At 51.5% G+C, this 113,803-nt stretch carries 111 protein-coding genes and 12 pseudogenes; 68 read left to right on the top strand and 55 right to left on the bottom strand.

All coding sequences use genetic code 11. The features are described 5' to 3' along the window. Positions 1-744 precede the first annotated feature (744 nt). Positions 745-1,455, top strand: a complete 711-nt coding sequence (locus tag MRY16398_RS29550) for a replication initiation protein (RefSeq protein WP_047368837.1) — start codon at positions 745-747, stop codon at positions 1,453-1,455. A gap of 66 nt (positions 1,456-1,521) precedes the next feature. On the opposite strand, the gene MRY16398_RS29545 is transcribed toward MRY16398_RS29550, so the two are convergent. The 7 genes from MRY16398_RS29545 to MRY16398_RS29515 all read right to left on the bottom strand — a co-directional run bounded on the left by MRY16398_RS29545 (position 1,522) and on the right by MRY16398_RS29515 (position 6,029). Next, complete coding sequence (locus tag MRY16398_RS29545) at positions 1,522-2,856, bottom strand: hypothetical protein (protein ID WP_071196152.1); 1,335 nt, start codon at positions 2,854-2,856, stop codon at positions 1,522-1,524. An 18-nt stretch (positions 2,857-2,874) separates the two neighbouring features. Next, positions 2,875-3,663, bottom strand: coding sequence for a site-specific integrase (locus MRY16398_RS29540; protein ID WP_047368840.1), 789 nt, complete (start codon positions 3,661-3,663; stop codon positions 2,875-2,877). 24 nt (positions 3,664-3,687) lie between these two features. After that, complete coding sequence (locus tag MRY16398_RS29535; RefSeq protein WP_047368841.1) at positions 3,688-4,197, bottom strand: hypothetical protein; 510 nt, start codon at positions 4,195-4,197, stop codon at positions 3,688-3,690. Positions 4,198-4,234: 37 nt separating this feature from the next. Next, entirely contained in the window at positions 4,235-4,603 is a 369-nt protein-coding gene (locus MRY16398_RS29530) for a hypothetical protein (protein ID WP_047368889.1), read from the bottom strand. 66 nt (positions 4,604-4,669) lie between these two features. After that, positions 4,670-5,161 (bottom strand): hypothetical protein, encoded by a 492-nt coding sequence (locus MRY16398_RS29525; protein ID WP_052958800.1) that lies wholly within the window; start codon positions 5,159-5,161, stop codon positions 4,670-4,672. A gap of 136 nt (positions 5,162-5,297) precedes the next feature. Continuing rightward, the gene (locus MRY16398_RS29520) at positions 5,298-5,603 is read right to left on the bottom strand and encodes a hypothetical protein (protein ID WP_047368842.1); all 306 of its coding nucleotides are present in this window, start codon (positions 5,601-5,603) and stop codon (positions 5,298-5,300) included. Between the two features lie 57 nt (positions 5,604-5,660). Then, positions 5,661-6,029, bottom strand: coding sequence for a hypothetical protein (locus MRY16398_RS29515; protein ID WP_125125746.1), 369 nt, complete (start codon positions 6,027-6,029; stop codon positions 5,661-5,663). An 868-nt stretch (positions 6,030-6,897) separates the two neighbouring features. Here MRY16398_RS29515 and MRY16398_RS29510 point away from each other — a divergent pair. Then, positions 6,898-7,806, top strand: a complete 909-nt coding sequence (locus tag MRY16398_RS29510) for an HNH endonuclease (protein WP_007374408.1) — start codon at positions 6,898-6,900, stop codon at positions 7,804-7,806. Between the two features lie 407 nt (positions 7,807-8,213). Here the strand turns inward: MRY16398_RS29510 and copM are convergent, their stop codons facing one another. From copM to silR, 4 genes are all read right to left on the bottom strand, one after another. Continuing rightward, positions 8,214-8,564, bottom strand: a complete 351-nt coding sequence (copM, locus tag MRY16398_RS29505) for a CopM family metallochaperone (RefSeq protein WP_032716639.1) — start codon at positions 8,562-8,564, stop codon at positions 8,214-8,216. A gap of 145 nt (positions 8,565-8,709) precedes the next feature. Next, positions 8,710-9,141 (bottom strand): silver-binding protein SilE, encoded by a 432-nt coding sequence (silE, locus tag MRY16398_RS29500; RefSeq protein WP_047368844.1) that lies wholly within the window; start codon positions 9,139-9,141, stop codon positions 8,710-8,712. A 250-nt stretch (positions 9,142-9,391) separates the two neighbouring features. Beyond that, positions 9,392-10,867, bottom strand: a complete 1,476-nt coding sequence (silS, locus tag MRY16398_RS29495) for a copper/silver sensor histidine kinase SilS (protein ID WP_007374412.1) — start codon at positions 10,865-10,867, stop codon at positions 9,392-9,394. Next, a complete protein-coding gene (silR, locus tag MRY16398_RS29490; protein WP_007374413.1) occupies positions 10,860-11,540 on the bottom strand; it encodes a copper/silver response regulator transcription factor SilR in 681 nt (226 codons plus the stop codon). The genes silS and silR overlap by 8 nt, the downstream gene beginning before the upstream one ends. A gap of 189 nt (positions 11,541-11,729) precedes the next feature. Between silR and silC the strand changes: the two genes are divergently transcribed. From silC to MRY16398_RS29455, 7 genes are all read left to right on the top strand, one after another. Continuing rightward, entirely contained in the window at positions 11,730-13,115 is a 1,386-nt protein-coding gene (gene silC / locus MRY16398_RS29485) for a Cu(+)/Ag(+) efflux RND transporter outer membrane channel SilC (protein WP_047368845.1), read from the top strand. A gap of 29 nt (positions 13,116-13,144) precedes the next feature. Further along, on the top strand, positions 13,145-13,498 hold the full coding sequence (gene cusF / locus MRY16398_RS29480) for a cation efflux system protein CusF (RefSeq protein ID WP_007374415.1): 354 nt from the start codon (positions 13,145-13,147) through the stop codon (positions 13,496-13,498). A gap of 113 nt (positions 13,499-13,611) precedes the next feature. Next, positions 13,612-14,904: a Cu(+)/Ag(+) efflux RND transporter periplasmic adaptor subunit SilB gene (gene silB, locus MRY16398_RS29475; RefSeq protein ID WP_047368846.1), complete on the top strand. Its 1,293-nt coding sequence runs from the start codon at positions 13,612-13,614 to the stop codon at positions 14,902-14,904. A 10-nt stretch (positions 14,905-14,914) separates the two neighbouring features. Continuing rightward, the gene (gene silA / locus MRY16398_RS29470; protein WP_125125745.1) at positions 14,915-18,061 is read left to right on the top strand and encodes a Cu(+)/Ag(+) efflux RND transporter permease subunit SilA; all 3,147 of its coding nucleotides are present in this window, start codon (positions 14,915-14,917) and stop codon (positions 18,059-18,061) included. 86 nt (positions 18,062-18,147) lie between these two features. Beyond that, positions 18,148-18,588 (top strand): DUF411 domain-containing protein, encoded by a 441-nt coding sequence (locus MRY16398_RS29465; protein WP_002436620.1) that lies wholly within the window; start codon positions 18,148-18,150, stop codon positions 18,586-18,588. 97 nt (positions 18,589-18,685) lie between these two features. Continuing rightward, on the top strand, positions 18,686-21,157 hold the full coding sequence (silP, locus tag MRY16398_RS29460) for an Ag(+)-translocating P-type ATPase SilP (protein ID WP_139153684.1): 2,472 nt from the start codon (positions 18,686-18,688) through the stop codon (positions 21,155-21,157). Positions 21,158-21,197: 40 nt separating this feature from the next. Then, the gene (locus MRY16398_RS29455; RefSeq protein ID WP_000843494.1) at positions 21,198-21,395 is read left to right on the top strand and encodes a DUF2933 domain-containing protein; all 198 of its coding nucleotides are present in this window, start codon (positions 21,198-21,200) and stop codon (positions 21,393-21,395) included. Between the two features lie 33 nt (positions 21,396-21,428). On the opposite strand, the gene MRY16398_RS29450 is transcribed toward MRY16398_RS29455, so the two are convergent. Both MRY16398_RS29450 and MRY16398_RS29445 read right to left on the bottom strand, forming a co-directional pair. Further along, the gene (locus MRY16398_RS29450; protein WP_000287502.1) at positions 21,429-22,166 is read right to left on the bottom strand and encodes a peptidoglycan DD-metalloendopeptidase family protein; all 738 of its coding nucleotides are present in this window, start codon (positions 22,164-22,166) and stop codon (positions 21,429-21,431) included. Between the two features lie 288 nt (positions 22,167-22,454). Continuing rightward, the gene (locus MRY16398_RS29445; RefSeq protein WP_001023257.1) at positions 22,455-22,904 is read right to left on the bottom strand and encodes a copper resistance protein; all 450 of its coding nucleotides are present in this window, start codon (positions 22,902-22,904) and stop codon (positions 22,455-22,457) included. A 234-nt stretch (positions 22,905-23,138) separates the two neighbouring features. Between MRY16398_RS29445 and pcoA the strand changes: the two genes are divergently transcribed. From pcoA to MRY16398_RS29410, 7 genes are all read left to right on the top strand, one after another. Then, positions 23,139-24,956 carry a multicopper oxidase PcoA gene (pcoA, locus tag MRY16398_RS29440; RefSeq protein WP_000925242.1) on the top strand — a complete coding sequence of 606 codons (1,818 nt, stop codon included), beginning with the start codon at positions 23,139-23,141 and terminating at the stop codon, positions 24,954-24,956. A gap of 5 nt (positions 24,957-24,961) precedes the next feature. Then, the gene (pcoB, locus tag MRY16398_RS29435) at positions 24,962-25,852 is read left to right on the top strand and encodes a copper resistance outer membrane transporter PcoB (protein ID WP_171861965.1); all 891 of its coding nucleotides are present in this window, start codon (positions 24,962-24,964) and stop codon (positions 25,850-25,852) included. Between the two features lie 39 nt (positions 25,853-25,891). Beyond that, positions 25,892-26,272, top strand: coding sequence for a copper resistance system metallochaperone PcoC (gene pcoC / locus MRY16398_RS29430; protein ID WP_000025662.1), 381 nt, complete (start codon positions 25,892-25,894; stop codon positions 26,270-26,272). Between the two features lie 55 nt (positions 26,273-26,327). Continuing rightward, positions 26,328-27,206 carry a copper resistance inner membrane protein PcoD gene (pcoD, locus tag MRY16398_RS29425; RefSeq protein ID WP_229692861.1) on the top strand — a complete coding sequence of 293 codons (879 nt, stop codon included), beginning with the start codon at positions 26,328-26,330 and terminating at the stop codon, positions 27,204-27,206. Between the two features lie 54 nt (positions 27,207-27,260). Further along, positions 27,261-27,941, top strand: coding sequence for a copper response regulator transcription factor PcoR (gene pcoR, locus MRY16398_RS29420; protein ID WP_001188930.1), 681 nt, complete (start codon positions 27,261-27,263; stop codon positions 27,939-27,941). Then, the gene (gene pcoS, locus MRY16398_RS29415) at positions 27,938-29,338 is read left to right on the top strand and encodes a copper resistance membrane spanning protein PcoS (RefSeq protein WP_007374420.1); all 1,401 of its coding nucleotides are present in this window, start codon (positions 27,938-27,940) and stop codon (positions 29,336-29,338) included. Before pcoR ends, pcoS begins: the two co-directional genes overlap by 4 nt. Before the next feature lie 217 nt (positions 29,339-29,555). Further along, on the top strand, positions 29,556-29,990 hold the full coding sequence (locus tag MRY16398_RS29410; protein ID WP_007374421.1) for a hypothetical protein: 435 nt from the start codon (positions 29,556-29,558) through the stop codon (positions 29,988-29,990). 229 nt (positions 29,991-30,219) lie between these two features. Here the strand turns inward: MRY16398_RS29410 and MRY16398_RS29405 are convergent, their stop codons facing one another. Together MRY16398_RS29405 and MRY16398_RS29400 are read right to left on the bottom strand one after the other, a co-directional pair. Beyond that, positions 30,220-30,516, bottom strand: a complete 297-nt coding sequence (locus MRY16398_RS29405; RefSeq protein WP_047368850.1) for a type II toxin-antitoxin system RelE/ParE family toxin — start codon at positions 30,514-30,516, stop codon at positions 30,220-30,222. Beyond that, positions 30,503-30,763, bottom strand: coding sequence for a type II toxin-antitoxin system ParD family antitoxin (locus tag MRY16398_RS29400; protein WP_007374405.1), 261 nt, complete (start codon positions 30,761-30,763; stop codon positions 30,503-30,505). Before MRY16398_RS29400 ends, MRY16398_RS29405 begins: the two co-directional genes overlap by 14 nt. A 344-nt stretch (positions 30,764-31,107) precedes the next feature. On the opposite strand from MRY16398_RS29400, the gene vapB reads away from it, so the two are divergent. After that, positions 31,108-31,338 carry a type II toxin-antitoxin system VapB family antitoxin gene (vapB, locus tag MRY16398_RS29395; RefSeq protein WP_047368851.1) on the top strand — a complete coding sequence of 77 codons (231 nt, stop codon included), beginning with the start codon at positions 31,108-31,110 and terminating at the stop codon, positions 31,336-31,338. Then, positions 31,335-31,751 carry a type II toxin-antitoxin system VapC family toxin gene (locus MRY16398_RS29390; RefSeq protein ID WP_047368852.1) on the top strand — a complete coding sequence of 139 codons (417 nt, stop codon included), beginning with the start codon at positions 31,335-31,337 and terminating at the stop codon, positions 31,749-31,751. The genes vapB and MRY16398_RS29390 overlap by 4 nt, the downstream gene beginning before the upstream one ends. Positions 31,752-31,937: 186 nt before the next feature. On the opposite strand, the gene MRY16398_RS29385 is transcribed toward MRY16398_RS29390, so the two are convergent. From MRY16398_RS29385 to tnpA, 5 genes are all read right to left on the bottom strand, one after another. Then, entirely contained in the window at positions 31,938-33,167 is a 1,230-nt protein-coding gene (locus MRY16398_RS29385; RefSeq protein ID WP_047368853.1) for an EAL and HDOD domain-containing protein, read from the bottom strand. 1,566 nt (positions 33,168-34,733) lie between these two features. Beyond that, positions 34,734-34,976, bottom strand: a complete 243-nt coding sequence (locus tag MRY16398_RS29380) for an HTH-like domain-containing protein (protein ID WP_047368854.1) — start codon at positions 34,974-34,976, stop codon at positions 34,734-34,736. 1,348 nt (positions 34,977-36,324) lie between these two features. Continuing rightward, entirely contained in the window at positions 36,325-37,917 is a 1,593-nt protein-coding gene (gene tnpC / locus MRY16398_RS29375) for an IS66 family transposase (protein ID WP_044596437.1), read from the bottom strand. Positions 37,918-37,947: 30 nt separating this feature from the next. After that, a complete protein-coding gene (gene tnpB / locus MRY16398_RS29370; protein WP_044596438.1) occupies positions 37,948-38,298 on the bottom strand; it encodes an IS66 family insertion sequence element accessory protein TnpB in 351 nt (116 codons plus the stop codon). Further along, entirely contained in the window at positions 38,295-38,702 is a 408-nt protein-coding gene (gene tnpA, locus MRY16398_RS29365; protein WP_016946740.1) for an IS66-like element accessory protein TnpA, read from the bottom strand. The genes tnpB and tnpA overlap by 4 nt, the downstream gene beginning before the upstream one ends. A gap of 130 nt (positions 38,703-38,832) precedes the next feature. On the opposite strand from tnpA, the gene MRY16398_RS29360 reads away from it, so the two are divergent. Beyond that, on the top strand, positions 38,833-39,759 hold the full coding sequence (locus MRY16398_RS29360; protein WP_172600721.1) for a GGDEF domain-containing protein: 927 nt from the start codon (positions 38,833-38,835) through the stop codon (positions 39,757-39,759). A 436-nt stretch (positions 39,760-40,195) separates the two neighbouring features. On the opposite strand, the gene MRY16398_RS29355 is transcribed toward MRY16398_RS29360, so the two are convergent. Further along, complete coding sequence (locus MRY16398_RS29355) at positions 40,196-41,200, bottom strand: IS110-like element IS5075 family transposase (RefSeq protein ID WP_000427614.1); 1,005 nt, start codon at positions 41,198-41,200, stop codon at positions 40,196-40,198. 90 nt (positions 41,201-41,290) lie between these two features. Beyond that, positions 41,291-41,731 (bottom strand): Cd(II)/Pb(II)-responsive transcriptional regulator, encoded by a 441-nt coding sequence (gene cadR, locus MRY16398_RS29350; RefSeq protein WP_032743892.1) that lies wholly within the window; start codon positions 41,729-41,731, stop codon positions 41,291-41,293. An 85-nt stretch (positions 41,732-41,816) separates the two neighbouring features. Between cadR and MRY16398_RS29345 the strand changes: the two genes are divergently transcribed. The 4 genes from MRY16398_RS29345 to MRY16398_RS29330 all read left to right on the top strand — a co-directional run bounded on the left by MRY16398_RS29345 (position 41,817) and on the right by MRY16398_RS29330 (position 46,771). Further along, entirely contained in the window at positions 41,817-44,222 is a 2,406-nt protein-coding gene (locus MRY16398_RS29345) for a heavy metal translocating P-type ATPase (RefSeq protein ID WP_004213585.1), read from the top strand. Further along, a complete protein-coding gene (gene lspA / locus MRY16398_RS29340) occupies positions 44,219-45,295 on the top strand; it encodes a signal peptidase II (RefSeq protein ID WP_000118563.1) in 1,077 nt (358 codons plus the stop codon). The genes MRY16398_RS29345 and lspA overlap by 4 nt, the downstream gene beginning before the upstream one ends. Positions 45,296-45,424: 129 nt before the next feature. Beyond that, positions 45,425-45,982 carry a recombinase family protein gene (locus tag MRY16398_RS29335; protein ID WP_001162010.1) on the top strand — a complete coding sequence of 186 codons (558 nt, stop codon included), beginning with the start codon at positions 45,425-45,427 and terminating at the stop codon, positions 45,980-45,982. A gap of 84 nt (positions 45,983-46,066) precedes the next feature. Continuing rightward, positions 46,067-46,771 (top strand): IS6-like element IS26 family transposase, encoded by a 705-nt coding sequence (locus tag MRY16398_RS29330; RefSeq protein WP_001067855.1) that lies wholly within the window; start codon positions 46,067-46,069, stop codon positions 46,769-46,771. 27 nt (positions 46,772-46,798) lie between these two features. Here the strand turns inward: MRY16398_RS29330 and MRY16398_RS29325 are convergent, their stop codons facing one another. Continuing rightward, a complete protein-coding gene (locus MRY16398_RS29325) occupies positions 46,799-49,390 on the bottom strand; it encodes a bifunctional diguanylate cyclase/phosphodiesterase (RefSeq protein WP_125125744.1) in 2,592 nt (863 codons plus the stop codon). Between the two features lie 222 nt (positions 49,391-49,612). Between MRY16398_RS29325 and MRY16398_RS29320 the strand changes: the two genes are divergently transcribed. Then, positions 49,613-50,310, top strand: a protein-coding gene (locus MRY16398_RS29320; RefSeq protein WP_232034448.1) for an IS1-like element IS1B family transposase whose coding sequence is annotated in 2 segments (ribosomal slippage) — positions 49,613-49,862 and positions 49,862-50,310 — 699 coding nt in all. Because the reading frame shifts where the segments join, the coding sequence is not laid out codon by codon here. Positions 50,311-50,350: 40 nt separating this feature from the next. On the opposite strand, the gene MRY16398_RS29315 is transcribed toward MRY16398_RS29320, so the two are convergent. The 5 genes and pseudogenes from MRY16398_RS29315 to MRY16398_RS29290 all read right to left on the bottom strand — a co-directional run bounded on the left by MRY16398_RS29315 (position 50,351) and on the right by MRY16398_RS29290 (position 55,105). Further along, a complete protein-coding gene (locus tag MRY16398_RS29315) occupies positions 50,351-51,580 on the bottom strand; it encodes an EAL and HDOD domain-containing protein (RefSeq protein WP_125125743.1) in 1,230 nt (409 codons plus the stop codon). Positions 51,581-51,664: 84 nt separating this feature from the next. Next, positions 51,665-51,940 (bottom strand): annotated as a pseudogene (locus tag MRY16398_RS29310) (IS1 family transposase); the annotation flags it as partial. A 678-nt stretch (positions 51,941-52,618) separates the two neighbouring features. Further along, entirely contained in the window at positions 52,619-53,053 is a 435-nt protein-coding gene (locus MRY16398_RS29300) for a regulatory protein RecX (RefSeq protein ID WP_047368858.1), read from the bottom strand. After that, positions 53,050-54,444: a DUF6880 family protein gene (locus tag MRY16398_RS29295; protein ID WP_047368859.1), complete on the bottom strand. Its 1,395-nt coding sequence runs from the start codon at positions 54,442-54,444 to the stop codon at positions 53,050-53,052. Before MRY16398_RS29295 ends, MRY16398_RS29300 begins: the two co-directional genes overlap by 4 nt. 76 nt (positions 54,445-54,520) lie before the next feature. After that, positions 54,521-55,105 carry a recombinase family protein gene (locus tag MRY16398_RS29290; protein WP_047368860.1) on the bottom strand — a complete coding sequence of 195 codons (585 nt, stop codon included), beginning with the start codon at positions 55,103-55,105 and terminating at the stop codon, positions 54,521-54,523. A gap of 158 nt (positions 55,106-55,263) precedes the next feature. On the opposite strand from MRY16398_RS29290, the pseudogene MRY16398_RS31105 reads away from it, so the two are divergent. Together MRY16398_RS31105 and MRY16398_RS29270 are read left to right on the top strand one after the other, a co-directional pair. Beyond that, positions 55,264-55,689 (top strand): annotated as a pseudogene (locus MRY16398_RS31105) (SprT-like domain-containing protein); the annotation flags it as partial. Positions 55,690-55,863: 174 nt separating this feature from the next. Further along, positions 55,864-56,208, top strand: a complete 345-nt coding sequence (locus MRY16398_RS29270) for a phospholipase D-like domain-containing protein (RefSeq protein ID WP_226852965.1) — start codon at positions 55,864-55,866, stop codon at positions 56,206-56,208. On the opposite strand, the gene MRY16398_RS30770 is transcribed toward MRY16398_RS29270, so the two are convergent. Then, on the bottom strand, positions 56,180-56,347 hold the full coding sequence (locus tag MRY16398_RS30770; RefSeq protein WP_158276538.1) for a hypothetical protein: 168 nt from the start codon (positions 56,345-56,347) through the stop codon (positions 56,180-56,182). The genes MRY16398_RS29270 and MRY16398_RS30770 overlap by 29 nt on opposite strands. A 447-nt stretch (positions 56,348-56,794) precedes the next feature. On the opposite strand from MRY16398_RS30770, the gene MRY16398_RS29265 reads away from it, so the two are divergent. Both MRY16398_RS29265 and MRY16398_RS29260 read left to right on the top strand, forming a co-directional pair. Further along, positions 56,795-57,034, top strand: coding sequence for a hypothetical protein (locus MRY16398_RS29265; RefSeq protein WP_017694266.1), 240 nt, complete (start codon positions 56,795-56,797; stop codon positions 57,032-57,034). A gap of 1 nt (position 57,035) precedes the next feature. Further along, positions 57,036-57,416 carry a HumD family translesion DNA polymerase gene (locus MRY16398_RS29260; protein ID WP_047368861.1) on the top strand — a complete coding sequence of 127 codons (381 nt, stop codon included), beginning with the start codon at positions 57,036-57,038 and terminating at the stop codon, positions 57,414-57,416. Between the two features lie 307 nt (positions 57,417-57,723). Here MRY16398_RS29260 and MRY16398_RS29255 read toward each other — a convergent pair whose 3' ends face one another. The 3 genes from MRY16398_RS29255 to MRY16398_RS29245 form a co-directional block, all read right to left on the bottom strand. Continuing rightward, positions 57,724-58,266, bottom strand: a complete 543-nt coding sequence (locus MRY16398_RS29255) for a stationary phase growth adaptation protein (protein ID WP_047368862.1) — start codon at positions 58,264-58,266, stop codon at positions 57,724-57,726. A 551-nt stretch (positions 58,267-58,817) separates the two neighbouring features. Next, on the bottom strand, positions 58,818-59,315 hold the full coding sequence (locus MRY16398_RS29250; protein WP_047368863.1) for a GNAT family N-acetyltransferase: 498 nt from the start codon (positions 59,313-59,315) through the stop codon (positions 58,818-58,820). 70 nt (positions 59,316-59,385) lie between these two features. Beyond that, positions 59,386-60,083, bottom strand: a protein-coding gene (locus tag MRY16398_RS29245; protein WP_223883544.1) for an IS1 family transposase whose coding sequence is annotated in 2 segments (ribosomal slippage) — positions 59,386-59,834 and positions 59,834-60,083 — 699 coding nt in all. Because the reading frame shifts where the segments join, the coding sequence is not laid out codon by codon here. A 49-nt stretch (positions 60,084-60,132) separates the two neighbouring features. Here MRY16398_RS29245 and MRY16398_RS29240 point away from each other — a divergent pair. Beyond that, positions 60,133-60,354 (top strand): annotated as a pseudogene (locus tag MRY16398_RS29240) (transposase); the annotation flags it as partial. 29 nt (positions 60,355-60,383) lie between these two features. On the opposite strand, the pseudogene MRY16398_RS29235 reads toward MRY16398_RS29240, so the two are convergent. Beyond that, positions 60,384-60,995: pseudogene (locus tag MRY16398_RS29235) on the bottom strand (IS3 family transposase); the annotation flags it as partial. Positions 60,996-61,108: 113 nt separating this feature from the next. Here MRY16398_RS29235 and MRY16398_RS29230 point away from each other — a divergent pair. Further along, a complete protein-coding gene (locus MRY16398_RS29230; protein ID WP_071845816.1) occupies positions 61,109-61,537 on the top strand; it encodes a GFA family protein in 429 nt (142 codons plus the stop codon). 819 nt (positions 61,538-62,356) lie between these two features. Here the strand turns inward: MRY16398_RS29230 and MRY16398_RS29220 are convergent. After that, the gene (locus tag MRY16398_RS29220) at positions 62,357-63,361 is read right to left on the bottom strand and encodes an IS110-like element IS5075 family transposase (protein WP_000427614.1); all 1,005 of its coding nucleotides are present in this window, start codon (positions 63,359-63,361) and stop codon (positions 62,357-62,359) included. A gap of 78 nt (positions 63,362-63,439) precedes the next feature. Beyond that, a pseudogene (locus MRY16398_RS29215) lies at positions 63,440-65,461 on the bottom strand (Tn3-like element ISPa38 family transposase); the annotation flags it as partial. Between the two features lie 64 nt (positions 65,462-65,525). Here MRY16398_RS29215 and MRY16398_RS29210 point away from each other — a divergent pair. From MRY16398_RS29210 to MRY16398_RS29190, 4 genes and pseudogenes are all read left to right on the top strand, one after another. Then, complete coding sequence (locus tag MRY16398_RS29210; protein ID WP_001067855.1) at positions 65,526-66,230, top strand: IS6-like element IS26 family transposase; 705 nt, start codon at positions 65,526-65,528, stop codon at positions 66,228-66,230. Between the two features lie 259 nt (positions 66,231-66,489). Further along, positions 66,490-66,984, top strand: coding sequence for a chemotaxis protein CheW (locus MRY16398_RS29200; RefSeq protein WP_032309859.1), 495 nt, complete (start codon positions 66,490-66,492; stop codon positions 66,982-66,984). Between the two features lie 130 nt (positions 66,985-67,114). Beyond that, complete coding sequence (locus MRY16398_RS29195) at positions 67,115-68,806, top strand: methyl-accepting chemotaxis protein (RefSeq protein ID WP_032309858.1); 1,692 nt, start codon at positions 67,115-67,117, stop codon at positions 68,804-68,806. Positions 68,807-68,918: 112 nt separating this feature from the next. Then, positions 68,919-69,038: pseudogene (locus MRY16398_RS29190) on the top strand (hypothetical protein); the annotation flags it as partial. Between the two features lie 335 nt (positions 69,039-69,373). On the opposite strand, the gene MRY16398_RS29185 reads toward MRY16398_RS29190, so the two are convergent. Both MRY16398_RS29185 and MRY16398_RS29180 read right to left on the bottom strand, forming a co-directional pair. Then, positions 69,374-70,078: an IS6-like element IS26 family transposase gene (locus MRY16398_RS29185; RefSeq protein WP_001067855.1), complete on the bottom strand. Its 705-nt coding sequence runs from the start codon at positions 70,076-70,078 to the stop codon at positions 69,374-69,376. A 60-nt stretch (positions 70,079-70,138) separates the two neighbouring features. Beyond that, positions 70,139-70,288 (bottom strand): annotated as a pseudogene (locus MRY16398_RS29180) (DUF4158 domain-containing protein); the annotation flags it as partial. Between the two features lie 158 nt (positions 70,289-70,446). Here MRY16398_RS29180 and MRY16398_RS29175 point away from each other — a divergent pair. The 19 genes from MRY16398_RS29175 (at position 70,447) to MRY16398_RS29090 (ending at position 80,991) form a co-directional block, all read left to right on the top strand. Then, a complete protein-coding gene (locus tag MRY16398_RS29175; protein WP_001247892.1) occupies positions 70,447-70,737 on the top strand; it encodes a nucleotidyltransferase family protein in 291 nt (96 codons plus the stop codon). Continuing rightward, positions 70,734-71,135, top strand: coding sequence for a HepT-like ribonuclease domain-containing protein (locus MRY16398_RS29170; protein WP_001293886.1), 402 nt, complete (start codon positions 70,734-70,736; stop codon positions 71,133-71,135). Before MRY16398_RS29175 ends, MRY16398_RS29170 begins: the two co-directional genes overlap by 4 nt. Continuing rightward, on the top strand, positions 71,125-71,481 hold the full coding sequence (locus MRY16398_RS29165; RefSeq protein WP_000215515.1) for a cupin domain-containing protein: 357 nt from the start codon (positions 71,125-71,127) through the stop codon (positions 71,479-71,481). The genes MRY16398_RS29170 and MRY16398_RS29165 overlap by 11 nt, the downstream gene beginning before the upstream one ends. Before the next feature lie 254 nt (positions 71,482-71,735). Continuing rightward, on the top strand, positions 71,736-72,062 hold the full coding sequence (locus tag MRY16398_RS29160) for a hypothetical protein (RefSeq protein WP_003100858.1): 327 nt from the start codon (positions 71,736-71,738) through the stop codon (positions 72,060-72,062). Further along, positions 72,059-72,559: a hypothetical protein gene (locus MRY16398_RS29155; protein ID WP_003100856.1), complete on the top strand. Its 501-nt coding sequence runs from the start codon at positions 72,059-72,061 to the stop codon at positions 72,557-72,559. The genes MRY16398_RS29160 and MRY16398_RS29155 overlap by 4 nt, the downstream gene beginning before the upstream one ends. Then, positions 72,556-72,927: a hypothetical protein gene (locus MRY16398_RS29150; protein ID WP_003100853.1), complete on the top strand. Its 372-nt coding sequence runs from the start codon at positions 72,556-72,558 to the stop codon at positions 72,925-72,927. The genes MRY16398_RS29155 and MRY16398_RS29150 overlap by 4 nt, the downstream gene beginning before the upstream one ends. After that, the gene (locus tag MRY16398_RS29145; protein WP_003100847.1) at positions 72,921-73,478 is read left to right on the top strand and encodes a recombinase family protein; all 558 of its coding nucleotides are present in this window, start codon (positions 72,921-72,923) and stop codon (positions 73,476-73,478) included. The genes MRY16398_RS29150 and MRY16398_RS29145 overlap by 7 nt, the downstream gene beginning before the upstream one ends. A 78-nt stretch (positions 73,479-73,556) precedes the next feature. Continuing rightward, entirely contained in the window at positions 73,557-74,561 is a 1,005-nt protein-coding gene (locus tag MRY16398_RS29140; protein ID WP_000427614.1) for an IS110-like element IS5075 family transposase, read from the top strand. Positions 74,562-74,825: 264 nt separating this feature from the next. Beyond that, on the top strand, positions 74,826-75,815 hold the full coding sequence (locus MRY16398_RS29135; RefSeq protein ID WP_125125742.1) for an IS110-like element IS4321 family transposase: 990 nt from the start codon (positions 74,826-74,828) through the stop codon (positions 75,813-75,815). A gap of 374 nt (positions 75,816-76,189) precedes the next feature. After that, positions 76,190-76,456: a YdgH/BhsA/McbA-like domain containing protein gene (locus tag MRY16398_RS29130; RefSeq protein ID WP_001567383.1), complete on the top strand. Its 267-nt coding sequence runs from the start codon at positions 76,190-76,192 to the stop codon at positions 76,454-76,456. 96 nt (positions 76,457-76,552) lie between these two features. Next, complete coding sequence (locus MRY16398_RS29125) at positions 76,553-77,110, top strand: TetR/AcrR family transcriptional regulator (protein ID WP_001567382.1); 558 nt, start codon at positions 76,553-76,555, stop codon at positions 77,108-77,110. Between the two features lie 212 nt (positions 77,111-77,322). Next, positions 77,323-77,583, top strand: a complete 261-nt coding sequence (locus tag MRY16398_RS29120) for a DUF1471 domain-containing protein (RefSeq protein ID WP_001567381.1) — start codon at positions 77,323-77,325, stop codon at positions 77,581-77,583. A gap of 30 nt (positions 77,584-77,613) precedes the next feature. Next, a complete protein-coding gene (locus MRY16398_RS29115; protein WP_001567380.1) occupies positions 77,614-78,120 on the top strand; it encodes a DUF417 family protein in 507 nt (168 codons plus the stop codon). A gap of 73 nt (positions 78,121-78,193) precedes the next feature. Then, positions 78,194-78,331 (top strand): hypothetical protein, encoded by a 138-nt coding sequence (locus MRY16398_RS30765; RefSeq protein WP_021243014.1) that lies wholly within the window; start codon positions 78,194-78,196, stop codon positions 78,329-78,331. A gap of 23 nt (positions 78,332-78,354) precedes the next feature. Continuing rightward, positions 78,355-78,816, top strand: coding sequence for a peptide-methionine (R)-S-oxide reductase MsrB (gene msrB / locus MRY16398_RS29110; RefSeq protein ID WP_021243015.1), 462 nt, complete (start codon positions 78,355-78,357; stop codon positions 78,814-78,816). Further along, positions 78,806-79,300, top strand: coding sequence for a peptide-methionine (S)-S-oxide reductase MsrA (gene msrA, locus MRY16398_RS29105; protein WP_021243016.1), 495 nt, complete (start codon positions 78,806-78,808; stop codon positions 79,298-79,300). Before msrB ends, msrA begins: the two co-directional genes overlap by 11 nt. A 548-nt stretch (positions 79,301-79,848) precedes the next feature. After that, positions 79,849-80,301: a hypothetical protein gene (locus tag MRY16398_RS29100; RefSeq protein WP_125125741.1), complete on the top strand. Its 453-nt coding sequence runs from the start codon at positions 79,849-79,851 to the stop codon at positions 80,299-80,301. A 137-nt stretch (positions 80,302-80,438) separates the two neighbouring features. After that, entirely contained in the window at positions 80,439-80,702 is a 264-nt protein-coding gene (locus MRY16398_RS29095) for a hypothetical protein (protein ID WP_000072676.1), read from the top strand. Further along, a complete protein-coding gene (locus MRY16398_RS29090) occupies positions 80,692-80,991 on the top strand; it encodes a type II toxin-antitoxin system RelE/ParE family toxin (RefSeq protein WP_021243018.1) in 300 nt (99 codons plus the stop codon). Before MRY16398_RS29095 ends, MRY16398_RS29090 begins: the two co-directional genes overlap by 11 nt. A gap of 61 nt (positions 80,992-81,052) precedes the next feature. Here the strand turns inward: MRY16398_RS29090 and MRY16398_RS29085 are convergent, their stop codons facing one another. After that, a complete protein-coding gene (locus MRY16398_RS29085) occupies positions 81,053-81,418 on the bottom strand; it encodes a hypothetical protein (protein ID WP_021243019.1) in 366 nt (121 codons plus the stop codon). 68 nt (positions 81,419-81,486) lie between these two features. On the opposite strand from MRY16398_RS29085, the gene MRY16398_RS29080 reads away from it, so the two are divergent. After that, the gene (locus MRY16398_RS29080) at positions 81,487-81,666 is read left to right on the top strand and encodes a Rop family plasmid primer RNA-binding protein (protein WP_021243020.1); all 180 of its coding nucleotides are present in this window, start codon (positions 81,487-81,489) and stop codon (positions 81,664-81,666) included. A 30-nt stretch (positions 81,667-81,696) separates the two neighbouring features. On the opposite strand, the gene MRY16398_RS29075 is transcribed toward MRY16398_RS29080, so the two are convergent. The 4 genes and pseudogenes from MRY16398_RS29075 to MRY16398_RS29060 all read right to left on the bottom strand — a co-directional run bounded on the left by MRY16398_RS29075 (position 81,697) and on the right by MRY16398_RS29060 (position 86,531). Next, positions 81,697-81,960, bottom strand: coding sequence for a hypothetical protein (locus MRY16398_RS29075; RefSeq protein ID WP_021243021.1), 264 nt, complete (start codon positions 81,958-81,960; stop codon positions 81,697-81,699). 28 nt (positions 81,961-81,988) lie between these two features. Beyond that, positions 81,989-82,186, bottom strand: a pseudogene (locus MRY16398_RS31355) (MobC family replication-relaxation protein); the annotation flags it as partial. Between the two features lie 277 nt (positions 82,187-82,463). Next, the gene (locus MRY16398_RS29065) at positions 82,464-83,468 is read right to left on the bottom strand and encodes an IS110-like element IS4321 family transposase (protein WP_032666413.1); all 1,005 of its coding nucleotides are present in this window, start codon (positions 83,466-83,468) and stop codon (positions 82,464-82,466) included. A gap of 78 nt (positions 83,469-83,546) precedes the next feature. Then, positions 83,547-86,531 carry a Tn3 family transposase gene (locus MRY16398_RS29060; RefSeq protein WP_032666414.1) on the bottom strand — a complete coding sequence of 995 codons (2,985 nt, stop codon included), beginning with the start codon at positions 86,529-86,531 and terminating at the stop codon, positions 83,547-83,549. A gap of 159 nt (positions 86,532-86,690) precedes the next feature. On the opposite strand from MRY16398_RS29060, the gene MRY16398_RS29055 reads away from it, so the two are divergent. From MRY16398_RS29055 to MRY16398_RS29040, 4 genes are all read left to right on the top strand, one after another. Continuing rightward, entirely contained in the window at positions 86,691-87,275 is a 585-nt protein-coding gene (locus tag MRY16398_RS29055) for a recombinase family protein (protein ID WP_012695450.1), read from the top strand. Between the two features lie 184 nt (positions 87,276-87,459). Continuing rightward, positions 87,460-88,017, top strand: a complete 558-nt coding sequence (locus MRY16398_RS29050) for an OsmC family protein (RefSeq protein ID WP_000108589.1) — start codon at positions 87,460-87,462, stop codon at positions 88,015-88,017. A 141-nt stretch (positions 88,018-88,158) separates the two neighbouring features. Then, on the top strand, positions 88,159-88,740 hold the full coding sequence (locus MRY16398_RS29045; RefSeq protein ID WP_020277920.1) for a TetR/AcrR family transcriptional regulator: 582 nt from the start codon (positions 88,159-88,161) through the stop codon (positions 88,738-88,740). A gap of 4 nt (positions 88,741-88,744) precedes the next feature. After that, positions 88,745-89,083 (top strand): carboxymuconolactone decarboxylase family protein, encoded by a 339-nt coding sequence (locus MRY16398_RS29040; protein WP_021242988.1) that lies wholly within the window; start codon positions 88,745-88,747, stop codon positions 89,081-89,083. 29 nt (positions 89,084-89,112) lie between these two features. Here MRY16398_RS29040 and MRY16398_RS29035 read toward each other — a convergent pair whose 3' ends face one another. Further along, on the bottom strand, positions 89,113-89,442 hold the full coding sequence (locus tag MRY16398_RS29035) for a thioredoxin family protein (protein ID WP_021242987.1): 330 nt from the start codon (positions 89,440-89,442) through the stop codon (positions 89,113-89,115). Between the two features lie 213 nt (positions 89,443-89,655). Here MRY16398_RS29035 and MRY16398_RS29030 point away from each other — a divergent pair, with 213 nt between their 5' ends. The 3 genes and pseudogenes from MRY16398_RS29030 to MRY16398_RS29020 form a co-directional block, all read left to right on the top strand. Further along, positions 89,656-90,762 carry an alkene reductase gene (locus MRY16398_RS29030; RefSeq protein WP_021242986.1) on the top strand — a complete coding sequence of 369 codons (1,107 nt, stop codon included), beginning with the start codon at positions 89,656-89,658 and terminating at the stop codon, positions 90,760-90,762. 65 nt (positions 90,763-90,827) lie between these two features. Next, positions 90,828-91,529, top strand: coding sequence for a DsbA family oxidoreductase (locus MRY16398_RS29025; protein ID WP_001194072.1), 702 nt, complete (start codon positions 90,828-90,830; stop codon positions 91,527-91,529). A gap of 65 nt (positions 91,530-91,594) precedes the next feature. Continuing rightward, positions 91,595-92,290 (top strand): annotated as a pseudogene (locus MRY16398_RS29020) (SDR family NAD(P)-dependent oxidoreductase); the annotation flags it as partial. A gap of 33 nt (positions 92,291-92,323) precedes the next feature. On the opposite strand, the gene MRY16398_RS29015 reads toward MRY16398_RS29020, so the two are convergent. Further along, on the bottom strand, positions 92,324-95,332 hold the full coding sequence (locus tag MRY16398_RS29015; protein ID WP_001556712.1) for a Tn3 family transposase: 3,009 nt from the start codon (positions 95,330-95,332) through the stop codon (positions 92,324-92,326). 163 nt (positions 95,333-95,495) lie between these two features. Between MRY16398_RS29015 and MRY16398_RS29010 the strand changes: the two genes are divergently transcribed. After that, positions 95,496-96,068, top strand: coding sequence for a recombinase family protein (locus MRY16398_RS29010; RefSeq protein WP_001556711.1), 573 nt, complete (start codon positions 95,496-95,498; stop codon positions 96,066-96,068). An 8-nt stretch (positions 96,069-96,076) separates the two neighbouring features. Continuing rightward, positions 96,077-96,481, top strand: a complete 405-nt coding sequence (locus MRY16398_RS29005; RefSeq protein ID WP_004118313.1) for an ArsA-related P-loop ATPase — start codon at positions 96,077-96,079, stop codon at positions 96,479-96,481. A gap of 30 nt (positions 96,482-96,511) precedes the next feature. Here MRY16398_RS29005 and arsC read toward each other — a convergent pair whose 3' ends face one another. The 10 genes and pseudogenes from arsC to silF all read right to left on the bottom strand — a co-directional run. Next, entirely contained in the window at positions 96,512-96,937 is a 426-nt protein-coding gene (arsC, locus tag MRY16398_RS29000; protein WP_000065758.1) for a glutaredoxin-dependent arsenate reductase, read from the bottom strand. A 12-nt stretch (positions 96,938-96,949) separates the two neighbouring features. Next, a complete protein-coding gene (gene arsB, locus MRY16398_RS28995) occupies positions 96,950-98,239 on the bottom strand; it encodes an arsenite efflux transporter membrane subunit ArsB (protein ID WP_000922630.1) in 1,290 nt (429 codons plus the stop codon). A 48-nt stretch (positions 98,240-98,287) separates the two neighbouring features. Beyond that, on the bottom strand, positions 98,288-100,039 hold the full coding sequence (gene arsA / locus MRY16398_RS28990) for an arsenite efflux transporter ATPase subunit ArsA (RefSeq protein WP_001556710.1): 1,752 nt from the start codon (positions 100,037-100,039) through the stop codon (positions 98,288-98,290). Positions 100,040-100,056: 17 nt separating this feature from the next. Next, positions 100,057-100,419, bottom strand: a complete 363-nt coding sequence (arsD, locus tag MRY16398_RS28985; protein WP_000783215.1) for an arsenite efflux transporter metallochaperone ArsD — start codon at positions 100,417-100,419, stop codon at positions 100,057-100,059. Between the two features lie 47 nt (positions 100,420-100,466). After that, entirely contained in the window at positions 100,467-100,820 is a 354-nt protein-coding gene (gene arsR / locus MRY16398_RS28980) for an As(III)-sensing metalloregulatory transcriptional repressor ArsR (RefSeq protein WP_001114073.1), read from the bottom strand. Between the two features lie 273 nt (positions 100,821-101,093). Then, positions 101,094-103,163 (bottom strand): annotated as a pseudogene (locus tag MRY16398_RS28975) (heavy metal translocating P-type ATPase); the annotation flags it as partial. Between the two features lie 126 nt (positions 103,164-103,289). Next, positions 103,290-103,730, bottom strand: a complete 441-nt coding sequence (locus tag MRY16398_RS28970; RefSeq protein ID WP_009654300.1) for a DUF411 domain-containing protein — start codon at positions 103,728-103,730, stop codon at positions 103,290-103,292. A gap of 86 nt (positions 103,731-103,816) precedes the next feature. Continuing rightward, complete coding sequence (gene silA, locus MRY16398_RS28965; protein ID WP_009654305.1) at positions 103,817-106,963, bottom strand: Cu(+)/Ag(+) efflux RND transporter permease subunit SilA; 3,147 nt, start codon at positions 106,961-106,963, stop codon at positions 103,817-103,819. Positions 106,964-106,973: 10 nt separating this feature from the next. Beyond that, on the bottom strand, positions 106,974-108,266 hold the full coding sequence (gene silB / locus MRY16398_RS28960) for a Cu(+)/Ag(+) efflux RND transporter periplasmic adaptor subunit SilB (RefSeq protein WP_071193398.1): 1,293 nt from the start codon (positions 108,264-108,266) through the stop codon (positions 106,974-106,976). 113 nt (positions 108,267-108,379) lie between these two features. Beyond that, a pseudogene (gene silF, locus MRY16398_RS28955) lies at positions 108,380-108,499 on the bottom strand (Cu(+)/Ag(+) efflux RND transporter periplasmic metallochaperone SilF); the annotation flags it as partial. Between the two features lie 61 nt (positions 108,500-108,560). Between silF and MRY16398_RS28950 the strand changes: the two are divergent. The 5 genes and pseudogenes from MRY16398_RS28950 to MRY16398_RS28930 all read left to right on the top strand — a co-directional run bounded on the left by MRY16398_RS28950 (position 108,561) and on the right by MRY16398_RS28930 (position 111,895). Then, on the top strand, positions 108,561-109,541 hold the full coding sequence (locus tag MRY16398_RS28950; protein ID WP_000019441.1) for an IS5-like element ISKpn26 family transposase: 981 nt from the start codon (positions 108,561-108,563) through the stop codon (positions 109,539-109,541). 84 nt (positions 109,542-109,625) lie between these two features. After that, the gene (locus MRY16398_RS28945; protein WP_336513219.1) at positions 109,626-110,009 is read left to right on the top strand and encodes a hypothetical protein; all 384 of its coding nucleotides are present in this window, start codon (positions 109,626-109,628) and stop codon (positions 110,007-110,009) included. Positions 110,010-110,233: 224 nt separating this feature from the next. After that, the gene (locus MRY16398_RS28940) at positions 110,234-110,506 is read left to right on the top strand and encodes a type II toxin-antitoxin system ParD family antitoxin (protein WP_155075505.1); all 273 of its coding nucleotides are present in this window, start codon (positions 110,234-110,236) and stop codon (positions 110,504-110,506) included. Next, positions 110,493-110,823 (top strand): annotated as a pseudogene (locus MRY16398_RS31100) (type II toxin-antitoxin system RelE/ParE family toxin). Before MRY16398_RS28940 ends, MRY16398_RS31100 begins: the two are co-directional and overlap by 14 nt. A gap of 331 nt (positions 110,824-111,154) precedes the next feature. Continuing rightward, positions 111,155-111,895, top strand: a complete 741-nt coding sequence (locus tag MRY16398_RS28930; RefSeq protein WP_001515717.1) for a tyrosine-type recombinase/integrase — start codon at positions 111,155-111,157, stop codon at positions 111,893-111,895. Between the two features lie 697 nt (positions 111,896-112,592). Here the strand turns inward: MRY16398_RS28930 and MRY16398_RS28925 are convergent. Next, on the bottom strand, positions 112,593-113,603 hold the full coding sequence (locus MRY16398_RS28925; RefSeq protein ID WP_000200070.1) for a RepB family plasmid replication initiator protein: 1,011 nt from the start codon (positions 113,601-113,603) through the stop codon (positions 112,593-112,595). Positions 113,604-113,803 lie beyond the last annotated feature (200 nt).

Raw genomic sequence — 113,803 nt, 5'->3', positions numbered from 1 at the left:
TCAACGGGGCATGTCTTTGGTTTAAGCATGTGGGAAATACCCCAACTTGGAATGCAATTTAATTACTATGGGAAAGAGGCCAAGTTCTTGTAAGGGTTATTTGTGGGAAACACCCCAAGTAAACAAGTTGTGGTACAAAGTTCCGTCTATCCAGTCAACGAACAGTATCCTGTACTTCCAAGCAGATAATCAGCTCCGTTGACTAATTATGGGAAACTGGCCAACTTATAAGTCAAACATTTATACCGCTCGCCGCAGACAAATGACCGAGCAGAGCGAGCGAATGGTCGAGGAAGCGGAATATCCACGGAGTATCAAAATGCTCTTACGCACAAGTAGAAGACTGACTGGATCATGTAAAATATGGGGAATACCCCAAGTTCTCTTTTAGTTTGTTCACATATCCACAGGCTTATTTTTAAAGGCATTTTTATTCTTTTTCATTTTTTTATAATTTTTCTACTTTTTAGCATTGCTGCAAGCCTTGGTATTACAGGCCTCAGGAGGGGGATCTATGGGAACGGGGGCAAGTAACTATGGGAAAAGCACCGAGTTTATATGGGATTTACACCAAGTTTATATGGGGAACACCCCAAGTTATCATGGGAGATACCCCAAGTTACTATGGGAAACACCCCAAGTTTTTCACTCCATGTCACTCTGTGGATAACTCGTTGTTAAAACTTGTCGAATCACAACTATCATGCCATGATATGGGTACTTCAAATCTTACCCATACAGAAAATGACAACTTCAACTGCTATAACTGCTCAAGCAAAAAAAGCAGTAAACATCAGTCAATCCAATGAATTGACTGAGGCTGCTTATCATCTTCCGTTACAGGCAAAACGAGTTTTATGGTTATGCCTTATGCAATGCTATTTCAACAAGGAGAACCCTGAAGAGGAGTCTCCAGTCTTCACTATTACTGTTGCCGATTATCAAAAGTATTTTAAAGTCGGTGTTGATACGGCATCTGGCGATGTTAAAAAGGGAGTGAATCTTCTCGCGGAAAGCAACGTAACTTTTTATCCAAAAGAAGGGGAATTTGAAGAGCTTAAACGTCCCTGGCTTGCGGAAGCGGGTCTAAAACGGGGTAGGGGAAAATGGCAAATCGAATTCAACTATAAAGTCATGCCATATCTTATGGGGCTAACCAGCCAATTTACAACCTATTCCCTGTATGATTGCGGCAAGCTTAAGAGCGTTAAGGTAATTCGTTTATACGAAAGCCTTTGCCAGTATCGTCAGTCTGGAATATGGATAACTACACCAGAATGGCTTTCTGAAAGGTTCATGTTACCAGCTTCGCAAAGGACAAATATGGCGGAGATGAAACGAACTTTTCTTAATCCGGCGCTTAAGAATATTAACGAAAGTACTCCCCTTAAGGCATCAATGTCTCAGGATGACAACGGGAAGCTGATTTTTACAATCTTGGATAAATCGGCCTGAACTTGGGGTATTTCCCATCAGGGCATCGAGAAAGAGAAGTAAAGTTGGGGTGTTTCCCATAAACACTCATCTGTCGTTAAGGTGATTCAACACCCCAAAAATATGCCGACTAAACGGTTTGGCACTGTGTGTCGGAGGGTCGGTCTGTAGTTTTCCCAGCGTCCTCATTCCCTTATGCTGTTCAGCTTTACGAAGACAGTACTCTTCATCCGTATATCCCATAGTCTCGATCACTACCTGATGGATGCTTCCAGTAAGGTCCCGGGCGGTGACAATAAAGTCAGGTAGTACAAACCCTTTTTCACCTTCAAGATCCACCTCGATATCAAAAAGAGGCTTTACCAGGCTTAACGCCGGCGCATCCGATTTTTTTGACAGCCATTCAGCCGCTTCGGAGAGGCTTTCAAGCGTGCCGCGTTCCAGGCCACTGTCAACTGGCACCGGGCATCCGCGCCTGAACAGGGCATGCGCATAACCTTCGCTGCAGATCACAGAGCCATCCATACCTCTGCGAAATGCCAGGATCACCCAATAGGGTGGCCGGGCACCATCCTGTGCTTCGCCGTTAATACTCAACCCTCGCTCAGGGCGGAAAACCAGCTCACCGTCCGGCCATATGAACGAGACTTCGTCCCGGGAGACCTTTGTGGATGTAAAAATCTGAAAGAACATCCGCGTTTTATTGGCGGGCCAGTGTGCATCCGGACGTTCAAGCGTCTTCATCAGTTGTTCCCTGCCGTTTTCGCTAATACCGGGAGAAAATCTTACGATCTCTGACAGCAGACGCCCCCGAATAAATTCATTTTGTTCCGTAACGTTCCTGAGCATGTTTACGGATTCCGAGACACTCCGGGACGGAATCGGAAACAGAGAGTCAATACGGTTAAGGCCTGCGTCCTCAATAAGAGTTAGCAGCAGCCGCGCTATACGCGGACGGCGGGTACGGCGGGTGCGATCGTCTTCCGGTTTGGTGGGACGTCCCGGAGCTTTAATGGTGGTACCGGCATCATCCGGAGGCAGGAAATCTCGGTAGCTTATTCGCCTGCTTCCTGCCGTTTTTCGTGTGCCGACCCGAGTTGCTCCTTCATCACCGCAGAAAGGGCGGTACATACGGCAAGACATATCATGTTCGTGACTGAATCCTGCCAAGAAGAGAGTGCCAGTATCCTTCATCAGGTTAGCGCTGTTCCGGGCTGGGTGTTCACCATGTACGCAGTCACATTCAAGCCAGGCCTCTTTTTGCCGCATTTCCTGAAGTACCGAACTGGCGAGTGTCAGTTCGCCAGTAGTTAGCGGCGCGCGAGCGCTGTAGTAAGCCTTGACGGCGTCTTCCTCATCGGGACGCAGCCAACGAATTGATCCGCCGGTTGGATTTTTCTTACGAACTAGCTGCATGGCCATGGATATGTCCTCAGAATGTTAGTTACGGGGTTTGTCCTGTGAGTGTTGTCGGAGCAGGGAAACGGCATCACTTTCGGGCATAGAGAACTGGACGCGATGGCGGGCGGCGACATCAAGCGCAAACACCTTCGTGTAGACTTCCGTTGAGCTGATTGACTTGTGGCCCATCAGGCTCTGCAGCACCTTGAGTGGAATACCGGCGTACAGCATGTGCATGGCGTAGGAGTGACGAAACGTGTGCAGGGTCACCGGTACCGAGAACGACACCCCGTCAGCCGCAGCGGCGTCAGTGGCTTCATTCAGCCACGTCCTCGCCGTCCGGTCGGTAATGTTCCAGAGGCGCGCCTTTTCGGTCCGGCCGGTGCGTTTGTTTTTGCGCTCGAGCGGAATTTTCAGGGTGGCCACCATCATCTCCAGCTGGCGGACATAGAGGTTATCTGACAGCGGGACCAGACGGTGGGGCGTGGCACCGGCGGGCGTACGGCCGGCACTGCGGGCCGCTTTTTCTTCACGTTGTTTGAGGGTGGCCAACTGCACAAACGGATACGGTGATACCAGCGAAAAATCCCCCCGCGTCAGGGCCAGCGCTTCGTTGATACGTGCGCCGGTGTTCCACAGGGTGGCCAGTAACATCCTGCGGTGCAGATCCGGGACATAGTGGAGCAGGGCATTGATTTCCGGCGCCAGCAGGTATTTTGGCAGTTCATCCTGTACCAGAGCCATCTGGCGCAGTGCCAGTGCCGCCGGATAATCGATGGCCACCGGCAGCTGCGCCGGTGCCGAACCGTAATTCACAAGCTGGGTCATGTTATGTTCCTGTCGGAAGCGGAATTATTCATCCAGGGACCAGGGGGACGGCAGAGCACACAGCGTGCTGAGTTCCTGAATGATACCGTCACACTCACCGACCAGTTTCTGGTATACGTCAGAGGCGGTTTCACGGTATTCGTGACCATCCGTATATTCTTCAAATACAGCATCCAGCCGCGCCTCGTGCTGAGTGCGCAGAAAAGCCAACCTGTGAATTCTCAGCTGCAGCACACCATCCAGGACAGTCCAGTCTCCCTTTACCCTGCTGAAATCCGGCGCCTTGGGCCGTGGCAGAATACCATCGTCCTTAACCGGGAAGCGTGAAAACTCATGACACTGCACCCGGAATCCTGCCAGGATTATCATCAGCTGGCTGCCGATGTATGCGCGCTCTGAAGCCAGCTTTTTATCTGCAGCCTTTTTTTCGCGTCTGGCGGCGAAATAATGTGAGAGAAACTGGCTGCCCAGCGCACCACCCATTCCAGCCAGTGCTGTAGCCACCGGCACCCACAACGGAACGACAGCGGTCATGGCGTCCGCTCCGGTTCAGGCCGTAATCTGCTGTTGATCACCATGACCTGCCGCCCGTGTTCTGATACAGCAGTGGCACCTCATCAGACATCATTACATGACGCGTGCTTTTTCCGTGAAAAATGCGGCGCATCATCGGTGTAAAATCTGCAGGCTCCCAGCCATAGGGCCACGTACAGTAAATCCCGTCCTTAAGCGTGTTATCCCGTCGCTCAGGGCCGGCAACGATGCGTCTGACCTCAAGGTTCAGCGCTTCACCGCGCAGGCCGTACTGCCCCAGGTAGCGGCGCAGCCGCGTTCGCGGCATCCGGGGGTCTGATTTTTCGCCGGCATTAACATCCGTAAACTGTGTGATGGTCATAATTCCCGCGCCAAACTTGCGCATGGTTCTTAAGGCGGCAGCCATATCGTTCATTCCTGTCTCCGGTGAGTAATCGACTCTGTACACCCTGTTACCTGGCGGCAGGGCGGGTCAGTAAATCCCGCCTTGACCGACAGCCTCAGCCACGGTGTGCCTGTTTTGTTGCACGAACGCGTAAGTGCGCTCACGTACCCCGGTATCACAGAACCCCCAGGAAAGTGCAGCACCAATAATGTCGGCCGGAAGCGCCATGAAGAACGCCCTGATCTGCTCCGGGGTGGGTTCTTGTGCGACGCCAGACGCAACCAGCAGATCATGAAGCAGCTCCCGGTCGTGATGCCCCTCTGGTGTGTTGTGCCAGAAGGCTTCACGGACCGCATTCAGGCGCTGATCTTCGGCCCTGTCTTCCGCTTCCTGGCGCATCGTCTCCTGCTCCTGCTGTTCCTCTGTGGGTGTTGTCTGCTTAAGCAATTCTTCGCAGGAGATACCAGGTCGCCGTGCGGCTGCCTGCAGCAGGACACTCTTCCCCGGGCCGGATGGGCCGGGCATCACCGTGTGCACAGGTATCGCCATCTCTGCGGCGGTAAATTTCGAACTGGTCATGGTTGCCTTCCTTCACTATTGTGACTGCGGATGCTGTCCGCTTTCTGTGACGATAAACGCGCCCGCCCTTGTTCCTTCGCCTGTTGAGAAATCCTGTCAGCACGGGTCAGCCAGAGCACGGAATGACGGTCAACCCTCAGCGTGGCCGGGGTGTTTTCGGCTTCTTTCTGTCCTCTGCCACACTGAGCTTTTCTTTATATTTGCGGATCCTTCCCCCCAGAGAAGAGAGGGAAGCCGGATGATTTAAGGTGTACCGAGGTTGTCCTGTACAGTGGATTTTCAGTAAGCCTTTACCCTCATCAATCCAGATAAAAAGGCAGCGCCCTATTTTTACCGGCTCCGGACTGGCATCAAGCACTTTTTGCGCATCCTCGAGAGTAAACTCGTGAGGAAATTTCCCGGCATCAGCCGCGCGCAGGACATCCTGTGCGGTATGTTTCATTATTTGCCCCTTAAAAAACGGATGGAATGTCGGATTCATTGTTGTCTGGAAATCCCGTCAGCCGCTATAGCAGTCACCCCTGCATTCGTCCTCTGGTGAAAACAAACCGTTATCATCAATATAAGGATGAACAAGCATTGTCATCCAGAACCATACATCCTTAAGGAACGCTTCAGAAACAGCGGTATCCTCATCTGGTTCATCAATAATCAATCCCGTATCATGTTCGTGATAGAAGATTGTGTACTCCCATTCATCCGGATGACCGACTTGCATGGCGAGCGTTCTTCCTCCTGTTGAACGAATCTCACTGCCTCGCCATTTGTCACAATGCGATAGTTCATCGAGATCTGTCTTAGTAGAAAACCAGAGTTCCTGATGAATCAGTTTCAATTCAAAAATGACATGCTGAAAAGTGTGGCTCACCTCGCCCCTCCAATACCCGATAGTAACCTGTCGCGATTATCACGTATTGATTAACCTGAAAGTTACAGCTGATAATTTTCCATATATAAATCATTTCCATGGTGATAATACGCAGGCATATAACCACACCATTAAATTACGGGATGGCCGTTTCCGCCTGATCCGACTTTTACGCTGTCTGAGACTTTCCGGAAGTGTACCACGGCCAGGAAATAACCACATCGCTGTTTTCGGCACCTGCGCGCCGGGTCACGGGGCAGGGCGAAAACACAACATCTGGTATGAGATGCATCTGACTGAAGCACTAGATGTTGTGTTTCTGCGCCGCCGCGCGCCGGGGCGTGTTCCGGAGATCCGGGTCTGGCTTTTTTCGGATCCCGGATGACAAAACGCATGATATTTCCTGTAAATGCAATTATTCATAACATTTATATTCATATATGTTAAAAGTGCGAAATTAGCATCAGTTGTTGGTTATTATTAAGATTTCAGCAACAAACCGTATCCCACCCGCTTCGTTAAAAAAACCGAAGGTCATCAGAAGCGCTCACTGATCGTTCCGGGCTGAGACGGTGGCAGCGTCACGGGTAATGTCTCTATTTTATTGGTCGTGAGGAAGGCCGGATAATGGCCAAACTAAGAAGCCATAGCATTGGGGGCAGCCTGCTGATCTGGTATGATCGAGCAGAGGCTCATCTCAATGAGCAATCCCCGCAACAAATTTTTTCGGGGTGCAACAGACCCTTTAGTGTCCAGGCCTGAAAAAAAAGAAAGCACGGTCTCTGAGAGACTACGGTCCTTACGCAACCATACCGGTTAGCAAGCTTTATATTTTCATTATGACTATCTGTATAACAGGGGAATGAATGTGATTAAAAAAATATGCGAAGTGATTGATGGAGAGTATGTCTGTGACATTGATATCAGTGTGGAAGAATGGAAAACTTTATTAACAAATGATAAAGTTTTTGACACAAAAAGTATTGCAGCGTTAAAAAAATGGTTTATTGAGCCAAATCATTCCTGCACATGCTTCGATATTGGTAAGAAGTACGACCTGCACAGCATGAGTGCTAATGGAGTCATAAACGGACTGGGTGGCAGAGTTCAAAAAGAACTTGGTAGATTCGAGGTTAAAGGTGTCGGAAATATCGCATCCGGTACAAAATTCATTACCGTAATGAAGAGTAAAGAAATCGGCGGAAAACCCAAAAGAAACTTATGGACAATTCGTGAGGAACTTGTTCAGGCAATTAACGAACTGGATTTTTTTGGTACAACAGAAATGGCCAGCAGTGAGTATTACTCTGACGATGAGTTGATCAATGCCATAGAGAAAAGTAATATCTTTGACAACGTTCAGACGTTTGAATATACAGGGGAAGCCAAACCAAAGAAAAATGCAATAGAAGTAAAAAATGGCCTCTCGTATCCCAGGAGTAAAGGCGTATCCCAAAATGCGCTGAATAAAGCAGGTTACAGATGTGAAGTCGATAGTGACCACCCAACATTCAGAAGGCGAAATTCATCCTTAAATTACACAGAACCTCATCACATTGTACCTATGTCCAGGCAAGATGCTTTTGACACATCTCTTGATGTTGAAGAAAATATCATATCTCTGTGTTGCAATTGCCATAAACAAATTCACCTTGGTCAGGGTTATGAAGATATGCTGAAAGAAATATACACTGCGCGAAAAAGGTTATTAAAAAAAGTTGGTATTGATATATCACTGGAAAACTTGATTCTTTATTACAAAATGGAAAGTAAGTGAGATTCAAACGAGAGTGATACCTTCGTTTTATTGGTCGGGATGAACAGCAGATGATGTTTCCGGCAAGTATCGGGTCCAGAAACTTTCTGTTAAAAAAGAGGTAAAAGTAGTCTTGAGCCCTGACTGCGAATTGCCATTGCGTATGACCAGAGAACAGGACGAACCCCTGCCAAACCCGGGCATGAGAAACGCTTTTAAAACATAGACTTAATTAAAATCAGCAATTCCCATCGAAATAATAAGCAAGCAGAATTGGCTCAGGTGAATTTCACTCGGTGCAGTGCATGCGTTGGGGGTTTTAAAAGGAAAAACCCGAAATGAATCGGGTTTTGATTAATTAACGATTAACAGGTTCCCGTGCCCGGGAACACTCTGACTGTACGCGCAATATATTATTTCCGCAATCATTATTTTTGATTACCAAGCCATTTATTCATCTGCTCAATTTCACCTTTTTGAGCTTTAATGATGTCCTGCGCGAGCTTTCTCATTTCCGGATCTTTTCCGTATTTTAGCTCGGTCTCAGCCATTGCTATTGCCCCTTCATGGTGTGCTACCATGCCTTTCGCAAAAGCCTTGTCGGGATCGGAATCTTTTACAGCGGCCATCATTTTGTCATGCATACCTTTCATGCCGGACATATATTCCTGTGACGATGCCGATGAGGATATATCTGACATTTTCATTTCTGAATGTTCTGCGGAAATCGCTGGCAGGGATAACATCAGTATAACAAAAAGCGAATTTGTGATTTTCATATAATAAACCCTTTCAGATGGTTACCGGATAAGTTTAGCTGAGTCAGACAAAAAAGCCCCCTGAAGGGGGCAAAAAATAACAACATATCCGTATAAGGGACAATCTACCAAGGAAAGGGTAACCGCACGGAAACTTCAGTTGTCATCAGCCCGCATTGATCATGCGGCGGTGTGCATCAGCCATAGCCTGATGGGGGCCGGACTGACCGTTATTCGTAAATTCATGGGCAACAGCTGCTCTTTCATGTTCATTCATCGCCGCAAACGAAGTCGCCGGACGGGAAGCGTTAACGGTACCAGTTCCCATCATCTTCTGATGACTTTCCACCATTTTCTGATGCGCATCTGCCGATCCGTTCGTCATGGTTTCATGGGCAATAATGGCCTGTTCATGTTGATTCATACCGGTCATACTGGGGGCGGCCCCCTGAATTCCTACAGGAGCAGCAGCAGACTGCATCTGGTGAGCAGGAGCCTGTGCATTGTTGACGCGCTCATGGATATTCACGGTTTCCGTGGCCCACACTGACGAAATTAAGCCAAGACCTAACACAGATGCTAAGACGATATTTTTCATGGTGACTCTCCAATAATTAATTAGTGATGTCCGGGAAATCATTATCTGAGTCTTCAGTTCCATAATTGAAACATCTACTGCAGTGATTATTTCTCCGGGAGATGGCTCTCTGTTCATTACATGGCATAGTGCTACACCATGTAATGATTCTGTAGTCCATCCTTCCTGATAAGTTGCACTAATTATATCGAATGGCTTCTGTTTGCTGCATGACAGGCTAATGACATCTTTGTCATTTAAATCTTTATTCTCAGTACTGGGTTTCCGGAATCATTTTCTCCAGTCTGGGCACGGATAGGATAAAACGAGTTGAACGTACGTCCGATTCCACCTGCACTCTTCCGTGATGTGCTTCCACGATGGACTTCACAATCGCAAGGCCGATGCCGCTGCCTTCTCCTTTTCGTTGTCTGGACGGATCTACCCGATAAAAACGGTCAAACAGCCTTGATAAATGCTCTTCAGGGATTGGTTTCCCCGGATTTTCAATCACAAGGTCAAAAAAGCTCTCCTGCTCTCTTATTGAGACGGTGATTGCCTGTCCCTCCGGGGTATAACGCAGGGCATTGGATAACAGATTATTGATCGCCCTTCTGAACATTTGTGGATCTCCCTCAACCAGGCAGGGCATCCCGTTAAATTTGAGCGTGATATTGCGTTCTTCGGCCCAGGCTTCGAAAAACTCGAAGACTTTCATGACTTCCGCTCTGAGGTCAAACATGACCCTGTCAGGTATCAGCTGATTATTATCTGCCTGTGCCAGGAACAGCATATCGCTGACCATTTTGGTCATCCGGTTATACTCTTCAAGACTGGAATAGAGGACATCCTCAAGTTCCCTCTGTGTTCGATCCTGACTCAGTGCGATTTCAGTCTGCGTCACCAGATTGGTGATGGGCGTTCTGATCTCATGCGCGATATCGGCAGAGAAATTGGCCTGGCGGGTAAAGACATCCTCAATCTTTCCAATCATATGATTGAACGAGATAACCAGTTGCTCCAGCTCAATGGGAACGCGTGTCGGTTCCAGTCGCGCATCAAGATTCTCGGAGGTGATGTTTTTAATGGCATTGCTGACATTACGAAGGGGCAGGTGCCCCTGACGGACAGCGATTCGAATGATCAGAACAATCAACAGGCTTATCACGACGGCAATCGCAATCAGGTTCTTTTTCAGCGCATCGAGGTAATGGAGATGGAAATTAATGGATAGGCCAGTCAGCATGACATAGTTCTGCTGTTTGCCCTGAAATATCGCCTGACCAGAGGAGGCGATAATCCTGTATGTTTCCATCTTCATTTCGGACCCGGTATCCATCGGTCCCGCAGGATCCTCCACCGTCCAGAGAAAGACATCCCGTGCGCGGCTGTGCTCGCTAAAATCTGCTGAATTCACTGCCGGGCGTAGTGCCGCCCCCTGAGCTGAGCTAAAGAGCACTTCCCCCCTGGGATTGAGGAGCAAAAGGGCAACGTTGCGGTAGCTGGCAATTGATTCCTTTATTTTGCTTATTTTTTTATCATCCGGATCCACCGGGGACTGCAGTATACGGTTCAGTGTGGTGCTGATTTGTTGAAGATCGCTGACGTCCTGCTCGGCAAAATGATTTTCAACAGAATGCAGCATAAACCAGGTGAAGGCGATAAAAGCCAGTATCGTGGACAGGCTGATAAAAAAGGTCAGCCGCAGAGCGAGTGAGAAAGGGCGTCTGGAAGGTTTGCTATGCATCCGGGACCTCCAGCATGTAGCCCACGCCCCGGACTGTCTGGATCAGCTTTGTCCCGTAATCGTTGTCTATTTTAGCGCGGAGTCGCTTTACTGCGACATCGATCGCATTAGTGTCGCTGTCAAAATTCATGTCCCAGACCTGAGAGGCAATCAGGGAGCGGGGAAGAACCTCTCCCTGATGGCGAATGAAGAATTCCAGCAGGCTGAACTCTTTACTGGTGAGCACAATGCGGTTTCCGGCGCGACTGACTTTTCTGGATACGAGATCAATCGAGAGGTCAGCCACCCTAAACTGGCTTTCCGTGATCATCGTGTTTCCCCGCCTCAGAAGGGTTCTCACCCGGGCGAGCAGTTCGGCAAACGCAAAGGGTTTAACCAGATAATCGTCCGCACCCAGTTCCAGTCCTTTGACCCTATGTTCGATCGTGCCGAGGGCTGTCAGCAGTAAGACCGGCATACCCTTTCCGGCAGTGCGCAGCATGCGGATGATATCCCAGCCGTTCACATCAGGTAGCATGATATCCAGAATGACTAAATCATACTCGGCTGTCATGGCGAGATGATATCCGGTAAGACCATTATCAGCGTGATCCACTACGAACCCTGCCTCTGTAAGCCCTTTGCTGAGATATTCACCTGTTTTAATTTCGTCTTCGACGATCAATATTTTCATCTTGCTCCCCGGCTGGCTGCTAATGTCATTCTATTGCGCCCACGATCGTTATCAACGGATTACAGCAAAAATGACAACATTGTCATTATCCTGTCACTCGGCAAACAGAGAGCGTTAGGTAAAGTACCCCTATCAATACTCTGGACTTCATTTGAACCATTTACCAGGTCTGCCTGGACGAGAAGCGTTATGTTCAAATTAAAATTACTCAGCATTAGCACGATATTCATCCTGGCAGGCTGCGTGTCGCTTGCGCCTGAATATCAGCGGCCCGCAGCACCGGTACCCCAGCAGTTTTCACTGTCCCATAACAGCCTGACGCCAGCGGTAAATGGCTATCAGGATACGGGCTGGCGTAACTTTTTTGTCGATCCCCAGGTTACCCGGTTGATCGGTGAAGCTCTGACTAATAACCGTGATTTGAGAATGGCTGCCCTGAAGGTTGAAGAGGCCCGGGCCCAGTTCAACGTCACGGATGCAGATCGTTATCCCCAACTGAATGCCTCATCCGGGATCACATACAGCGGTGGTCTGAAAGGTGACAAGCCGACCACACAGGAGTACGACGCGGGTCTGGAGCTCAACTATGAGCTCGATTTTTTTGGCAAACTTAAGAACATGAGTGAGGCTGATCGCCAGAACTACTTTGCCAGCGAAGAAGCCCGTCGTGCCGTACACATCCTGCTGGTCTCCAACGTTTCACAGAGCTATTTCAGCCAGCAACTGGCGTACGAACAACTCCGTATTGCGCGGAAAACGCTGAAAAATTATGAACAGTCTTATGCATTCGTTGAGCAACAACTGGTGACCGGGAGTACGAACGTTCTGGCGCTTGAACAGGCCAGGGGGCAAATCGAAAGTACCCGCGCCGAAATAGCCAAACGAGAAGGCGATCTGGCTCAGGCAAACAATGCCCTGCAACTGGTGCTGGGAACGTACCGCGCAGTTCCGTCAGAAAAAGGGATGAAAGGTGGTGAAATCGCGCCAGTAAAACTGCCCCCAAACCTGTCGTCACAAATTTTGCTGCAGCGCCCGGATATCATGGAAGCGGAATATCAGCTTAAAGCGGCTGATGCCAGTATTGGCGCAGCGCGAGCGGCCTTTTTCCCGTCCATTACCCTGACCAGTGGCCTTTCCGCAAGCAGTACGGAGTTGTCCAGCCTCTTTACGTCAGGAAGCGGAATGTGGAATTTTATCCCTAAAATTGAAATTCCTATTTTTAATGCCGGCCGGAACAAAGCCAATCTGAAACTGGCTGAAATTCGCCAGCAACAGTCGGTGGTTAATTACGAACAAAAAATTCAGTCGGCCTTTAAGGATGTTTCCAACACGCTTGCGCTGCGCGATAGTCTTAGCCAGCAACTCGAGGCACAGCAGCGTTATCTTGATTCACTCCAGATAACCCTCCAGCGAGCCCGGGGATTATATTCAAGTGGTGCAGTCAGCTACATAGAAGTGCTGGATGCAGAACGCTCCCTGTTCACTACGCAGCAAGCCATTCTCGACCTTACCTATTCCCGACAGGTTAACGAAATTAATCTGTTCACCGCACTGGGTGGCGGTTGGGTAGAGTAAATTATATTCAACATATCAGGAAATTAAAAATGCGTAACTCACTTAAAGCCGTTTTATTTGGTGCTATCTCTGTCATGTTTTCTGCCGGTCTGCATGCTGAAGTACATCAGCATGGTGATATGAACGCTGCCAGTGATGCTTCGGCACAGCAGGTTATCAAGGGCACCGGTGTCGTTAAAGACATTGATATGAATAGTAAAAAGATCACCATTTCGCACGAAGCAATCCCTGCTGTGGGCTGGCCTGCAATGACCATGCGCTTCACTTTTGTTAATGCAGACGACGCTATCAATGCCCTGAAAACCGGCAACCATGTCGATTTCTCGTTTATTCAGCAGGGCAATATCTCCTTACTCAAAAGCATTAACGTTACGCAATCCTGATTATCAGTCCGGAGCGAATACATCCAGTGCGCCTGAACATTCATTAAGGGATTACTGTGAATGAATGATCGGGCGCATATGCCAGGTGTTTTGATTTTTCAGCGAGAAATTGTATGGCTTCTTTAAAGATAAAATATGCTGCAATAATTATCAGCAGCCTCATAGCAGGAGGCCTGATATCGGTTACTGCCTGGCAGTATATCAACTCATCACAAAAAACAGTACAAACAGAACAAAAGGCACCGGAGCGAAAGGTTCTTTTCTGGTATGACCCGATGAAACCGGATACCAAATTTGATAAACCCGGAAAATCGCCTTTTATGGATATGGACCTGTTGCCAAAATATGCTGATGAAAGCGCCGAGAAAAGCAGTGGCGGGATCCGTATTGATCCAACGCAGGTTCAGAACCTGGGATTAAAAACACAAAAAGTCACGCGCGGGATGCTGAATTATACTCAGACCATTCCGGCTAATGTCAGTTACAACGAGTATCAGTTTGTCATTGTACAGGCGCGCTCTGACGGATTCGTCGAAAAAGTGTATCCCCTGACGATTGGCGATCATGTGAAGAAAGGCACTCCGCTTATCGATATCACCATTCCTGAATGGGTTGAGGCACAAAGTGAGTTCCTGCTGCTATCCGGTACAGGCGGTACGCCAACCCAGATAAAAGGGGTGCTGGAGCGACTTCGTCTGGCTGGCATGCCGGAAGAGGATGTTCAGAGGCTGCGTGCAACCCGCACAATCCAGACCCGTTTTTCCATTAAAGCACCTATTGATGGTGTCATTACTGCGTTTGACCTGCGCACCGGAATGAATATTTCGAAAGATAAAGTAGTGGCTCAGATTCAGGGGATGGATCCGGTCTGGATCAGCGCTGCAGTGCCAGAATCTATCGCCTATCTGCTTAAAGATACGTCGCAGTTTGAAATTTCGGTACCGGCTTATCCGGATAAAACATTCCATGTCGAAAAATGGAACATTCTTCCCAGCGTGGACCAGACAACCCGTACGCTTCAGGTCCGTCTCCAGGTTTCCAATAAGGATGAGTTTCTTAAACCGGGCATGAATGCCTACCTGAAACTGAATACCCGGAGCCAGGATATGCTGCTGATACCAAGCCAGGCCGTTATCGATACCGGTAAAGAACAGCGCGTGATTACTGTCGATAATGAAGGCAAGTTTGTGCCGAAACAGATCCAGGTGCTGCATGAATCACAGCAACAGTCCGGCATTGGCTCCGGCCTGAATGAAGGCGATACCGTGGTGGTCAGTGGCCTGTTCCTCATTGACTCCGAAGCCAATATTACGGGCGCGCTGGAACGTATGCGCCACCCTGAAAAAACAGAAAACAGTATGCCAGCAATGTCTGACCAGCCTGTAAATATGCATTCAGGGCACTGAGGAGACGACGATGATTGAATGGATTATCCGGCGCTCTGTCGCCAACCGTTTCCTGGTCATGATGGGTGCCCTGTTTCTCAGCATCTGGGGCACATGGACGATTATTAACACGCCGGTCGATGCCCTGCCTGACCTGTCAGATGTGCAGGTCATTATTAAAACCAGCTATCCCGGACAGGCCCCACAGATTGTAGAAAACCAGGTCACCTATCCGCTTACCACTACCATGTTGTCCGTACCTGGCGCAAAAACCGTGCGTGGTTTTTCACAGTTCGGTGATTCGTATGTGTATGTCATTTTTGAAGACGGCACCGATCTGTACTGGGCCCGTTCACGCGTGCTGGAATACCTGAATCAGGTTCAGGGCAAACTGCCTGCGGGTGTGAGCTCTGAAATCGGCCCGGACGCCACGGGGGTGGGCTGGATATTTGAATATGCCCTGGTCGATCGCAGCGGAAAACACGACCTTTCAGAACTGCGTTCTTTGCAGGACTGGTTCCTGAAATTTGAGCTGAAGACCATCCCGAACGTGGCTGAGGTAGCCTCGGTTGGGGGCGTGGTGAAACAGTACCAGATTCAGGTCAATCCGGTAAAACTGTCCCAGTATGGGATCAGCCTGCCCGAAGTGAAACAGGCCCTTGAATCGTCTAACCAGGAGGCCGGTGGTTCATCCGTTGAAATAGCCGAAGCGGAGTATATGGTCCGCGCCAGCGGTTATCTTCAGAGCATTGATGATTTTAATAACATCGTCCTGAAAACGGGCGAGAACGGCGTGCCGGTTTATTTGCGGGATGTTGCCCGCGTGCAGACCGGGCCTGAAATGCGGCGTGGTCTTGCCGAACTAAACGGCCAGGGGGAAGTCGCTGGTGGCGTGGTGATCCTGCGGTCGGGTAAAAACGCGCGCGACGTAATCACGGCAGTGAGGGATAAACTGGAGACACTGAAGGCTAGCCTGCCGGAAGGCGTTGAAATCGTGACCACCTACGATCGCAGCCAGTTAATCGACCGGGCGATTGATAACCTCAGCCATAAACTTCTGGAAGAGTTTATCGTTGTGGCCATCGTCTGTGCCCTGTTCCTGTGGCACGTACGTTCTGCCCTGGTGGCGATTATCTCTCTCCCGCTTGGCCTGTGTATCGCCTTTATCGTCATGCACTTCCAGGGACTGAACGCCAATATTATGTCGCTGGGAGGGATAGCGATTGCCGTCGGCGCGATGGTGGATGCCGCCATTGTGATGATTGAAAATGCGCACAAACGGCTTGAGGAATGGGATCATCAGCATCCGGGTGAGCAGATTGACAACGCCACCCGCTGGAAGGTGATTACCGACGCCTCCGTGGAAGTGGGACCCGCACTGTTTATCAGCCTGCTGATCATCACCCTGTCCTTTATACCTATCTTTACCCTGGAAGGTCAGGAAGGACGTCTGTTTGGCCCGCTGGCATTCACGAAAACGTACTCCATGGCGGGGGCGGCCGTGCTGGCCATCATTGTCATTCCGATCCTGATGGGATTCTGGATACGGGGGAAAATTCCTGCCGAGACCAGTAACCCCCTGAACCGGGTGCTGATCAAAGCGTATCATCCATTGCTGCTGCGGGTTCTCCACTGGCCAAAAACAACCCTGCTGGTTGCGGCCTTGTCTATTTTCACCGTTATCTGGCCACTGAGTCAGGTGGGTGGCGAGTTTCTGCCGAAGATTAACGAGGGCGACCTGTTGTATATGCCGTCGACCCTGCCGGGCGTCTCTCCGGCAGAAGCTGCAGCACTCTTGCAGACGACGGACAAGTTAATCAAAAGCGTTCCTGAAGTGGCCTCTGTATTTGGCAAGACCGGTAAAGCAGCGACCGCAACGGATTCCGCACCGCTTGAAATGGTGGAAACCACGATCCAGCTCAAACCAGAGGATCAGTGGCGTCCCGGCATGACAATTGACAAGATTATTGATGAACTCGACAGGACAGTCCGTTTACCGGGTCTGGCAAACCTCTGGGTGCCGCCTATCCGTAACCGTATTGATATGCTCTCAACCGGGATCAAAAGCCCGATAGGTATCAAAGTGTCCGGGACTGTTCTGTCCGATATCGACGCGACGGCGCAGAGTATCGAGGCGGTAGCCAAAACCGTGCCTGGCGTGGTGTCTGTCCTGGCTGAGCGACTTGAGGGCGGGCGCTACATCGATATCGATATCAACCGGGAGAAAGCCTCCCGCTACGGGATGACGGTAGGTGATGTCCAGCTGTTCGTCTCTTCAGCAATCGGAGGTGCTATGGTGGGTGAGACGGTTGAAGGGGTGGCCCGGTACCCTATTAACATTCGCTACCCGCAGGATTACCGGAACAGTCCGCAGGCGCTGAAACAGATGCCGATCCTGACCCCGATGAAGCAGCAGATCACGCTGGGCGATGTCGCGGATATTAACGTCGTTTCTGGACCAACCATGCTGAAAACCGAAAATGCCCGGCCAGCCAGCTGGATTTATGTTGATGCCCGCGGCAGGGACATGGTGTCGGTGGTTAACGACATTAAGACGGCCATCAGCGAGAAAGTGAAACTGAGACCGGGAACCAGTGTGGCATTCTCCGGACAGTTTGAACTGCTTGAGCATGCCAACAAGAAACTGAAGCTGATGGTGCCGATGACGGTGATGATCATTTTCATCCTGTTGTATCTGGCATTCCGCCGGGTTGACGAAGCCCTGCTGATCCTGATGAGCCTGCCGTTCGCCCTGGTTGGCGGAATATGGTTCCTGTACTGGCAGGGCTTCCATATGTCAGTGGCGACCGGAACCGGGTTTATCGCCCTGGCCGGGGTGGCAGCAGAGTTTGGCGTGGTCATGCTGATGTATCTGCGTCATGCCATTGAAGCGCACCCGGAATTGTCCCGTAAAGAGACGTTCACACCGGAAGGTCTTGATGAAGCCCTCTATCATGGTGCCGTACTGCGTGTCCGGCCGAAAGCCATGACCGTGGCGGTGATCATTGCGGGTCTGCTGCCAATACTCTGGGGAACCGGCGCAGGTTCAGAAGTCATGAGCCGTATTGCTGCGCCAATGATTGGTGGGATGATCACGGCTCCGCTGCTGTCCCTGTTCATTATTCCTGCCGCCTACAAATTAATCTGGCTGCGCAGACATAAAAAAAGCGTGTCATAACCCTGAAAGGGCGCCCCCAGTGGGCGTCCTTCTGCACTGATTCACCCTGACGTCAGGGTTTATATCGATAATATACAGAGGTGAGTATGAAAAAAGTGGTTCTAATGGCCCTGGCTCTCGGCCTGTCACTGCCTGCAATGGCGAGTGAAAAAGTCATTGATATGTACAAATCTGAAAACTGTGGCTGTTGTTCCCTGTGGGGCAAGGCGATGGAAAAAGACGGGTTCGAAGTGCGAACTCACGTCATGAATGATCAGGCGCTGTCAGCCCTGAAAGAAAAGCATGCTGTTCCTGCTGGACTACGAAGTTGTCATACCGCGGTTGTAGGTAATTTGATCATTGAAGGCCATGTGCCTGCGGCAACGATACATAAGGCCATGCAGTCTGGTTCGGGTATATACGGTCTCGCCACCCCCGGTATGCCAGCAGGAAGTCCGGGAATGGAGATGGGGGCCCGAAAAGAGGCTTACGATGTTATCGCATTCTCACCGGAGGGCAGTAAAAAAGTCTTCCAGCGAATCGAATAGTCAGCGGAACGGCTGATAACGGGACGCCGGCAGCAGGCACTCTTATGCCGGCGGCATTCGTGGTAATCGCATCCATGACATATCCTGAAGACAGAAAATGCTTCAGATATGCATAAGGAGAGTTACTGTGAAAAATGACAATGCAGTGGAACATAACAACCAGACTGCTTCTGAGCAGACATCATCCCCGGACGAGAGTCACGCATTGCATAAGGTGAGAGATCCCGTGTGCGGGATGGTCATCCTGCCTGACAAGGCGCACAGCAGCATTCGATACCAGGACCATCAGCTTTATTTCTGCTCCGCCAGCTGTGAGAGCAAATTTAAAGCCCATCCCGATCATTATTTTACCGAAGATGCCAGTGAACATCACCATCACCACGACCACCATGAAGTCAGCCCTGATAAGATAAAACAGTCTCACCGCCAGGCGGAGAAAGAGATTTCTGAAGGTGTGTGGACATGTCCGATGCATCCGGAGATACGCCGTAGTGGTCCCGGAAGCTGTCCTGTCTGTGGAATGGCACTGGAGCCGCTCGTAGCTACGGCATCCACGGGGACGAGTGATGAACTTCGCGACATGACAAGACGCTTCTGGCTGGGGTTGTTGCTGGCGTTTCCGGTTCTGATACTCGAAATGGGTTCTCATCTGTTTCCCGCTTTGAGGAATACAGTACCGCCACAGTACAACACATGGCTGCAGTTACTTCTGGCCTCTCCTGTCGTTTTGTGGTGTGGCTGGCCATTCTTCGCCCGGGCCGGAATGTCGTTACGTAACCGCTCCCTGAATATGTTTACCCTTGTTGCAATGGGGACCGGCGTAGCCTGGGTTTACAGCGTCATTGCAACCGTCTTCCCCTCCTGGTTTCCTGCATCGTTCAGAAACATGGATGGCCTGGTGGCCATTTATTTTGAAGCCGCAGCTGTTATTACGGTGCTTGTTCTGCTGGGACAGGTCCTTGAATTGCGGGCAAGGGAACAAACCTCAGGTGCCATTACTGCGCTTCTTAACCTTGCCCCCAAAACCGCCAGGCGGCTGGATCAAGACGGTCATGAAACGGATATTAATGCGGAAGATGTCCTGCCTGGCGATAAGCTCCGCATCAGACCTGGAGAGAGTATTCCGGTCGACGGTATCGTGGTCGAAGGCAAAACAACCGTTGATGAATCGATGGTGACCGGGGAATCTATGCCTGTTACCAAAACGGAGGGTGACCCTGTCATCGGGGGGACCATTAATCAGACAGGTAGTCTTATCATCCGTGCAGAGAAAGTCGGTGATGAAACGATGCTCTCACGAATTGTTCAGATGGTCGCTGATGCACAGCGTTCGCGGGCCCCCATCCAGAGAATGGCTGACAGCGTTTCAGGCTGGTTTGTTCCTCTGGTGATACTTATCGCGGTTGTTGCTTTCATGATCTGGTCTGTCTGGGGGCCCGAGCCCAGGATGGCGCACGGTCTCATTGCGGCTGTGTCGGTCCTGATTATTGCCTGTCCCTGCGCGCTGGGGCTGGCCACGCCGATGTCGATAATGGTGGGGGTGGGCAAAGGAGCCCAGGCCGGGGTGTTAATCAGGAATGCCGAAGCCCTTGAGCGTCTTGAAAAAGTGGACACGCTGGTTGTCGACAAAACAGGCACGCTCACGGAAGGTTCGCCGACGGTGACAGGGATTATCAGTCTCAATCCGGGTGGGGAAGCATCTCTTTTACGTGTAGCGGCCGCAGTGGAAAAAGGCTCGCAGCATCCGCTGGGTATGGCTGTAGTCCGGGCAGCCCAGCACAGGGGGATCATGATACCCGCAGTCAGTGATTTCAATGCTCCGTCGGGGAAAGGTGTTTCAGGCGATGTTGAAGGTCAACGGGTTGTTATTGGTAATGAACTGGCTATGCAGGAAAACAGTATCGTTATTGATAATCAAAAGGCCGTTGCGGATACGTTGCGGATGGAAGGCGCTACCGTTATCTATGTGGCCACAGATGGGTACCTTGCAGGCCTGATAGCTATCTCGGATCCCGTGAAAGCAACCACGCCGGATGCGCTTAAAGCTTTGCGTCAGGCGGGGATCCGCATTGTTATGCTCACCGGGGATAACCAGCTTACTGCTGAAGCAGTCGCACGGAAACTGGGAATAGATGAGGTTGAAGCCGGGGTTCTGCCTGACGGCAAAAAAGCAGTGATAACCCGACTGAAAGCGTCTGGTCATGTGGTTGCGATGGCGGGGGACGGTGTAAATGATGCCCCGGCGCTGGCAGCGGCTGACGTGGGCATAGCCATGGGAACGGGTACAGATGTGGCAATTGAAAGTGCCGGAGTCACCCTTCTCAAAGGCGACCTGATGATACTGAACAGGGCCCGTCATCTGTCAGAGATCACCATGAAAAATATCCGACAGAATCTGTTTTTTGCATTTATCTACAACGCACTTGGCGTGCCTGTGGCTGCAGGTCTGCTTTATCCTGTGTATGGAATACTGCTGTCGCCAGTTATTGCGGCGGCGGCCATGGCTCTTTCCTCCGTCAGCGTCATTGTGAATGCGTTGCGTCTGAAAAGTGTCAGGCTCGGGAAATAACACTGAGTGAAGGGTCAGTTACGAACAGAAGGAGTCCAGTATGAAAAGTACCACCTATGCGCTTATTGCTGTCGCCGCGATCGCGGCATTTGCCCTCCTGCGCGAACACTGGTCACATGTGGCAGGTTACTGGCCATATCTGTTATTGCTGGTCTGCCCGCTAATGCATCTTTTCCACGGCCACGGAGGGCATGGAGATCATCAACATCACGGAAGTGAAAACGATAAAAAAAATTAATCCGGCAGACGGGGCCGCGTCGCGGTCCCGTTATCAGTCCAGGTATCGTTCGTAGTCTCTGACATGCGCAAAGGCATGCTGTTCGAGTTTGTTATCAGCGGGTGCCGCTGCCCGGAACGCCAGAGAGTTAACAGGGTTGTTATTGATGACCAGCTCGTAATGCAGATGAGGACCGGATGAACGTCCGCTGTTACCGGATAACGCAATAGCACCTCCCCGTGTAACCCTGGCCCCTTTAGTAACGAGTATTTTATTGAGGTGGAGATAGCGAGTTTTAACACCGGCTTTTCCCGTTACTTCAACAAAATATCCCATGGTACTGTTGTATTCGGCCCGGGTGATTTTTCCGTCGATGACGCTGACTATTTTCGTGTTCATGGGCATGGAATAATCAATGCCATTATGGGGACTCACTTTTCCCGATACCGGGTTAAGTCTTGCAGGATTGAAAGGCGAACTGAGTCTTGCTGTGGCCGGTAACGGATAATCGAGACTGCCTTTCCCGGAAGTATCGGAAAGGTTATAGAACTTTTTATCTGATATACGATACGCCGTGTAATTAAATGAACCGGACGTAAATTTATAGGCCACGACACGTGATTTTCCCGCTTTCTTTTGCAGTACGAGTTTTAATGATTCATTTTTTTTCAAATGCCGCAGATTAAACCGGGAAGGCAAGGAGCGCTGAAGAGTAGCGATCTCGTTCGATTCCAGCCCCGAGCGGGTGGCTGAAAGGTAGGCATTTTCTTTTACGACATCGGTAGAATACATTTACTGGAATTCGCCGTTAGCATGAACACTGCGGCGTATGCTAGGGGTTTTCAGGAGGCGTGTCATCTGTCAGTTAATCGGGAGCACCGTTGATGGTCGTCATTTTTGTAACATATCTTGTTTCCCGTTTGCTCCTGAAGCTCTGGGAACTGTATGACCAGCCCGACGGTGATGATTAACGGGACTGAAACAGGTTACGGCAGAGCAATATGGGGCTCATGTCCTGCTACGTAACCCGTCAGTAAAGCCCTGCTGCGCACCTGACGCTAAGCACTAACCCGCCTGCAGTTACCTGGTCGAATACAGCCCGCGAAGCTTTCTTGCCTGCGTCTGATGTGCTTCCGCACCGGCATTATTGACCTGCTCATGCACGAGAGCGGCTTTTTCTCCGGCATTCAGTTCGTTAAAAGAAGAAGACGAGGTCTTTGAATTTGCATCACTGCCGGACAGCATTTTTTTATGTTCCTCAATCATTTTCTGATGCGCATAGGACGCGCTGTTGTTCATAAATGAATGAGCAACAATGGCCCTTTCATGTTCATTCATTTCAGAGAATGAGGGCGTGTTGTTTTTATTAACCCTGTCCGGTAAGTTTTCATGCGTCGAGGAATTCACATGACTGACGGCTGAGGCATTATTAACAAATCGATGTGCTTCATGGGCAATATCACTGGACTGAGCAAAAGCTGCCCCACAAAATAAAGCTGTAAACGCAGTGGTCGTGATTAATATATTCATGTGTAATTACCTTCTGAGGTACATAAAAGATGTCCTTATGATCATATATAAAAATAATCAACCTGTGGGGAAGATGACGTAAATGTAATACAGCTATGTACATTACACGATTGTAATGAATTTGTTTCTTAAGGTGTGCTAGATTCATTTCATTGTAAGTGGATGAACCAGTAATTTAATTTAAATCGGTTCTCGAATTCTGTCAGTAACCATACTTTAAATAAGGGAATGCGCATGCTGTTGAAAACGTCTCGACGAACTTTCCTGAAGGGGTTAACCCTCTCTGGCGTAGCCGGAAGTCTTGGCGTATGGAGTTTCAATGCGCGTTCCAGTCTGAGCCTGCCAGTTGCCGCATCCCTGCAGGGTACTCAGTTTGACCTGACCATTGGTGAAACGGCCGTCAATATCACGGGCAGTGAGCGTCAGGCCAAAACAATCAATGGAGGCCTGCCGGGGCCCGTTCTTCGCTGGAAAGAAGGTGACACCATTACCCTGAAGGTCAAAAACCGTCTTAATGAACAGACGTCCATTCACTGGCACGGCATTATTCTTCCGGCCAATATGGATGGTGTTCCGGGGCTGAGTTTTATGGGCATAGAGCCTGATGATACCTACGTTTACACCTTTAAGGTTAAGCAGAACGGGACTTACTGGTACCACAGCCATTCCGGTCTGCAGGAACAGGAGGGGGTATACGGTGCCATTATCATCGATGCCAGGGAGCCAGAACCGTTTGCTTACGATCGTGAGCATGTGGTCATGTTGTCTGACTGGACCGATGAAAATCCTCACAGCCTGCTGAAAAAATTAAAAAAACAGTCGGATTACTACAATTTCAATAAACCAACCGTTGGCTCTTTTTTCCGCGACGTGAATACCAGGGGGCTGTCAGCCACCATTGCCGATCGGAAAATGTGGGCTGAAATGAAAATGAATCCGACTGACCTCGCGGATGTCAGTGGCTACACCTACACCTATCTCATGAACGGGCAGGCCCCGCTGAAAAACTGGACCGGACTGTTCCGTCCCGGTGAAAAGATACGCTTACGGTTTATCAACGGCTCGGCAATGACCTATTTCGATATCCGTATCCCCGGGCTGAAAATGACGGTCGTGGCTGCAGATGGCCAGTATGTAAACCCGGTTACCGTTGACGAATTCAGGATTGCCGTTGCCGAAACCTATGATGTCATTGTGGAGCCTCAGGGTGAGGCCTATACCATCTTCGCACAATCCATGGACAGGACCGGTTACGCTCGAGGGACACTGGCCACGAGAGAGGGGTTAAGTGCTGCCGTTCCCCCCCTCGATCCCCGTCCTCTGTTGACCATGGAAGATATGGGTATGGGGGGAATGGGACATGATATGGCAGGAATGGACCACAGCCAGATGGGAGGCATGGATAACAGCGGAGAGATGATGTCTATGGACGGTGCTGACCTTCCGGATAGCGGGACATCCTCCGCGCCCATGGATCACAGCAGCATGGCCGGTATGGATCATTCCCGGATGGCCGGAATGCCGGGTATGCAAAGTCATCCTGCGTCAGAAACGGATAACCCACTGGTTGATATGCAGGCGATGAGCGTCTCTCCGAAATTAAATGATCCGGGTATTGGTCTTCGAAATAACGGAAGAAAGGTTCTCACGTACGCGGATTTGAAAAGCCGCTTTGAGGATCCTGACGGACGTGAACCTGGCCGTACCATAGAACTGCATTTAACCGGCCACATGGAAAAGTTTGCCTGGTCATTTAACGGAATCAAGTTTTCAGATGCCGCACCGGTGCTGCTGAAATACGGTGAGCGGCTCAGGATCACGCTGATCAACGATACCATGATGACTCACCCCATTCACCTGCATGGTATGTGGAGCGATCTGGAAGATGAAAACGGTAATTTCATGGTTCGTAAACACACAATAGATGTTCCCCCTGGTACAAAACGCAGTTACAGAGTGACAGCAGATGCGCTTGGCCGCTGGGCGTATCACTGCCATTTGCTCTATCACATGGAAATGGGAATGTTTCGTGAAGTCCGGGTGGAGGAATGATGCGAATGAAGAGAAATTTGAAGGCCATACCTGTTCTGGTCGCCGGTTTCTTTACCTCACAGCTTTCTATTGCGGCGGGCTCCGTCTCTGCAGATCCCCACGCCGGGCACGACATGTCTGCCATGCAGATGCCAGCAGATGAGAATTTCACTGAGATGACGTCAATGGAGCCCATTGTAACTGAGAGCAGAACGCCAATTCCGCCTGTTACCGATGCCGACCGGAAGGCTGCATTCGGCAATTTACAGGGGCATGCGATTCACGACAGTGCGATTAATTATCTGGTTCTGCTGGATCAACTGGAATGGCAACGGTCGGATAACACCAACAATTTCAGCTGGAGTGTTAACAGCTGGATTGGAGGCGACACAGATCGGATTTGGCTAAAGAGTGAAGGTGAACGAAGCAATGGGGAAACGGAGGCGGCTGAAGCGCAGTTACTCTGGGGACATGCGGTTGGCCCATGGTGGGATTTGGTTGCGGGTGTCAGGCAGGATTTCAGACCTGCTTCTGCCCGGACCTGGGCTGCTGTCGGTTTTCAGGGGCTGGCACTCTATAATTTTGAGTCTGAAATTACGGGTTTTGTCAGTAATGGCGGAAAAGCAGCCCTTCGTCTGGGAGGAGAATACGACGTTTTACTGACTAACCGGCTCATACTCCAGCCATCCTATGAGGTGAATTTCTACAGTCAGGATGATGAATCGCGGGGTCGCGGCAGGGGACTGACTGACACAGAGCTGGGGCTCCGGCTGCGCTATGAAATACGCCGTGAGTTTGCACCCTATATAGGCGTTTCCTGGAATCAACTTTACGGGAAAACATCCGATATGGCGAAAAGAGAAGGTGAGAAAGACCATCAGGTAGTATTCCTGGCGGGAGCCAGAATCTGGTTTTAACGCACTGATATAAAACACTCAACTAAACAGGTAAATAAAATGTCGATTTTAAATAAAGCCATTCTTACAGGTGGCCTCGTTATGGGCGTTGCTTTCTCTGCTATGGCCCATCCGGAATTAAAAAGCTCTGTGCCACAGGCTGATTCAGCCGTAGCGGCCCCGGAAAAGATTCAGCTTAATTTCTCGGAAAATCTGACCGTGAAATTCTCAGGTGCAAAATTAACGATGACGGGTATGAAAGGCATGTCATCACATTCTCCGATGCCGGTCGCGGCAAAAGTGGCGCCAGGCGCTGACCCTAAATCGATGGTCATTATTCCGCGAGAGCCTTTACCCGCTGGCACTTATCGTGTTGACTGGCGCGCGGTTTCTTCAGATACGCACCCTATTACCGGTAATTACACCTTTACAGTGAAGTAATATTATGAACGACCTGATTATGATTGTTATTCGTTTTCTTCTTTATCTGGATTTGATGGTAATATTTGGATTGCCATTTTTTCAGATATATGGAATAAGCGGTGTCAGACATGAAACCTATAACCTGACTAATTTCAGGTCGTTTATAACCTTTGCTGTTGTTACAGGCATCATTCTTACTGGCATTAATATGCTCCTGGTATCTAATGCCATGAGTGGAGTAACTGACCTCAGAGAATTATCCATCCATGTTATCGAGATGGTGATAGAAGAAACTGATGTGGGTATTAGCTGGATTGTCAGGCTCTGTGCCCTGTTTACCACACTCGGTGCTTTGTTCCTTTACACTAATAAGAGAGTATTGTCCTGCCTGCTGATGACGATGAGTGGGGGCGTGGCGCTGGCTACACTTGCCTGGGGAGGACACGCCGTTATGCATGACGGTCTGCATTACTATCTCCATTTACTGAGCGATCTGACCCATCTCGGCGCTGCAGGTGCCTGGACAGGTGCTCTGGTTGCATTTGCTATCCTGCTGATGCGCAGAAACGAGCATAATGCACAGAGCGTCATTGTGATATCTGACTCCCTGGCAAAATTTGCCACGGCAGGAACGGTGATTGTTGTAGCCCTGATCCTGAGTGCGCTGGTCAACTATCTGTATATTGCTGAGGGTAACTTAACTCCCTTATTCAACAGTTCCTGGGGGAGGATATTGCTTGCCAAGACGGCTCTGTTTGTTCTGATGCTTCTTCTGGCTGCAGCAAACCGGTTTCACCTGGGTCCCCGGCTTGAAGTTATGGTCAGGGAAGGGAATTATGATCGCAGCGTTGCCCTGATGCGAAACAGCATCCTGACAGAATTCGTTGTTGCGATTATCATTTTGGGCGCCGTAGCGTGGCTCGGAATGCTTGCTCCGTCTCAGGTCAGCTAGGGGACAGCCAAAGCTCATGCGTGAGATTTTTACTTTCATATCAGCGAGTTGACCATGCAGCGTATTTTAATCGTTGAAGACGAACAAAAAACAGGTCGTTACCTGCAGCAGGGACTGGTTGAGGAAGGCTATCAGGCCGATCTCTTTAATAATGGCCGCGATGGTCTCGGGGCCGCGTCGAAGGGACAGTATGATTTGATAATACTGGACGTGATGCTTCCTTTCCTCGACGGGTGGCAAATCATCAGCGCACTGAGGGAGTCCGGGCACGAAGAACCGGTCCTGTTTTTAACCGCAAAGGACAACGTGCGGGACAAAGTGAAAGGACTGGAGCTTGGCGCAGATGACTACCTGATTAAGCCCTTTGATTTTACGGAGCTGGTTGCACGTGTAAGAACCCTACTGCGCCGGGCACGCTCGCAGGCCGCAACAGTCTGCACCATCGCCGATATGACCGTTGATATGGTGCGCCGGACCGTGATCCGTTCGGGGAAGAAGATCCATCTCACCGGTAAAGAATACGTTCTGCTTGAGTTGCTGCTGCAACGCACCGGAGAAGTGTTACCCAGGAGTCTTATCTCGTCCCTGGTCTGGAACATGAATTTTGACAGTGATACGAATGTGATTGATGTCGCCGTGAGACGTCTGAGAAGTAAAATTGATGATGACTTTGAGCCAAAACTGATCCATACCGTTCGCGGTGCCGGATATGTCCTGGAGATCAGAGAAGAGTGAGGTTCAAAATTTCCCTGACCACACGCCTGAGCCTGATTTTTTCTGCGGTGATGCTTACGGTATGGTGGTTATCAAGTTTTATCCTGATTAGCACCCTGAATGGCTATTTCGATAATCAGGACCGCGATTTTCTGACAGGTAAACTTCAGCTCACCGAAGAGTTTCTTAAAACAGAGACGTTCAGGAACAAAACGGATATTAAGTCATTATCAGAAAAAATAAACGATGCGATGGTGGGGCACAATGGCTTATTCATTTCTATAAAAAACATGGAAAATGAAAAAATTGTTGAACTCTATGCCAACAATTCTGTTGTTCCAGCGGTCCTGCTTAACAAGTCGGGTGATATTCTCGACTATATGATCCAGACGGAAGAAAATAACACCGTGTACCGCAGTATCTCGCGGCGGGTTGCCGTGACGCCGGAACAGGGTAAAAGCAAACATTTCATCATTACGGTTGCCACGGATACTGGGTATCACACCCTGTTTATGGACAAACTCAGTACCTGGCTGTTCTGGTTCAATATCGGTCTGGTCTTTATTTCTGTTTTTCTGGGCTGGCTGACCACACGTATTGGTCTGAAACCGTTACGGGAAATGACCAGTCTGGCTTCCTCCATGACCGTACACAGCCTGGATCAGCGTCTTAATCCCGATCTGGCTCCGCCGGAAATCTCTGAGACCATGCAGGAGTTCAATAATATGTTCGATCGCCTGGAGGGGTCATTCCGGAAACTGTCAGATTTCTCGTCTGACATCGCGCATGAGCTGCGCACGCCAGTCAGTAATCTGATGATGCAGACGCAGTTTGCACTGGCTAAGGAAAGGGATGTTTCGCATTACCGCGAAATTTTATTCGCTAACCTGGAAGAACTGAAAAGGTTGTCACGAATGACCAGTGACATGCTTTTTCTGGCACGTTCAGAGCATGGTCTGCTGCAGCTGGATAAACATGATGTGGATCTGGCAGCCGAACTGAATGAATTACGTGAGTTATTCGAGCCCCTGGCAGACGAAACAGGAAAGACAATCACGGTTGAAGGAGAGGGCGTTGTTGCCGGAGACAGCGATATGCTGCGACGTGCTTTCAGTAACCTGCTTTCCAATGCAATCAAGTATTCTCCCGATAACACCTGTACAGCGATACACCTTGAGCGTGACAGTGACTGTGTGAACGTGATGATTACGAATACGATGTCCGGCCAGGTTCCCGCTAATCTGGAACGTTTGTTTGACCGGTTCTATCGCGCAGACTCATCAAGGTTCTACAACACGGAAGGCGCGGGGCTGGGATTATCAATTACAAGGTCGATCATTCATGCTCACGGCGGCGAGCTGTCAGCAGAACAGCAGGGGCGGGAAATTGTGTTCAAAGTGCGCCTGTTAATGGATTAATCCCGTTGTTCAGGAGAAACCCGGAAGGTGACAAAATTGTCATCATTCAGTCACGCGATAAACAGAGGCGGTTTTTTATAATTATTCATAAATCAGGAGCAGCGTGATAACACAATCACCTGGTTCCTGGAGTGATGATTAACCCGCCCTGAGATCAACTGCTTTCTCTGTTATAAGCCATTGATTGTTTGGGTATGTAAACACCGGAGACCCAACCATGAAAAAGATTCTCGTATCATTTGTTGCCATTATGGCTGTCGCTTCATCCGCCATGGCTGCAGAGACAATGAACATGCATGACCAGGTAAATAATGCCCAGGCACCTGCCCATCAGATGCAGTCATCCGCTGAAAAAAGTGCAGTTCAGGGGGAGAGCATGAAAATGATGGATATGAGCGGTCACGATCAGGCCGCTATGTCCCATGAAATGATGCAAAACGGCAATTCTGCCGCCCATCAGGACATGGCTGAAATGCATAAAAAAATGATGAAAGCCAAACCTGAGAACACCCAAGAAACTGCTAAGCCATTTTCCGAAATGAGCGAGCATGAGAAAGCCGCTGTTGTGCATGAGAAGGCGAATAATGGCCAGTCTTCCGTTATTCATCAGCAAGAGGCGGAAAAGCATCGCAGCCAGATCACCCAGAATTAACCCGCAGCTCCACTTGTCAGACCCTCATTTGACGCCGAAGTCACTGGCTTACGCTCCCGTCCGGGAGCGTTTTTTTAAACCAAATGAAAGATTATGTCTGTGTATGATTAATCGTAGTCTGCGGCCTGTTATGAACTAAATGAACGACGGACTAAATTTAACATAAGATAGATTGTACGAACTAAGTATTTGATATTAAAGAATTAATAACAATCTCTCTTAGCTTTCGTTATCTCCAGGGCTCGTGTCGTGATGTATCCTGAGACTGGCTGAGAATACGGATGATTGTGACCACTGCATACGATGACACGAAGTAGATCATGTGCTTCTCCACTGGCTGCGAGTAGATATCCTCTCCCAGTTCCGGGCGCTGAGTTCCAATGTTATGCGTGGCCAGCACGTCAAACACCGCCGCTATCCTACCAATATATTCATCCGCCTGAGTCCCCCCGAACTGTCTGAAGCTGTAGTCCCAGATAGAATCCAGATCTTCTTCTGCTTTTGGTGTCAGCTCAATCCCTTTCATTTGCCGCCCTGGCTTTAACCTTCATCAGGAAAGCATCCTTGTTCCATGGCTTCGCGTCGCCGCTGCTGATCCCCTCAGCCAGCAGATCACGCAACGCCTGCAGACGGGATTCAGCCTGTTTCTCACGCAGTAGTCGCAGTGCGTCACGCATTACCTCGCTCTGGGTGCGATAATCACCGGCTTTGACCAGTGAATCGATAAATTCACGCAGTTCATCGCCAACATCAACTGTCATCGTCCGGGCCATTAGACCTCCTGTAATTGATGTAAGATTTTTTCTTACATGCAGTATATCAGTTTAGCTCCCTTCTTTCATTCCTTGTTCTGGCATCAGCCCATAATGATTGACACAGGATCCGACTTTGCCTTTTTTCGGATCTGGTGTGAAAAAGTGAGAAGTAAAGATATGTTAAGCATATCCATATGCCCTGCATCTGCATAGGTAAGGCATACGCACATACCTGCCATCTGCATATGTTAACCATATACATATGTACAGCATCTGCCTATACTGAACATATGCACACACCCGGTGCAATGAACACCATTCCGGATATGCGCCACATATCCACACTTACCCGGGAGAGAATCATGAGAACCGTATCTATTTTCAAAAACGGCAACAACCGCGCCATCCGTCTGCCCCGTGACATGGATTTTGAGGGGGTGAGCGAGCTGGAGATCGTCCGGGAAGGAGACCGCATCATTCTGCGTCCCGTCCGGCCGACCTGGGGCTCGTTCGCGAAGATGGAAAAAGCAGACCCGGACTTTATGGCGGAGCGTGAGGACGTTGTCAGTGACGAAGGACGGGTTGACCTGTGAACAAAACGTATATGCTGGACACTAACATCTGCTCATTAATCATGCGCGAGCAACCGGAAGCGGTCCTGAAGCGCCTGGAGCAGGCGGTGCTGCGCAACCACCGCACTGTGATCTCGGCCATCACCTACCAGGAGATGCGCTCCGGCGCCACGGGCCCGAAGGCTTCGCCGCGCCATATTGCGCTGGTTGATGCGTTCTGCGCCCGCCTCGATGCCATCCTGCCCTGGGATCGCGCGGCGGTCGACGCTACCACGGACATCCGGGTGGCGCTGCGCCTCGCAGGCACGCCGATCGGCCCGAATGACACGGCCATTGCCGGGCATGCGGTTGCCGCCGGCGCCATCCTGGTGACCAACAATACAAGAGAGTTTGAACGGGTTCCGGGTCTGGTGCTGGAAGACTGGGTAAATTAAAAAAGCATTTTCTGAGGTTGCGAAAGTCCGCTTCGTGCCCGGGGAGGGCATTATGCATACCAGGGAAGCAAAACCGGAATGCTTCCCCGTGTGGTGCGCTGCATCATGAAAACCTCCTGCCTTTTAACCGGAATGGCTGGTTAAGTGCTTAAGTGGGAACAACCTCTGCCTTCGCAAAGAGGGGCCTTAACCGAAAGAAATCTCGTCCGCCCATTTTGTCGCTGCCTGCATGGCCTCGATGACGGAGAACTCACTGATATTCAGCGTATGGCAGATTTCTGAAGCGCCTTCCCAGTTATACTGTTCATAACACAGAGAAAGAGCCAGTATGTTATAAAGATCTCCTTGATGTTCACAAAGCGCAGCTGAGACAGCATGCGGAACTGATATCTGTTTAATTAAATCTTCCATCGGTACTTCAAGAATAATATCTAACAAGGAGAACAGGCCACACACAAATGCATTACAGGGTAATAAAGCGCGTTCTGTCTGGCGGGCAATCAGTTCACAAAATTTCCCGCGGACCATACTTAAATGATAGCACTCAGAAACGCCAGCCACGCCCATATTTGCCAGTGCAGCTACCGTAACAAAACGCCTTATCGCATCACACCCCAGATATATCAGCATTTCTTTCAGGGTAAAATTATCTGTTTTCATAATGCCATGCGATTTAAACAGTAAGTTTCTTACATAACGCATTATTTTATAAGACAACGTCAGATCCGTTTTTAGCAGGCTTTCAATAGCTGAAAAATCAGGGGCCTCCCTGTTTACCTCCATCATCAGCCTGCACAAAGAGAGCGTATTCTGAGGAAGACATTTATTCTTCATAATCTCGGGCCGGCTAAAGAAATACCCCTGAAAAAAAGAGAAACCCGCGCTCCTGTACAGATCAAATTCTTCCTTCGTCTCCACTTTTTCTGCGAGAAATTCTGTGGCTTTTAACCAATCTTGTTTTACGTTTATATAATGAAGGATATCCTGATAGCTATTTCCTCTTATATCAAATTTAATGACACTGATATACCTGAGGAAGCGATCCCACGAGTCTTTCATCGTGAAATCATCGAGGGCAAGCTGATAGCCTTTGTTATGCAGGTCCTTCACCGCATCGAAGAGCCTTTCATCAGGTATGGCGTTTTCAAGAATTTCGATAACCACATTCTCGTGCGGCAAAGCGTCTCCCAGGCCACTGATGAGCATCTGGTGCGGAACATTGATATAAGCACTATGACTGCAGGCAATGCGGGGAACAGGAATGCAAAGAAACTGATCTGATATCACCCGTGAAGTGGCATATTCTGGCGAAACATCAGGAAAAGCATTATTCATACCATCCCTGAAAAGAAGCTCATAAGCGATAGTGCGCATTTCCCGGTCAAAAATGGGCTGGCGTGCAATGTAGGAATACATGTTTATTGTCCACAGATCAGAATTAAGGTTTTAATCAGTTCAAGCTTAACACAGACTATTTCAGCAATAAATGTGATCCGGTGCAAAAATCATGCATAAAAGAACCGGGAATATACGACATCCATATTCCCGGAAAAAAGAATTGATCACTGAGTTGTTACATAACTACATCATGATTGTGTTCGCAAGGATGGCTGCTGTCCAGAGGGAGTAAATCTTTATCCTAAATATTTGACACATTTCAAAGAACCAGAAGTAATGAATACACCTTCACCCTCCGCTATCAGTTGACGCAACTGATTCGAATTATCGTAAATATATTTTAATAAGCTAACAAACCATGATCGGGCTACGTATTAATTATTCCCGATACATCATGAATAAGAATGCAACATTTTTCTGTGAATATTCACGCGTAAAGAGTACTCGTAAACTGCGAAAGTTCTGTATAGTGTGAATACACCTGTCTATTAATGAAATTTATTCGTGCTGTGACCGGAATCATTCAGATCCCGGAGAGGTAAAAACCTGTCCATCCCCGCCATGCTTCCGGCGATCGGATGGCCTGGCTGAACCCGGCCCTGCTGAACGGTTCAGGTTTAAGGTTCCTTTGCGTACTGCAGTGATAACGCCCAGGGCAATACCTGTGAAAGCCTGCCGACATAACAGCAAAAACAGAATTTCAGATGGCAGTTACAGAGTTTCACTGTCGTGTAATCAGGGCCTTTCCCTCCATCCGGAATGGCGTACGGCAGCAGGCACAGTGCATCCTCTGACCGCCTGTTGCATAACAGATATTTCACCCCTTTTTCTGACGTGGCCGGATGAATACCTTCCCATTATGTCAGAATACCCATGGTAATGCGTCTGATGAACAGCAAAGAAAGGCCATATAATCTTAATGAACTTGTCGGGGAAGCTGCCTTCGATGTTCTTTTAACGGCTCAGCCTGTCACGACCGCCTCGATAATTCTTGCATTGCGGGCGCGCATGCTTACAGAACAGAACAGTGAAAGATGTCTCGCCTATCAGGGTGCAATTGACACTCTTACTTCTTACGCAGAAGCAGCCAGTGTTCAGCGATCGCCGAGGAAGAAGGGCATTACCCGTTCACCTGCGGAACAGTTTCCCCCTGTACGGCCAGGTAAATACCGGCACTGACTTCGCTGATCCAGCGGGACAGACGTGAAAGCCCGCCCCCCAATCCTGATGGCATACTCCAGGGAGATATAAACACGTAACGGACAAATCTGAAGAAGACCACAGTGCAGGGCAGTAATGGCGGAAGAACACGCCAGCACTGATGGTTCATTGTGATGTGTCTGCCGGGCCGGCGTTACCGACGAAGATGTCATCAATCTGGCTTCAGACTGACTGTCGTGCCCGGCCATCCTTTTTCAGTTTTTCCGGTAAGGATGTCAGCGGCAGCAACAGGTCATCCCTTCCGTTACTGTTTCTGATCCTCGTACTGGTAATCATCAGACGCGGGTTAATATGTAAAACTGCCGGGATGCAACTCAGGACCGGAAGACACAGAGAGTTACGGTTCGTGTTAAAAAATTTAATTCACAGGCGCGATGCATCAAGACCGGCCGCTTTTAGTCTTTCCGCGATTTTCATTATTCTTAGAACTTCACTTCTGAATGATTTATTAATGCCAATGCCTTCACAGATCACTTCACAGTTAAGATGTTTTAATGTGTCGGCATATTTTATTAATTGCAAATTCATTTCTGCCGTTTTAGCGCCGGGAGCAGCGTCGGCAATGGCTTTCTGTATTGCAGAATAGACCGGCAAGAGGGTATCCATTATGTCATCCGTCAGTTAAAGGGCTCAACAAAATCACATTGCTGAGCCGAAAAGTATAACAGTGTAATTACTGCTGCCGGCCAGGTTCATAGCGCTGCCGGGACATGACCGCAATGCAGAAGGAAGGCCTTCCTGAGGTCAACAGACCGGAAAAAAAAGCAACCATCCTGACTCCTACCAGTGGTTAAACAGCAGATGTACACCTTTTGTTGCACGTATAACCGGGGCAGACTGACGGACTGAGGATAGCAGAAAGGGTAAAGATAACAACACAAAGCCCGACTTCCGGCAGGATGGCAGGAGACGTGGGTCTCGTCGTGTAAGGGTTACAATAGTATGATGCTTTTCACCCGCTCAATAGCAGGACGGATACAATTGCGCCGGAGCCACTGTTGCCCTGACGGGTCATAACATAATTCAAACCGTATGCTAAACTCTGTCACCTTATCCTCAGCCAGGCAAGTTCATGTCTATTACGCGCAGCGGGATTGCTGGTATTTCCTGAACTGCAGAATTAAATACCGGAGCGTTAATTTTGTCAGCCCTTTCTGAACTGTTAATAAGTGAAGTGATCTGGGAAATGCTATCCGCTAATGAAGAAGTCTCACAAGCGTCTGTCCTCTCCCGCCTCTGTATCCGTATGCTTGCAGAATGGGATGAGAAAAGATGTTATGCCTATGTAACGGCGATACGTAAATTAAAATACGACCTCAATGTGAAACGGGTAAACCTTAATTAAATATATGCGCAACTGTTTACACTTTGTGTAAAAAATGAAGCATGACAGCTTGTCGGGAAGGTGCCGGACAGGAATATCATATATTAAGGATAACCTCTGTTCCGACAGCGCAGGTTCGGCATACTCTGTACCAGCATGATGTCATTCATAAGCTGGCGTAATTCTGAAAATACCTGGTTTCACGAAAATTTCAGAATATCAGTCTGTCTGGCATGCAGCCCTGGATCATGACACATATTACAGGCACATTCCTATAGATAACATACAGGCTTCGTTTATTTTGTATTATGTAACGAAGATGCATTTGCATGCCCTCCTGCACAGCCCGGATTTCTGTGCAGGAGGGTTCATTTTATGGCTTCCCGTTTCCGTATGTTCAGTACTCCCCATGGTCATAAAAAAAATTAAGGACAACCCTTATCAGGATTACTTAAGCGTAACTGAACAAACTCCCTGAAAATTATAAGATGAGCAGATGAATCCGATGATGATCATGGACAAAGCCGTTTCTTCGGTATTGTTTATATTCGGGTCTGGACTGACAATACTGCAATAAACTCCGAGATAATAAAAATGTTAGTAAGCGTTAAGTGAGCGCCGTATTGACGGCTATTTATTGGTGAGATCTACGTTCCATGGCAGCAGTTCGGCCACTTTGTTGATGGGCCACTCCGGCAATACGCTCAGGATATGGCGAAGGTAACCCTCTGGATCGATACCGTTCAGCCTGCACGTTCCGATCAGACCATACAGCAGGGCACCACGTTCACCACCATGATCACTGCCGAAGAAGATGTAGTTTTTCTTGCCCAGACAGACCGCTCGTAGCGCGCGCTCAGCAGCGTTATTATCCGGCTCTGCCAGACCATCATCGCAGTAGTAACACAGGGCATCCCACTGGTTCAGTGCATAAGCGAACGCCTCGCCTAACCGGGATTTTTTCGACAGAGTGGCACTTTTCTCCACCAACCAGTCATGCAGGGATATCAGCAACGGTTTACTTCGGGACCGTCTGGCGGCCAGCCGCTGAGATGCCGGAAGGCCGCGTATTTCCTCTTCTATCGCGTATAACTCACTGATGCGCTTCAGAGCCTCCTCTGCTGTGGCCGTCCGGGTGCTGATATAGACGTCATGGATTTTGCGCCGCGCATGAGCCCAGCATGCCGCTTCTGTCAACGGGCCACCTTCACGCTCTGCGCTGAACAACCTGTCGTACCCTGCGAAGGCATCTGCCTGCAGCACGCCATGATAGTGCCGAAGATGTTGCTGAGGGTGTTTCCCCTGTCGGTCCGGTGAGAAGGCGAACCATGCCGCTGGCGGATCTGATGAACCCGCGCTTCTGTTATCACGGACATATGTCCAGATACGCCCGGTTTTCGTCTTCTTTCTGCCCGGCGCCAGCACGGGCACCGGAGTGTCATCCGTATGCAGTTTGCGGCAGTCCATCACGTAGTGGTAGAGGGCTTCATCCAGCGGGGCCATTAACCGGCAGCACGCATCCACCCAGTTGGAGAGCAGCGCACGACTCAGATCCACACCCTGACGGGCAAAGATTTCGCACTGGCGATACAGCGGCAGGTGTTCACAGTATTTGGCCGTTAACACGCGGGCCAGCAGACCCGGCCCGGCGATGCCCCGGTCGATAGGACGTGAGGGCGCTGGCGCTTCAACGACGCAGTCGCATCGGGTACAGGCCTTTTTCACTCTGACCGTGCGGATCACTTTCAGGGCGCTGGAGACCAGCTCCAGTTGCTCCGCGCTGACTTCGCTGAGATAGGCCATATCACTACCGCAACCAGGACAGCTGGTTTCAGCTGGCTCCAGTCTGTTTATTTCGCGGGGAAGATGTTCCGGTAACGGGCGACGATGACGGGACTGGCGCAACTGACGCGGAACCTGCTGATCATTGTCCCGGCCGTTGTAACGATCGCTTTGCTGCTCCTGCTGTTTCAGCAGGGCTTCGGCTTCTTCGACCTGCCGGCGTAGCTTTTCTGAACGGGTACCGAACAGCATTCGGCGCAGTTTTTCTATCTGAGCCCGCAGATGTTCTATTTCACGCTCTTCGTTCTCTATTTTCTCTTCTGCGCGGGCCAGCGCCGAACGCAGGAACGACTCAGTCTCAGCAACGAGACTGAGCTGGCTGTCTTTCTGGCGAAGCGCGTCTTCCAGCGCAGCGATACGGGCGAGATAGTCCTGACTCATGACCACATTTATAATGCGGTCATACGCTTTTTACAACATCGTCAGTGAGTTAAGGCGTGCAGTTTTAGGTTGCCGCCAGTCCAGCTTATCGATGAGCATGGCGAGTTGTGAGCGGGTGATGGCGATTTTGCCGTCGCGTACAGCAGGCCAGACGAACTGTCCCTCTTCCAGACGTTTGGTAAACAGACACAGACCGTCAGCATCAGCCCAGAGGATCCTCACGGTGTCACCTTTACGACCACGGAAGATAAACAGGTGGCCGGAGAACGGATTGTCATCAAGAACATGCTGGACCAGTTCGCCCAGACCATTGAAGGACTTACGCATATCGGTGACCCCGGCAACCAGCCAGATACGAGTGCCTGACGGTAAGGGTATCATCGGCTCCTCCCGCTCAGCTCGCGGATCAGCGTTTTCAGAAGTGCAGGTGATAAATCCCCGGACAGACGCAGGCTGGCACCGCCGACAGTCACCTCGCATGTCATGGCCTCGCGGCAGGCTGGAGCGGCGGGTTCATAGTGCGGCTCAGCATGGTGTGACAGGACCATATCAGGCAGGACAACGGGGATAACAGAGTCTTGCTCTCTGATTGACCGTTGTATTTCATCGGGCAGAAGATGTCTGTAACGCTGGCGCCAGGTAAACAGCAGATTGTCATTAATTCCATTATCCCGCGCCAACCGGGCAACACAGGCTCCAGGCTGATATGACTTTTCGACGAGAGCCAGCTTAAAGTCCATTGAGTAGGACGCCCGCGCCCTGCGGGGCTGAAGAGTGTTTGACATTGATAGAGTCCATTAACGTTAATAAGAGGACTCTATCATCGTCAATCGTTAGTAATCGCAACAGGCGGCAGTGGCTTGACGCTTACAAATGTTACCCGTAAATGATGCAAAACGTCTTCATTCACTTTATATGCTGGATCTGCCTGATAACCGGGAAGAGAAACGGTTTGATCGTCTGACCCGTGTTGCAAGGCGTTGCTTATCTGCACCTGTCGGGCTTATAAGCCTGATTGAAAAAGACAGGCCGGCGCTGATGTTCTGTTCTGGCCTCAACGAAAAAGATGCATCACAAGTCGTTTCTTTCTGCGACTGTGTCGTTCATTCGGAGGAAATGCTCGTTGTTGAAGATGCCAGTGCCGATGAACGCTTTAATGCTAACCTACTGGTGACAGGTGTTCCTTTTATTCGCTTTTACGCGGGATGCCCGCTGCGCCTCCCAGGTGGCGACATCGCCGGAACGTTGTGTGTGGTTGACACCAGACCCCGGATACCTGACGGGGAAGAATTAACCCTGCTTAAGGATATTGCTGCTCTGGTTGAGGAGGAGTTTTATATTATCAGTCTTGCCCTGACGGATGCGCTGACCGGCGTTCTTAACCGACGGGGTTTTTATAAAAAATGTGAACCCTGGATAACCCTCAAAAAAAAGCGTAAACAGGCTTTCTGCATAATTCTTTTTGACCTGGATAACCTTAAACCGGTTAATGACAAATACGGACACGTGGCAGGCGACCAGTTACTGCAACAGTTTGCCGGGATACTCAGGCGGAGTACCGGACAGGGGGATATCCTTGCCCGTCTGGGCGGTGATGAATTTGTGGTACTCACCGACTGTTCAGATATGCGGGAAATCATCCTGTTTACAGAAAAAATGAGTAATTTAACGAGTTTATATAACCAGAATAACGGAAGCAGTTTACCGTTAAGTTATTCATGGGGTGTCAGCATAAATACACCCGGTGATACAGTTCCGTTATCAGATATGCTGATTCAGAGCGATCGCAATATGTACGATAATAAAAGAGCAAAAAAATCAGTGAGCTTACCGGAAACTTAACGAATACTCCGGCATGACCCGGCCCGGTGATATTCTCTTAATACTTTTCACCGTATCCGTAAAAAAAAGAATGTTTTACCGGATACCTTTCTGCCCCTGCTTACCGTGCTGATTACAGCTGCTGTACAGGGGCAGCCATGAGCAGGTACTGTTAACATTGGGGTCCGCTTGGAAAACGGAATCTATGGTCACTCCCGTTTTTGCAACACCGATTTTGACGATAAGTTGGCTTGCTTGAATCTATCCGGCGTCTGAATGGGATTTTATTCCCGCGCCTCGATGAGTTCCGCGCCTGATGAACCTCCAGAAAATATACGGCTTCAGCGAGCCTTTCCGTTTTACAGGTTCCTCAACAGGCCGGTGGGCCGTTTGTATCATCAATATCAGTATTCGCAAAACCAGATGAATGATTGTTTAAACTGGTGTATTTCTGCCTTTATGCTTCGTAAGTTTGCTGTCGCGCCGTCAGTGCCCAGGCTATTCTGGCCAGCTTGTTTGCCAGAGCACAGGTGACGACAAAGTTGCTTTTCCGACACAACAACTCCCTGACCCAGTCGGCCAACTTGCCAGACTGGTGTTCCAGTTTTTGTATGAATACCCTGGCACACTGAACCAACAAAGTTCGGATCTTTTTGTTGCCCCGCTTGCTAATCCCTAACAATGTCGTCCGACCTCCCGTGCTGTACTGTCGGGGTACCAGCCCTGTTGCCGCCGCAAAGTCACGGCTGCTGGCGTACTGCTTCCCGTCGCCAATCTCAGTTGAAATAGTACTGGCAGTCAGCGTTCCAACGCAGGGAATACTCAGCAAGCGCTGTCCAACCTCATCTTCGTCCAACTTTCGTTTCAACTGAGATTCCAGATCTTTAATCTGCTCAACAAGATAGTGATAATGCTGTTGTAATTTCAGCAGTAACTGGCTGAGATAAAGAGGCAAACTACTGTCCTCAAGAAGGGTACTCAGTCGACTAATAACGGCAGCACCTCGCGGAACGCTGATACCAAATTCCAGCAGAAAAGCATGCATCTGATTAGTTGTTTTCACCTTATCCTGAACCAGGGATTCACGGACACGATGCAGAGCTCGCATTGCCTGCTGAGATTCGGTTCTGGGCTGCACGAAACGCATAGATGGACGTGATGCTGCTTCACAGATAGCTTCAGCATCAACGAAGTCATTTTTGTTGCTTTTAACGAATGGGCGGACAAATTGCGGTGATATCAGCTTTGGAAAATGCCCTAACTCTGCCAGCTTGCGTGCCATAAAGTGAGAACCGCCACAGGCTTCCATCGCGATGGTTGTTGCTGGGCATGTCGCCAGAAATTCGATTAGCTTTGGTCGGGTGAATTTTTTACGGTAAACGGCCTTCCCACGATGATCCTGACAATGAATATGGAAAGAGTTCTTACCCAGATCGATACCAATAAGCGCAATGTTTTCCATGATGGTTCTCCGAATGAAAGCCTGTCCTCAGCATAGTACTGGGAAGGAGGGAGTGACCATCTCATTAAATAAAGCACGCTAAGCCCTTACTTACCCAGATGTTTGACTGTTCGTGGCACTTTCACCATGGCAATTGCAATTGCCCAACCCTTGCAAAATGCCGCACGCCTCTACAGATCGAGAGCCAGAACACTTCTCGCGCAAATCAACCAAGTGCCGTTTTAACTGCAACAGCGCGGACACACGCATTTCCACCTGTTGAATATGGGCCTCCAGCAGCGTGATGACCTCCCCACAGTCCTGCATCGGGTTGTCTCGCAGACCCAGCAATGCGCGAATCTCGCTCAACGTCATGTCGAGCGAACGGCAATGACGGATGAATTGCAAGCGCTCAATGTGCGCCTCACCGTACAACCGAAAGTTGCCACCGCTTCGCGCTGGCTTTGGCAGTAGCCCTTCCTTCTCGTAGTAGCGGATGGTCACGACCTCGCACCCAGAGCGCTTGGCGAGGTCGCCAATTCTGATTTCCATGCATCAATCTCCAATTATCACTTGACTCTATAGTGACTATAGAGATTTTAATGGAGGCTGAATAGAAGATTTTCAGGAGTTACTCATGAGCGAATGCGCTTCAAAGGGGTGTGGCTGCACGACTGAGCCGATCATCCAACCCACGGCACCGGCCCCGCTGGCAACCGGATCGGCTCAAGCGGTGTACCGCATCGAGAACATGGATTGCCCGACCGAAGAGGCGCTGATCCGAAGCAAACTGGCCGGTCTGGCGGGGGTGGCGGGTCTTGAATTCAACCTGATGCAACGTACCTTGGCCGTGCGACACGAATTGCCTTCGTTGTCTCCCGTCGAGCAGGCGCTGAAGGCCATCGGCATGCAAGCTGTGCGCATGGATCAGGCGTCGGCCGAGCAGACGACCAAGCTGTCCATTGCCAAGATGGATTGCCCGACCGAAGAGACGTTGATCCGCAACAAGCTCGGCACCGTGGCCGGTGTTGCTGATCTCGATTTCAACCTGATGCAGCGCACGCTGTCGGTACGCCATGCGAACCAGGTTCTGCCAGACGTGCTCGTGGCACTGCAAGCGCTTGGATTCGAGGCGCAGGTCGTGGACACGGCAGAGGTCGCATCTCCATCCGCCGCCCCTGTGACCACGCCGACCAACTGGTGGCCGCTGGGCATCTCCTTGGTCACTGCATCGGCGGCCGAGGCGGTCTACTGGCTCCACAACGGCAATCACTGGTCGGTTGTCGTTCTGGCGCTTGTCGCGGTCTTCACGGGTGGCCTCTCCACCTACAAGAAGGGGTGGATCGCGCTCAAGAACCGTAATCTCAACATGAACGCCCTCATGTCGATTGCGGTCACGGGTGCCATGTTGATCGGCCACTGGCCCGAAGCGGCAATGGTGATGGTACTGTTCGCGCTGGCCGAGGTAATCGAAGCCAAATCGCTGGATCGCGCTCGTAACGCTATCCGTGGCCTGCTCGACCTGACCCCGGAACAGGCCACGGTACAGCAGGCTGACGGCACATGGCGCGAGGTGGGCGCCAAGCAAATCACCATCGGCGCCCGCGTCCGGGTCAAACCAGGTGAGCGCATCGCCCTTGATGGTGAGGTGCTGGAAGGCCGCTCTGCCGTCAACCAAGCCCCGATCACGGGTGAAAGCCTCCCGGTCGAAAAATCCCCCGGTGATTCGGTGTTCGCTGGCACGATCAACGAATCCGGCTCGTTCGAGTACCGCGTCACCGCCTTGGCCAACAACTCCACTTTGGCCCGGATCATTCACGCGGTAGAGGCTGCGCAAGGTAGTCGTGCGCCGACTCAGCGTTTTGTCGATCAGTTCGCCCGCTGGTACACCCCCGTTGTATTCGGCGTTGCCATCGCCGTCGCGTTGTTGCCGCCGCTGTTCATGGGTGCGGCATGGCTCGACTGGATCTACCGTGCATTGGTTCTGCTGGTGGTCGCCTGCCCGTGCGCACTGGTGATCTCTACACCGGTCAGCATCGTCAGCGGCCTGGCCGCCGCCGCCCGCCACGGCATTCTCATCAAAGGTGGCGTCTATCTGGAAGAAGGCCGCAAGCTGCGCTGGCTGGCTCTGGACAAGACCGGCACGATCACGCACGGCAAGCCCGCACAGACCGACTTTGTCACATGGGGCAATGCACTCGCCTCGGACAGCCGCAGCATCGCTGCCAGTCTGGCGGCCCGCTCGGACCATCCTGTATCCAAGGCGGTGGCACAGGCCGCGCAGACGGACGGGGTTGCCTTGCTCGACGTGGCCGAATTCAACGCGCTGCCCGGTCGGGGTGTGCAAGGCCAAATCAACGGTGCGACCTACCATCTGGGCAACCACCGGATGCTCGAAGAGCTGGGGCAGTGCACACCAGAGCTGGAGCAGCGCATCGCTGCGCTGGAAACCGCTGGCAAGACCGTCGTGATGCTGGTGGGCGCAAAAGGGGTACATGGCTTATTCGCCGTTGCGGACACCATCAAGGACAGCAGCAAGAGAGCCATCGCCGAGCTGCATGCTCTGGGCATCAACACCGTGATGTTGACCGGCGATAACCCCCACACGGCACAGGCCATCGCCGCACAAGCCGGCATTGACCGCGCGCAAGGCAACCAACTGCCCGACGACAAACTGCGCGAAGTGGAGCAATTGTCCAGAAACGGCAAGGTTGGCATGGTCGGTGATGGCATCAACGACGCACCGGCCTTGGCGCGTGCGGACATTGGCTTTGCAATGGGAGCGGCGGGCACAGATACCGCTATTGAAACCGCCGACGTGGCCCTGATGGACGATGACCTGCGCAAGATTCCGACCTTCGTGCGCCTGTCGCGTGCGACAGCACAGGTGCTGATGCAAAACATTGTGCTGGCCCTTGGCATCAAGGCGGTATTTTTGGTGCTCACCTTCACGGGTCACGCGACCATGTGGATGGCTGTGTTCGCCGATATGGGTGCCAGCTTGCTTGTTGTCGGCAACGGCTTGAGGTTGTTGCGCCGATGAGCTGGAAACTCTTTCTCTATGACTGGGGTGGCCTGAACATCGCGTTGTTTCAAGCCATCAACACAGGCACGCCCGCCACGCTGAAACCACTGGCATGGTTCTTTGGCCTCGTGGGAAGTTACTGGACAGCGCCGCTGATGCTGTTGGGTCTGTGGTGGTGGTCGAAATCGGCTACAAACCCGGCGCGTGGTACGGCCGTTCGGCATCGCCTTATTGGTTTTAGCGCGGCCTTCTTGCTGGCGTTATTGGTCGCCACCGCCTTGAAGCTATGGTTCGACTTTCCACGCCCGCCTGCCGTCCTTGGCGACCTGGCGCGCGTCATCGGGGACAAAGAGCTTCACTACAGCCTGCCCAGCGGGCATGCCACCTATGCCGCGATGGTGGTCGGCGCGCTCTGGCCTTTGATGGGCCGCCGTGGTCGTCTCAGTTTAATGCTGTACGCCACATTGGTCGGCTGGTCGCGCATCGCGGCCGGAATGCACTTTCCGGCCGATGTGTTGGCGGGGTGGACGCTGGGATGGAGCTGCACGGCACTCGCCGGGTGGTTGCTGCCGTTGGCCGCCCCTGTGTGGCAATCGGCCCGCCGCACATCGGCTTGGGTCTGGTTCACCGTGGCCGCCAGTGCTGTCATGACCGATCAGCTCACGAAGTTCGCCATCATCCGCACGTTTGCCTACGGTGAGCAAGTCGAAATCACCCCGTTTTTCAACCTCGTTCATGTCCTGAATCCGGGTGCGGCATTCAGCTTTTTGGCGAACGCTGGTGGCTGGCAACGTTACTTTTTCATCACGCTGGGTCTGGCTGTTTCTGCTTGGCTGGGGCGCATGCTGTGCCAGCAACGGCCACGTCTCGAAGCGATGGGCTACAGCCTGATCCTCGGCGGTGCGCTGGGCAATGTCGCGGATCGTGTGCTGCGTGGACAGGTTGTTGATTTCCTTGACTTCCATTGGCGACTTGCGCACTGGCCCGCCTTCAACCTCGCTGATGTGGCGATAACTATCGGAGCGCTCTGCCTGTTCTTGACGGTTGTACCGAAAAGCAGTAAAGGCACAGAGGCCGAGGTGTCCGGTTAAGCTATACCCTAACCTGATGTCAGATGTTGAGCACAAACAACGTCAGAGTAGGGTATTAATTTATATTTATTGACACATTCAGCCAAGGGTAATAGATTTCATCCTGACATTTTTACCTTTGGAGGCATCTTGCAAGGTCAACGTATCGGCTACGTTCGCGTCAGCAGCTTCGACCAGAATCCTGATCGACAACTGGAACAAATAGAAGTCGGCAAGGTATTCACCGATAAGGCTTCAGGCAAGGACACACAACGTCCCGAACTTGAAAGGCTGCTGGCCTTCGTCCGCGAGGGCGACACCGTGGTGGTGCATAGCATGGACAGGTTGGCACGCAACCTTGATGACCTGCGCCGCATCGTCCAAGGGCTGACACAACGGGGCGTGCGCATGGAGTTCGTCAAAGAAGGGCTAACGTTCACCGGCGAGGACTCACCGATGGCCAATCTGATGCTGTCGGTCATGGGAGCCTTTGCTGAGTTCGAGCGCGCTCTGATCCGCGAACGTCAGCGCGAGGGAATCGTGCTGGCTAAGCAGCGCGGGGCCTACCGGGGACGAAAGAAATCGCTGAACAGCGAACAAATTGCCGAGTTGAAACGGCGAGTTGCGGCAGGCGACCAGAAAACCTTGGTGGCCCGTGACTTCGGCATCAGCCGCGAAACCTTGTACCAGTACCTGCGGGAAGACTGACCATGCCACGCCGCTCAATCCGGCACTGTTGCAAATAGTCGGTGGTGATAAACTTATCATCCCCTTTTGCTGATGGAGCTGCACATGAACCCATTCAAAGGCCGGCATTTTCAGCGTGACATCATTCTGTGGGCCGTACGCTGGTACTGCAAATACGGCATCAGTTACCGTGAGCTGCAGGAGATGCTGGCTGAACGCGGAGTGAATGTCGATCACTCCACGATTTACCGCTGGGTTCAGCGTTATGCGCCTGAAATGGAAAAACGGCTGCGCTGGTACTGGCGTAACCCTTCCGATCTTTGCCCGTGGCACATGGATGAAACCTACGTGAAGGTCAATGGCCGCTGGGCGTATCTGTACCGGGCCGTCGACAGCCGGGGCCGCACTGTCGATTTTTATCTCTCCTCCCGTCGTAACAGCAAAGCTGCATACCGGTTTCTGGGTAAAATCCTCAACAACGTGAAGAAGTGGCAGATCCCGCGATTCATCAACACGGATAAAGCGCCCGCCTATGGTCGCGCGCTTGCTCTGCTCAAACGCGAAGGCCGGTGCCCGTCTGACGTTGAACACCGACAGATTAAGTACCGGAACAACGTGATTGAATGCGATCATGGCAAACTGAAACGGATAATCGGCGCCACGCTGGGATTTAAATCCATGAAGACGGCTTACGCCACCATCAAAGGTATTGAGGTGATGCGTGCACTACGCAAAGGCCAGGCCTCAGCATTTTATTATGGTGATCCCCTGGGCGAAATGCGCCTGGTAAGCAGAGTTTTTGAAATGTAAGGCCTTTGAATAAGACAAAAGGCTGCCTCATCGCTCACTTTGCAACAGTGCCTCTAAATTTAACGCATCAAGCGCGACAGGCTTCCCGATGAAATACCCTTGCGCCTCGTCACAGTGATAATGTTTAAGCCTTTTCAACTGCTCCGCCGTTTCCACGCCTTCAGCGGTGACAGCCAGCGAATAGGCTTTGCCAAGGCCGATAATATTCTCAACGATGATTTTGGCGTTTTCCGATTCCTCCATGGCGAACACAAAAGATTTATCCAGCTTTATTCCGTCGAACGGGAAGCGTTTCAGATAGCTTAATGCCGAGTAGCCGGTTCCAAAGTCATCAATCAAAAAGCGTACGCCGATATCCTTCAGCTGCTTCATGGTTTCCAGCGTGATATCCGGATTGGAAATCGTCACGTTTTCGGTAATTTCTAACTCCAGCCGGGACGGTTTAAGCCCCGATTTTTGCAGCGCAGCCTTTACCCGTTTCGCCAGGCCACGGGTATTAAACTCCACCGCCGAAATATTGACCGAAATAACCAAATCGGGCGAGAGATGCACCATATCTTTACAGGCTTTCTCCAGCACCACATCACTCATGGCAACGATCAGGCCCGTCTCTTCCGCAAGCGGGATGAACTGATCCGGCATCAGTAAACCGAGACGCGGATGCTGCCAGCGAACCAGTGCTTCGACAGCAGCGATACGCGAGGTTTTAATGTCGTAACGGGGCTGATAAACCAGCTGAAACTGGTCTGTGCATAACGCTTCACGAAACTCTTTTTCCATTTCCCGGCGCTGAATTAAGTACTCGCCCATGTTGGGTTCGTAAAACACCCAGTTATTGCGACCGGTATTTTTCGCTTTATACAATGCGATATCGGATAACCGAATCAGATCGCTGGCGTTCATTGCATCCTGAGGCGCCAGTGCAATCCCCATACTCACGCTGATATACACTTCATTGCCGTTAACGATAAAAGGCCGGCTTATTTCACTGGCAATGCGCTGGCAGAGCGTCTCTATGTCTTTACGCACATAAATATCCGGCAGAATAAGGATAAACTCATCTCCGCCCTGCCGGGCAACCAGATCGATTTTACGGGTACAGGACCGCAACCGGCTGGCGACTTCATTGAGTAACGCATCGCCCGCATTGTGGCCGAATAAATCATTTACCGGTTTGAATTTATCCAGGTCGAGGCTGATCATGGCCAGGGGATGATCCGGATCGGGTAAAGAACGCAGCTCACTTTCCAGAAACTCTTTCATTCTGACCCGGTTTGGCAGGCCGGTTAATTCATCATGCTGCGATAAATACTCGGCACGCTCCTGCGCCTCCACTTCCAGAGTGACATCGGTCACCGTACCGCGAAAACCCATGGAACCATCATCCATAATGGCGCGCTTCGCCACCACATTGCAGTAACGCTGATGGCCCTGAGCTGAGAAATAGCGGGCCTTTTTGAGCGTGTAATTACTGCTCGTCTGCGGATTCAGCAGCCAGTGATGAAAAAGGATTTTGTCGCTGTGGATGAAATCCAACATGTTCCGCCCAAGCCAGTCGTCAGAATGATGACCGGTAACGCCGGAAAAACGGTCGGCTAACCACGTTAGCCGTGCCTCGCTGTCCGCTTCCCAAATCCAGTCGGTGGTGGCTTCGATGACGTCGCGAAAGCGCCGTTCGCTTGCCGTAAGCGCTTGTCGGCTTTGCTCAAGCAGGAAAACATTTTCGTCATTAATTTGCGCTTTGATTAACGCACCACGCCGCATCAACCAGGTAAACGCAATGGTCGATAACATCAGAATGATGATTAACGGCAGCTCCCGGTTCATCAGCGCTCTGCCCGGATCGTCGCTTCGCCACTCAATCAGAACATCGCCATTATCAATGGGTAAAATAAGCTGAGCTTCCCGGTAGTCGGCTTTCAGGTGCGGCTCCATTCTGCCGAACGTATGCGCATTATGAATGCCGTATTCGTTGCCCATTTTCTCCAGTTTAACGGGCGTTAACACATCGGCGAAAATCAGTACCGAGGCGTCTCCCGCCACCGGCGTGATGCTTTCATCGTCTCCCGACGTGATCCGGGCCGCCGCCAGTAAGGTGAGTTGCCCGTTGGTCATCATAAGGCGTGAGACGGCTTTACCCTGGCTTTGTGAGAGGTCGTTAAAAAGTTCTTTGGTGATGTTCCGGTTGAGCCATTTCTCGAAAGGCTGGCTGACAAGATTCCCTTCAATGACGCTATAACGCGTCTCCCCGGCGGGAGACAAAACAAATACGCCTTCATACTGGTAATTCGTGTAAAGCGATTCGCCAAGGTTCTGGCTGTCCCATGCCCATTTAACATTAACCTGCTTGTGCAAATTATTATACGCTTCGCCCCAGTCGGCATTATCCATTAAATTTGTGCGTATCTTTTCCTGCCGGTTAGTGAGGGCTTTTTGCAAAAGTAAACTGCTGCGCGCGTCTGCTTTATTATTAAGATTATCCGCGATATATAAAAGATTCACTATTGCCGCCAGAAAGAGACTGCTCAGCAACGCCGCGGTAATAATAAAATTTTTCTTTACTATGCCACTGGTTTCTCCTGAAAAACTACTTACTTTGTTGAAGCGCTGCCAGTTCATTTTCCCCATCTCTTAACGGGTGAGAGTCCATTGGCCTGAAATAGGCACAGCCCGCAGAGGCAGTATCGGCAGAAACGGATTTTTATTTAGTGCCAGCTTTCTGTTTTGCTAAGGAAGGTGCGAATAAGGGCACTGTTGCAAAGTTAGCGATGAGGCAGCCTTTTGTCGGTGATGCTGCCAACTTACTGATTTAGTGTATGATGGTGTTTTTGAGGTGCTCCAGTGGCTTCTGTTTCTATCAGCTGTCCCTCCTGTTCAGCTACTGACGGGGTGGTGCGTAACGGCAAAAGCACTGCCGGACATCAGCGCTATCTCTGCTCTCACTGCCGTAAAACATGGCAACTGCAGTTCACTTACACCGCTTCTCAACCCGGTACGCACCAGAAAATCATTGATATGGCCATGAATGGCGTTGGATGCCGGGCAACCGCCCGCATTATGGGCGTTGGCCTCAACACGATTTTCCGCCATTTAAAAAACTCAGGCCGCAGTCGGTAACCTCGCGCATACAGCCGGGCAGTGACGTCATCGTCTGCGCGGAAATGGACGAACAGTGGGGATACGTCGGGGCTAAATCGCGCCAGCGCTGGCTGTTTTACGCGTATGACAGGCTCCGGAAGACGGTTGTTGCGCACGTATTCGGTGAACGCACTATGGCGACGCTGGGGCGTCTTATGAGCCTGCTGTCACCCTTTGACGTGGTGATATGGATGACGGATGGCTGGCCGCTGTATGAATCCCGCCTGAAGGGAAAGCTGCACGTAATCAGCAAGCGATATACGCAGCGAATTGAGCGGCATAACCTGAATCTGAGGCAGCACCTGGCACGGCTGGTACGGAAGTCGCTGTCGTTCTCAAAATCGGTGGAGCTGCATGACAAAGTCATCGGGCATTATCTGAACATAAAACACTATCAGTAAGTTGGAGTCATTACCATCTTTAACCATATGAGTCAAATAGCTAACATACAGCGAGCTCATCAGCCCATTTAGTGGCTTTCTGCATTGTTTCTATAACAGAGAACTCAGAGATATTCAGTGTTCTGCATATTTCAGCCGTCTCTTCCCAGCTAAGCTTCTCATAACACAAAGAAAGATTAAGTATGTCAAAAAGCTCACCTTTATGCAGGCAAAGAGCATCGGCGACATTTCCGGGAACCGATATCTGTTGAATTAAATCATCCATGGGCTGCTCGAGAATAACATCCAGCAAAGAAAACAAACCACAAACAAACGCGTTATAGGATAATGAAGCGAGGTTTAATTTCCCGGCAATTAATTCACAAAATTTTCCACGAACCATACTCAGACGATAAAGTTCGCTGACACCCGAAACCCCGATGCTGGAAAGAGCAGCCACCGAAACAAAACGGCGGATTTCGTTATACCCCAGATACATCAGCATTTCTTTCAGAGTAAGTTCCCCTGACGGAGTAATACCGTGTGATTTGAACAGCATGTTTTTTACATAACGCATTATTTTATATGATAAAGTCAGGTCATTTTTCAGTAATCGCTCAAGCACGGTAAAGTCCGGGCTCTCCCTGTTAACTTCCATCATCAGGCTGGAAAGCACCATCGGATTCTGAGAAAGGCATTTGTTTCGGATGATCTCCGGTCTGCTGAAGAAAAACCCCTGAAAAAGAACAAATCCGGCCTGGCTGTAAAGCTCAAACTCTTCTCTTGTTTCAACTTTTTCAGCCAGAAATTTTATGCCGTGAAGCAAGTGCTTTTTCTCGGTGAGATAGCGATCAATCTCATGGTAAGTTTTTTCCCGAACATCAAATTTAATGACCGAAATATATCTCATAAACCGGTCCCAGGCGCTGTCCAGCGTGAAATCATCAAGTGCAAGCTGATAGCCATTGTCGTGAAGTTCCCTGACCGCCAGGAAAAGCTCGTCATCAGGAATGGCATCCTCAAGGATCTCTATAACCACTTTATCATTCGGCAAGGTATCGCCAAGCCCGCTGATTATCATCCGGTGCGGAACATTGATAAATGAGCTGTGATTGTCAGCGATGCGGGGAATCGGAATGCATAAAAACTGGTCGGAAATCACCCTGGAAGTTGCATATTCAGGCGAAACATCGGGAAAAGAATTCTTCATTCCGTCCCTGAAAAGCAATTCATATGCGACGGTCTGCATTTTCCTGTCAAAAATAGGCTGTCGCGCAATAAATGAATACATATTCAGGTCTCCAGGTCAGCATTATAATTTTTTGAAATTAAACCTTTCTATGATTAGAACATGCAAAACGGTAATGACTCTAACTTACTGATAGTGTTTTATGTTCAGATAATGCCCGATGACTTTGTCATGCAGCTCCACCGATTTTGAGAACGACAGTGACTTCCTGCCCAGCCTTGCCAGATGCTGCCTCAGATTCAGGTTATGCCGCTCAATGCGCTGCGTATATCGCTTGCTGATAACGTGCAGTTCTCCCTTCAGGCGTGATTCATAAAGCGGCCAGCCATCCGTCATCCATACCACGACCTCAAAGGCCGACAGCAGGCCCAGAAGACGCTCCAGCGTGGCCAACGTGCGTTCCACGCCTTCAGTAGCTGAGCAGGAGGGACAACTGATGGAGATGGAAGCCACGGGAGCACCTCAAAAACACCATCGTACACTAAATCAGTAAGTTGGCACCATTACCGGTTTCCCGAAGCTTTTCTTTATATATAATATCATTGAAGTTATTTCTATTTCCCAGAAAATTTCTCAGGCTGTGACTGCAATGGCCGCAATACATTGCACATATCGCCGCTGTGCAGTGGGGGCTGATTTTTCTGATTTATGTCAAAATTTGGTTCGCCAAATGCCTTTTATGTTAAATCCACGATTTCTATATAACAAATAGCGATTAGCGCTGTTTTCTCGCTTCAAGGCGTCATTTGTATACGTGATATCAGGTCAAACTGGCCGATACCGCATGGTTAATTTTTTGTTAAGAACCTCGGAGGTTTTAACAAATTTAACATCTTTCCATTTCCCCCGCCTTTCCCTACGAACCGTCGATAATATCACCTTCTATTTTTATATAATTATATAATAATATGACTTCGGTCACGGTGTGGATTGCCGCCAAACCCTACAATTGTATTGTGCAATACAATTCTTATGGAAATAGTGTTATGTCCGATATCAAACCCGCAATTAGGGGTAATGGGAGCGAAGCTACAATATGACGACATTTGTCTCGGATGGCGCACCGACAGCAAACCATGCTCAGCTTAACGCCTCAAATATCATGTCCATCGAAAACCCCTTGTACTGGAGGTAGCGGATCTGTTTGTTTTTTTCTTTGGCTTCTGATGCCACCGCATCACCAAATTTACTGACTTTCAGTTCCCTTGCCATGGCATACCAGTCCACATCCACTTTCTCCAGCATCTGCTCGACCAACTCCGGAGAAAAACCTTTTTGCCTGATCTCCTGTTTGATTCTGGCCGGGCCATGTTTTTTTCGAACATGTTTATCAATCATGTGCGTTATCAGTCGGTTATCATCCAGATAACCACACTCAACCAGCCTCGACAACGCCTTGTCGATCTTTTCTCTGTTTTCCGTCATCTTACTCAGTGTCCGGGCCAACTCACCGGATGCGTAATCCCGCCTTGCCAGTAGTGACACCGCGTGGTCATACAGTTCCTGTGATGTCATGAGGCATCTCCGTTATAACGGATACCGTCCTTTCCTACTGATAATCCTTTGATTTTATTTGCCATCAACGGCCAGAGTGCGGTTTTACGTTTATGTTGTTCGTAGAGCGTTCTGAGGTAGTCCTCTGTTTCCGGAAGCTGAGGGCAATCTTCCAGACCTTCGCCGTAATCGATGGCTTTTTTCATGTCTGAGGCGGCATGGCTGTAATACTTGCTTTTTGATTGCTGAATGTTGTCCTCCACCAAAAAGCGACGCAACAGGGTCGCCGTATGCGCATAGCCGTGTTTATACAGGGTGCTGGATAATGTCCGTAAAAATGAATGGGTGATATAAGCCAGCGAGTCGGTGAGGTTGTTTTTTGGCATGGCCATAATACAGGCGTCGATTAAATCATACCGTTCGATGTCTGACGCAAAGCAGACATACGGCGCTAACCCTGTATCTTTTGCTATTTTCAGGAATGCAGGGCTGTGATCGACATCTTTTTCAGCGGCTTTTGTGTACAGATGATAAAAACGTGTATCGCATTGAAAAGTGAATGCTGTAATACAGTGGGCTTTCGCTTCCTCTTTTCTCCCTTCTTCAATCAGGGCCTGAATGAAGAGTTCATTCCATATTATGTTATCTGTGATCTCCTCATCGTCAATCCGCTGGCTGTTTAATACAGCGAGTGCATCGTCGGACCGCAGGTCTTCCATAAGTAATCTGACATAATCAAAATAATGGGTGGAATGGCAAAATTCATCGTTTTTAAACGCCATCGTCAGAAAATCAAGGTCTTTTATTATCATGCTGAGACCAAGAGCTTCCCGGAGGGATTGTTTTTGATAATACATATCACGGATTACACGTAAAATATCCGTGCCGAGTAATGTCCGGTATTTTTTAAATATCTCAATTCCAAAATAGAATTCTCTTTCAACAACGGTGAATATTTTTTTAGCAATGGATACTGGATCGTTGTTTTTTTGTGCTTCCAGTGATTTCATCCACGCATCCAACAGAATGGTATAGTAGCTCATCCAGCTTCCGCTGGAAGTGTCCACGTTCCCGGTGAATTTTTCGAACTCAAGCATCATTTTTACGCTCAGACTTTCCGCTTGCTCGGGGAGCTCGTGGGCGATACCCACAAGGGGGTTCGCTATACTGCGTGTCAGCTCGTCAAAAAAGGCATCGGCATCATAGTAATCATAAAAACGTTTGCTTTTGGCTCGTCTGGCATACTCCTTCTCGACGGCTTTAAGTACCTCTGCTGCCGATAGCAGATACCCATTCACCAGTGTGGTCCTGGCCTGCTTATTATCCTGTATCAGGTCATAAATAATATTGACCAGCACGTCATGACTCATCTCTGAAAGCTGTGCGGTTTGTTTTTTTGTTAACGGTGCCATGAAGCTCCTCCTGAGACTGGCTGTATGAAACATCTGGGCCTGTTATTTGCCCCTTCAGGCTATAAAATCATCCGGATTAACAGGATGAACTTGCCGCCTTTATTCTGTGAATAGTTTGCCGCGTCGTACTGAACTGACGGGCAATAGCACTGATGCTGTCTCCGGCTTTCAGACGGATGATCACCGCCTGCCGTTGTTCTTCATTCAATGCAGGTGGACGCCCGAAGCGTTTTCCTGCTGCCTTTGCCCTGGCAATACCAGAATGAGTACGTTCAAGAAGCAAGTCACGTTCGAATTCGGCCACCGCCGAAATCACCTGCATGGTCATTTTCCCCGCCGGGCTGGTAAGATCAACACCGCCCAGCGCCAGGCAGTGAACCCGAATGTCTGACTTTGCCAGCTGTTCCACGGTCTTTCGTACGTCCATCGCATTGCGTCCCAGACGGTCAAGTTTGGTGACAATCAGTACGTCGCCATTTTCCATACGGTCAAGTAGTCTGGCGAAACCGGGGCGTTCGCTGGCGGCCACTGAACCGCTGATATGTTCTTCGACCAGTCGCTGAGGTCTGACGGCAAAACCGGCGGCTTCAATTTCCCGGCGCTGGTTTTCAGTGGTCTGTTCCAGGGTGGATACACGGCAGTAAGCAAAAACTCGTGACATGGCATAATTTTATGTACGAAATGGATGTACGAATTATAACGCATGTACGAAACTAATTTCACTAAGTTTTGGACAGGTACTGTAAGCAGTGTACGAAAACGCTCGCTTTCGGATATCAGCAAATGTCGTGAAATTGCGCGTTCGCTCCCGTTGGGCCAATTAAGGCATACAGTGAGCTTCAACAGGCTTATGACTGGTTCAATCTTTCCCTCTTTGATAAGGCTCTGCCGGATCTGCTGATTACGTTACAGCGCGGTCGTAACACCTTTGGTTATTTCGCGCCTGAACGCTTCACAGGGGAATCCAGCGTATCGGAGCTGGCGATGAATCCCGATTACTTCGGTGGCCGATACTCTGTCAACACTGGTGCATGAAATGGTGCACGTGTGGCAGCATTACGCCCCGTTAAAAAATGCCGGGGCGGCTATCATGATCGTGTATGGGGCGCGAAGATGGAGGAAGTCGGGCTTATGCCATCAAATACCGGCTTACCTGGCGGGAAAAAGAACGGGCAGCAGATGACGCACTACATTATCAGTCCATCATGGCGAGCCACCTGCTGGCTATCAGCGATAAAAAATGGCGGTACGCGTTTTACGTCGCCCCGGACGAGGCGAAAAAGCGCGCCCTGAAGATTATTTTCGACAGCATCGCCAGCGTGATCGTGAAAAACCAGCATGTGCAACTGGAGGCAAAACACCGCGACGTTTTCCGCTTTTACACCCTCGATGAACTGAAAAGCCTGGAGCTGGACAACTATGCGTAAAACCACCCTTCTGGTGCTGGCCGCCGCCCTCTGCGTGCCCGTGTTCGCCACCGCCGCGCCCGTCCTGACGGCGGGTTTTTCGCCGTCTGACGGGCGCCCTGCTCTTGAAATTGTGCTCGGCGCCATAAACAACGCCAGGCAGAGCATTGACGTCGCGGCCTACAGCTTCACCAGTAAGCCGGTCGCGACGGCGCTCGCCGGTGCTAACCGGCGCGGCGTGGCCGTGCGCGTGGTGGCCGACGAAAAGGCGAACAGCGACCGCTACACCGCCGTGACGTATCTGATAAACCAGGGCGTGCCGGTGCACCTTAACGGCCGTTGCCCTCGATGTCGCTGATCAGTTTAACCACCGCCGTTTTGACGGTTTTGATTTCAGGAAATTTCGTTTTTGGGGAGCCTGACTGCTCCAGCGGGGATACGCTGGTCGCCGGTGCAGCTTTAGGGGCGGTTGTCGGGGTGTGCAGTTTCATCGTCATGGTCGTTTCTCCGTCAGTGTGAATTTCGTCTTCGTATCACCTGACGGTTCGGCCTGCCCGGAGTCGTTCTGGTCAGCAAGGGCGCGCAGCGTGCCATTTACCCTTGCTGACCAGGTTGTGACGGGGGACGATTACCGGAAGCTGATACGCAGGAGAAAGGCATCACAGGAGAAAATGACGATGTGCACACCCGGACTTACCGCCCCTTTAGCTGCACGGGTGAAACCGCCTTTCAGCGTCCGGAGGACAGGTAAAAAAAAGCACTGACGACGTCAGTGCTGCCTTTGTGGCGTGCGGTGTTACACTGCCACAGCCGGTCAGTTCGCCCTTCCTGAATCCGGGGGCGGTTTGTTTTCGGGGATGTTCTGACCGGCACTTCCCCATCACTTGCAGAAATTCCACCGCCCTTTATACTGTATGTATATACAGTATAAAGAGGTTAATCTGATGCCACGACGCTATGAAATTGACGCTGCCTGGCGTGCGGCCATCACCCGCGAACAGGATGGCCGTCAGACCGTAACGACCGCAGCCTTTGTCCGGGAGCTGCACAAGTTCAACTGGCACTGGACGCCCCGCCAGGCTAACCAGTGGATAGAAACGTATGTAACGGTGTTCCGGGACGTCTCCCCTAATGAGGGAGAAAACCGGACGTTCCAGCTGTTTAATCCGAACGGAGGGCGCTGATATGGGGTTTCCATCACCGGCAATGGATTACCAGGAAAGTCGCCTCTCGCTGGACAGCTACTGTAAAACCGGGCGTCCGGGCGTGTTCCTGTTCCGCAGCGACTGCATCTCATTCCGGGAGGGCATCAGGCAGGATTCGCTGCTGATCGTGGATTTCGGCGCGCGGCCGGTTGACGGCTCCCTGGTGCTCTGTGTGCTGGAAGATGAATTCCGGATCATGCGACTGCGTCTCCATCCGACCAGATATCTACAGGAGCTGGACAGGCCGGAGAACGTCCGCGCCCTGCCGGATAATGAGGATGAAGGTATCGAGATCTGGGGCGTGGTGACGCACATTGTCACCGATGCCAGAACAGGCGAGTTCGACGATAGACCAGTTTAGACTTTAGGTTCTATCAGCTTAGTACCCGCAACAACCCGCAACTGGTAAGGGCTGCAAGAGACCGATAAGAAGTTAGCCTGTAACCGCTAAAAGTAACCTTAAGTTGATCAACCAGTATTAGGGTAGTATTATTACTTCACGGAAGAGTGAAGTCTTCCGTAAGGATGCAGCAGACTGAAGCAATTCAGACATCCCGCAACCAGCGTTAGTAAGCAGTTCCTATCACTGGTCCAGGCCAAGTCCGGTAATGGCGCTCTGAATACCAGGTTTAACTACCTGGCGAAACCCACCCTAGAGGTGGGTTTTGTTATTTTGGGGGTTGAGGAAGTGGCTTTCCTGTAAGCAGGTTGTGCGCAATGACGAAGAAACTAACCGATTTTCCGCGTGAAGTTATTTCCACCGGGTAAGCGCTACTGATGTGAAGGCGCAGTTTTTTCTTCTCCCGGAACGCTTTAAAAGCCACAAAATAATGTTCCGTCTCGCCGTTCGCGAGTTGAACCTCAACCGTGGCATAACTCCCGTAACCCGCGTGGATCACTTTTCTTTGCCCCAGCGTTTCTATAATACCCCGCAGATGTTGCCTGGCGAGCTGGTAGCGACGTTCGCAGAATGGACGGCTCTCCTTCACGGCATGATACATCAACGCCGCTTTATCCTCATCTGACTGGTACTCGTAATCCTTACAGAAACAATGACATGAATATGTGACGAGAAAACGATAAACCTTGTCCGGCTTGCCGGGTGCGGTATGCGTATACGTCACCTCATGAGCATCGAGGAAGGATAGATCACGCGTTTCACCGTCCGGGTGCGCAAAATCTTTCCATTTAGTTACTTCGCTGATGTTCACTACCGGCTTCCGTGGGAGTTATCGGGGAAAAACATTATATAGGAATCGTCATTGTACTGACGTTATTCTCACTAACACAAAGATAAAGCATCGGGAAACCTAGACATACAGGTGGGTGGTCCAGTTATCCCGTACTTATCCCCTGATTCTGTGGATAATCAATATATGGTATCCAAACCAGCTGCGACTGCTACCGTATATAGTGTCTCCTGCTGCCGTTCGAACCGTCCCCGCCCCATCATGGACAAAATGTGCTTTCGAAGTGAAAAATTCCTCAAAAACGCCTCGATTTAACATAATGGACGTTATCGGCACCACGCGATCAGGGTTCGTCCTGAAATGCCCTTCAATCTCCTAAAAGATCATCTTTTTAGAGTCATTTACGGCTATTTTTTTGTTGCTAATTTGTTAACAAAATCAAGTTTCCGGTTTCGCTTCGATTTTGCGTCAAAAGCCCCCCTTTTTAGTGATTATGGTGTGTTAGGGGTCTGACGCTCAGTGAAACGAAAACTCACGTTAAGCAATGTTTTCTTGTTACGGTGTCACGTCATTTATAACAAAGGTCTTCTGATCAAAACCTGAGTTCCTGATGGCAATACAGCATCGAGTGTAAATCCTCGCCTCTTGAGCATCTCGGCCATTTGTGACGAAGATGAGAAGCATCTGGCTTCAAGTGGATGTTTGGCAAAAAGGTGGAGAAAGTCAGACAGGAATTGTGAAGCGATACCATCCCCTCGAAACTTTTCTCCTACGCCAAAAGCCTTTATCTCAAGAAATAAAAATCCATTCGGGGCGGCCTGTGTCTGGAACCAGATATAACCAACAGGCTTATCTGTATGAAGCTCGGCTAGAATGTAAATATAGTCGGCCATTTCCGTACCTGACTCAATCATCGAAATAGTTTTTCTAAGGCTCTCTACAAGCCCGTTAAATGATACCGGGTCTAGTAATTCCTTCGCATAATGCCCTGCTCGCGCTCCTTCCTTAAGTTCATCTGTTATAAATTGAAGGTCATCCAGTTTTATACCTCTTGAATACAATTCAATCATTGGTAACAACTCCTAGTAATCTTAAAATGACGTAATCCTATACCTAACATAACACGGTAATGACTCCAACTTACTGATAGTGTTTTATGTTCAGATAATGCCCGATGACTTTGTCATGCAGCTCCACCGATTTTGAGAACGACAGTGACTTCCTGCCCAGCCTTGCCAGATGCTGCCTCAGATTCAGGTTATGCCGCTCAATGCGCTGCGTATATCGCTTGCTGATAACGTGCAGTTCTCCCTTCAGGCGTGATTCATAAAGCGGCCAGCCATCCGTCATCCATACCACGACCTCAAAGGCCGACAGCAGGCCCAGAAGACGCTCCAGCGTGGCCAACGTGCGTTCACCGAATACGTGCGCCACAACCGTCCTCCGTATCCTGTCATACGCGTAAAACAACCAGCGCTGGCGTGATTTAGCGCCGACGTAACCCCACTGTTCGTCCATTTCCGCGCAAATAATGACGTCACTGCCCGGTTGTATGCGTGAGTTTACCGACTGCGGCCTGAGTTTTTTAAGTGTCGTAAAATCGTGTTGAGGCCAACGCCCATAATGCGTGCACTGGCGCGACATCCGACGCCATTCATGGCCATATCAATAATTTTCTGGTGTGTACCGGGCTGAGAGGCGGTGTAAGTGAACTGTAGCTGCCATGTTTTACGGCAGTGAGAGCAGAGATAGCGCTGATGTCCGGCAGTACTTTTACCGTTACGCACCACGCCTTCAGTAGCTGAGCAGGAGGGACAACTGATGGAGATGGAAGCCACGGGAGCACCTCAAAAACACCATCGTACACTAAATCAGTAAGTTGGCACCATTACCCGATTCACTGAGCACCAGATCATCGCCGTACTGAAGTCAGCAGAAGCCGGGCGTACTGTCAAGGGCAGTCCACCGTGAGTTCGGGTCTCTGAAGCTTCATACTACAACTGGAAGGCGAAATATAGCGGGATGGAAGCCGCTGATATTAAAAAGATAAAAGTTCTGCAAGATGTAAACCGACGACTGAAACAGATGTTTCCTGATCTGAGTCTGGAATGACCTGCCCCCAGTATTAGATACAACCGTTAGTTAGTAATGTCGGTTTGTTTACCTTCACATTTTCCATTCCGCCACCGTGCTGCAAACTCTGATGGCGTCTGATAATTCAGTGCTGAATGTGGACGACACTCGTTATAATCCTGCCGCCAGTTATTAATGATTTTCCTTGCATGAACGATATCGCTGAACCAGTGCTCATTCAGACATTCATCGCGAAATCGTCCGTTAAAGCTCTCAATAAATCCGTTCTGCGTTGGCTTGCCCGGCTGGATTAAGCGCAACTCAACACCATGCTCAAAAGCCCATTGATCCAGTGCGCGGCAAGTGAACTCCGGCCCCTGGTCAGTTCTTATTGTCGCCGGATAGCCTCGAAACAGTGCAATGCTGTCCAGAATACGCGTGACCTGAACGCCTGAAATCCCGAATGCGATGGTCATTGTCAGACACTCCTTCGTGAAGTCGTCCACACAGGTCAGGCACTTGATCCTGCGACCGGTGGCCAGTGCGTCCATGACAAAATCCATCGACCAGGTCAGGTTGGGCGCCGCCGGACGGAGCAGCGGCAGACGTTCTGTTGCCAGCCCTTTACGACGTCGCCTGCGTTTTACGCCCAGCCCGCTCAGATGATAAAGGCGGTATTCAGACCGACTGATAGCTGATTTTGAGTTGCCAAAAAGAGCGCTCCTATTCAGTACAAAAAAGATGGTAATGTTTCATAAAATCTCTTAGGCCTTGCAGGAATGGTTTTGAAATGAATGGATCTTGTTTGTGTGGAACAATTGAATTTGAACTTACTCATAAACCAGCAGTGTTTTATCGTTGTCATTGCTCGCTATGCAGAAAGCAGAGCGGCGTAGGTTACAATCTCGCCACACTAGTCAAAGACAGCGAGTTTCGCTGGATTAAAGGGGAAAATTGCATTGCTTCATGGTCTAAGCCAACGGGGTACCGTACAGATTTTTGCAATGTATGTGGCTCAACTGTGCCTAACAGTCTGCGAGACGTACCTTATGTCTGGGTTCCTGTCGGTTTAATTGACGAACGTCTTGAAATGGAATGTGCAGGAGACTTCTGCACTGATGATGCAATGCCCTGGGATGAAACCCGCTCACCTAGTTGTCACGCTGGACCTGTCAAGTCGCTAGCCTCGCTTTTAAAGTACCTGAAACTCAATTCCTGAGCGTCAGCATTTGGCACAAAGCAGACATTAAAGACTACAGCATCGGATGCCGCGTTAGCGGCATGGAGGCGCCAGATGAAGCTGCATGTATCAGTGGAGTCAAATGGCGCCGAAAGCCCGGCGTAGCCGGTTACCTGGCTATAAATTCTGCCACCCTTCCCCCTGCCCTGATTAGCCTTAACCCGCTTACAGCAATGAAGAAGTTAAAGTAATCCCTTTTAACCCCGGTGAGCGGGCTTTACGGCGTTTACGACGTAAAGGGCGTGATTTCCGGGGCCTTAGCGGCGGCAGCTTGCTGCTGACGCTTAGGGGGATGTTCTTCAGTTATTTCAGCAACACCAGGGAACTTAACACGGTAGCTGCTAAGCCATACCCGCTATAAACGCGCTGCGTAACAAAGGGCATTCGACAGATAAAATGGCGGTGGTGTTTGCGGGGGTAAGTGAAAGTGAGAGTGAATATCGCGCGGCGCTGGAATACCTGCAACCCTGCGGCGTTCCCGTCATTCCGGGCGCTATTCCTTTTCTGACATCGTTCAGCCAGGGGTCGTCTCAGAAAACGGAATCTATGGTCACTCCCGTTTTTGCAACACCGATTTTGACGATAAGTTGGCTTGCTTGAATCTATCCGGCGTCTGAATGGGATTTTATTCCCGCGCCTCGATGAGTTCCGCGCCTGATGAACCTCCAGAAAATATACGGCTTCAGCGAGCCTTTCCGTTTTACAGGTTCCTCAACAGGCCGGTGGGCCGTTTGTATCATCAATATCAGTATTCGCAAAACCAGATGAATGATTGTTTAAACTGGTGTATTTCTGCCTTTATGCTTCGTAAGTTTGCTGTCGCGCCGTCAGTGCCCAGGCTATTCTGGCCAGCTTGTTTGCCAGAGCACAGGTGACGACAAAGTTGCTTTTCCGACACAACAACTCCCTGACCCAGTCGGCCAACTTGCCAGACTGGTGTTCCAGTTTTTGTATGAATACCCTGGCACACTGAACCAACAAAGTTCGGATCTTTTTGTTGCCCCGCTTGCTAATCCCTAACAATGTCGTCCGACCTCCCGTGCTGTACTGTCGGGGTACCAGCCCTGTTGCCGCCGCAAAGTCACGGCTGCTGGCGTACTGCTTCCCGTCGCCAATCTCAGTTGAAATAGTACTGGCAGTCAGCGTTCCAACGCAGGGAATACTCAGCAAGCGCTGTCCAACCTCATCTTCGTCCAACTTTCGTTTCAACTGAGATTCCAGATCTTTAATCTGCTCAACAAGATAGTGATAATGCTGTTGTAATTTCAGCAGTAACTGGCTGAGATAAAGAGGCAAACTACTGTCCTCAAGAAGGGTACTCAGTCGACTAATAACGGCAGCACCTCGCGGAACGCTGATACCAAATTCCAGCAGAAAAGCATGCATCTGATTAGTTGTTTTCACCTTATCCTGAACCAGGGATTCACGGACACGATGCAGAGCTCGCATTGCCTGCTGAGATTCGGTTCTGGGCTGCACGAAACGCATAGATGGACGTGATGCTGCTTCACAGATAGCTTCAGCATCAACGAAGTCATTTTTGTTGCTTTTAACGAATGGGCGGACAAATTGCGGTGATATCAGCTTTGGAAAATGCCCTAACTCTGCCAGCTTGCGTGCCATAAAGTGAGAACCGCCACAGGCTTCCATCGCGATGGTTGTTGCTGGGCATGTCGCCAGAAATTCGATTAGCTTTGGTCGGGTGAATTTTTTACGGTAAACGGCCTTCCCACGATGATCCTGACAATGAATATGGAAAGAGTTCTTACCCAGATCGATACCAATAAGCGCAATGTTTTCCATGATGGTTCTCCGAATGAAAGCCTGTCCTCAGCATAGTACTGGGAAGGAGGGAGTGACCATCTCATTAAATAAAGCACGCTAAGCCGGTTGCAGCGGCCGTAGCGGCCTGAACTTGCCCGCGCCGATCTTGGCGCTGCTGCGCCAGAGGTAATCGCCGGTCAGGTTGATGTGCTCCCAGCCGAGCGGCGACAGGTACTGCAACAGGCCGTCATCGACGGCTTGACCGTGGCCACGCAAGGCGTTCGCGGCCCGCTCCAGATAGACCGTGTTCCATAGCACGATGGCCGCCGTCACCAGGTTGAGGCCGCTGGCCCGGTAGCGCTGCTGCTCGAAGCTGCGGTCGCGGATTTCCCCCAGGCGGTTGAAGAACACGGCGCGGGCCAGCGCGTTGCGCGCCTCGCCTTTGTTCAGCCCGGCATGCACGCGGCGGCGCAGCTCGACGCTTTGCAGCCAGTCCAGGATGAACAGTGTGCGCTCGATGCGTCCCAGCTCACGCAGGGCGACGGCCAGGCCGTTCTGGCGCGGGTAGCTGCCAAGCTTCCTGAGCATCAGCGAGGCCGTCGCCGTGCCCTGCTTGATCGAGGTGGCCATCCGCAGGATTTCATCCCAATGGGCGCGGACGTGCTTGATGTTGAGCGTGCCGCCGATCATCGGTTTCAACGCCTCGTAGGTGGCATCGCCCTTCGGGATGTAGAGCTTGGTGTCGCCCAGGTCACGAATGCGCGGGGCGAAGCGGAAGCCCAGCAGGTGCATCAACGCGAAGACGTGGTCCGTGAACCCTGCCGTGTCGGTGTAGTGCTCCTCGATCCGCAGGTCGGATTCGTGATACAGCAGGCCGTCGAGCACGTAGGTCGAGTCGCGCACGCCGACGTTCACGACCTTGGTGTGGAACGGCGCGTACTGGTCGGAGATATGGGTGTAGAACGTCCGCCCTGGGCTGCTGCCGTATTTCGGATTGATGTGGCCGGTGCTCTCGGCCTTGCTGCCGGTGCGGAAGTTCTGGCCGTCCGACGATGACGTGGTGCCGTCGCCCCAATGCTCGGCGAAGGGATGTCGGAACTGCGCGTTGACCAGCTCGGCCAGTGCCGCCCCGTAGGTTTCGTCGCGGATGTGCCAGGCTTGCAGCCAGGCCAGCTTGGCGTAGGTCGTGCCGGGGCACGATTCCACCATCTTGGTCAGGCCCAGGTTGATCGCGTCGGCGAGGATCGTGGTCAGCAACAGGTTTTTGTCCTTGGCCAGGTCGCCTGACTTCAGGTGGGCGAAGTGCCGGGTGAAGCCCGTCCATTCGTCTACCTCCAGCAGCAATTCGGTGATCTTGACGTGCGGTAGGATCATCGCCGTCTGGTCGATCAGGGCCTGTGCGGTATCGGGCACCGCCGCATCGAGCGGCGTGATCTTCAGGCCCGACTCCGTGATGATGGCGTCCGGCAGCTCGTTGGCCAGCGCCATGCGGTTGACGGTGGCGAGCTGCGTTTCCAGCAGCGTCAGCCGGTCATGCAGGTACTGGTCGCAATCGGTGGCCACGGCCAGCGGCAATTCGCTGGCCTGCTTGAGGCTGGCGAATTTCGCGGGCGGCACCAGGTAGTCCTCGAAGTCCTTGAACTGGCGCGAGCCTTGCACCCAGATGTCGCCGGAGCGCAGCGCGTTCTTCAGCTCCGACAGCGCGCACAGTTCGTAGTAGCGCCGGTCGATGCCGGTGTCGGTCATCACCAGCTTCTGCCAGCGCGGCTTGATGAACTCGGTCGGCGCGTCGGTGGGCACCTTGCGGGCGTTGTCGCTGTTCATGCTGCGCAGCACCTCGATGGCGTCGAGTACGTCCTTGGCGGCGGGCGCGGCCCGCAACTTGAGCACGTCGAGAAATTCCGGCGCGTAGCGGCGCAGCGTGGCGTAGCTCTCGCCGATGCGGTGCAGGAAATCGAAGTCCTCGGGTTGCGCGAGCCGCTGCGCTTCGGTGACGCTCTCGGCGAAAGCATCCCAGGACATGACGGCCTCGATGGCGGCGAACGGATCGCGGCCCGCTTGCTTGGCCTCGATCAGCGCCTGGCCGATGCGCCCGAACAGCCGCACCTTGGCATTGATCGCCTTGCCGGATGCCTGGAACGGCACTGTTGCAAATAGTCGGTGGTGATAAACTTATCATCCCCTTTTGCTGATGGAGCTGCACATGAACCCATTCAAAGGCCGGCATTTTCAGCGTGACATCATTCTGTGGGCCGTACGCTGGTACTGCAAATACGGCATCAGTTACCGTGAGCTGCAGGAGATGCTGGCTGAACGCGGAGTGAATGTCGATCACTCCACGATTTACCGCTGGGTTCAGCGTTATGCGCCTGAAATGGAAAAACGGCTGCGCTGGTACTGGCGTAACCCTTCCGATCTTTGCCCGTGGCACATGGATGAAACCTACGTGAAGGTCAATGGCCGCTGGGCGTATCTGTACCGGGCCGTCGACAGCCGGGGCCGCACTGTCGATTTTTATCTCTCCTCCCGTCGTAACAGCAAAGCTGCATACCGGTTTCTGGGTAAAATCCTCAACAACGTGAAGAAGTGGCAGATCCCGCGATTCATCAACACGGATAAAGCGCCCGCCTATGGTCGCGCGCTTGCTCTGCTCAAACGCGAAGGCCGGTGCCCGTCTGACGTTGAACACCGACAGATTAAGTACCGGAACAACGTGATTGAATGCGATCATGGCAAACTGAAACGGATAATCGGCGCCACGCTGGGATTTAAATCCATGAAGACGGCTTACGCCACCATCAAAGGTATTGAGGTGATGCGTGCACTACGCAAAGGCCAGGCCTCAGCATTTTATTATGGTGATCCCCTGGGCGAAATGCGCCTGGTAAGCAGAGTTTTTGAAATGTAAGGCCTTTGAATAAGACAAAAGGCTGCCTCATCGCTAACTTTGCAACAGTGCCACTTTTTGTGGTGTTTAAATAAAACATTGGGCACCAAAACATATCCAAAAGATGCAAATTTCGTTACCATGAAAACACAAAGGTGTCAGAGAAAGAATCTCGGTCCACCTATAGTTCAAGTCCGACAGGCTGCTAACCGCAGCGATTTGCCGACCTTGCGCGCCTGCATATGCCTGCGCGCCCCTACCAGTTACGAGACGGAATACGATGTCCAGCATCACTCCAGCCCAGCATCTTGCACCTGCCCCGGCGCCGATGGAATATCTCGCCTTTAACCTCGGCAGCGAAGAATACGGTGTCGACATCCAGAAAGTGCAAGAATTGCGCGGATACGATGCCGTCACGCGCATCGCCAACGCACCGGACTACATCAAGGGCGTCGTCAACCTGCGCGGCGTCATCGTGCCGATCATCGATATGCGCATCAAATTCAATCTCGGTACGCCGACTTACGATCAGTTCACGGTCGTCATCATCCTCAATATTGGCGGTCGAGTGATGGGCATGGTGGTCGATTGCGTGTCCGACGTCATCACGCTGACTCCGGACCAAGTTAAGCCTGCGCCTGAGATGGGTTCGGCGCTGGATACGAATTATCTGATCGGTCTGGGCACGGTCGAACAACGCATGCTGATCCTGGTCGATATCGACAAGCTGATGTCCAGCACGGAAATGGGCTTGATCGAAAAACTGGCGGCATGACTTCCGTCTCGCTATTCACCGAAACGCCGCGCTCGCTTTTAGCGATGCGGCGACGGTGCAAAAATCGCGCGCATGCTGCGAATCGAACGAACCAAAACCGCAATAGAACACACCGTCCAGGGAGCAAGCAATGCGAACCAACATGCCAGTAACAAATTCCGAGTACATCTTGAAGGACACGGAAACGGTCGTTTCCAAGACTGATTTGAGCGGGAATATCACCTACGTTAACCAGGATTTCTGCATTATCAGCGGCTTCTCGGAAGAAGAACTAATTGGATCGCCGCAAAATATCGTGCGTCACCCGGATATGCCGGCTGAGGCGTTCAAAGATTTCTGGAGCACTATCAAGGCCGGCAAAGCGTGGACTGGCCTGGTGAAAAATCGCTGCAAGAACGGCGATTATTATTGGGTCGAGGCCAATGCCGCGCCCATGCTGGAAAACGGCAAAATGGTCGGGTACACATCGATTCGCGTCAAGCCCAGCCGGGAGCAGGTAGCTGCCGCTGACAAAGCCTATCGCACGATCAAAAGTGGCAGCAACGAACTTCAGGTGCACGAAGGCTCGGTCGTCGCGCGCTCATTCTTCCGGCGCTTCGACTGGCTGGCGATCCTGTCGATCAGATCGAAAATCATGCTGTCGTCCGGGCTGCTGACGCTTCTGTTCATTGCAAACCTGGTCTTCTCGGCTTCTGGAAACAAGCAATTCGACGCATGGTCGAGCGCCGCTTCCATCCTCGGCATCGTCCTGGGCCTGGTGTCTGGATTCCTGCTGTACCGCGCCGTCGTCGTGCCGCTGCAAAACGTCAAGCATGACATCGAACGGATGAGCGCGGGCGACCTGAGCGCCAAGATCGACGCCAATGGCGACGATGAGCTGGCGCAGATGATCCAATCGCTGCGCGTGCTGCAAACTAATGTGAAGCTATTGGTCGGCCAGATCAAGGAAGCGACCGATGTCGTCAATAGCGGCGCCGCGGAAATCGCAACCGGCAATGCAGACCTGTCGGCCCGCACCGAATCGCAGGCTAGCTCACTGGAGGAAACCGCTTCCTCGATGGAAGAACTGACCAGCACCGTGAAACAGAACGCCGACAATGCACGCGAGGCAAACCGACTGGTTGCGTCTGCATCCGAAACTGCGATAAAAGGCGGCCAGGCGGTCGGCCAGGTGGTCGGCACGATGGGGTCAATCAAGGAAAGCTCCCGCAAGATCGTCGATATCATCGGCGTCATCGACGGCATCGCGTTCCAGACCAACATCCTGGCCTTGAACGCAGCAGTCGAGGCCGCGCGCGCCGGCGAACAGGGCCGCGGCTTCGCGGTGGTAGCCGCCGAAGTGCGCAATCTTGCACAACGCTCGGCAGGCGCCGCCAAAGAAATCAAGTCCCTGATCAGCGACTCGGTCGAGAGAGTCGAGGCTGGCAGCAAGCTGGTCGACGATGCCGGCAAGACGATGGATGAGATCGTCACACAAGTCAAACAGGTTGCCGGCTACATGAGCGACATCACCTTGGCCAGCCAGGAACAAAGCGAAGGAATCGAACAAGTCAATCAAGCGATCACGCAGATGGACGAGGTGACGCAGCAAAATGCGGCGCTGGTCGAACAAGCGGCAGCCGCTGCCGAGGAAATGCAAAGCCAGGCAGGAAAACTGGCCCAGCTGGTCGACAGTTTCAAACTGGTCTCCGGTGCACAGGCAACGCGAAGTGGCAACACGCAGCCTGTTGCCATACGCGCGCCCACCCCGGTTGCACGCAAGCCTGTTGCCGCGATCCGGACGGCAACCCCGAAAAAACTTGCTCTAACCGGCAGGCGGTAGTGCGGTAACTAGAACCAACATTTGAAACATTGCTGAATGGCGCGTCATCACCGCTTATTCTGGGAGAAATGAAATGCTAAACTCATTTACGTAGGAATCCTTGCGGTCCCCCATGACCGAACAGTTCGACGCCAAGTCGGCCGAGATTCGCGCGATGCTCAACAACCAACTCGAACCAAAGCACACGGCCGAGATCCGCGAGCGCATGCTGGCGGCGGGCTTGCCGATATAAGCCATCATTTGCAGTTAGCGTGAGCCGACGGCGGTGAAATGCGAGCTGGCGCCATCGACTGCAAGCTCGTTTGCAGATATTGAGAGCATGTGCGCTCCGTCATTTGCAGTTAATTCGAGCCGAAACCGGTGTCAAATGCGAGCACGGCCGATTTCAAACGCGAGCCGCTACAGCTAAGCCCCTCCTTTTTTTTAACAGTGGCAGGGACTGCTAAAAATGAATGATGGTAGGCGGGATTTCTCAATAAGGAACTAACATGGCTGACTGGTTTATTGCGACTGAGGGCACTGTTGCAAAGTTAGCGATGAGGCAGCCTTTTGTCTTATTCAAAGGCCTTACATTTCAAAAACTCTGCTTACCAGGCGCATTTCGCCCAGGGGATCACCATAATAAAATGCTGAGGCCTGGCCTTTGCGTAGTGCACGCATCACCTCAATACCTTTGATGGTGGCGTAAGCCGTCTTCATGGATTTAAATCCCAGCGTGGCGCCGATTATCCGTTTCAGTTTGCCATGATCGCATTCAATCACGTTGTTCCGGTACTTAATCTGTCGGTGTTCAACGTCAGACGGGCACCGGCCTTCGCGTTTGAGCAGAGCAAGCGCGCGACCATAGGCGGGCGCTTTATCCGTGTTGATGAATCGCGGGATCTGCCACTTCTTCACGTTGTTGAGGATTTTACCCAGAAACCGGTATGCAGCTTTGCTGTTACGACGGGAGGAGAGATAAAAATCGACAGTGCGGCCCCGGCTGTCGACGGCCCGGTACAGATACGCCCAGCGGCCATTGACCTTCACGTAGGTTTCATCCATGTGCCACGGGCAAAGATCGGAAGGGTTACGCCAGTACCAGCGCAGCCGTTTTTCCATTTCAGGCGCATAACGCTGAACCCAGCGGTAAATCGTGGAGTGATCGACATTCACTCCGCGTTCAGCCAGCATCTCCTGCAGCTCACGGTAACTGATGCCGTATTTGCAGTACCAGCGTACGGCCCACAGAATGATGTCACGCTGAAAATGCCGGCCTTTGAATGGGTTCATGTGCAGCTCCATCAGCAAAAGGGGATGATAAGTTTATCACCACCGACTATTTGCAACAGTGCCCAGCCGATTGGCCGGGCCGCGCCGCTGCCGGATGATGGAGAGGTCGCTTTCGCTGAACGTGTAGTGACGGATCAACTCATCCTTGGTGTCCGGCAACGCCAGCAGGCTTTCGCGCTCGGCGGCGGAGAGGATCGAACGGCGGGGCATGCGGTTTCCTTCTTCTTGAAAACGTAGGTTTGTGACAAGCCCGCCAAGGCAACCGGCGCGGCACGGGAATCAAGGCATTGCGATTCTCGAAAATAGTTCTTGAAATTCTATTCTTGATTGCATATCATCTCAACGAGTTTCGATAAGAAAGGATGCGCATGCGACCGTCTGTTGTGCTTGACATGAAGCGAAGCGCAGTGCGTGAAGCGGTAGGCCGCTTTCGCGCCGCGAACCCGCGCGTCTTCGGCTCGGTGCTGCATGGCACCGACCGGGATGGCAGCGACCTCGACCTGTTGGTCGATGCGCTGCCCGGTGCCACGTTGTTGGACTTGGGCGATTTGGAAGAAGAACTGAAATCGCTGCTCGGCGTTGACGTCGATCTGCTGACTCCCGGCGACCTGCCGCCGAAGTTCCGGGCCAAGGTGCTCGCGGAGGCGCAACCGATATGAGCGAGAACCGCCTGCCCGATTACCTCGACCACATTCAGCAGGCCGCAACCGATGCGCGCAGCTTCGTGGAAGGGATGGCCAAGGACGACTTCTTGGCCGACAAGCGCACCCAGCAGGCCGTCATCATGAGCCTGATCGTCATCGGCGAGGCGGCCACAAAGGTGATGGATGGCTACGTCGAGTTCACCCAGGCGCATGCCGACGTGCCGTGGCGCAGCATGCGCAATATGCGTAATCGCATGGCTCACGGCTATTTCGACATCAACCTCGATGTGGTGTGGGAGACGGTACAGGAATGGCTGCCGGCGTTGCTCCAGCAATTGCCCGCCGTGCGTCAGGATGCCGACGATGAAGACCGTAACGACAACTGTGAAAGAGGAATCTCCGATGACTGTTGAATCGAGAATATTTTCTGTAGCCGAGTATGTTCAGCCGTCCGAAGGCGAGCCTATTCGTTCCGTTGTGCTTGAAACCCGAGACTCAATTATCGTGGTTTGGCATGTCCATCCCGGGCAGGAAATTGCGGCTCACATTCATCCTCACGGCCAAGACACGTGGACTGTTTTGTCGGGAATGGCTGATTACTTTCAGGGCAATGGGATTGTTCGTGCCCTCAGGGAAGGTGAGATAGCCGTGGCAAGACCGGGCCAAGTGCACGGGGCGCGAAATACAGGTACCGAGCCATTTGTGTTAGTCTCGGTTGTGGCATCAGCCAATGCCGGTTTCGTATTGGCTGAGCGATAGAGCCCAATCTCTGGAGTTGGTCCAATGAGCGGTCGGGGAGATAGGTAACAGACATGCAGCGGACACGGCTGCTAAACCAGGTCGCAAACCTCCTTGCGTCGCAGCGTGCCGCAAGCGACGCGATCAATCGAATGGGGTCGGCATGAGACTGAACACCATCCAGTTCCCGACCGCGTAGCCGCCTGTCCTGCCGATCAGGTCTTGACCATCGACGCCTGGGATCAGTCCTGAATGTTCTTGGAGACCACTACGTTATGAGCCGCAGCCGCCGCAAAACACCCATCGTCGGGCACACGACCTGCGGCAGCGAGCGCGAGGACAAGAAGCTCTGGCATCAGCGCTGGCGCACCCGTGAGCGCACGGCGCTGACCAGCGCGTCGCCCGAAGCCCTGAGCGCCCATCTGCCCCTGCTGGAAAACCAGGCCAGCAGCGTCTGGTCGATGGGCAAGGATGGCCGCTCCTACTGGCCCGTCAAGCGCCAGGCCGCCACGGCGGATCGCATCGCCAATCACAAGGGACGCAACCCGCAAGAACGCGCCTCCCTGAAAAAGCGCCTGCTGCGCAAGTGGATGAGCAAATGAAGCTCTCCTTCCATCAGCACATTGCGCTGTTCTGGATGATCGGTGCTCCGGGCGTCTTCGCGCCCGTGATCGAGAACGCCAAGCGGCCCGATGCCGGCGCCGTCATGGCGTGGGGTGTCGCGATCGTGGCGGTGATGATCCTCTTCACCCCTTTGCTGCTGCGCTGTCCACCATTCCGGCGCTGGTATGGCCGGACGGATGCGCTGTCGGAGCGGCAGCGCCAGGCGCTTGCCGAGCGCGGCCTGCGCCGCTACTACCAGACCGCTTTCGATGACGGCTACGTGCCCCGCGTGATGCCCTACGTGTGGCGCATCATCTGGACGGTCGGCGGGTTGATGGCTGTGACCGCCGTACTGCCTACCAACACCGGACGGCCAGCCTTCGATGCCTTGGTGGTCTTCTCGACCTGGTATCCGATAGGCGTGATGCTGCTGGTTTTCGCGTCGAGGCCCCTTGGCCGGTTGATTCGCCAAAGAGCACAGGAGCGGCGGAAATGAGCACGTCAACCATCGAGGCGCTGGCCAGCGCCTGGGCAAGGATTGCCGAGGAAGCGGAATTCCCCGCTGACTACGAGGGGACTGCCACACCACAAGCGCATCGGGCTAGCGAAGCTATTCAGGAGCAGATTCGGGAGCGCATCGTCGCCACCAACGACATGCGGCTGTTCAGCCTGCTGCACCTGCTGGGTCAGGCGTCGCTGCGCATGGAGCAAGCGCTGTGGCCGGAGGATTACGAGCGGATGACGCGCGAGGTTGAGGAAGCCCTGCGGCAAGCCACCGACGCCAACGCCAGATCGTACACCCACGAAGAAGTGATGCAGGCGATGCAGGAACGCATCGACCGGGCGCGAGACAAGCCATGTTGATTGGCTATGCGCGCGTCTCGACGCAGGATCAGAACCTGGAGCTGCAACGCGAAGCCTTGAGCAAGGCCGGATGTAAAAAGGTCTTCGAGGACAAGGTGAGTGGCACGCGGGCAGACCGGCCTGGCTTGGCCAAGACGCTCGAAATGCTGCGCGAAGGCGATACTTTGGTCGTCTGGAAGCTCGACCGGCTGGGCCGGTCGGTCAAGCAACTGGTCGATCTGGTCGGCGATCTGCACAAGCACGGTGTCCAGTTCAGGAGCCTCACCGACTCCATCGACACCGGCACACCATCCGGGCGGTTCTTCTTCCACGTCATGGCGAGCCTTGCCGAAATGGAGCGCGAGCTGACCGTCGAGCGCACCCGCGCCGGGCTGGAAGTCGCCAAGCAGCTCGGCCGCAAAGGCGGCCGCAAGCCGAAGATGACCGACAGCAAGATCGAGTCGGCCAAGAAGCTGCTGGCCAGCGGGGTGCCGCCCAAGGACGTGGCCAAGAACCTCGGCGTGTCCATTCCGACGCTGTACCGCTGGGTGCCAGCCTCCACGCACGCTTAGCGTGCTTTATTTAATGAGATGGTCACTCCCTCCTTCCCAGTACTATGCTGAGGACAGGCTTTCATTCGGAGAACCATCATGGAAAACATTGCGCTTATTGGTATCGATCTGGGTAAGAACTCTTTCCATATTCATTGTCAGGATCATCGTGGGAAGGCCGTTTACCGTAAAAAATTCACCCGACCAAAGCTAATCGAATTTCTGGCGACATGCCCAGCAACAACCATCGCGATGGAAGCCTGTGGCGGTTCTCACTTTATGGCACGCAAGCTGGCAGAGTTAGGGCATTTTCCAAAGCTGATATCACCGCAATTTGTCCGCCCATTCGTTAAAAGCAACAAAAATGACTTCGTTGATGCTGAAGCTATCTGTGAAGCAGCATCACGTCCATCTATGCGTTTCGTGCAGCCCAGAACCGAATCTCAGCAGGCAATGCGAGCTCTGCATCGTGTCCGTGAATCCCTGGTTCAGGATAAGGTGAAAACAACTAATCAGATGCATGCTTTTCTGCTGGAATTTGGTATCAGCGTTCCGCGAGGTGCTGCCGTTATTAGTCGACTGAGTACCCTTCTTGAGGACAGTAGTTTGCCTCTTTATCTCAGCCAGTTACTGCTGAAATTACAACAGCATTATCACTATCTTGTTGAGCAGATTAAAGATCTGGAATCTCAGTTGAAACGAAAGTTGGACGAAGATGAGGTTGGACAGCGCTTGCTGAGTATTCCCTGCGTTGGAACGCTGACTGCCAGTACTATTTCAACTGAGATTGGCGACGGGAAGCAGTACGCCAGCAGCCGTGACTTTGCGGCGGCAACAGGGCTGGTACCCCGACAGTACAGCACGGGAGGTCGGACGACATTGTTAGGGATTAGCAAGCGGGGCAACAAAAAGATCCGAACTTTGTTGGTTCAGTGTGCCAGGGTATTCATACAAAAACTGGAACACCAGTCTGGCAAGTTGGCCGACTGGGTCAGGGAGTTGTTGTGTCGGAAAAGCAACTTTGTCGTCACCTGTGCTCTGGCAAACAAGCTGGCCAGAATAGCCTGGGCACTGACGGCGCGACAGCAAACTTACGAAGCATAAAGGCAGAAATACACCAGTTTAAACAATCATTCATCTGGTTTTGCGAATACTGATATTGATGATACAAACGGCCCACCGGCCTGTTGAGGAACCTGTAAAACGGAAAGGCTCGCTGAAGCCGTATATTTTCTGGAGGTTCATCAGGCGCGGAACTCATCGAGGCGCGGGAATAAAATCCCATTCAGACGCCGGATAGATTCAAGCAAGCCAACTTATCGTCAAAATCGGTGTTGCAAAAACGGGAGTGACCATAGATTCCGTTTTCTGAGACGACCCCATCTGGGTAAAAACTCTTTCCATATTCATTGCCAGGATCGTCGCGGGAAGGCTGTTTACCGTAAAAAATTTACCCGGCCAAAGTTGATCGAATTTTTGGCGACATGCCCCGCTACAACCATCGCAATGGAAGCCTGTGGCGGTTCTCACTTTATGGCACGCAAGTTGGAAGAGTTGGGGCATTCCCCAAAGCTGATATCACCACAATTTGTCCGCCCGTTCGTTAAAAGCAATAAAAACGACTTTGTCGACGCCGAAGCTATTTGTGAAGCTGCATCGCGTCCGTCTATGCGTTTTGTGCAGCCCAGAACGGAATCTCAGCAGGCAATGCGGGCTCTGCATCGTGTCCGTGAATCCCTGGTTCAGGATAAGGTAAAAACAACCAATCAAATGCATGCTTTTCTGCTGGAATTTGGCATTAGCGTTCCCCGAGGAGCTGCCGTTATTAGCCGACTGAGTACCATTCTTGAGGATAATAGTTTGCCTCTTTACCTCAGCCAGTTATTGCTGAAATTACAACAGCATTATCACTATCTTGTTGAGCAGATTAAAGATTTGGAATCCCAGTTGAAACGAAAGTTGGACGAAGATGAGGTTGGACAGCGCTTGCTGAGCATTCCCTGCGTCGGAACACTGACAGCGAGTACTATTTCAACTGAGATTGGCGACGGGAAGCAGTACGCCAGCAGCCGTGACTTTGCGGCGGCAACAGGGCTTGTACCTCGGCAGTACAGCACGGGAGGTAGGACGACATTGCTGGGAATTAGTAAGCGAGGTAATAAAAAGATCCGAACTTTGTTGGTTCAATGTGCCAGGGTATTCATACAAAAACTGGAACACCAGTCTGGCAAATTGGCCGATTGGGTCAGGGATTTACTGTGCCGGAAAAGCAACTTTGTCGTCACTTGTGCTCTGGCAAACAAGCTGGCCAGAATAGCCTGGGCCCTAACGGCACGACAGCAAACTTATGTAGCATAACGGCAGAAATACACCGGTTTAAAGAATTACTGATCTGGTTTTGCGAATACTGATATTGATGATACTAACGGCCCACCGGCCTGTTGAGGAACCTGTAAAACGGAAAGGCTCATTGAAGCCGTATATTTTCTGGAGGTTCATCAGGCGCGGAACTCATCAAGGCGCGGGAATAAAATCCCATTCAGACGCCGGATAGATTCAAGCAAGCCAACTTGTCGTCAAAATCGGTGTTGCAAAAACGGGAGTGACCATAGATTCCGTTTTCCAAGCGGACCCCAATTAACACTTGCCAACCTATCTACTGGTTGGTAGATTTGATTTTAACAACACGACACACAAACAAAAACACACAACAGAACATCAGGAGCGTCATCATGAAAAACATCATCAAAACCACCCTTGCCATCATCGCCCTGTCCGCCAGCGCACTGAGCTATGCCGCCAGCCCGCAAATGGTTTCCCGCAGCGAAGCAGCATCGCTGCAAAAAATTGGGGTGGTCTCTTCCGGTGGCTTCACCACCCTGGATGACCTGGTGGCCTCACTGGATATGAAAGCCGCTGATGCCGGGGCCACACACTACCGCATCACCAGTGCCACCGGTATGAATAAACTTTCCGGTACCGCTGTCCTGTATCGTTGAATACCCGTTACCCTCGCAACTGCGCCCGGAACCCTTCTGGTTTCCGGGCGCAGTTGTGTCTGAATAACAGGCACCCGCAGGTGCCAGGAGAACATTATGTCCACCCATGACAGTCTGATTGAACTGACTGATACCCTTATCCAGCAGAACGGCTACCAGGGCTTCAGCTATGCTGATCTCGCTGACGGTCTGGGAATACGGAAGGCCAGTATCCATTACCATTTTCAGACCAAAACCGACCTCGGGCTTGCCTATTGTGAATACAAGGAGGCCAGCCTGCTGAAACTGGAAGCTGCCCTGTTACAGCTGCCACCGGGTAAAGCCCGTCTGCAGGGTTATATGGACGCATTTCTCAAATGCGCCGACAGCGGCCAGATGTGTGGCATTCACGCCATGCTGTCCGACAGCGCCCTGTTTGAAGAACCTCTTCAGAAAGCCACCTCACGACTGGCACAAACCGACCTGCGCATCCTGACCAGTGTGCTGGTTTCGGGTCGTGAAAGCGGTGAACTGGCTTTTACTGCTGAGCCGGCTGACGTGGCCATTATCATCGGCAGCGCCATTAAAGGGGCCCTGATGCTCAATCGGATCCCTCCTCATGATGCCTGTTCCCGCACCATGAGCGCGCTTATTCAGCTACTCTCCCGCCCGTAAAGCCACGCCTGTGGCTGCCCCGGTTTAACCGGGGCAGCCAGCACTCAAAAAAATCACCGCTGACAACGCCTGTATTCCGGGGGCCTCAGAAGACATTAAGACTTTCCTTGCGTTTAATTTCCAGTTACCCCTTGCCAATCTATCTACTGGTAGGTAGAATAAATATTAACAACACGACAACACAATAAAACAGACATGCAGGGGGCATCATCATGAAAGCACTTATCAACGACGTTATCGCTGTCTTCACCCGTAAAGCCCATGGACCGGTCATCATCAAATCCGATCTTACTGAGGAAGAAAAAGCAGCTCTGGTACCGGTCCGTACACTCTCTGTTGGCTGGGTGTCTTCCGTGGATGAGCTGGAGCGGGAGGTTATCCGCGAAGCCCTTGAACATGGCGCTGCCGCTTATCTGATTTCTGAGCTTGAGCAGGCCCGTTTCGTTCATGCCCGCGCCACGCTGTTTGCATAAACACAAAACGAAAATAAAAGGACACACACCATGAAAAATAACGTCGAGACACAACTGCGCCGGTTACTTCGTAAAACGTCAGGCCTGGACATTATGGTTCTGCGGCTGTCAGTGATTTTCATCTTCGCCCTGTTTGGCACCTACAAATGGTTTGCCTTCGAGGCCAATGCCCTTCACCACCTGCTGCCAGGCACCTGGCTCGGTGCGCTGTATCCGGCTCTCGGCGTTCAGGGGCTCAGCTACGCACTCGGCGTGGTGGAAAATATCACCCTTCTGGCCCTGATTGCCGGATTTTTCCGGCCGGCAGTGGGTGCAGCAGGCGCCCTGATGGTGGCAGGCACCGGCATCGTCACCCTGAGCCTTCTGCCGCAGCTGGGTCGCATTGACAGCTTCATTATCAAGGATGTTCTTCTGATTGGGGCTGGACTGGTGCTGTTGCGTCATGACCTGCGACGGACACTGATTAACCGGAGGGCGAAGCAACTCAGCGCCGTGCACAAACCCCGCTCGTCTGACGCATTGTCAGCCATGGGGTGACCCTGAATTACGCAGCAGCCTGATATTTCTGGCCAGCAAATATGACACCACTCCCGGGTTCATGGTGAGAGGCATGGAAGCCGCCTTTCGGGCGGGGATCACTCCCCGCTACTTTTTAGAGCGCTACCTGGAAAATAAGTCGCTCCCCGCCAACCCGGACTTTGAAAAACACTATCTGGATCTTATTCATGAGCAGGACCCGTCCCGGTGAGTGAGATTTGTCAGGAGAGCGATATGAACAAACCGTATAAAAAAGACCCACAGACCATTCAGGCACTGACGGAACTGCAGTTCAGCGTCACCCAGAAAAGCGCCACTGAGCGCCCGTTTACCGGAGAATATGACGACCACTTTGAGGACGGACTGTACGTGGATATCGTCTCCGGTGAGCCACTGTTCTCGTCGAAGGACAAATTTGATTCGGGCTGTGGCTGGCCGGCATTCAGCAAACCAGTGGAAAACAACGTCCACAACCTGAGCGACCTCAGTCATGGCATGGTGCGTACTGAAGTGCGTTCCCGTCACGGTGACAGCCATCTGGGACACGTCTTCCCTGACGGGCCACAGGATACCGGTGGATTACGTTACTGCATTAACTCGGCTTCACTGCGTTTTATCCCGAAAGGCGCTCTGGAAACAGAAGGATACGGTGAATTTCTTCCCCTGTTTGAGAAAGGAGATAAGCATGAAAACTGATGTGGCAATCCTTGCCGGTGGTTGTTTCTGGGGTGTCCAGGAGCTGATCCGCAAACTCAATGGCGTGGTCAGCACCGAAGTGGGCTATACCGGCGGACGTAATGATAACCCGACATACCAGCACCACCCAGGACATGCGGAGGCGGTGAAGGTGGTGTATTCCCCGGATAAACTGAGCTACCGAAAACTACTGGAATATTTCTTTAGTATTCACAACCCTACAACAATACTTCGTCAGGGTAATGACGTCGGCTCAAGCTACCGCTCAGCCATCTTTTTCACCACAGAGGAGCAAAAGCAGCAGGCAAACCAGCTTATCCGTGAAATAGATGATTCAGGAGTCTGGCCCGGAGTCGTGGTGACAGAAGTAGAGCAGGCCGGTGAGTTCTGGTCTGCAGAGCCAGAGCATCAGGATTACCTGCAGCATAATCCCGACGGCTATACCTGCCATTTTGAACGACCTGACTGGACGCTTCCGGGATAAGTCACCGTCGCAGACTCGCAGCATTCAGCCCCGCCCATGTGCGGGGCTTTTTTGTTCATATGCAGAAACGAGAATGGGATCACAAACAAATTTCTTTAGTCCATTTCTTGCATACAAAACAATCAACATCCTGATTTTAAGGGGCATATTAGAAAAAAGATGAGGATGATTAGGGTCAAAGGGACAAAGGGACAATGTTTAGAATTATGCTGACCGTTATCGCAGGATCGTTATTTTACGGACTCTCGGCCAGTCTGTGTTTTGCCGGGCTTTTTCGCATACACGCCCCCAGTGCCTGCACAGCCTTCTGTCTGACTTATAACCCAACAGCCGGCTATGTCATGCTGGTTACCGGTATGACACTGTTTATCGTATTTTTGCTCAGCCTTTTCCGGACAACAAAAGCCCCTATTTAACATAAAGGCTTCATTGTACGCACCGCTAAAACGCGCTCAGGGCGATTTCAGCGCGAAGCCGGTGAAAACCACAGCTTACCCGGCGAAAACCCCGCAAAACTTGCCTGATGAATTCTGATGGCATGAATGGCTATGCACCGGACTGCATGGCGGCCCGTTTCAGTGCGTTTACCACCTGAAACCGCCAAAAAGCGCCCTTTTGCGCGGGAAATCTCTCATTTTCTCCCTGGAATACTCACAACAATCATAATTACTAGTAATGTTTTCTGTGTGTACGACAACTCTGTAATGCCTGAGGAATTAATGACCGGTTCAAACAACAAGACACGCGATATCACTAGCAACCGCAAGTATCTGATCAAGAATGCACGCGGCCAGGCAGCCTATAAAGCACGTATGCGCGAGGCGGGTTATAAGCAAATTGCGGTATGGGTACGAGAAGATGTCAGAGAGGCAGGACGACAAGCCGGACTGGAATCTGACGCGCTGTTGTCAGGGGCTGCGCAGCATGATCCATTAGGCTGGATGGTCGGTTTTGCTGAGGGACTCAGGCAGCGAGAAAAAAAAGACAGCAACCCGCAGTAAGCCTGCAAGACAGCACGAATAACAGAGAACAGCCAGTACAAGGAAGTAACGCTTCGCGTACCGGATTCAGCATATTTTTCAGGGAGTGTCCCTGCTAAACTCCTTCATGTCGACGCATCAACCCCGGAGGCTCTGTAATGAGCAATACCACACACTACGAAAACGCCAACTTCTTGCGGGAACTGGCCGAAAGTCTGCCCCGCATACTGCCGGAAGGTGGCCCGGACAAGGCAGCACTGTTGCAGCGCCTGGCTAACGAAGAACTGGCACAGGCCGAGTATGAAGATCAGGTTCGCGCCAAAGTGACTGCAGCCCGCGCTGATACACGCCCGGGCATGACCACGGAACAACTCCGCCAGCGGCTGCATGGTCGCTATCAGGAACTGCGTGATGCCGTATGACGTGGAATGGAAGCAGGGAGCCATCGAGGACGTAACGGCACTGTTTGACTACATCGCGGAAAATTCATCTCTGTGGGATGCGCGGAACGTCACCGATCGCGTTCTTGCGGCCGCAGACAAGCTGGCAGACTTTCCGCGTCTCTACGAAGTGGACTCACGCTATGGCGAGGACGTTCGCCGGATAAGCCTGATGGGACAGCATGTCCTCTATGATGTGAATGACCCGGCGCAGAAAATCCGGGTTCTGGCCGTAGTCGGCCAGCGCCAGAATCCCCACTCCGTCCGCTGATAACGGGTGACGGGGGCGCAATTCATTGCGTGGCCGTCGCCGGTTGGACAAGCGCAGCGCGTCAGCGCTTCCCCCATTGCCACCACCGGCGCGGTGTCTCTGCTGTCTCCGTTTTGTGTTCCAGTAGTCTCATGGCCTGCATTTCCTGCCGCAGCCCGGCCACCTCTTCCCGCAGCGCTTTTATCTCCGCAATCAGCGCCTCTGATACCGTTTTTTCAGTCTCATCCGGCAGTCTCAACCCGTCCCGATCATGAGTCTCAATCAGTCTTAACTCACCGTACACCCGGATAAGCTCGCTGGTATCTACGACACGACCACCATCAGCCTCCGTCCGGTATGATACGCGGCCTTTAGCCATATCCCGATACAGGGAACTTCGGGCTTTTCCCGTCAGTTCCGTGGCCTGTCTCACCGTCACCCACGCCATTGTCTCACCCCGCTATTTTTGAGACAGTATACCCGACAGGCGCACACCATGCCCGGAAGGAAAGAAACATGACGAAACAGGAAAAAACCGCTCTCAACATGGCAAAATTCATCAGGGATCAGTCGCTGCTGTTGCTGGAAAAGCTGAACGAACTGGATATGGATACCGCGGCCGACATGTGCGAACGGCTGCACGAGGACGCGGAAACGCTCTGGCTGGCAATGCGGGACCAGCTCGGGGAGGAATAACAGCACCGACGCGGCCGGTGCTGTCTGCCGTCATTTCATCAGACGACGCAGGCAAAGAAGGGTACCACCGATCAGGATCGCCGCCGTGCCTCCCTGCCCGAAATGCAGGAACAACCAGTCACGGATCGCCGGGTTCCTCGCCAGAAACTGCACGAACCCGTAGAGCAGCAGAAACACCGGCAGCACGCGCCAGAACAATTTCAGCAGATGCGCGGCCAGCACACACAGCCCTCCGGCCATCGCCCCGACCATAAGCAGGGCCTCCCGGCCCACAACCGCAATCCGGTTTGTCATAAAACACCTCATAAATGAATGATTAACCTCAGACCATGACCATGAATTTGAAGCAGGCAAACAGCCGTTCCCGGTCCAGCTCTGCCGTTTTTCGGGCCTCGCCGGTCTGTGGGTTCACGATTTCATCCACCGCCAAAATTGCCCGTTGCACCCGGACGAGCGTCGGCCTGTCCGGGCAGATGTACCAGATTTCATCGATGCCGTTCGCCCGGCGGTTGAACAGATAGGGGTCGTCTCAGAAAACGGAATCTATGGTCACTCCCGTTTTTGCAACACCGATTTTGACGACAAGTTGGCTTGCTTGAATCTATCCGGCGTCTGAATGGGATTTTATTCCCGCGCCTTGATGAGTTCCGCGCCTGATGAACCTCCAGAAAATATACGGCTTCAATGAGCCTTTCCGTTTTACAGGTTCCTCAACAGGCCGGTGGGCCGTTAGTATCATCAATATCAGTATTCGCAAAACCAGATCAGTAATTCTTTAAACCGGTGTATTTCTGCCGTTATGCTACATAAGTTTGCTGTCGTGCCGTTAGGGCCCAGGCTATTCTGGCCAGCTTGTTTGCCAGAGCACAAGTGACGACAAAGTTGCTTTTCCGGCACAGTAAATCCCTGACCCAATCGGCCAATTTGCCAGACTGGTGTTCCAGTTTTTGTATGAATACCCTGGCACATTGAACCAACAAAGTTCGGATCTTTTTATTACCTCGCTTACTAATTCCCAGCAATGTCGTCCTACCTCCCGTGCTGTACTGCCGAGGTACAAGCTCTGTTGCCGCCGCAAAGTCACGGCTGCTGGCGTACTGCTTCCCGTCGCCAATCTCAGTTGAAATAGTACTCGCTGTCAGTGTTCCGACGCAGGGAATGCTCAGCAAGCGCTGTCCAACCTCATCTTCGTCCAACTTTCGTTTCAACTGGGATTCCAAATCTTTAATCTGCTCAACAAGATAGTGATAATGCTGTTGTAATTTCAGCAATAACTGGCTGAGGTAAAGAGGCAAACTATTATCCTCAAGAATGGTACTCAGTCGGCTAATAACGGCAGCTCCTCGGGGAACGCTAATGCCAAATTCCAGCAGAAAAGCATGCATTTGATTGGTTGTTTTTACCTTATCCTGAACCAGGGATTCACGGACACGATGCAGAGCCCGCATTGCCTGCTGAGATTCCGTTCTGGGCTGCACAAAACGCATAGACGGACGCGATGCAGCTTCACAAATAGCTTCGGCGTCGACAAAGTCGTTTTTATTGCTTTTAACGAACGGGCGGACAAATTGTGGTGATATCAGCTTTGGGGAATGCCCCAACTCTTCCAACTTGCGTGCCATAAAGTGAGAACCGCCACAGGCTTCCATTGCGATGGTTGTAGCGGGGCATGTCGCCAAAAATTCGATCAACTTTGGCCGGGTAAATTTTTTACGGTAAACAGCCTTCCCGCGACGATCCTGGCAATGAATATGGAAAGAGTTTTTACCCAGATCGATACCAATGAGCGCAATGTTTTCCATGATAGTTCTCCGAATGAAAGCCTGTCCTCAGCATAGTACCGGGAAGGAGGGAGTGACCATCTCATTAATTATCCCACGCTAAGACTGTTTTTTGTACAAAGCGGTATCGACTGTACGTAATGAGCGGTATTTTCCGGATCCCAGCTTAAGATTATTACGCCAGACGTAATCTCCACTCAGATTGATATGTTCCCAGCCCAGGGGAGAAAGATGAGAGACCAGTTGCTCATTTATCGGGATACCCTTTCGTTTTAGTGACTCAATAGCTCTTTCTATATATACCGTGTTCCACAACGTGATCGCTGCTGTCAGTAATGTCAGCCCGCTGGCGCGATAACTCTGATTCTCCAGCCCACGATCCCTTATTTCACCCAGACGGTGCAAAAAGACCGCTCGCGCAAGGGCATTACGGGCCTCACCCTTATTCAGCCCCGCCTGCACGCGTCGGCGCAGACCGGGATCACGGAACCAGTCCAGCATAAATAGTGTCCGTTCGATGCGGCCAATCTCTCTCAGCGCTTTGGCAAGTCCATTCTGTTTTGGGTAACTGGCTAACTTTTTCATCATCAGTGATGCGGTGACTGTCCCCTGCTTAATCGAGGTTGCCAGGCGCAATACCTCATCCCAGTGCGACTCAATGTCTTTGATATTTAGGCAGGTTGTTGATATGACAGACTGAAGCCCCGGATAGCGCTCGGCCTTTCCATGAATAAACAGCCGCTTGTCATGAAGATCACGGATCCTTGGCGCAAAAGCGAATCCCAGCAGGTGCATCAGGGCGAAAACATGTTCAGTGAAGCCTGCGGTATCGGTGTAATGCTCGGTAATTTCCAGATCGCTTTCATGGTACAGCAGGCCATCAAGCACGTGGGTTGAGTCGCGCACCCGGCTGATCACTTTGGCGTAGAACGGGCTGTATTGGTCTGAGATATGCGTATAAATCTGCACGCCCGGCTCCTGACCATATTTAAGATTGACCTGACCGGCATAACGTCCGTGACTGCCTACCCGAAAGTTCTGCCCGTCTGACGACGATGTTGTCCCGTCGCCCCAGAATGCGGCCAGAGGCCGCTCTTTCTGTGCGTTGACCAGCTCGGCCAGTGCCGCTGAATAAGTTTCATCCCTGATGTACCATGCCTGAATACCTTCGAGTGACGATCTTGTGGCCCCAGGGCAGGATTCCGCCATTTTTGTCAGCCCAAGGTTGATGCCGTCAGCCAGAATGGTGGTCAGCAACAGTCTTCCGTCTTTTGGTCTGACGTTATTATTTTTGAGGTGCGCGAAGTGACGCGTAAATCCCGTCCAGCTATCAACTTCTTCCAGTATCTCCGTAATTTTCGGATGGGGAAGCATGCCATAGACCAAATCTGCAAAGGGCGAAACACCTGAAGGAACGCTGTTCTCCAGTGGAGTGATTTTTACGCCTTTATCTGAGATATCTACATCGGGCAAATCACCGGCAAGCGCCATCGCGTTAACTTCTTCCAGCCGAGATGCAAGAAGAGTCATACGGGCCTGAAGGTATGCCTGGCTATCGGTCTGAACGGCCAACTGTAACTGGTCATTATGTCGGGATTTCTCAAACTCAGCAGTCGGGATGAGATAATCATCAAAATTTTTGTAGCGGCGCGATCCTTTTACCCAGATATCACCGGAACGTAATGCACCCTTGAGTTCATTCAGTACGCAAAACTCGTAGTACTTGCGGTCGATGCCTGAAGGCGTGAGCACCAGTTTTCGCCAGCTTTCAGGGATAAACCCTGTTGGCGCTGATGGCGGCACTTTACGAAGTTGTTTACGGTACATTTCCGTTATGGTGTCCAGCGCATCGCTGAGCGCCTGCGCCGCAGGTGTCGCCATGAACTGCAATGCTGACAGCATACGCGGGGCATATTTACGCAACGTACTGTATTTTTCGGTGATCAGATGAAGCGCGTCGAAATTGCCCTTACGGGAAAGAAACCGCGTTTCTTCCACGCTGTTGATGAATTCCTGCCAGGGAAGGACATCTTCTATTGCAGTCCAGGGATCTTCCCCGGATTCTCTGGCGTTAAGTAACGCCTGCCCGACGGTAACGTACTGCTTCAGCTTGCTCTGAATAAGCTTTCTCGTTTGCTGGAGCCGTTCGGCCTGCGTGCGTTTTGCCCTGCTGAACAGACTACCCAGGATACGCTCGTGCAGATCAATCACTTCGTCAGTCAGGGTGGCCCTGGCCTCTGTTATTATACAAACCAGCGTAGCGTAACGTCTGACATCGGTGAATTTTGCCAGGTCCCTGCTGCTCATTTTCCGGCCCTCACGCGCCAGTTTAAGCAACCTGTTCTGGTGAACGGAAAGTGCAATACCATCAGGCAACCCCAGCGCAGCGATGGAATTAAGCCGGTCGATATGTTGCAGCACATTTTTACCGTTTATTTTACCCGGAGGCTGTAGCAGCCATGCCAGACGGGAAGGTTGTTCACCCTCTGATATGAGCAGGCTGTCGAGTGCTGATTTATGCTGCTTTTCCAGTTGCGCGGTAAGTGTCGAAAATACCGATCTGTTAGCGAGCGTGACGACTTCGGCAAGCGTCCGTTCGATCACTTCAACAGAAGGGAAAATAACATTATTGTTATGTAGCCAGCTGAGCATTTCTTCCGCCAGCATAAATCCTTTGTCAGTTCGCATGGCATAGGGGTGCAGATGACGGATACAGTCTTTTTGCATTGACCGGCTGAACGGGGATAGTTCCAGGTAGCGATAAAGTTCGGTCAGATGTTCCCAGCGGGTTTGCTCTCTGGATGCATATTCCGGCCATAAATCAGGCTGAAGTTTCAGTCGGGAAGCAACCCTGGATACAACGCCATTGTGAGGAGCACTGCTTTTGTCCGGAATAAATCCAGGTCCACGCAGATAACAGAGTAATACAGCAAAGCCCAGGCGATTCGCTGGCCTTCGGTGCTTATTAATGAGCGCAATATCCGGTTCGTTCAGAAAACACATTCGGGTCAGAATAATTTCATCATCTGGTATAACCAGTAAGCGTTCCTGCTCTTCGCTGCTCAGTATCTGTCGCCGTGGCATAAATGCCTCCCTCGCGTATAGTTTTCATCTGTTATTTGTTCGCTGTGACCGAAACCGGTCGGTTTCGTACACCACTTACAGCACATGTCCGAAACTTAGTGAAATTAATTTCGGACACACGTTATAATTCGGACATCCATTTCGTACGGAAAGTTTCCCATGTCACGTGTTTTTGCCTACTGCAGGGTCTCAACTCTGGAACAGACCACAGAAAACCAGCGTCGTGAAATTGAAGCGGCGGGTTTTGCCATCAGATCCCAACGACTTATTGAGGAGCATATCAGTGGCTCGGTTGCTGCCAGCGAACGCCCCGGATTTATCCGGTTGCTAGATCGCATGGAAAATGGGGATGTACTGATTGTCACCAAACTTGACCGTCTGGGTCGTAATGCGATGGATATCCGAAAAACAGTAGAGCAACTGGCGGCTTTAGATATTCGCGTTCATTGTCTCGCACTCGGAGGCGTTGACTTGACCAGTCCGGCCGGAAAAATGACTATGCAGGTAATTTCTGCTGTAGCGGAGTTTGAGCGGGATTTGCTGCTTGAGCGAACGTATTCAGGTATTGCGAGGGCAAAAGCGGCTGGAAAACGCTTCGGTCGCCCCCCCATCCTGAGCGAGGAACAAAAGCAAACAGTGACAGAGCGCCTAAATGCTGGCATCAGTATCAGTGCTATTGCCCGGGAATTTAATACCACCCGCCAGACTATCCTTCGGGTAAAGGCTGGATTGCTGCAAGAGTGAGCGGCTGGGAAGATTATAAAAAAATCAAATGGTTATTATGAAATAAAACAGCCTGCTGGGTTCTTTTCCCCCTATTTTTTATAAAAGAGTAGACAAAAGAGGTTCGCGACACTAATCTACCAACTAGATGATTGGTGCTGGTTACACCAGCTATACCTTTTATCAAGAAATTACAGGAGCCATTATGTCTACTACCGTTAAACCTTCTGCAGACGCAGCTGCGATCCACAATACCCGTGAAGCAGTTCGCAGCCAGCCTGGCCTGGGTAACCTGACTTTCCAGATGAAAGCCCGTTCCAGCGGCGGATTAACCGTTCGCACAGAGACCGGCGCCACAATCCAGAACGGCGTTATCGATACCAGCCGTGTGGGGAAATTTTCTAATATCGGTGATGAACCCGCAGGTTTACTCGGCACCGATACCGGCATGAGCCCGACTGAATACATCATGCAGGCGCTGGCTGGCTGTTATACCGCCACCCTTACCATGATGGCTGCTGAAAAAGGGATCGACCTGGACGGTATCGAGCTGGATCTTAATTTCGATATCAACCTCAACGGCTTCCTTGGGCTGGACAGCAACGTGCGTAAAGGTGCGAAATCTATTCGCGTCGATGTTCACCTTACGAGCAAGACCGCCAGTCGCGAGGAGTTAGAAGCGCTGGTCAGCGAAATGCAAAAGAATTCGCCAATCCACGATACTCTGGCTAATCCGGTTGAAATGATTACACGCCTGGCGTGATGTCAGAGATGTAATGCTGCCATTCAGAATGCAGGATGGCAGTGACGTTCAGCTCTGCACGATACTGAGTCAGTGATACAACTTGCTACGGAAAAATAGCAACAATATAATCTATCAACTAGTAGATTATATGGAGTAATTATGACAACCATGACACGGGAACGGCTGCTCAGCGAAGCAGAACACCTGATGCGCGAAAAAGGGTATTCAGTATTCAGCTATGCTGATTTATCAAAAATAGTGGGTATCACCAAGGCCAGTATTCATCACCATTTCCCGACCAAAGATATTCTGGGTGAGCAGGTGGTAATACAGGCGTTCTCTGATACACAACGCGTATTTGAGCAGATAGAGGCGACTGAGAAAAGCGCGGAGAGAAGAATTGCGGCTTACATCGATATCTTCGCGCAAAGCCATAAAGCTTCGCTACTGCCACTGTGTTGTGCGTTGTCAGCAGAGACCGCCAATCTGCCTCAGGCAATTACTGTACAGACATCACTTTATTTCGATATGCAAATCGAGTGGCTCACAAAAGTCGTCAGGGCGGGCATGGAGTCAGGTGAGTTTTCATCCCATGCCGAACCATCAGATATTGCTTTGATGATCATTAATGTCTGTGAAGGCTCAAGCGTAGTGGCGCATGCAACGGCCAGACCCGAAGTCTTCGCCAACAGCCTTAAGTATATAAAACTGCTTCTTAATACCCCTCATTCAGGAGAATGACACTATGCTGGACTGGAACAACTATCGCTCAGAGTTAATGCAACGTTTAGGCGAGTTGGGCAAACTGACCCCCGAGACCATGAAAGGCGTGGTTGCCCTGGGCAACGCAGGTAACAAAACTGACCTTTTGGGCGCAAAAGTGCGTGAACTCATTGCCCTGGCGTGCGCAGTCACAACCCACTGCGACGGCTGTATTGCTTTTCACGCCGACGCCGCTGTGAAAGCCGGTGCAACCGACGCTGAAATTGCTGAAGCGCTGGGCGTGGCGATTAACCTCAACGCTGGCGCGGCGGTCATTTATTCAGCCCGCACTCTGGATGCCGTCGGTCAGGCACGCGGTTAAGCATTAATAAATTCCACGTTAAAAGGGCATTACTGCCCTTTTTTTATGTCCGCAATAGCCTGAGCATATACCGATGCAGGTTTCACACCCGGTATGCGTTTAACTAATTGCCCTTCATGAAATATCAGCACAGACGGCAGCCCCCAGATCTCGTATTTGGTTGTCAGCACCGGCGCCTGATCTACATTGACTTTCCCCACCTGAATATCTCTATCGAGCCGGTCTGCAAACTGACTGAACATTTCTTCGCTGGCCTGACAGGGCGGACACCAGGGTGCAGAGAAACGTACCACCGATATTCCGTTGTACTGCTCTATCTGGCGGAAATTATCTTCGTTATAAGCTGTTAATGTACGCATGGTGATGACCTCGCAAAATGAGTGACAATTCAGAAATGGCTGCGTTATGACAAAAAAATACGACACAGCCATTGACCTACCTACTAGATGGTTGGTATATTGCCACCCATCAGATGTTTATGCAACTCCAGTGCGCGACGTCCAGTCGATGATACTGCCGGGCTGTGCAAATCCCTGCCGGGATACTCCTTTTTGTTTTTTGTGAGGTATACGATGAGTAAGCTTTTCACCCCCTACAATCTGTCTGGCCTGGCGTTAAAAAACCGTGTAGTCATGGCACCGATGACCCGCACCCGCACCATGAATGACGTGCCGGATGAGGTCGTGGCTTTGTACTATGCACAGCGTGCTTCTGCTGGCCTGCTCATCACCGAAGGGATGCCGGTTTCAGAAGAAGGCCGGGGTTACCTTTATACCCCTGGTATCTACAACGACGAACACGTCCAGGGCTGGCGTAAGGTGACACAAGCGGTTCACGCCAAAGGTGGCCGTATTTTCGCGCAGCTCTGGCACGTCGGCCGTATGTCTCACGTCTCTCTTCAGCCAGGCCACATAGCGCCGGTTTCAGCGGGCACCGTTCAGGCGGTCAATACCACCGTTTTTGCGCTGACCGAATCCGGAGAACCGGGCCCGGTTGTACCAAGCCAGCCACGCGCGCTGGAAACGCATGAAGTTAAACGCATCACTGCAGACTTCGTGCACTCCGCACGCCTGGCGATGGAAGCCGGCTTTGACGGCGTGGAAATCATGGCGGCAAACGGATTCATCTTTGACCAGTTCCTCAGTAGCGAACTGAACACCCGCACCGACGAATACGGCGGCTCGGTGGAAAATCGTCAGCGTTTCCTGCTGGAGACCATTGACGCCGTGGCGGAAGCCGTGGGTAACAGCCACGTTGCCGTGCGCCTGTCACCGTTCGGCCGCATTTATGACCTCGCGCCGTATGAAGGTGAAGAGCAAACCTGGTCAGCCATCACCGACGCGCTCGGTCAGCGGGAACTGGCCTACGTACACCTTTACTATCAGCCGGTGTACATCAAAGCGCCACTTCCGGAAGGCTTCCGCCGCCGTTTTCGCAACACGTTTAAAGGCACCATCATCGCTGCCGGCGGTTTTACCCGTGATATCGCAGAGCAGGCTCTGGAAGATGATGAGCTGGATCTGGTGGCATTTGGTGTGCCCTACATCGCTAACCCGGATCTGGTTGAAAGAATGCAAAACGGCTGGCCACTGGCAGAAAGTGACCGCGCCACCTACTACGGCGTCAGTGGTTCCCCGGAAAAAGGCTATACCGATTACCCGGTCTGGCAGGCGCAATAAATCCCATACGGTCGCGGTTCTCTGATAAGTGAGATCCGACCGCCCAACGTCTTTGAGGAATCATTATGCAAACGCTGAAACCCACCCTTACCATCGATATCTGGTCAGATTTGGTCTGCCCGTGGTGCTGGATTGCTAAAAAAAGATTTGAACAGGGTCTGAATCGCTTTGAATTTCGCGACCAGGTGGTGATCCGCCATCACAGCTACCGTCTGGCCGGTGGTACTCCCGCGATGCCTTTTAAGGATGCCATCGTTAAAAAGCTGGGCAGTCAGCATTCAGCGGAGCTGATGATGAATCAGGTGGGCACCGCCGGTAAATCTGAAGGTCTGATCTACAACTTCGACGGCATGATGTTTGGTGATACAGAAGATGCACACACCCTGCTGGTTGCCGCGCGTAAGGCCGGAATTGCGGACGCGGTGGAAGAACGTTTTTATCATGGCAGTATCACCGAAGGTCGCTCTCTCTTTGACCGTCAGCAGCTCGTTGCCATGGCCGTAGAAGCCGGTATGCCGAAAGCTGACGCTGAAGCCGCCCTGGAAAATGACGATTTTCGCGCCACCGTTTCCGACGATGAAGCCCACGCACAGTCTATTGGCCTCAGCGGCGTTCCGGTTTTTGTGATGAACGAAAAATATGCCATCAGCGGGGCTCAGGCAGCAGATAACTTTTTGAATGCCCTGCGTCAGGTCTGGGATGAACAGCAAACCGAATTTTCAGCCACTGCGGGTCAGACCTGCGGAACGGATGGCTGCAGTATTTAATCCGTCAACCGCCGGCAGTTTCACGCTGCCGGCAACGTCTTACCCACCAGTAATGGAGTCAGAAAATGAACACTTTTTTCAAAGGTAAAAAACTGCTCGTCGTCGGCGGTACCAGCGGCATGGGCCTGGCCGTGGCACGCATGGTACTGGAAGCGGGCGGCAGTGTCGTGCTGACCGGGAATAAAAAAGACAAAGCCGAAGCGGTGCAAAAAGAACTGAGCCCTCTGGGACCGGTTGCGGTCATCGCGGCGAACCTGATGACCGAAGAAGGTATGGAAACTATCCGTCGGGAAATTAATGCCCGCCACCGCGATATCAGCCTGATGGTGAATGCCGCCGGGATCTTCATGCCGAAAGGCTTTACCGAGCACAGCTTTGCCGATTATGACATGTATCTTGCGCTGAACCGCGCCACGTTCTTTATTACGCAGGATGTCGTGAAGAACATGCTTGCCGCGAAGATCGAAGGGTCTATCGTCAATGTCGGTTCGATTGGCGCCCAGGCAGCACTCGGTGACTCGCCGGCCTCGGCCTATTCAATGGCAAAAGCGGGTCTGCATGCCCTGACGCGTAATCTGGCGATTGAGCTGGCCAGCGCGGGTATTCGTGTCAACGCTGTGTCTCCCGGGATTGTTCATACGCCGATATACGAAGGCTTCATGGACAAAGCGGATATCGCAGATGCTATGAAGTCGCTGAACGATTTCCACCCGCTGGGACGCGTCGGAACTGCCGAAGATGTGGCAAACACTATTCTCTTCGGGGTTTGAGAGCCAATGGAACGAAAACGTACGCTAAGAAGTTAATTCATTGTTTAAATTGAAATTTAGTTCTCTCAGTTCCCCCTTCAAAATATCCTCCGGTAGCGTAAACGTATAATGCCCCAGCATATTGATATGCCCGTGCATCAGTGGGGACAACCGGGCGATATCTTCAACCCCGATTTCTTCTCCATTACTGCGTATCCAGCTCAGGGCTTCCTGCATATAAAGTGTGTTCCACAGCACCACTGCGTTAGTGACCAGGCCCAGTGCCCCCAGCTGATCTTCCTGACCTTCACGATAGCGCTTTCTGATCTCACCGCGCTGCCCGTAGCAGATCGCCCTCGCCACAGCATGGCGGCCTTCCCCCCGGTTTAGCTGCGTCAGGATCCGCCGACGATAATCCTCATCATCAATATAATTAAGAAGGTACAGCGTCTTGTTGACGCGCCCCACTTCCATGATCGCCTGTGCCAGCCCTGATGGGCGCGAGCTTTTCAGCAAAGAGCGAATGAGTTCTGAAGCATGAATGGTGCCCAGTTTCAGCGAACCGGCGGTTCGCATCATCTCATCCCACTGATCCTCGGCTTTCGACAGATCGGCACAACCACGTGCCAGTTCGTCCAGTGCACCGTAATTTGCCGATTTATCCACTCGCCAGAATACCGCTTCACCGGCATCGGCAAGCCGGGGGGAAAACTGGTATCCCAGCAGCCAGAAGAGGCCAAAAATAATGTCGCTGGTACCGGCTGTGTCTGTCATGATCTCAACCGGATTCAGCCCTGTCTGCTGCTCCAGAAGGCCTTCCAGCACAAAAATGGAATCTCGTAATGTGCCGGGGACAACGATGCCGTGGAATCCAGAGTACTGATCAGAGACGAAGTTGTACCAGGTGATGCCACGTCCGGAACCAAAATATTTTCTGTTAGGTCCTGAATTGACGGTTTTCACCGGCGTGACAAAGCGCATGCCATCAGCTGAAGCCACTTCGCCACCACCCCAGCGGCCAGCAAGCTCCAGTGTGGACTGAAAATCAACCAGGCGGGCATTGGCGCTGACCAGCGTTTCTGCCCGGAGGTAATTCTGTTTTACCCAGCTAAGCCGGTGGCGCGTCAGCGCCGGTATATTGTGCTTTATCAGCGGTTCCAGCCCGATATTGCAGGCCTCTGCCATCAGGACCGCGCACAGGCTGATGTGCAGATCCTGTGCCCGGGCCCCGGATTCACTGACATGCGTAAACTCACGTGTAAATCCCGTTCTGGCATCTATTTCAAGCAACAGTTCCGTCAAATCTACTGGCGGGAGTAGCAGCCTTACCCGACTGTTGAGACGATGCAACGATGTTGGCTCCTCCAGTTTCTCCAGGCTGCTGATAGTCAGGGAAGGATGTTTACCGTCATGGCAAATATGAACCTCCGCATTTCCTTCAAAGCGGGATGCGACGGTTTTCCAGGTTTCATCTAGCTGGACCGCCAACTGTTGCACGCCTTTATGTCCATCAGTGGGATGTCCCAGCGCCCGGCAAACGGGGACCCGCTGAGCCTGCCATTCTTCCCCCTGCAACAGCTTCTCGCGGGGATTTCCCCAGCGATCGCTGTTTTCGAGCCAGATGTCCCTTCGACGTAGTGCATCCTGAAGGCGCTCCAGCAGACAAAGCGAGTAACCGGCACGCTGTATCCGGCCCTCCGCATCGTATACCAGGCGTTTCCAGGGGCCGGTAATAATATGTTCAGGCGCATTGTCCAGGATGCGCTTTTTCGAGCCGTTCAGTTCGGTCAGATAATGAATGGCGGACAACGTATGTTCTCCGGCTGGCGCTGCCTGGAAATGCAGGTCGCGCAATACCGCCGGAAGAAAGCGCTTTACCCGCCCGTACTGCTCCACCATTTCGTCATGGAAATTGTTGTTCTGAGGCCGGGCCAGCTCATTTACCTTGCTGACGGATTCTGCCAGCCTGCTTTTCGGTATGCTGTTGAATATGGTCTCCCTCAGTTCAGCATCGTCAGCCTGTTCATCCAGCAACAATGAACATGCCCGCGCCAATATTAGCGCAGCACGATCAAGATCTTTAAGCGTCCTGAGCCGTTTTTTCTGCCCCGTTTTCTTCGCCGCACGAGTGATATCCAGTATCAGCATATCGAGCACATCAACGGCCTCATCCAGCGCCGCAGTCTCCTGCGCTTTAACGAATGCTGTGAGTACGGCCAGTTTTCTCTGCTGTGGCATTCGCGCGATATATTTTACCGACGCCATGCCTGCGTAACGGGCCAAATTACGCAGTTGTATAGCAGGCAGACCGGTAAAATTCAGTCGGGAAAATTCCAGGTTTCGCAGCCGGATATACCGCTCCAGCGCTTCGGTAAATGCCGGGCCGCTGACGGTGACCGGTCCCTTTTTCAGTTGCTCCAGCGGTGAAGTACGCTGCCCCTCAGGAATGTCCAGAAGCTCCGTCACGCGGGCGGTCTGCCAGCTGTCCGGCAACGCGGCCAGTTTCTTCCACAGCCGCTGATTTGCCCGTTCGCGTATTTCACTGACGAGACGTACAAGTGTGGTTGCTCCGGGCAGCAGGACCTTATTCTGAAGCAGCCACGCGGTGGCAAAATCAAACATAAGGCCGGGTCGCTCATTACTGAGCCATGCGCGGGTGTACAGCAGGCGCTTCAGGCGGAAAGACCAGGGGAAATCGCCAAATTCATGGTAACCGTAATATTCCTTAATCAGCGCAGTATGCTCTCTGAGGGTGGTAACCCGTTCTGCGTAGCGGGTAAGGACTTCCGGACGGCGAATATTAAGCTGCACCGCGACAAATTGCTGAACACCTGGCAGAACCCGGGTTAAGTCTGTCAGAAAGGTGCCCAGAAAACGGGCGGTGGTGAGCTGAAGCGCAATTCCCAGCCGGTTATGCCTTCCCCGCCGCTGGTTAATGAAGGCAAGATCCCGCTCATCAAGATGAAAATAGCGCGCCAGCTGCACGTCATTGGGTTCTGCAACATAGCGACCATAATTCAGTTCCTGCTCAGTGGTCAGAAAATCGACGGGCATACCGGCCTCCCTGCCTGATGGTCATGAATTAACAATTTCGCAACCGTCCGAAATATTATAAATTCTCGGACACACTAAAATGGTGTTGTCTAGGTGTCTATTAAATCGATTTTTTGTTATAACAGACACCCACTGTCCGATATTTGATTTAGGATACATTTTTATGCGACTTTTTGGTTACGCACGGGTATCAACAAGCCAGCAGTCCCTCGATATTCAGATCAAGGGGCTTAAAGAGGCGGGGGTGAAAGCCAGTCGCATATTTACCGACAAAGCATCCGGCAGTTCTACCGACAGGAAAGGACTGGATCTGCTGCGAATGAAGGTGGAGGAAGGTGACGTCATCCTGGTGAAGAAACTCGACCGGCTTGGCCGCGACACTGCCGATATGATCCAACTGATAAAAGAATTCGACGCTCAGGGAGTCGCGGTCCGATTCATAGACGACGGGATCAGCACCGACGGTGAAATGGGGAAAATGGTTGTGACCATTCTTTCAGCTGTAGCCCAGGCCGAACGCAGGAGGATTCTGGAGCGTACGAACGAAGGACGGCAGGAGGCCAGGCTGAAAGGTATCCGGTTTGGCCGAAAGCGCATCATCGACAGAAATAGTGTACTGGCACTTCATCAGCAGGGAACTGGTGCAACAGATATTGCCCGCCGGCTCAGTATTGCCCGTTCCACTGTTTATAAAATTCTGGAAGATGAGAGCCGGGTTAATCTGAGCAAAATTTGAGGACGAACATGAGTGATGTAAAGGCATTCAACAATTGCATGAGTGTGTTCTGGCGACAGCATGAAGCCGAATTCTCTCGCTTTCTGACATCGAAGACAGGTGATAGCGAAAAAGCAGCAGACCCGGAGAAGACGAAGGTGATTATCGTGACGCTTGCCGAAACGACACCTGTACTGGAAGCCGCTAACCTGCAGCAGGATCTACGCCGAGCTGGCATCGAGCCGTGGGCATGGGTCGTTAATAACAGCCTGGCAGCTGCTCAACCGTCTTCGCCTTTCCTGAAGATCAGGGCGAACCGCGAGCTGCCTCTCATCTCTGATGTGGAAGAGCAGTATGCAAAGCGTATTGCATTAACAGCGCTACAGAGCGAAGAGCCGGTTGGTATTGACCTGCTGGAAGAAATGGCGAAGTAATAATGAAGGGGGCAAATGCCCCCTTCGTCTTTATTTCAGTCTTTTACCTGAATCATCAACGACTTTTTCACCGTCTTCCTTGGTGAAAGCCGCTTTCTGGGCATCTGGAAGGATATCGAGAACAACCTCTGAAGGACGGCAAAGTTTAGTTCCCAGTGGCGTCACTACGATCGGACGGTTGATCAGAATCGGATGCTGTAGCATAAAGTCGATGAGCTGGTCGTCAGTAAATTTATCTTCTGCAAGACCCAGTTCCTCATACGGCTCGACGTTCTTACGCAGCAAAGCCCGGACGGAAATGCCCATATCCGCAATGAGTTTGAGCAGCTCATCGCGTGAAGGTGGAGTCTCAAGGTAAAGAATAACGGTCGGCTCGATACCGCTGTTGCGGATCATCTCCAGCGTATTACGCGACGTGCCGCAGGCTGGGTTGTGATAAATGGTGATGTTGCTCATATCAGTATCTCATTACAAAGTGAAAGAGAGACGTAGCGCCAGCGCGGCCAGCGTTACAAACAGCACAGGCAGAGTCATGACGATCCCGGTGCGGAAATAGTATCCCCATGTGATGGTCATGTTCTTCTGTGAAAGGACATGCAGCCAGAGCAACGTTGCCAGGCTACCAATAGGTGTAATTTTCGGTCCAAGATCGCAGCCAATCACGTTGGCAAAAATCATCGCCTCTTTGATAACGCCTGTTGCAGTGCTGCCATCAATAGAGAGAGCACCAACCAGCACGGTAGGCATATTGTTCATGATGGAAGAGAGGAAAGCCGTCAGGAAGCCAGTACCAAACGTCGCGGCCCAAAGTCCTTTATCTGCCAGCACGTTCAACACACCGGAGAGGTATTCTGTTAGTCCGGCATTACGCAGACCATAGACCACCAGATACATTCCCAGAGAGAATATGACGATCTGCCATGGCGCACCGCGAAGCACTTTGCCAGTGTTAATGGCATGGCCTCGCTTCGCCACCGCAAACAGAATGACAGCCCCTACAGCAGCAATCGCACTGACCGGGATACCCAACGGCTCAAGGACGAAAAAGCCAACCAGAAGAAGGATCAACACTATCCAGCCGGTTCTGAAGGTTGCCAGATCTTTAATCGCTTTTGCCGGTGCTTTCAGGAGAGCCAGGTCGTAAGTTGGCGGAATATCTTTGCGGAAGAACAGATGCAGCATCACCAGCGTGGCGATAATGGCTGCGATATCCACCGGCACCATTACCGACGCATACTCAGTGAAACCCAGCCCAAAGAAGTCTGCAGAAACGATGTTAACCAGGTTGGACACGATAAGCGGCAGACTGGCCGTATCGGCAATAAACCCGGCGGCCATGACAAATGCCAGCGTAGTGCCTTTGCTGAAACCTAATGCAAGCAGCATGGCGATAACAATTGGCGTCAGAATCAATGCCGCACCATCGTTGGCAAACAGTGCCGCCACCGCTGCGCCGAGCAAAACGATATAGGTAAACAGCAAACGCCCGCGACCGTTACCCCAACGTGAAACGTGCAGCGCCGCCCATTCGAAAAAGCCCGATTCATCGAGCAGAAGGCTGATAATAATCACGGCAATAAAGGTCGCCGTCGCATTCCAGACAATATTCCACACTACAGGGATATCACCAAAATGGACTACGCCAGAGATCAGCGCCAGTACCGCGCCCAGCGTCGCACTCCAGCCGATCCCTAATCCCTTCGGTTGCCAGATAACCAAAACGATGGTCAGGACAAAAATAGCGCCTGCCAGTAACATAAATCCTCCAGACAGGACGGCTTTGCCGCCCTGTATATACAAAAAAAATTAAACAACCAGCTCTCTGAGTTTCTCGATGCCAGTGGGCTCTGCAGCCATTACCGGTACTAACGCTATGCGGCTTGCATGCTGGTTTTTCACAACCTCGATTTGAGGACGCTCTTGTAGGGCGCGCTGGCAAAGCAGCGGCGATTGCGTCTGTGCAATCGAAAGGCTGTTATTGATAATCCAGCCCCAGGGATGAATCCCCGCACGTTCAAGATCGGACTGCAGGTTTGCCGCTTCCAGTACAGGTGTGGTTTCAGGCAGAGTGACCAGCAAAACTTTGGTACGTTCCTGGTCCTGAAGCTGCATCATCGGAGTGGTAAAATGACCTTTATCCCCCATCTTCCTGGCAATCTCACGGTGATAAGCCCCGGTAGCATCAAGCAGTAATAGCGTATGCCCGGTAGGTGCCGTATCCATGACCACAAACCGTTTGCCAGCTTCACGAATTACGCGTGAAAACGCCTGGAACACCGCAATCTCTTCTGTGCAAGGAGAACGTAAATCCTCTTCGAGCAGCCGTTTCCCAGCCTCATCCAGATCCCTGCCTTTCGTCTCAAGAACATGCTGACGATAGCGTTCAGTTTCATCGTGAGGGTTGATTCGGCTGACCTGCAGATTTTTGAGGCTGCCATTGAGCGTTGTACTGAGATGTGCAGCAGGATCTGAGGTGGTGAGATGCACATCAAAACCCTTATCCGCCAGACTGACGGCGATAGCCGCAGCCATTGTGGTTTTGCCCACACCACCTTTGCCCATCAGCATAATCAAACCGTGTTCACTGCGGGCGATATCATCAACCAGGACAGACAACGACATATTCTCTGGCTTGTTCTGTGGGCTTTGTTCAGGAAGCGATGTTATCTCAGCGTGTTCGTTGAGCAGGCCTTTCAATGCGGATACACCAACCATGTTCAGCGGCTGCAGGTATAAGTTGTCTGTCGGCAAATCAGATAACCCGGCAGGAAGATTTGCCAGCGCCTCTTGCTCCCGTTGCCATATTGCAGCGGCCAGTGCATCACGTTCTGCTTCGCTCGCAGGCAGGACACCGTTAATGACTAAATACTGATTTTTAAGGCCAATAGCTGATAATTCGTCATGAGTACGAGCGACTTCCTGCAGTGTTGATTTTTGCAATCGCGCGACCAGCACAAGGCGAGTTCGTTCAGGATCGGATAATGCCTCAACCGCATGAGCATATTGCTCGCGTTGTTTTTCCAGCCCAGCCATTGGACCAAGACAGGAAGCACCATCCGGGTTACTTTCGATGAAGCTGCTCCAGGCTCCGGGAAGCTGAAGAAGGCGAATAGTGTGGCCAGTTGGGGCAGTATCAAAAATGATGTGATCAAAGCGGGTCAGCAGAGAAGCGTCAGTCAGTAAGCCAGTAAACTCGTCGAATGCAGCGATCTCTGTCGTACAAGCTCCTGAAAGCTGTTCACTGATGCTGTTAACAACGTCATCAGGCAAAAGACCTTTAATAGGGTCAACGATTCTGGCGCGGTATTGCTGGGCGGCGTCCTGCGGGTCAATCTCCAGAGCCGAAAGACCAGACACAGCAGTCACGGGCTGGATAGTGTTACCGATAGTCTGATCGAATACCTGACCGACATTGGAAGCCGGGTCGGTACTGACAAGCAGAACACGCTTTCCCAGTTCAGCCAGACGTATAGCCGTTGCGCAGGAAATCGAAGTTTTGCCTACACCTCCCTTACCGGTGAAAAACAGGTAAGACGGGATATTCTCTAAGAATTTCATATGTCCTCCTGACATACTCAACAACAGGAAGTTTTACCACCACAGCAACTGGTGGAAGCTAAACCCACCTTTTCCAGCGGTATACCAAACCAGCGAGCCAGTTCAGCGCGTTTTGGGTATCGCCCGGCCATCACCGTTTCACCATCAAGCAACAGCAGCGGAAGCCCTTCAGCTCCAGAAGCCTCAAGGAATGCTTTCGCTTTTTCGTTCTCAACGAAGCTCATAGGCTGCTGCGCCAGGTTATAACGTTCGATCTGAACCCCACGCCCTTTCAGCCATTGCACATCAGCAGAAAAATTGACCAAAACCTGATCGACATCTGAACCACAAACGCCGGTACTGCAGCACATCGCCGGATCAAACACCGTTAACATTTTCATCTTTAACACCTCATATTCGTAAAAACATATATGTACAGGCAAAATTTTTAGATACAAACAGCCTTACCGCTGCCAGAGCAGTTGGCCGATGCCAGCTTACGGGCGATGGCCTGTACGTCGTCCTGTTGACTTAACCAGGCCTGCTCAATCACCAGGGCAGCCCAGGAAGGAATATGCGGGGATAAGCGATAATGAACCCATTTCCCCTGCTTGCGATCCAGCAACAGGCCACTTTCCCGAAGCATCGCCAGATGGCGGGAGGTCTTGGGTTGTGATTGTTCCAGCGCTGTGCAGAGATCGCATACGCACAGCTCCCCCATCTCCCTGAGCAGTAGCACGATACCCAGGCGGGTTTCATCAGATAGTATTTTGAAAAGTTGTAGGGATGCAATTTCTGGCATTATGTACTCCTGCTATGAATGGGTATTGTCTCTCCACCAAAACAAGAAGTCAAAATCATATGTGTTTTCTCGCATGTGAGTGCAGGTGTCACTATGCGGTTGAAAAACGACCTGATGTGCGATCGTTACGTTAGTTGGGTAGGTAAAAAAGTCATTTGAGGCTAAAACATTGCTTAGTGCGGGCTTTCAGTTCATAGAGAAGAATGAATAATATCAATTATAACAATTGGTTATTTCCTTAGCGTACGTTTTCGTTCCATTGGCCCTCAGACCCCTCAGTCGGGTTATCACTGCTTTTTTGCCATCCGGCAGAATCCCGGCTTCAACCTCATCTATTCCCAGTTTCCGTGCGACTGCTTCAGCGGTAAGCTGGTTATCCCCGGTGAGCATAACGATGCGGATCCCCGCCTGACGCAAAGCTTTAAGCGCATCCGGCGTGGTTGCTTTCACGGGATCCGAGATAGCTATCAGGCCTGCAAGGTGCCCGTCTGTGGCCACATAGATAACGGTAGCGCCTTCCATCCGCAACGTATCCGCAACGGCCTTTTGATTATCAATAACGATACTGTTTTCCTGCATAGCCAGTTCATTACCAATAACAACCCGTTGACCTTCGACATCGCCTGAGACACCTTTACCCGACGGCGCATTGAAATGAGTGACTGCGGGTATTGCGATCCCCTTTTCCTGTGCTGCTTTAACTACTGCCATACCCAGCGGATGCTGCGAGCCTTTTTCCACTGCGGCCGTTACACGCAAAAGAGATGTTTCCCCACCCGGATTGAGACTGATAATCCCTGTCACCGTCGGCGAACCTTCCGTGAGCGTGCCTGTTTTGTCGACAACCAGCGTGTCCACTTTTTCAAGACGCTCAAGGGCTTCGGCATTCTTGATTAACACCCCGGCCTGGGCTCCTTTGCCCACCCCCACCATTATCGACATCGGCGTGGCCAGCCCCAGCGCGCAGGGACAGGCAATAATCAGGACCGACACAGCCGCAATGAGACCGTGCGCCATCCTGGGCTCGGGCCCCCAGACAGACCAGATCATGAAAGCAACAACCGCGATAAGTATCACCAGAGGAACAAACCAGCCTGAAACGCTGTCAGCCATTCTCTGGATGGGGGCCCGCGAACGCTGTGCATCAGCGACCATCTGAACAATTCGTGAGAGCATCGTTTCATCACCGACTTTCTCTGCACGGATGATAAGACTACCTGTCTGATTAATGGTCCCCCCGATGACAGGGTCACCCTCCGTTTTGGTAACAGGCATAGATTCCCCGGTCACCATCGATTCATCAACGGTTGTTTTGCCTTCGACCACGATACCGTCGACCGGAATACTCTCTCCAGGTCTGATGCGGAGCTTATCGCCAGGCAGGACATCTTCCGCATTAATATCCGTTTCATGACCGTCTTGATCCAGCCGCCTGGCGGTTTTGGGGGCAAGGTTAAGAAGCGCAGTAATGGCACCTGAGGTTTGTTCCCTTGCCCGCAATTCAAGGACCTGTCCCAGCAGAACAAGCACCGTAATAACTGCTGCGGCTTCAAAATAAACGGCCACCAGGCCATCCATGTTTCTGAACGATGCAGGAAACCAGGAGGGGAAGACGGTTGCAATGACGCTGTAAACCCAGGCTACGCCGGTCCCCATTGCAACAAGGGTAAACATATTCAGGGAGCGGTTACGTAACGACATTACGGCCCGGGCGAAGAATGGCCAGCCACACCACAACACGACAGGGGAGGCCAGAAGCAGCTGCAGCCATGTGTTGTACTGTGGCGGTACTGTATTCCTCAAGTCGGGAAACAGATGAGATCCCATTTCGAGTACCAGAACCGGAAACGCCAGCAACAACCCCAGCCAGAAGCGTCTTGTCATGTCGTGAAGTTCATCACTCGGCCCCGTGGATGCCGTAGCTACGAGCGGCTCCAGTGCCATTCCACAGACAGGACAGCTTCCGGGACCACTGCGGCGTATCTCCGGGTGCATCGGACATGTCCACACACCTTCAGAATTCTCTTTTTCCGCCTGGTGGTGAGGCTGTTTTATCTGATCAGGGCTGACTTCGTGATGATCGTGGTGATGGTGATGGGAATGTTCACTGGCATCTTCGGTAAGATAACGATCGGGATGGGCTTTAAATTTACTCTCACAGCTGGCGGAGCAGAAATAAAGTTGATGGTCCTGGTATCGAATGCTGCTGTGCGCCCTGTCGGGCAGGATGGCCATCCCGCACACGGGATCTCTCACCTTATGCAATACGTGGCCCTCGTCCGGGGATAATGTCTGCTCAGAAGCAGTCTGGTTGTTGTGTTGCACTGCATTGTCATTTTTCACAGTAACTCTCCTTATGCATACCGAAGCATCTTCTGTCTTCAGGGTATGTCATGGATGCGATTACCACGAATATCGCCGGCACAGGAGTGCCTGCTACCGGCGTCCCGTTATCAGCCGTTCCGCTGACTATTCGATTCGCTGGAAGACTTTTTTACTTCCATCCGGTGAGAATGCGATAACATCGTAAGCCTCTTTTCGGGCTCCCATCTCCATTCCAGGACTTCCTGCTGGCATACCGGGGGTGGCGAGACCGTATATACCCGAACCAGACTGCATTGCCTTATGTATCGTTGTCGCAGGCACATGGCCTTCAATGATCAAATTACCGGCAACCGCGGTATGACAACTTCGTAGTCCTGCAGGAATAGCATGCTTTTCTTTCAGGGCTGACAGCGCCTGATCATTCATGACGTGAGTTCGTACTTCAAACCCGTCTTTTTCCATCGCCTTGCCCCACAGGGAACAACAGCCACAGTTTTCAGATTTGTACATATCAATCACTTTTTCACTCGCCATTGCGGGCAGTGAAAGGCCGAGAGCCAGGGCCACCAGGACCACTTTTTTCATACTCACCTCTGTATATTATCGATATAACCCCTGACGTCAGGATGAATCAGTACAGAAGGGCACCCACAGAGGATGCCCTTACAGGGTTATGACACGCTTTTTTTATGTCTGCGCAGCCAGATTAATTTGTAGGCGGCAGGAATTATGAACAGGGACAGCAGCGGAGCCGTGATCATCCCACCAATCATGGGTGCCGCGATACGGCTCATGACTTCTGAACCTGCACCGGTTCCCCAGAGTATTGGCAGCAGACCCGCAATGATCACCGCCACGGTCATGGCTTTCGGCCGGACACGCAGCACGGCACCATGATAGAGGGCTTCATCAAGACCTTCCGGTGTGAACGTCTCTTTACGGGACAATTCCGGGTGCACTTCAATGGCATGACGCAGATACATCAGCATGACCACGCCAAACTCTGCTGCCACCCCGGCCAGAGCGATAAACCCCGTTCCGGTTGCGACAGACATATGGAAGCCCTGCCAGTACAGGAACCATATCCCGCCAACCAGGGCGAACGGCAGGCTCATCAGGATCAGCAGGGCTTCATCAACCCGGCGGAATGCCAGATACAACAGGATGAAGATGATCATCACCGTCATCGGCACCATCAGCTTCAGTTTCTTGTTGGCATGCTCAAGCAGTTCAAACTGTCCGGAGAATGACACGCTGGTACCCGGTCTCAGTTTCACTTTCTGACTGATCGCCGTTTTAATGTCATTAACCACCGACACCATATCCCTGCCGCGCGCGTCAATGTAAATCCAGCTGGCTGGACGGGCATTTTCCGTTTTCAGCATAGTCGGCCCGGAAACGACCTTAATATCCGCAACATCGCCCAGCGTGATCTGCTGCTTCATCGGGGTCAGGATCGGCATCTGTTTCAGGGCCTGCGGGCTGTTCCGGTAATCCTGCGGATAGCGGATATTAATCGGGTACCGGGCCACGCCTTCAACCGTTTCCCCTACCGTCGCGCCGCCGATGGCTGATGAGATGAACAGCTGCACATCGCCCACCGTCATTCCGTAGCGGGAGGCTTTTTCCCGGTTGATATCCACATCAATGTAGCGCCCGCCTTCCAGTCGCTCTGCGAGAGCAGACACTACGCCGGGTACGGTTTTGGCGACCGCTTCGATACTCTGCGCCGTTGCATCGATATCGGACAGAACCGTTCCGGACACCTTGATACCTATCGGGCTTTTGATCCCGGTTGAGAGCATATCAATACGGTTACGGATTGGCGGCACCCAGAGGTTTGCCAGCCCCGGTAAACGGACGGTCCTGTCGAGTTCTTCAATAATCTTGTCAATCGTCATGCCTGGACGCCACTGATCCTCAGGTTTGAGCTGGATCGTGGTTTCAACCATTTCGAGCGGTGCGGAATCCGTGGCGGTCTCTGCTTTACCGGTCTTGCCAAATACAGAGGCCACTTCAGGAACGCTTTTGATTAACTTGTCCGTCGTCTGCAGGAGCGCTGCAGCTTCAGCCGGAGAGACACCCGGCAGGGTCGACGGCATATACAACAGGTCGCCCTCGTTAATCTTCGGCAGAAACTCACCGCCCACCTGGCTCAGTGGCCAGATAACGGTGAAAATGGACAAGGCCGCAACCAGCAGGGTTGTTTTTGGCCAGTGGAGAACCCGCAACAGCAATGGATGATACGCTTTGATCAGTACCCGGTTCAGGGGGTTACTGGTCTCTGCAGGAATTTTCCCCCGGATCCAGAATCCCATCAGAATCGGAATGACGATGATGGCCAGCGCGGCCGCGCCCGCCATGGAGTACGTTTTCGTGAATGCCAGCGGGCCAAACAGACGTCCTTCCTGACCTTCCAGGGTAAAGATAGGAATAAAGGACAGGGTGATGATCAGCAGGCTGATAAACAGTGCGGGTCCCACTTCAACGGAGGCATCGGTAATCACCTTCCAGCGGGTGGCGTTGTCAATCTGCTCACCCGGATGCTGATGATCCCACTCCTCAAGCCGCTTATGCGCATTCTCAATCATCACAATGGCGGCATCCACCATCGCACCGACGGCAATCGCTATCCCTCCCAGCGACATGATATTGGCGTTCAGTCCCTGGAAGTGCATGACGATAAAGGCGATACACAGACCAAGCGGCAGAGAGATAATCGCCACCAGGGCAGAACGTACGTGCCACAGGAACAGGGCACAGACGATGGCCACCACGATAAACTCTTCCAGAAGTTTGGAACTGAGGTTATCAATCGCCCGGTCGATTAACTGGCTGCGATCGTAGGTGGTCACGATTTCAACGCCTTCAGGCAGGCTGGCCTTCAGCGTCTCAAGTTTATCCCTCACTGCCGTGATAACGTCGCGCGCATTTTTACCCGATCGCAGGATCACCACGCCGCCTGCAACTTCTCCCTGGCCGTTCAGCTCGGCAATACCACGCCGCATTTCGGGCCCGGTCTGCACGCGGGCAACATCCCGCAGATAAACCGGCACGCCGTTCTCGCCTGTTTTCAGGACGATGTTATTAAAATCGTCGATGCTCTGAAGATAACCGCTGGCACGGACCATATACTCCGCTTCGGCCATTTCAACGGATGAGCCACCGGCCTCCTGGTTAGACGATTCAAGGGCCTGTTTTACTTCGGGCAGGCTGATACCGTACTGGGACAGTTTTACCGGATTGACCTGAATCTGGTACTGTTTCACCACGCCGCCAACCGAAGCGACCTCAGCCACGTTCGGGATGGTTTTCAGCTCAAATTTCAGGAACCAGTCCTGCAGAGAACGCAGTTCTGAAAGGTCGTGTTTTCCGCTGCGATCGACAAGGGCATATTCAAAAATCCAGCCCACACCCGTGGCATCCGGACCGATTTCAGAACTCACCCCGGCGGGCAGTTTTCCCTGAACCTGATTCAGATATTCCAGCACGCGGGAACGGGCCCAGTACAGATCGGTGCCGTCTTCAAAAATGACATATACATACGAATCACCGAACTGTGAAAAACCACGCACAGTTTTTGCGCCAGGTACGGAGAGCATGGTGGTGGTAAGTGGATAGGTGACCTGGTTTTCTACAATCTGCGGGGCCTGGCCGGGATAGCTGGTTTTAATAATGACCTGCACATCTGACAGGTCAGGCAAGGCATCGACCGGCGTGTTAATAATCGTCCATGTACCCCAGATGCTGAGAAACAGGGCCCCCATCATGACCAGGAAACGGTTGGCGACAGAGCGCCGGATAATCCATTCAATCATCGTCGTCTCCTCAGTGCCCTGAATGCATATTTACAGGCTGGTCAGACATTGCTGGCATACTGCTTTCTGTTTTTTCAGGATGGCGCATACGTTCCAGCGCGCCCGTAATATTGGCTTCGGAGTCAATGAGGAACAGACCACTGACCACCACGGTATCGCCTTCATTCAGGCCGGAGCCGATGCCGGACTGTTGTTGTGATTCATGCAGAACGTGGATCTGTTTCGGCACAAACTTGCCTTCATCATCAACAGTAATCACGCGCTGTTCTTTGCCGGTATCGATAACGGCCTGGCTTGGTATCAGCAGCATCTCCTGGCTCTTGGTATTGAGTTTCAGATAGGCATTCATGCCCGGCTTGAGAAACTCATCCTTATTAGAAACCTGGAGACGGACCTGAAGCGTACGGGTTGTCTGATCCACGCTGGGAAGAATGTTCCATTTTTCGACATGGAATGTTTTATCCGGATAAGCCGGTACCGAAATTTCAAACTGCGACGTATCTTTAAGCAGATAGGCGATAGATTCCGGCACTGCAGCGCTGATCCAGACCGGGTCCATCCCCTGAATCTGAGCCACCACCTTATCTTTCGAAATATTCATGCCGGTGCGCAGGTCAAATGCAGTAATGACACCATCAATAGGTGCTTTAATGGTAAAACGGGTCTGGATTGTGCGGGTTGAACGCAGTCTTTGAATATCCTCTTCCGGCATACCAGCCAGACGAAGTCGCTCCAGAACCCCTTTTATCTGGGTTGGCGTACCGCCTGTACCGGATAGCAGCAGGAACTCACTTTGTGCCTCAACCCATTCAGGAATGGTGATATCGATAAGCGGAGTGCCTTTCTTCACATGATCGCCAGTAGTCAGGGGATACACTTTTTCGACGAAACCGTCAGAGCGCGCCTGCACAATGACAAACTGATACTCGTTGTAACTGACATTAGCCGGGATTGTCTGAGAATAATTCAGCATTCCTCGCGTGACATTTTGCGTTTTTAATCCCAGATTCTGAACCTGGGTTGGATCGATACGGATCCCGCTATTGCTTTTATCGCCACTTTCATCAGCATATTTTGGCACCAGGTCCATATCCATAAAGGGAGATTTTCCGGGTTTATCAAATTTGGTATCCGGTTTCATCGGGTCATACCAGAAAAGTACCTTTTTCTCCGGTGCCTTTTGTTCTGTTTGTACTGTTTTTTGTGATGAGTTTACATACTGCCAGGCAGTAACCGATATCAGCCCTCCTGCTATGAGGCTGCTGATAATTATTGCAGCATATTTTATCTTTAAAGAAGCCATACAATTTCTCGCTGAAAAATCAAAACACCTGGCATATGCGGCCGATCATTCATTCACAGTAATTCCTTAATGAATGTTCAGACGCACTGGATGTATTCGCTCCGGACAGTCAATCAGGATTGCGTAACGTTAATGCTTTTGAGTAAGGAGATATTGCCCTGCTGAATAAACGAGAAATCGACATGGTTGCCGGTTTTCAGGGCATTGATAGCGTCGTCTGCATTAAGGAAGGTGCGAACAAGTTCCTGATATGAGATCATCATATTCATCCGGAGCGCATCCCAGAGGGACATCATGAGCCATCAACTCACCTTCGCCGATAGTGAATTCAGCACTAAGCGCCGTCAGACCCGAAAAGAGATTTTCCTCTCCCGCATGGAGCAGATTCTGCCATGGCAGAATATGACCGCTGTCATCGAGCCGTTTTATCCCAAGGCGGGCAATGGCCGACGGCCCTATCCGCTGGAGACCATGCTGCGTATTCACTGCATGCAGCATTGGTACAACCTGAGCGACGGTGCCATGGAAGATGCCCTGTACGAAATCGCCTCCATGCGCCTGTTTGCCCGATTATCCCTGGATAGCGCCCTGCCGGATCGCACCACCATCATGAATTTCCGCCACCTGCTCGAGCAGCATCAACTGGCCCGTCAATTGTTCAAGACCATCAATCGCTGGCTGGCCGAAGCAGGCGTCATGATGACCCAAGGCACTTTGGTGGATGCCACCATCATTGAGGCACCCAGCTCTACCAAGAACAAAGAGCAGCAACGCGATCCGGAGATGCATCAGACCAAGAAAGGCAATCAGTGGCACTTTGGCATGAAGGCCCACATTGGTGTCGATGCCAAGAGTGGCCTGACCCACAGCCTAGTCACCACCGCGGCCAACGAGCATGACCTCAATCAGCTGGGTAATCTGCTTCATGGAGAGGAGCAATTTGTCTCAGCCGATGCCGGCTACCAAGGAGCGCCACAGCGCGAGGAGCTGGCCGAGGTGGATGTGGACTGGCTGATCGCCGAGCGTCCCGGCAAGGTAAAAACCTTGAAGCAGCATCCGCGCAAGAACAAAACGGCCATCAACATCGAATACATGAAAGCCAGCATCCGTGCCAAGGTGGAGCACCCGTTTCGCATCATCAAGCGGCAGTTCGGCTTCGTGAAAGCCAGATACAAGGGGCTGCTGAAAAACGATAACCAACTGGCGATGTTATTCACCCTGGCCAACCTGTTTCGGGTGGACCAAATGATACGTCAGTGGGAGAGATCTCAGTAAAAACCGGAAATAACGCCAGAAATGGTGGAAAAAATAGCCTAAATAGGCTGATTCGATGTGTTTGCGGGAAAAAAATCGGCCCAGATCCGCGAAATTTTAATCAGCGAGTCAGCTTGGGAAGAAATGACCTGCTTATTCGCACCTTCCTTAAGTGAATTATCCATTCAAAATACTACTGATCCATGTGCTATTACAGCAAACAAATTTTTAGAAGGAGAATCAAGAGAACAGGATGTCATTAATGAAATAATGCTTTGTCTTTATACAGTTGGAATTGTAGGTTTCAAGATTAGTAGCCTGACACCTTACAAATGGGCATTCAGAGACAGTACACCAACAACAAAAAATGAAATCAAACGTGCCAGTCTGATGAAAATTCATAAGATGCTCCATTCAGCTCTAGATATAAGAATAATTACTGGAAATCGCTATGAACGCGATGATGAGGAAGATATTGAGTGTTCTTAATTATATTATCTTTTGGTTTATAACATTTTTTGCCAGAAACAAGGATTATTCCCACACACACTAAGAAACTTTACTTTGAAGATGGACGGATGACAGCAGGAGCCGTCCTCTTTTCTGTTACTTACATCCTGACATTCCTCCATTTATCCCAAATATTCAGTACTGGACGCACCTTTGAGTATCATTCAAACTGATTGTAAGATTTAAACTTACAATCGTGAGGCTTGTATATCGCCAGAACAATAACAGTGGATCTCGGACACGAACTCCGTGACTTCATAGAATATCTCATTGAATCAGGTGATTATCGTACGCAGAGTGAGGTGATCCGCGAGTCACTTCGTCTCCTTCGCGAGAAACAGGCAGAATCACGTCTCCAGACCCTGCGGAATTTACTGGCAGAAGGCCTGAGCAGCGGCGAGCCTGTGGTGTGGGAAAAGGACACGTTCCTGAAAAAAGTTAAAGCAGGCACAAAGCCTGCCGGTGAAAAACGTTAAACTCACACCTAAAGCCAGTCAGGATCTTGAGGATATCTGGTATTACGGCTACCACCATTTTCGGTGAGGAGAGGGCCGACAGATATATTAATCAGCTCTCCGCTTTTTTTTTGTTTTGGAGTGCTCATAATATCGGTACTCCCCGTCCTGAACTGGGGGAATACATATTGGCACTACCCGTTGAATGACATATGCTTTATTTTCTGCAGACTGATACTGAAATTATTATTATCCGTATATTAAGTCAGCATCAGGATGCCGGCCGTCATCTCAACTGGGCAGTAGTCGGCAACCACATTGCGCTGCGTGAAAACTGACAGGGTTACAGGGGTGTACCAGGTCAGAATTCACGTAGCGCATCCTCCCCTTCCCTGCTCCCTTCCTTTTTTTGTTCGATCCTGTTTGTCCTGGCATTACCCCAATTCTCCCAAAAACCGTAAAACAGCCATCAACCCGCGTCATTACTGGCTTCATGGAGGATCTGAGCAGAAAAAGGATCCTTTACGTATTTGGTTTTACCCGCAATAATGCGGGATAAGACAACAAAAGGATCCGCGCGCTGCGATTTATTGTCATGGCAGGATCGGCCCGTCAGGTGCAAAATACCTGTATCCATAAACAGTGCGTGCGCTACGTGAAAAATAACTCATGAACAGCATCATTCCCTTGCAGAATTCACCAGAACGCGTCTCCCTGCTGCCGATCGCCCCGGGCGTTGATTTTGCGACCGCGGTGGCACTCCGGCGGATGGCCACCTCAACAGGTGCCACGCCGGCTTACCTCCTGGCGCCGGAAGTGAGCGCCCTCCTCTGGTATATGCCTGACCAGCGTCACCACATGTTGTTCGCCACCATGTGGAATACCGGGATCCGTATCGGTGAAGCCCGGACGCTCACCCCGGAATCGTTCGACCTGGATGGTCTGCGCCCTTTTGTTCGGGTGCTGTCGGAAAAAGTGCGGGCACGTCGTGGCCGGCCGCCAAAAGATGAAGTGCGTCTGGTACCGCTGACGGATGCCAGTTTTGTGCGTCAGATGGAAAGCTGGATGGTCACCACCCGCCCCCGCCGGCGTGAGCCGTTATGGCCGGTCACGGATGAGACAATGCGCAACTGGCTGAAACAGGCGGTGAAGCGGGCTGAAGCTGACGGCGTGCATTTTTCGATCCCCGTGACGCCGCATACTTTCCGTCACAGCTATATTATGCACATGCTTTATCACCGGCAGCCCAGGAAGGTCATCCAGGCACTGGCCGGGCATAAGGATCCGCGCTCGATGGAAGTCTATACCCGGGTATTTGCGCTGGACATGGCTGCCACCCTGGCCGTTCCCTTTACCGGTGATGGGCGAGATGCCGCGGAGATCCTTCGCTCCCTGCCCCCGGCCGGCTGAGATTGACGGCCCTGGCATGACGTCCTGTATTCCGCTAATACGAAATACAGGAGCAGAGCGCATTCAGTGCCCCTCCCTGCTCCAGCACACCAGGACATCATTCGGATGACTGAACAGCCGTGGTCTTGCACGGTGACCTGCAAGCCTGCAGGCATCGACATACCGCAGACAAGACAGGACACAGGCCGTACATCCCACAGTGTATTGTTTCCTGAAAGCTCAGTGAATCATCCCGTTAATTGCGAAAGTCATTCACCCCTGTGGCTCACTCCCTTCTGCCATCGGTCTCCTGTTCGCATTTAGCAGTGTGAAGCTGGCGCCGGGTTATACAGACAGCTGCAGTCTCATCCTGCCGGGCTAAACCTGCAATACACAGGGGAACGGATACCGTCAGGTAACATGACCGTCTCAGCATCCGATTGAGATTTTCGTAAGGGGTATAGAGCTTTACTGAAAAATTGACTGTGGCATGTTAACACGTGTGGAGCAGTGCACAGACCTGGGAATATCGCCGTTAAACCCGCATACCGTAGTCAATATCTGCGTATCACGGCCTGAAATCACATATGACAGTCAATATTGTTCGATCATGGCAGACATGATGGAGAACACATATTGACTGCGGTATGCGTGATGCATATCACAGTCAATGGAATGTCCTTAGCGGCATCCGGCAGTCATGTTATGCATATCGCAGTCAATTTTCTGGCTTCATCGCTGAGAGAGCTTCGGCCAGTTTAAGGGGATCGATGCCAGCAGCCTTCAGCGCCTTAATGACTTCGTCATAATTTTGCTCTGGCGCCTTCTCTTCTTCCTCTTTGCGCGGAACCTTCACAGGACCACTGATGAGTTTGGGGTTGCGATAATGCACGCTGAAATAGGTGGCTCGGCCACGTTTAAACTCAGTGTAATCCAGATAACCAATATCCCGCAGCTGCTCCATCGCCTTACGCACCGTGTGGTTCTGCGTATAGACATTTGAGGTGAGATTCAGCCGGTCACGCATCCGTTTCATGGAAATAGGTGCAGGATTCTGGGGAAGACTTTCGATGTAGGTATAAAGCGCCTGGGCTGATTCCTTGCGCTGCAGGGCGTCAATGGCTTTCAGCCGCAGCAGTACCCTTCTGTCCATGTGGTAAAGCTCAAACAGCTTAGGTTCAGCCTTGATCTCAACGATATCCTCGTTGATATCATAATAGGCTGACTGCACCAGATGGGTGGTCCATCCTTTGGTCTCGCTCTGGAACTTCAGCGTAACCGAGGCGAGTTTAAACAGGGAATTACTGATGCGATCGCGCATTTTTTTGTTTGAACGACGGGAGTCAAATCCGCACATCTTAACGAATTCGACGAACGACAGTTCCAGGGTGTCACTTTTTACCCCATACTCCGACATGGAGCGAATTATCCCCAGCCAGACTTTAAAATCCGTGTCCATATCAAGACGCGAACCGGTGATCTTAACGTCAGTGTATCCTTCGCTTTTGGCAATGGACAGCTGTACAAGCTCCTCAGTCGCGTCTGTAACGTTTTTCCGGTTCGCCTTGCTCTTCCCTGTTGATTTCAGAGTTGGGACGAAGAGACCGAGTCTCATGAGCGCTACTGGCTGCACGGTACTGGTGCTGTTGACATCCAGCTTAACAACTTCACCGGTTGTCTTATCAACCTCCTGAAGGTTCAGAAGTAAGCTGTTATTTTCGCTCGTCATCTTGATCCTCAACGGTTATCCACAAAAGGATGTAGTAATACGTATCGCAGTCAACGGATATACATACCTCAGTAAATACCGTTGCATATCACAGTATTAGATTATGCATATAACAGTCAACATTTTACATTCCACAGTCGATCCAGACAGACGTTAAAGCCAGTTACAGCGCATGCTGGAGCGATCCGGGGATCTCTTTT

Origin of the sequence: Phytobacter sp. MRY16-398 (assembly GCF_003925915.1) — a bacterium.
Taxonomy (GTDB): Bacteria; Pseudomonadota; Gammaproteobacteria; order Enterobacterales; family Enterobacteriaceae; genus Phytobacter; species Phytobacter diazotrophicus.
Note: the sequence above shows the minus strand (reverse complement) of the source record. Positions and strands in the feature narration are given on the sequence as shown.

Coding starts and splice junctions, on each gene's coding strand:
- MRY16398_RS29550 (WP_047368837.1), top strand. CDS start 745: ATGACAACTTCAACTGCTATAACTGCTCAAGCAAAAAAAGCAGTAAAC.
- MRY16398_RS29545 (WP_071196152.1), bottom strand. CDS start 2,856: ATGGCCATGCAGCTAGTTCGTAAGAAAAATCCAACCGGCGGATCAATT.
- MRY16398_RS29540 (WP_047368840.1), bottom strand. CDS start 3,663: ATGACCCAGCTTGTGAATTACGGTTCGGCACCGGCGCAGCTGCCGGTG.
- MRY16398_RS29535 (WP_047368841.1), bottom strand. CDS start 4,197: ATGACCGCTGTCGTTCCGTTGTGGGTGCCGGTGGCTACAGCACTGGCT.
- MRY16398_RS29530 (WP_047368889.1), bottom strand. CDS start 4,603: ATGGCTGCCGCCTTAAGAACCATGCGCAAGTTTGGCGCGGGAATTATG.
- MRY16398_RS29525 (WP_052958800.1), bottom strand. CDS start 5,161: ATGACCAGTTCGAAATTTACCGCCGCAGAGATGGCGATACCTGTGCAC.
- MRY16398_RS29520 (WP_047368842.1), bottom strand. CDS start 5,603: ATGAAACATACCGCACAGGATGTCCTGCGCGCGGCTGATGCCGGGAAA.
- copM (WP_032716639.1), bottom strand. CDS start 8,564: ATGAAAATCACAAATTCGCTTTTTGTTATACTGATGTTATCCCTGCCA.
- silE (WP_047368844.1), bottom strand. CDS start 9,141: ATGAAAAATATCGTCTTAGCATCTGTGTTAGGTCTTGGCTTAATTTCG.
- silS (WP_007374412.1), bottom strand. CDS start 10,867: ATGCATAGCAAACCTTCCAGACGCCCTTTCTCACTCGCTCTGCGGCTG.
- silR (WP_007374413.1), bottom strand. CDS start 11,540: ATGAAAATATTGATCGTCGAAGACGAAATTAAAACAGGTGAATATCTC.
- silC (WP_047368845.1), top strand. CDS start 11,730: ATGTTCAAATTAAAATTACTCAGCATTAGCACGATATTCATCCTGGCA.
- cusF (WP_007374415.1), top strand. CDS start 13,145: ATGCGTAACTCACTTAAAGCCGTTTTATTTGGTGCTATCTCTGTCATG.
- silB (WP_047368846.1), top strand. CDS start 13,612: ATGGCTTCTTTAAAGATAAAATATGCTGCAATAATTATCAGCAGCCTC.
- silA (WP_125125745.1), top strand. CDS start 14,915: ATGATTGAATGGATTATCCGGCGCTCTGTCGCCAACCGTTTCCTGGTC.
- MRY16398_RS29465 (WP_002436620.1), top strand. CDS start 18,148: ATGAAAAAAGTGGTTCTAATGGCCCTGGCTCTCGGCCTGTCACTGCCT.
- silP (WP_139153684.1), top strand. CDS start 18,686: ATGCTTCAGATATGCATAAGGAGAGTTACTGTGAAAAATGACAATGCA.
- MRY16398_RS29455 (WP_000843494.1), top strand. CDS start 21,198: ATGAAAAGTACCACCTATGCGCTTATTGCTGTCGCCGCGATCGCGGCA.
- MRY16398_RS29450 (WP_000287502.1), bottom strand. CDS start 22,166: ATGTATTCTACCGATGTCGTAAAAGAAAATGCCTACCTTTCAGCCACC.
- MRY16398_RS29445 (WP_001023257.1), bottom strand. CDS start 22,904: ATGAATATATTAATCACGACCACTGCGTTTACAGCTTTATTTTGTGGG.
- pcoA (WP_000925242.1), top strand. CDS start 23,139: ATGCTGTTGAAAACGTCTCGACGAACTTTCCTGAAGGGGTTAACCCTC.
- pcoB (WP_171861965.1), top strand. CDS start 24,962: ATGAAGAGAAATTTGAAGGCCATACCTGTTCTGGTCGCCGGTTTCTTT.
- pcoC (WP_000025662.1), top strand. CDS start 25,892: ATGTCGATTTTAAATAAAGCCATTCTTACAGGTGGCCTCGTTATGGGC.
- pcoD (WP_229692861.1), top strand. CDS start 26,328: ATGGTAATATTTGGATTGCCATTTTTTCAGATATATGGAATAAGCGGT.
- pcoR (WP_001188930.1), top strand. CDS start 27,261: ATGCAGCGTATTTTAATCGTTGAAGACGAACAAAAAACAGGTCGTTAC.
- MRY16398_RS29410 (WP_007374421.1), top strand. CDS start 29,556: ATGAAAAAGATTCTCGTATCATTTGTTGCCATTATGGCTGTCGCTTCA.
- MRY16398_RS29405 (WP_047368850.1), bottom strand. CDS start 30,516: ATGAAAGGGATTGAGCTGACACCAAAAGCAGAAGAAGATCTGGATTCT.
- MRY16398_RS29400 (WP_007374405.1), bottom strand. CDS start 30,763: ATGGCCCGGACGATGACAGTTGATGTTGGCGATGAACTGCGTGAATTT.
- vapB (WP_047368851.1), top strand. CDS start 31,108: ATGAGAACCGTATCTATTTTCAAAAACGGCAACAACCGCGCCATCCGT.
- MRY16398_RS29385 (WP_047368853.1), bottom strand. CDS start 33,167: ATGTATTCCTACATTGCACGCCAGCCCATTTTTGACCGGGAAATGCGC.
- MRY16398_RS29380 (WP_047368854.1), bottom strand. CDS start 34,976: ATGGATACCCTCTTGCCGGTCTATTCTGCAATACAGAAAGCCATTGCC.
- tnpC (WP_044596437.1), bottom strand. CDS start 37,917: ATGAGTCAGGACTATCTCGCCCGTATCGCTGCGCTGGAAGACGCGCTT.
- tnpB (WP_044596438.1), bottom strand. CDS start 38,298: ATGATACCCTTACCGTCAGGCACTCGTATCTGGCTGGTTGCCGGGGTC.
- tnpA (WP_016946740.1), bottom strand. CDS start 38,702: ATGTCAAACACTCTTCAGCCCCGCAGGGCGCGGGCGTCCTACTCAATG.
- MRY16398_RS29360 (WP_172600721.1), top strand. CDS start 38,833: ATGCTGGATCTGCCTGATAACCGGGAAGAGAAACGGTTTGATCGTCTG.
- MRY16398_RS29355 (WP_000427614.1), bottom strand. CDS start 41,200: ATGGAAAACATTGCGCTTATTGGTATCGATCTGGGTAAGAACTCTTTC.
- cadR (WP_032743892.1), bottom strand. CDS start 41,731: ATGGAAATCAGAATTGGCGACCTCGCCAAGCGCTCTGGGTGCGAGGTC.
- MRY16398_RS29345 (WP_004213585.1), top strand. CDS start 41,817: ATGAGCGAATGCGCTTCAAAGGGGTGTGGCTGCACGACTGAGCCGATC.
- lspA (WP_000118563.1), top strand. CDS start 44,219: ATGAGCTGGAAACTCTTTCTCTATGACTGGGGTGGCCTGAACATCGCG.
- MRY16398_RS29330 (WP_001067855.1), top strand. CDS start 46,067: ATGAACCCATTCAAAGGCCGGCATTTTCAGCGTGACATCATTCTGTGG.
- MRY16398_RS29325 (WP_125125744.1), bottom strand. CDS start 49,390: ATGAACTGGCAGCGCTTCAACAAAGTAAGTAGTTTTTCAGGAGAAACC.
- MRY16398_RS29315 (WP_125125743.1), bottom strand. CDS start 51,580: ATGTATTCATTTATTGCGCGACAGCCTATTTTTGACAGGAAAATGCAG.
- MRY16398_RS29300 (WP_047368858.1), bottom strand. CDS start 53,053: ATGACATCACAGGAACTGTATGACCACGCGGTGTCACTACTGGCAAGG.
- MRY16398_RS29295 (WP_047368859.1), bottom strand. CDS start 54,444: ATGGCACCGTTAACAAAAAAACAAACCGCACAGCTTTCAGAGATGAGT.
- MRY16398_RS29290 (WP_047368860.1), bottom strand. CDS start 55,105: ATGTCACGAGTTTTTGCTTACTGCCGTGTATCCACCCTGGAACAGACC.
- MRY16398_RS29270 (WP_226852965.1), top strand. CDS start 55,864: ATGCGTAAAACCACCCTTCTGGTGCTGGCCGCCGCCCTCTGCGTGCCC.
- MRY16398_RS30770 (WP_158276538.1), bottom strand. CDS start 56,347: ATGACGATGAAACTGCACACCCCGACAACCGCCCCTAAAGCTGCACCG.
- MRY16398_RS29265 (WP_017694266.1), top strand. CDS start 56,795: ATGCCACGACGCTATGAAATTGACGCTGCCTGGCGTGCGGCCATCACC.
- MRY16398_RS29260 (WP_047368861.1), top strand. CDS start 57,036: ATGGGGTTTCCATCACCGGCAATGGATTACCAGGAAAGTCGCCTCTCG.
- MRY16398_RS29250 (WP_047368863.1), bottom strand. CDS start 59,315: ATGATTGAATTGTATTCAAGAGGTATAAAACTGGATGACCTTCAATTT.
- MRY16398_RS29230 (WP_071845816.1), top strand. CDS start 61,109: ATGAATGGATCTTGTTTGTGTGGAACAATTGAATTTGAACTTACTCAT.
- MRY16398_RS29220 (WP_000427614.1), bottom strand. CDS start 63,361: ATGGAAAACATTGCGCTTATTGGTATCGATCTGGGTAAGAACTCTTTC.
- MRY16398_RS29210 (WP_001067855.1), top strand. CDS start 65,526: ATGAACCCATTCAAAGGCCGGCATTTTCAGCGTGACATCATTCTGTGG.
- MRY16398_RS29200 (WP_032309859.1), top strand. CDS start 66,490: ATGTCCAGCATCACTCCAGCCCAGCATCTTGCACCTGCCCCGGCGCCG.
- MRY16398_RS29195 (WP_032309858.1), top strand. CDS start 67,115: ATGCGAACCAACATGCCAGTAACAAATTCCGAGTACATCTTGAAGGAC.
- MRY16398_RS29185 (WP_001067855.1), bottom strand. CDS start 70,078: ATGAACCCATTCAAAGGCCGGCATTTTCAGCGTGACATCATTCTGTGG.
- MRY16398_RS29175 (WP_001247892.1), top strand. CDS start 70,447: ATGCGACCGTCTGTTGTGCTTGACATGAAGCGAAGCGCAGTGCGTGAA.
- MRY16398_RS29170 (WP_001293886.1), top strand. CDS start 70,734: ATGAGCGAGAACCGCCTGCCCGATTACCTCGACCACATTCAGCAGGCC.
- MRY16398_RS29165 (WP_000215515.1), top strand. CDS start 71,125: ATGACTGTTGAATCGAGAATATTTTCTGTAGCCGAGTATGTTCAGCCG.
- MRY16398_RS29160 (WP_003100858.1), top strand. CDS start 71,736: ATGAGCCGCAGCCGCCGCAAAACACCCATCGTCGGGCACACGACCTGC.
- MRY16398_RS29155 (WP_003100856.1), top strand. CDS start 72,059: ATGAAGCTCTCCTTCCATCAGCACATTGCGCTGTTCTGGATGATCGGT.
- MRY16398_RS29150 (WP_003100853.1), top strand. CDS start 72,556: ATGAGCACGTCAACCATCGAGGCGCTGGCCAGCGCCTGGGCAAGGATT.
- MRY16398_RS29145 (WP_003100847.1), top strand. CDS start 72,921: ATGTTGATTGGCTATGCGCGCGTCTCGACGCAGGATCAGAACCTGGAG.
- MRY16398_RS29140 (WP_000427614.1), top strand. CDS start 73,557: ATGGAAAACATTGCGCTTATTGGTATCGATCTGGGTAAGAACTCTTTC.
- MRY16398_RS29130 (WP_001567383.1), top strand. CDS start 76,190: ATGAAAAACATCATCAAAACCACCCTTGCCATCATCGCCCTGTCCGCC.
- MRY16398_RS29125 (WP_001567382.1), top strand. CDS start 76,553: ATGTCCACCCATGACAGTCTGATTGAACTGACTGATACCCTTATCCAG.
- MRY16398_RS29120 (WP_001567381.1), top strand. CDS start 77,323: ATGAAAGCACTTATCAACGACGTTATCGCTGTCTTCACCCGTAAAGCC.
- MRY16398_RS29115 (WP_001567380.1), top strand. CDS start 77,614: ATGAAAAATAACGTCGAGACACAACTGCGCCGGTTACTTCGTAAAACG.
- MRY16398_RS30765 (WP_021243014.1), top strand. CDS start 78,194: ATGGAAGCCGCCTTTCGGGCGGGGATCACTCCCCGCTACTTTTTAGAG.
- msrB (WP_021243015.1), top strand. CDS start 78,355: ATGAACAAACCGTATAAAAAAGACCCACAGACCATTCAGGCACTGACG.
- msrA (WP_021243016.1), top strand. CDS start 78,806: ATGAAAACTGATGTGGCAATCCTTGCCGGTGGTTGTTTCTGGGGTGTC.
- MRY16398_RS29100 (WP_125125741.1), top strand. CDS start 79,849: ATGCACCGGACTGCATGGCGGCCCGTTTCAGTGCGTTTACCACCTGAA.
- MRY16398_RS29095 (WP_000072676.1), top strand. CDS start 80,439: ATGAGCAATACCACACACTACGAAAACGCCAACTTCTTGCGGGAACTG.
- MRY16398_RS29090 (WP_021243018.1), top strand. CDS start 80,692: ATGCCGTATGACGTGGAATGGAAGCAGGGAGCCATCGAGGACGTAACG.
- MRY16398_RS29085 (WP_021243019.1), bottom strand. CDS start 81,418: ATGGCGTGGGTGACGGTGAGACAGGCCACGGAACTGACGGGAAAAGCC.
- MRY16398_RS29080 (WP_021243020.1), top strand. CDS start 81,487: ATGACGAAACAGGAAAAAACCGCTCTCAACATGGCAAAATTCATCAGG.
- MRY16398_RS29075 (WP_021243021.1), bottom strand. CDS start 81,960: ATGACAAACCGGATTGCGGTTGTGGGCCGGGAGGCCCTGCTTATGGTC.
- MRY16398_RS29065 (WP_032666413.1), bottom strand. CDS start 83,468: ATGGAAAACATTGCGCTCATTGGTATCGATCTGGGTAAAAACTCTTTC.
- MRY16398_RS29060 (WP_032666414.1), bottom strand. CDS start 86,531: ATGCCACGGCGACAGATACTGAGCAGCGAAGAGCAGGAACGCTTACTG.
- MRY16398_RS29055 (WP_012695450.1), top strand. CDS start 86,691: ATGTCACGTGTTTTTGCCTACTGCAGGGTCTCAACTCTGGAACAGACC.
- MRY16398_RS29050 (WP_000108589.1), top strand. CDS start 87,460: ATGTCTACTACCGTTAAACCTTCTGCAGACGCAGCTGCGATCCACAAT.
- MRY16398_RS29045 (WP_020277920.1), top strand. CDS start 88,159: ATGACAACCATGACACGGGAACGGCTGCTCAGCGAAGCAGAACACCTG.
- MRY16398_RS29040 (WP_021242988.1), top strand. CDS start 88,745: ATGCTGGACTGGAACAACTATCGCTCAGAGTTAATGCAACGTTTAGGC.
- MRY16398_RS29035 (WP_021242987.1), bottom strand. CDS start 89,442: ATGCGTACATTAACAGCTTATAACGAAGATAATTTCCGCCAGATAGAG.
- MRY16398_RS29030 (WP_021242986.1), top strand. CDS start 89,656: ATGAGTAAGCTTTTCACCCCCTACAATCTGTCTGGCCTGGCGTTAAAA.
- MRY16398_RS29025 (WP_001194072.1), top strand. CDS start 90,828: ATGCAAACGCTGAAACCCACCCTTACCATCGATATCTGGTCAGATTTG.
- MRY16398_RS29015 (WP_001556712.1), bottom strand. CDS start 95,332: ATGCCCGTCGATTTTCTGACCACTGAGCAGGAACTGAATTATGGTCGC.
- MRY16398_RS29010 (WP_001556711.1), top strand. CDS start 95,496: ATGCGACTTTTTGGTTACGCACGGGTATCAACAAGCCAGCAGTCCCTC.
- MRY16398_RS29005 (WP_004118313.1), top strand. CDS start 96,077: ATGAGTGATGTAAAGGCATTCAACAATTGCATGAGTGTGTTCTGGCGA.
- arsC (WP_000065758.1), bottom strand. CDS start 96,937: ATGAGCAACATCACCATTTATCACAACCCAGCCTGCGGCACGTCGCGT.
- arsB (WP_000922630.1), bottom strand. CDS start 98,239: ATGTTACTGGCAGGCGCTATTTTTGTCCTGACCATCGTTTTGGTTATC.
- arsA (WP_001556710.1), bottom strand. CDS start 100,039: ATGAAATTCTTAGAGAATATCCCGTCTTACCTGTTTTTCACCGGTAAG.
- arsD (WP_000783215.1), bottom strand. CDS start 100,419: ATGAAAATGTTAACGGTGTTTGATCCGGCGATGTGCTGCAGTACCGGC.
- arsR (WP_001114073.1), bottom strand. CDS start 100,820: ATGCCAGAAATTGCATCCCTACAACTTTTCAAAATACTATCTGATGAA.
- MRY16398_RS28970 (WP_009654300.1), bottom strand. CDS start 103,730: ATGAAAAAAGTGGTCCTGGTGGCCCTGGCTCTCGGCCTTTCACTGCCC.
- silA (WP_009654305.1), bottom strand. CDS start 106,963: ATGATTGAATGGATTATCCGGCGCTCTGTCGCCAACCGTTTCCTGGTC.
- silB (WP_071193398.1), bottom strand. CDS start 108,266: ATGGCTTCTTTAAAGATAAAATATGCTGCAATAATTATCAGCAGCCTC.
- MRY16398_RS28950 (WP_000019441.1), top strand. CDS start 108,561: ATGAGCCATCAACTCACCTTCGCCGATAGTGAATTCAGCACTAAGCGC.
- MRY16398_RS28930 (WP_001515717.1), top strand. CDS start 111,155: ATGAACAGCATCATTCCCTTGCAGAATTCACCAGAACGCGTCTCCCTG.
- MRY16398_RS28925 (WP_000200070.1), bottom strand. CDS start 113,603: ATGACGAGCGAAAATAACAGCTTACTTCTGAACCTTCAGGAGGTTGAT.